General features: G+C 72.0%; 93 protein-coding genes and 6 pseudogenes (2 of these 99 cut by a window edge). 43 read left to right on the top strand and 56 right to left on the bottom strand.

The features are described 5' to 3' along the window. The 5 genes from ABTX62_RS03150 to xylB form a co-directional block, all read right to left on the bottom strand. Nucleotides 1–733, bottom strand: the 5' portion of a protein-coding gene (locus ABTX62_RS03150) for a phosphodiester glycosidase family protein (RefSeq protein WP_352114543.1). 503 nt of this gene lie to the left of the window's left edge; 733 of the gene's 1236 nt are visible here — the first part of the coding sequence; its start codon is at nucleotides 731–733; its stop codon lies off the left edge, out of view. Between the two features lie 382 nt (nucleotides 734–1115). Next, nucleotides 1116–1514, bottom strand: a complete 399-nt coding sequence (locus ABTX62_RS03145) for a luciferase domain-containing protein (protein WP_352114542.1) — start codon at nucleotides 1512–1514, stop codon at nucleotides 1116–1118. A 93-nt stretch (nucleotides 1515–1607) separates the two neighbouring features. Next, complete coding sequence (locus ABTX62_RS03140) at nucleotides 1608–2207, bottom strand: N-acetylmuramoyl-L-alanine amidase (RefSeq protein WP_352114541.1); 600 nt, start codon at nucleotides 2205–2207, stop codon at nucleotides 1608–1610. 226 nt (nucleotides 2208–2433) lie between these two features. Beyond that, a complete protein-coding gene (locus tag ABTX62_RS03135; RefSeq protein ID WP_352114540.1) occupies nucleotides 2434–3642 on the bottom strand; it encodes an ROK family protein in 1209 nt (402 codons plus the stop codon). A gap of 15 nt (nucleotides 3643–3657) precedes the next feature. Then, nucleotides 3658–5103 (bottom strand): xylulokinase, encoded by a 1446-nt coding sequence (gene xylB, locus ABTX62_RS03130; protein ID WP_352114539.1) that lies wholly within the window; start codon nucleotides 5101–5103, stop codon nucleotides 3658–3660. Between the two features lie 130 nt (nucleotides 5104–5233). On the opposite strand from xylB, the gene xylA reads away from it, so the two are divergent. Further along, nucleotides 5234–6400, top strand: a complete 1167-nt coding sequence (xylA, locus tag ABTX62_RS03125) for a xylose isomerase (protein WP_352114538.1) — start codon at nucleotides 5234–5236, stop codon at nucleotides 6398–6400. Between the two features lie 149 nt (nucleotides 6401–6549). Further along, nucleotides 6550–6888 (top strand): hypothetical protein, encoded by a 339-nt coding sequence (locus ABTX62_RS03120; protein ID WP_352114537.1) that lies wholly within the window; start codon nucleotides 6550–6552, stop codon nucleotides 6886–6888. Here the strand turns inward: ABTX62_RS03120 and ABTX62_RS03115 are convergent. From ABTX62_RS03115 to ABTX62_RS03105, 3 genes are read right to left on the bottom strand one after another with little or no spacing between them, the layout of a single operon-like run. Continuing rightward, nucleotides 6847–7341 (bottom strand): hypothetical protein, encoded by a 495-nt coding sequence (locus ABTX62_RS03115; protein WP_352114536.1) that lies wholly within the window; start codon nucleotides 7339–7341, stop codon nucleotides 6847–6849. The genes ABTX62_RS03120 and ABTX62_RS03115 overlap by 42 nt on opposite strands. Then, on the bottom strand, nucleotides 7338–8615 hold the full coding sequence (locus ABTX62_RS03110) for an SWIM zinc finger family protein (protein ID WP_352114535.1): 1278 nt from the start codon (nucleotides 8613–8615) through the stop codon (nucleotides 7338–7340). The genes ABTX62_RS03115 and ABTX62_RS03110 overlap by 4 nt, the downstream gene beginning before the upstream one ends. Further along, nucleotides 8612–11476, bottom strand: coding sequence for an SCO1167/SCO6262 family helicase (locus ABTX62_RS03105; RefSeq protein ID WP_352114667.1), 2865 nt, complete (start codon nucleotides 11474–11476; stop codon nucleotides 8612–8614). Before ABTX62_RS03105 ends, ABTX62_RS03110 begins: the two co-directional genes overlap by 4 nt. A 223-nt stretch (nucleotides 11477–11699) precedes the next feature. Between ABTX62_RS03105 and ABTX62_RS03100 the strand changes: the two genes are divergently transcribed. Then, entirely contained in the window at nucleotides 11700–11882 is a 183-nt protein-coding gene (locus ABTX62_RS03100) for a tail-anchor membrane protein (protein WP_031107015.1), read from the top strand. Nucleotides 11883–11932: 50 nt separating this feature from the next. Here the strand turns inward: ABTX62_RS03100 and ABTX62_RS03095 are convergent, their stop codons facing one another. Further along, a complete protein-coding gene (locus tag ABTX62_RS03095; RefSeq protein ID WP_352114534.1) occupies nucleotides 11933–12793 on the bottom strand; it encodes a hypothetical protein in 861 nt (286 codons plus the stop codon). A gap of 134 nt (nucleotides 12794–12927) precedes the next feature. Further along, nucleotides 12928–13224 (bottom strand): hypothetical protein, encoded by a 297-nt coding sequence (locus tag ABTX62_RS03090; RefSeq protein ID WP_352114533.1) that lies wholly within the window; start codon nucleotides 13222–13224, stop codon nucleotides 12928–12930. Between the two features lie 98 nt (nucleotides 13225–13322). Here ABTX62_RS03090 and ABTX62_RS03085 point away from each other — a divergent pair, with 98 nt between their 5' ends. Continuing rightward, nucleotides 13323–14222 carry an oxygenase MpaB family protein gene (locus tag ABTX62_RS03085; protein ID WP_352114666.1) on the top strand — a complete coding sequence of 300 codons (900 nt, stop codon included), beginning with the start codon at nucleotides 13323–13325 and terminating at the stop codon, nucleotides 14220–14222. A gap of 123 nt (nucleotides 14223–14345) precedes the next feature. Here ABTX62_RS03085 and ABTX62_RS03080 read toward each other — a convergent pair whose 3' ends face one another. Next, on the bottom strand, nucleotides 14346–14945 hold the full coding sequence (locus ABTX62_RS03080) for a class I SAM-dependent methyltransferase (protein WP_352114532.1): 600 nt from the start codon (nucleotides 14943–14945) through the stop codon (nucleotides 14346–14348). Between the two features lie 152 nt (nucleotides 14946–15097). On the opposite strand from ABTX62_RS03080, the gene ABTX62_RS03075 reads away from it, so the two are divergent. The 5 genes from ABTX62_RS03075 to ABTX62_RS03055 all read left to right on the top strand — a co-directional run bounded on the left by ABTX62_RS03075 (nucleotide 15098) and on the right by ABTX62_RS03055 (nucleotide 20460). After that, nucleotides 15098–15871 carry an MHYT domain-containing protein gene (locus ABTX62_RS03075; protein WP_352114531.1) on the top strand — a complete coding sequence of 258 codons (774 nt, stop codon included), beginning with the start codon at nucleotides 15098–15100 and terminating at the stop codon, nucleotides 15869–15871. A 471-nt stretch (nucleotides 15872–16342) separates the two neighbouring features. After that, on the top strand, nucleotides 16343–18919 hold the full coding sequence (locus ABTX62_RS03070; RefSeq protein ID WP_352114530.1) for a sensor histidine kinase: 2577 nt from the start codon (nucleotides 16343–16345) through the stop codon (nucleotides 18917–18919). After that, nucleotides 18916–19353 (top strand): roadblock/LC7 domain-containing protein, encoded by a 438-nt coding sequence (locus ABTX62_RS03065; RefSeq protein WP_352114529.1) that lies wholly within the window; start codon nucleotides 18916–18918, stop codon nucleotides 19351–19353. The genes ABTX62_RS03070 and ABTX62_RS03065 overlap by 4 nt, the downstream gene beginning before the upstream one ends. A 22-nt stretch (nucleotides 19354–19375) precedes the next feature. Continuing rightward, nucleotides 19376–19786 (top strand): DUF742 domain-containing protein, encoded by a 411-nt coding sequence (locus ABTX62_RS03060; RefSeq protein WP_352114528.1) that lies wholly within the window; start codon nucleotides 19376–19378, stop codon nucleotides 19784–19786. Nucleotides 19787–19854: 68 nt separating this feature from the next. Continuing rightward, nucleotides 19855–20460, top strand: coding sequence for a GTP-binding protein (locus ABTX62_RS03055; RefSeq protein ID WP_352114527.1), 606 nt, complete (start codon nucleotides 19855–19857; stop codon nucleotides 20458–20460). A gap of 16 nt (nucleotides 20461–20476) precedes the next feature. Here ABTX62_RS03055 and ABTX62_RS03050 read toward each other — a convergent pair whose 3' ends face one another. Beyond that, nucleotides 20477–20905: a PPOX class F420-dependent oxidoreductase gene (locus ABTX62_RS03050; RefSeq protein ID WP_352114526.1), complete on the bottom strand. Its 429-nt coding sequence runs from the start codon at nucleotides 20903–20905 to the stop codon at nucleotides 20477–20479. Nucleotides 20906–21009: 104 nt separating this feature from the next. On the opposite strand from ABTX62_RS03050, the gene ABTX62_RS03045 reads away from it, so the two are divergent. Further along, on the top strand, nucleotides 21010–21423 hold the full coding sequence (locus ABTX62_RS03045) for a roadblock/LC7 domain-containing protein (RefSeq protein ID WP_283970934.1): 414 nt from the start codon (nucleotides 21010–21012) through the stop codon (nucleotides 21421–21423). Nucleotides 21424–21725: 302 nt separating this feature from the next. On the opposite strand, the gene ABTX62_RS03040 is transcribed toward ABTX62_RS03045, so the two are convergent. The 3 genes from ABTX62_RS03040 to ABTX62_RS03030 form a co-directional block, all read right to left on the bottom strand. Further along, nucleotides 21726–22622, bottom strand: a complete 897-nt coding sequence (locus ABTX62_RS03040) for a DMT family transporter (RefSeq protein WP_352114665.1) — start codon at nucleotides 22620–22622, stop codon at nucleotides 21726–21728. 126 nt (nucleotides 22623–22748) lie between these two features. Next, nucleotides 22749–23621 carry an acyl-CoA thioesterase gene (locus ABTX62_RS03035; RefSeq protein ID WP_352114525.1) on the bottom strand — a complete coding sequence of 291 codons (873 nt, stop codon included), beginning with the start codon at nucleotides 23619–23621 and terminating at the stop codon, nucleotides 22749–22751. Between the two features lie 37 nt (nucleotides 23622–23658). Continuing rightward, entirely contained in the window at nucleotides 23659–26172 is a 2514-nt protein-coding gene (locus ABTX62_RS03030) for a DEAD/DEAH box helicase (RefSeq protein ID WP_352114524.1), read from the bottom strand. 146 nt (nucleotides 26173–26318) lie between these two features. On the opposite strand from ABTX62_RS03030, the gene ABTX62_RS03025 reads away from it, so the two are divergent. Next, nucleotides 26319–27113 (top strand): metal-dependent hydrolase, encoded by a 795-nt coding sequence (locus tag ABTX62_RS03025; RefSeq protein ID WP_352114523.1) that lies wholly within the window; start codon nucleotides 26319–26321, stop codon nucleotides 27111–27113. Nucleotides 27114–27132: 19 nt separating this feature from the next. Here ABTX62_RS03025 and ABTX62_RS03020 read toward each other — a convergent pair whose 3' ends face one another. The 4 genes and pseudogenes from ABTX62_RS03020 to ABTX62_RS03005 form a co-directional block, all read right to left on the bottom strand. Then, nucleotides 27133–27378, bottom strand: a complete 246-nt coding sequence (locus ABTX62_RS03020) for a type B 50S ribosomal protein L31 (RefSeq protein WP_352114522.1) — start codon at nucleotides 27376–27378, stop codon at nucleotides 27133–27135. Between the two features lie 35 nt (nucleotides 27379–27413). Then, on the bottom strand, nucleotides 27414–27884 hold the full coding sequence (locus ABTX62_RS03015; RefSeq protein WP_352114521.1) for a DUF5709 domain-containing protein: 471 nt from the start codon (nucleotides 27882–27884) through the stop codon (nucleotides 27414–27416). A 203-nt stretch (nucleotides 27885–28087) separates the two neighbouring features. After that, a pseudogene (locus tag ABTX62_RS03010) lies at nucleotides 28088–29104 on the bottom strand (ABC transporter ATP-binding protein); the annotation flags it as partial. A 610-nt stretch (nucleotides 29105–29714) separates the two neighbouring features. Next, nucleotides 29715–30164: a MarR family winged helix-turn-helix transcriptional regulator gene (locus ABTX62_RS03005; RefSeq protein WP_352114520.1), complete on the bottom strand. Its 450-nt coding sequence runs from the start codon at nucleotides 30162–30164 to the stop codon at nucleotides 29715–29717. Between the two features lie 86 nt (nucleotides 30165–30250). Between ABTX62_RS03005 and ABTX62_RS03000 the strand changes: the two genes are divergently transcribed. Then, nucleotides 30251–32053: an ABC transporter ATP-binding protein gene (locus ABTX62_RS03000; RefSeq protein ID WP_352114519.1), complete on the top strand. Its 1803-nt coding sequence runs from the start codon at nucleotides 30251–30253 to the stop codon at nucleotides 32051–32053. Between the two features lie 43 nt (nucleotides 32054–32096). After that, nucleotides 32097–32942, top strand: coding sequence for an endolytic transglycosylase MltG (gene mltG, locus ABTX62_RS02995; protein ID WP_352114518.1), 846 nt, complete (start codon nucleotides 32097–32099; stop codon nucleotides 32940–32942). A gap of 28 nt (nucleotides 32943–32970) precedes the next feature. Here the strand turns inward: mltG and ABTX62_RS02990 are convergent, their stop codons facing one another. Continuing rightward, nucleotides 32971–34047, bottom strand: coding sequence for an NAD(P)-binding domain-containing protein (locus ABTX62_RS02990; protein ID WP_352114517.1), 1077 nt, complete (start codon nucleotides 34045–34047; stop codon nucleotides 32971–32973). Nucleotides 34048–34261: 214 nt separating this feature from the next. On the opposite strand from ABTX62_RS02990, the gene ABTX62_RS02985 reads away from it, so the two are divergent. From ABTX62_RS02985 to ABTX62_RS02950, 8 genes are all read left to right on the top strand, one after another. Continuing rightward, nucleotides 34262–34684: a YjbQ family protein gene (locus tag ABTX62_RS02985; protein ID WP_352114516.1), complete on the top strand. Its 423-nt coding sequence runs from the start codon at nucleotides 34262–34264 to the stop codon at nucleotides 34682–34684. Nucleotides 34685–34828: 144 nt separating this feature from the next. Then, nucleotides 34829–38026 carry a SpoIIE family protein phosphatase gene (locus ABTX62_RS02980; protein ID WP_352114515.1) on the top strand — a complete coding sequence of 1066 codons (3198 nt, stop codon included), beginning with the start codon at nucleotides 34829–34831 and terminating at the stop codon, nucleotides 38024–38026. 101 nt (nucleotides 38027–38127) lie between these two features. Further along, entirely contained in the window at nucleotides 38128–39678 is a 1551-nt protein-coding gene (locus ABTX62_RS02975; protein WP_352114514.1) for a sugar ABC transporter ATP-binding protein, read from the top strand. Then, entirely contained in the window at nucleotides 39675–40739 is a 1065-nt protein-coding gene (locus ABTX62_RS02970) for an ABC transporter permease (RefSeq protein ID WP_352114513.1), read from the top strand. The genes ABTX62_RS02975 and ABTX62_RS02970 overlap by 4 nt, the downstream gene beginning before the upstream one ends. Before the next feature lie 45 nt (nucleotides 40740–40784). Continuing rightward, nucleotides 40785–41948, top strand: coding sequence for a substrate-binding domain-containing protein (locus tag ABTX62_RS02965; RefSeq protein WP_352114512.1), 1164 nt, complete (start codon nucleotides 40785–40787; stop codon nucleotides 41946–41948). Nucleotides 41949–42114: 166 nt separating this feature from the next. Then, a complete protein-coding gene (locus tag ABTX62_RS02960; protein ID WP_352114511.1) occupies nucleotides 42115–43221 on the top strand; it encodes an NAD(P)/FAD-dependent oxidoreductase in 1107 nt (368 codons plus the stop codon). Nucleotides 43222–43355: 134 nt separating this feature from the next. Beyond that, a complete protein-coding gene (locus ABTX62_RS02955) occupies nucleotides 43356–44759 on the top strand; it encodes a cytochrome P450 (RefSeq protein ID WP_352114510.1) in 1404 nt (467 codons plus the stop codon). A 477-nt stretch (nucleotides 44760–45236) separates the two neighbouring features. Further along, nucleotides 45237–46718 carry an MFS transporter gene (locus ABTX62_RS02950; RefSeq protein WP_352114664.1) on the top strand — a complete coding sequence of 494 codons (1482 nt, stop codon included), beginning with the start codon at nucleotides 45237–45239 and terminating at the stop codon, nucleotides 46716–46718. Nucleotides 46719–46745: 27 nt separating this feature from the next. On the opposite strand, the gene ABTX62_RS02945 is transcribed toward ABTX62_RS02950, so the two are convergent. From ABTX62_RS02945 to ABTX62_RS02900, 10 genes and pseudogenes are all read right to left on the bottom strand, one after another. Beyond that, entirely contained in the window at nucleotides 46746–47825 is a 1080-nt protein-coding gene (locus ABTX62_RS02945) for an SGNH/GDSL hydrolase family protein (RefSeq protein ID WP_352114509.1), read from the bottom strand. A gap of 216 nt (nucleotides 47826–48041) precedes the next feature. After that, nucleotides 48042–50951 (bottom strand): ATP-binding protein, encoded by a 2910-nt coding sequence (locus ABTX62_RS02940; RefSeq protein WP_352114508.1) that lies wholly within the window; start codon nucleotides 50949–50951, stop codon nucleotides 48042–48044. Between the two features lie 207 nt (nucleotides 50952–51158). Further along, nucleotides 51159–52166 carry a (-)-alpha-amorphene synthase gene (locus tag ABTX62_RS02935; protein ID WP_352114507.1) on the bottom strand — a complete coding sequence of 336 codons (1008 nt, stop codon included), beginning with the start codon at nucleotides 52164–52166 and terminating at the stop codon, nucleotides 51159–51161. Further along, nucleotides 52150–53634 (bottom strand): cytochrome P450, encoded by a 1485-nt coding sequence (locus tag ABTX62_RS02930; protein ID WP_352114506.1) that lies wholly within the window; start codon nucleotides 53632–53634, stop codon nucleotides 52150–52152. Before ABTX62_RS02930 ends, ABTX62_RS02935 begins: the two co-directional genes overlap by 17 nt. Before the next feature lie 307 nt (nucleotides 53635–53941). Continuing rightward, nucleotides 53942–56854 carry a glycosyl hydrolase 115 family protein gene (locus ABTX62_RS02925; RefSeq protein WP_352114663.1) on the bottom strand — a complete coding sequence of 971 codons (2913 nt, stop codon included), beginning with the start codon at nucleotides 56852–56854 and terminating at the stop codon, nucleotides 53942–53944. Between the two features lie 555 nt (nucleotides 56855–57409). Continuing rightward, a complete protein-coding gene (locus ABTX62_RS02920; RefSeq protein WP_352114505.1) occupies nucleotides 57410–59449 on the bottom strand; it encodes a CocE/NonD family hydrolase in 2040 nt (679 codons plus the stop codon). A gap of 16 nt (nucleotides 59450–59465) precedes the next feature. Beyond that, the gene (locus ABTX62_RS02915) at nucleotides 59466–60779 is read right to left on the bottom strand and encodes an ATP-grasp domain-containing protein (RefSeq protein ID WP_352114504.1); all 1314 of its coding nucleotides are present in this window, start codon (nucleotides 60777–60779) and stop codon (nucleotides 59466–59468) included. Between the two features lie 158 nt (nucleotides 60780–60937). Beyond that, the gene (locus ABTX62_RS02910; protein ID WP_352114503.1) at nucleotides 60938–63340 is read right to left on the bottom strand and encodes a SpoIIE family protein phosphatase; all 2403 of its coding nucleotides are present in this window, start codon (nucleotides 63338–63340) and stop codon (nucleotides 60938–60940) included. Between the two features lie 206 nt (nucleotides 63341–63546). Then, a pseudogene (locus ABTX62_RS02905) lies at nucleotides 63547–63696 on the bottom strand (GntR family transcriptional regulator); the annotation flags it as partial. 313 nt (nucleotides 63697–64009) lie between these two features. Beyond that, the gene (locus tag ABTX62_RS02900) at nucleotides 64010–64636 is read right to left on the bottom strand and encodes a LysE family translocator (RefSeq protein WP_352114502.1); all 627 of its coding nucleotides are present in this window, start codon (nucleotides 64634–64636) and stop codon (nucleotides 64010–64012) included. A 111-nt stretch (nucleotides 64637–64747) separates the two neighbouring features. On the opposite strand from ABTX62_RS02900, the gene ABTX62_RS02895 reads away from it, so the two are divergent. The 3 genes from ABTX62_RS02895 (at nucleotide 64748) to ABTX62_RS02885 (ending at nucleotide 67171) form a co-directional block, all read left to right on the top strand. Further along, complete coding sequence (locus ABTX62_RS02895; protein ID WP_283970965.1) at nucleotides 64748–65200, top strand: Lrp/AsnC family transcriptional regulator; 453 nt, start codon at nucleotides 64748–64750, stop codon at nucleotides 65198–65200. A 184-nt stretch (nucleotides 65201–65384) separates the two neighbouring features. Beyond that, the gene (locus ABTX62_RS02890; RefSeq protein WP_352114501.1) at nucleotides 65385–66209 is read left to right on the top strand and encodes an alpha/beta fold hydrolase; all 825 of its coding nucleotides are present in this window, start codon (nucleotides 65385–65387) and stop codon (nucleotides 66207–66209) included. Between the two features lie 299 nt (nucleotides 66210–66508). After that, a complete protein-coding gene (locus tag ABTX62_RS02885) occupies nucleotides 66509–67171 on the top strand; it encodes a DUF5701 family protein (RefSeq protein ID WP_352114500.1) in 663 nt (220 codons plus the stop codon). Between the two features lie 327 nt (nucleotides 67172–67498). Here ABTX62_RS02885 and ABTX62_RS02880 read toward each other — a convergent pair whose 3' ends face one another. The 4 genes and pseudogenes from ABTX62_RS02880 to ABTX62_RS02865 form a co-directional block, all read right to left on the bottom strand. After that, nucleotides 67499–68587, bottom strand: coding sequence for an AI-2E family transporter (locus ABTX62_RS02880; RefSeq protein ID WP_352114499.1), 1089 nt, complete (start codon nucleotides 68585–68587; stop codon nucleotides 67499–67501). Nucleotides 68588–68762: 175 nt separating this feature from the next. After that, nucleotides 68763–68885: pseudogene (locus ABTX62_RS02875) on the bottom strand (polysaccharide deacetylase family protein); the annotation flags it as partial. Nucleotides 68886–68966: 81 nt separating this feature from the next. Then, nucleotides 68967–69182 (bottom strand): hypothetical protein, encoded by a 216-nt coding sequence (locus ABTX62_RS02870; RefSeq protein ID WP_352114498.1) that lies wholly within the window; start codon nucleotides 69180–69182, stop codon nucleotides 68967–68969. 224 nt (nucleotides 69183–69406) lie between these two features. Next, entirely contained in the window at nucleotides 69407–69898 is a 492-nt protein-coding gene (locus ABTX62_RS02865) for a DUF2243 domain-containing protein (protein WP_352114497.1), read from the bottom strand. Nucleotides 69899–69992: 94 nt separating this feature from the next. On the opposite strand from ABTX62_RS02865, the gene ABTX62_RS02860 reads away from it, so the two are divergent. Continuing rightward, nucleotides 69993–70526 carry a hypothetical protein gene (locus ABTX62_RS02860; RefSeq protein WP_352114496.1) on the top strand — a complete coding sequence of 178 codons (534 nt, stop codon included), beginning with the start codon at nucleotides 69993–69995 and terminating at the stop codon, nucleotides 70524–70526. 71 nt (nucleotides 70527–70597) lie between these two features. Here ABTX62_RS02860 and ABTX62_RS02855 read toward each other — a convergent pair whose 3' ends face one another. Together ABTX62_RS02855 and ABTX62_RS02850 are read right to left on the bottom strand one after the other, a co-directional pair. Further along, nucleotides 70598–72910, bottom strand: a complete 2313-nt coding sequence (locus tag ABTX62_RS02855) for a S9 family peptidase (RefSeq protein ID WP_352114495.1) — start codon at nucleotides 72908–72910, stop codon at nucleotides 70598–70600. Then, nucleotides 72883–74667 carry an N-acetylglutaminylglutamine amidotransferase gene (locus tag ABTX62_RS02850; RefSeq protein WP_352114494.1) on the bottom strand — a complete coding sequence of 595 codons (1785 nt, stop codon included), beginning with the start codon at nucleotides 74665–74667 and terminating at the stop codon, nucleotides 72883–72885. Before ABTX62_RS02850 ends, ABTX62_RS02855 begins: the two co-directional genes overlap by 28 nt. A gap of 681 nt (nucleotides 74668–75348) precedes the next feature. On the opposite strand from ABTX62_RS02850, the gene ABTX62_RS02845 reads away from it, so the two are divergent. After that, nucleotides 75349–76773 (top strand): DEAD/DEAH box helicase, encoded by a 1425-nt coding sequence (locus ABTX62_RS02845; RefSeq protein WP_502997895.1) that lies wholly within the window; start codon nucleotides 75349–75351, stop codon nucleotides 76771–76773. 158 nt (nucleotides 76774–76931) lie between these two features. On the opposite strand, the gene ABTX62_RS02840 is transcribed toward ABTX62_RS02845, so the two are convergent. Continuing rightward, nucleotides 76932–78410 carry a non-reducing end alpha-L-arabinofuranosidase family hydrolase gene (locus ABTX62_RS02840; RefSeq protein WP_352114493.1) on the bottom strand — a complete coding sequence of 493 codons (1479 nt, stop codon included), beginning with the start codon at nucleotides 78408–78410 and terminating at the stop codon, nucleotides 76932–76934. 688 nt (nucleotides 78411–79098) lie between these two features. Between ABTX62_RS02840 and ABTX62_RS02835 the strand changes: the two genes are divergently transcribed. The 3 genes from ABTX62_RS02835 (at nucleotide 79099) to ABTX62_RS02825 (ending at nucleotide 83800) form a co-directional block, all read left to right on the top strand. Continuing rightward, nucleotides 79099–80529: an endo-1,4-beta-xylanase gene (locus ABTX62_RS02835; protein ID WP_352114492.1), complete on the top strand. Its 1431-nt coding sequence runs from the start codon at nucleotides 79099–79101 to the stop codon at nucleotides 80527–80529. Between the two features lie 100 nt (nucleotides 80530–80629). Beyond that, nucleotides 80630–81934 carry an RICIN domain-containing protein gene (locus ABTX62_RS02830; RefSeq protein WP_352114661.1) on the top strand — a complete coding sequence of 435 codons (1305 nt, stop codon included), beginning with the start codon at nucleotides 80630–80632 and terminating at the stop codon, nucleotides 81932–81934. A 528-nt stretch (nucleotides 81935–82462) separates the two neighbouring features. Next, nucleotides 82463–83800, top strand: a complete 1338-nt coding sequence (locus ABTX62_RS02825) for a glycosyltransferase (RefSeq protein WP_352114491.1) — start codon at nucleotides 82463–82465, stop codon at nucleotides 83798–83800. Between the two features lie 5 nt (nucleotides 83801–83805). Here the strand turns inward: ABTX62_RS02825 and ABTX62_RS02820 are convergent, their stop codons facing one another. The 7 genes from ABTX62_RS02820 to ABTX62_RS02790 all read right to left on the bottom strand — a co-directional run bounded on the left by ABTX62_RS02820 (nucleotide 83806) and on the right by ABTX62_RS02790 (nucleotide 91216). Beyond that, complete coding sequence (locus ABTX62_RS02820) at nucleotides 83806–84747, bottom strand: DMT family transporter (protein ID WP_352114490.1); 942 nt, start codon at nucleotides 84745–84747, stop codon at nucleotides 83806–83808. Between the two features lie 874 nt (nucleotides 84748–85621). After that, complete coding sequence (locus tag ABTX62_RS02815) at nucleotides 85622–85897, bottom strand: hypothetical protein (protein WP_283970985.1); 276 nt, start codon at nucleotides 85895–85897, stop codon at nucleotides 85622–85624. A gap of 216 nt (nucleotides 85898–86113) precedes the next feature. After that, nucleotides 86114–86779, bottom strand: a complete 666-nt coding sequence (locus tag ABTX62_RS02810) for an ABC transporter ATP-binding protein (protein ID WP_352114489.1) — start codon at nucleotides 86777–86779, stop codon at nucleotides 86114–86116. Beyond that, nucleotides 86772–87698: an ABC transporter ATP-binding protein gene (locus tag ABTX62_RS02805; RefSeq protein ID WP_352114660.1), complete on the bottom strand. Its 927-nt coding sequence runs from the start codon at nucleotides 87696–87698 to the stop codon at nucleotides 86772–86774. The genes ABTX62_RS02810 and ABTX62_RS02805 overlap by 8 nt, the downstream gene beginning before the upstream one ends. Nucleotides 87699–87754: 56 nt before the next feature. Beyond that, a complete protein-coding gene (locus tag ABTX62_RS02800; RefSeq protein ID WP_352114488.1) occupies nucleotides 87755–88648 on the bottom strand; it encodes an ABC transporter permease in 894 nt (297 codons plus the stop codon). Then, nucleotides 88638–89606: an ABC transporter permease gene (locus ABTX62_RS02795; protein WP_352114487.1), complete on the bottom strand. Its 969-nt coding sequence runs from the start codon at nucleotides 89604–89606 to the stop codon at nucleotides 88638–88640. Before ABTX62_RS02795 ends, ABTX62_RS02800 begins: the two co-directional genes overlap by 11 nt. A gap of 23 nt (nucleotides 89607–89629) precedes the next feature. Continuing rightward, complete coding sequence (locus tag ABTX62_RS02790; protein ID WP_352114486.1) at nucleotides 89630–91216, bottom strand: ABC transporter substrate-binding protein; 1587 nt, start codon at nucleotides 91214–91216, stop codon at nucleotides 89630–89632. A gap of 766 nt (nucleotides 91217–91982) precedes the next feature. Here ABTX62_RS02790 and ABTX62_RS02780 point away from each other — a divergent pair. The 3 genes from ABTX62_RS02780 (at nucleotide 91983) to ABTX62_RS02770 (ending at nucleotide 97595) form a co-directional block, all read left to right on the top strand. Then, nucleotides 91983–94637: a glycosyl hydrolase gene (locus ABTX62_RS02780; RefSeq protein ID WP_352114485.1), complete on the top strand. Its 2655-nt coding sequence runs from the start codon at nucleotides 91983–91985 to the stop codon at nucleotides 94635–94637. Between the two features lie 663 nt (nucleotides 94638–95300). Next, entirely contained in the window at nucleotides 95301–95450 is a 150-nt protein-coding gene (locus ABTX62_RS02775) for a hypothetical protein (protein ID WP_352114484.1), read from the top strand. A 309-nt stretch (nucleotides 95451–95759) separates the two neighbouring features. Next, a complete protein-coding gene (locus ABTX62_RS02770) occupies nucleotides 95760–97595 on the top strand; it encodes a thiamine pyrophosphate-requiring protein (protein ID WP_352114483.1) in 1836 nt (611 codons plus the stop codon). Nucleotides 97596–97876: 281 nt separating this feature from the next. Here ABTX62_RS02770 and ABTX62_RS02765 read toward each other — a convergent pair whose 3' ends face one another. Next, nucleotides 97877–100927, bottom strand: a complete 3051-nt coding sequence (locus ABTX62_RS02765) for an FAD-binding and (Fe-S)-binding domain-containing protein (RefSeq protein ID WP_352114482.1) — start codon at nucleotides 100925–100927, stop codon at nucleotides 97877–97879. A 767-nt stretch (nucleotides 100928–101694) separates the two neighbouring features. Between ABTX62_RS02765 and ABTX62_RS02760 the strand changes: the two genes are divergently transcribed. Further along, entirely contained in the window at nucleotides 101695–102330 is a 636-nt protein-coding gene (locus ABTX62_RS02760) for a hypothetical protein (RefSeq protein ID WP_352114481.1), read from the top strand. A gap of 12 nt (nucleotides 102331–102342) precedes the next feature. Continuing rightward, nucleotides 102343–102540 (top strand): hypothetical protein, encoded by a 198-nt coding sequence (locus ABTX62_RS02755; RefSeq protein ID WP_352114480.1) that lies wholly within the window; start codon nucleotides 102343–102345, stop codon nucleotides 102538–102540. A 327-nt stretch (nucleotides 102541–102867) separates the two neighbouring features. On the opposite strand, the gene ABTX62_RS02750 is transcribed toward ABTX62_RS02755, so the two are convergent. From ABTX62_RS02750 to ABTX62_RS02730, 5 genes and pseudogenes are all read right to left on the bottom strand, one after another. Beyond that, nucleotides 102868–103014 carry a hypothetical protein gene (locus ABTX62_RS02750; protein ID WP_352114479.1) on the bottom strand — a complete coding sequence of 49 codons (147 nt, stop codon included), beginning with the start codon at nucleotides 103012–103014 and terminating at the stop codon, nucleotides 102868–102870. A gap of 54 nt (nucleotides 103015–103068) precedes the next feature. Further along, nucleotides 103069–103791, bottom strand: a complete 723-nt coding sequence (locus ABTX62_RS02745) for a DJ-1/PfpI family protein (RefSeq protein ID WP_352114478.1) — start codon at nucleotides 103789–103791, stop codon at nucleotides 103069–103071. Nucleotides 103792–103831: 40 nt separating this feature from the next. Further along, nucleotides 103832–103999 (bottom strand): annotated as a pseudogene (locus ABTX62_RS02740) (DJ-1/PfpI family protein); the annotation flags it as partial. Further along, on the bottom strand, nucleotides 103978–104190 hold the full coding sequence (locus ABTX62_RS02735) for a type 1 glutamine amidotransferase family protein (protein WP_352114477.1): 213 nt from the start codon (nucleotides 104188–104190) through the stop codon (nucleotides 103978–103980). The pseudogene ABTX62_RS02740 and the gene ABTX62_RS02735, both read right to left, overlap by 22 nt. A gap of 153 nt (nucleotides 104191–104343) precedes the next feature. Then, nucleotides 104344–105291 carry a GlxA family transcriptional regulator gene (locus ABTX62_RS02730; protein ID WP_352114476.1) on the bottom strand — a complete coding sequence of 316 codons (948 nt, stop codon included), beginning with the start codon at nucleotides 105289–105291 and terminating at the stop codon, nucleotides 104344–104346. A 63-nt stretch (nucleotides 105292–105354) separates the two neighbouring features. Here ABTX62_RS02730 and ABTX62_RS02725 point away from each other — a divergent pair. From ABTX62_RS02725 to ABTX62_RS02695, 7 genes and pseudogenes are all read left to right on the top strand, one after another. Beyond that, nucleotides 105355–105492 (top strand): annotated as a pseudogene (locus tag ABTX62_RS02725) (winged helix-turn-helix transcriptional regulator); the annotation flags it as partial. Beyond that, on the top strand, nucleotides 105467–106219 hold the full coding sequence (locus ABTX62_RS02720) for a winged helix-turn-helix transcriptional regulator (protein WP_352114659.1): 753 nt from the start codon (nucleotides 105467–105469) through the stop codon (nucleotides 106217–106219). The pseudogene ABTX62_RS02725 and the gene ABTX62_RS02720, both read left to right, overlap by 26 nt. After that, a complete protein-coding gene (locus ABTX62_RS02715; protein WP_352114475.1) occupies nucleotides 106140–106598 on the top strand; it encodes an SRPBCC family protein in 459 nt (152 codons plus the stop codon). The genes ABTX62_RS02720 and ABTX62_RS02715 overlap by 80 nt, the downstream gene beginning before the upstream one ends. Before the next feature lie 8 nt (nucleotides 106599–106606). Beyond that, nucleotides 106607–106936: a TfoX/Sxy family protein gene (locus tag ABTX62_RS02710; protein WP_352114474.1), complete on the top strand. Its 330-nt coding sequence runs from the start codon at nucleotides 106607–106609 to the stop codon at nucleotides 106934–106936. Between the two features lie 319 nt (nucleotides 106937–107255). Further along, a complete protein-coding gene (locus ABTX62_RS02705) occupies nucleotides 107256–107684 on the top strand; it encodes a MerR family DNA-binding transcriptional regulator (RefSeq protein ID WP_502997897.1) in 429 nt (142 codons plus the stop codon). Continuing rightward, the gene (locus tag ABTX62_RS02700) at nucleotides 107681–109282 is read left to right on the top strand and encodes a peptide chain release factor 3 (RefSeq protein WP_352114472.1); all 1602 of its coding nucleotides are present in this window, start codon (nucleotides 107681–107683) and stop codon (nucleotides 109280–109282) included. Before ABTX62_RS02705 ends, ABTX62_RS02700 begins: the two co-directional genes overlap by 4 nt. A 468-nt stretch (nucleotides 109283–109750) precedes the next feature. Then, a pseudogene (locus tag ABTX62_RS02695) lies at nucleotides 109751–110164 on the top strand (STAS domain-containing protein); the annotation flags it as partial. Nucleotides 110165–110331: 167 nt separating this feature from the next. Here ABTX62_RS02695 and ABTX62_RS02690 read toward each other — a convergent pair. Then, complete coding sequence (locus tag ABTX62_RS02690) at nucleotides 110332–110745, bottom strand: MerR family transcriptional regulator (RefSeq protein WP_352114471.1); 414 nt, start codon at nucleotides 110743–110745, stop codon at nucleotides 110332–110334. Nucleotides 110746–111144: 399 nt separating this feature from the next. Between ABTX62_RS02690 and ABTX62_RS02685 the strand changes: the two genes are divergently transcribed. Continuing rightward, a complete protein-coding gene (locus tag ABTX62_RS02685; RefSeq protein WP_352114470.1) occupies nucleotides 111145–112647 on the top strand; it encodes a SulP family inorganic anion transporter in 1503 nt (500 codons plus the stop codon). A gap of 213 nt (nucleotides 112648–112860) precedes the next feature. Here ABTX62_RS02685 and ABTX62_RS02680 read toward each other — a convergent pair whose 3' ends face one another. The 4 genes from ABTX62_RS02680 to ABTX62_RS02665 form a co-directional block, all read right to left on the bottom strand. After that, nucleotides 112861–113226 carry a hypothetical protein gene (locus ABTX62_RS02680; protein ID WP_352114469.1) on the bottom strand — a complete coding sequence of 122 codons (366 nt, stop codon included), beginning with the start codon at nucleotides 113224–113226 and terminating at the stop codon, nucleotides 112861–112863. Nucleotides 113227–113251: 25 nt separating this feature from the next. Next, nucleotides 113252–113497 carry a hypothetical protein gene (locus ABTX62_RS02675; protein ID WP_352114468.1) on the bottom strand — a complete coding sequence of 82 codons (246 nt, stop codon included), beginning with the start codon at nucleotides 113495–113497 and terminating at the stop codon, nucleotides 113252–113254. Between the two features lie 280 nt (nucleotides 113498–113777). Continuing rightward, complete coding sequence (locus ABTX62_RS02670; RefSeq protein WP_352114467.1) at nucleotides 113778–114056, bottom strand: anti-sigma factor family protein; 279 nt, start codon at nucleotides 114054–114056, stop codon at nucleotides 113778–113780. A gap of 38 nt (nucleotides 114057–114094) precedes the next feature. Next, nucleotides 114095–114652, bottom strand: coding sequence for an RNA polymerase sigma factor (locus ABTX62_RS02665; RefSeq protein WP_352114466.1), 558 nt, complete (start codon nucleotides 114650–114652; stop codon nucleotides 114095–114097). A 164-nt stretch (nucleotides 114653–114816) separates the two neighbouring features. Here ABTX62_RS02665 and ABTX62_RS02660 point away from each other — a divergent pair, with 164 nt between their 5' ends. After that, nucleotides 114817–115128, top strand: coding sequence for an anti-sigma factor family protein (locus tag ABTX62_RS02660; RefSeq protein ID WP_352114465.1), 312 nt, complete (start codon nucleotides 114817–114819; stop codon nucleotides 115126–115128). Nucleotides 115129–115181: 53 nt separating this feature from the next. Here ABTX62_RS02660 and ABTX62_RS02655 read toward each other — a convergent pair whose 3' ends face one another. Then, on the bottom strand, nucleotides 115182–115343 hold the 3' portion of the coding sequence (locus ABTX62_RS02655; protein WP_352114464.1) for a methyltransferase domain-containing protein. 918 nt of this gene lie beyond the right edge of the window; the window shows 162 of its 1080 coding nt (coding positions 919–1080); the start codon falls outside the window, past its right edge — the gene reads right to left on this strand; it ends in the stop codon at nucleotides 115182–115184.

The following is a 115343-nucleotide window of genomic DNA, read 5'->3' as shown; positions in this document are numbered from 1 at the left end:
CGACGACCTTGCCGTCGCGGACCGTCACCTCGTGGACGTCCGTGCTGCACGGGGCGGCGCGGTCCGTGTCCGTGCCGCACGTCGCGCGGACCCGGGAGGCCCTGCCCCACTCCGAGGTGAACGCGCCGACCGAACCCACAGCAAGCGCGTACTGGTTGAGCCCGCCGAGAGGCAGCTCGGTCTCGGCCGTACGGACCGCACCGGCGAGCGCCAGCCGGTCCAGCCGTGCCCGGCCGTCACCGTCCACGCCGAACACGTACCGGGTGCTGGTACCCGGCGGCAGGGCCGGCCCGAAACGCTGGCCGTCCGGCACGGCCGCCTTGAGCGTCCGCCCGGCGGCGATCGCCGGTCCCACACTCGCCCCGGTCGCCTCGACGCCCGGATGCTGGGTCTCGCTGATGTTGAAGAAGTCGCCGTTGACACCGGCGACCGCCCCTTGGGTGTTCGCCATCGCCGAGATCTGGGCGCGCGAGGCCACCGCCCCCGGGTACAGCAGATCGACCCGCACCTGAGGGTTGCCCAGGTCGACCTTCAGCACATGTGCGTGCGTCACCCCCTTGGCCGCTTGGATGTCGAACTCCTCGTACGTCACGCCCGGCGCGACCCGTCCGCCCTTCTGGACGGCGCCGGCCGGAGCCGCCCCGGCCAGGGCCGCGCCGGTCAGCGCGCCGAACGCCGTGAGAAACGCCAGTACCGCTCTGCCCGCTCCCGCGCGCCTGCACCGACCTGTCACCGTGCCCCCTGATGCCTCGTCAACCGTGCGGACGCCAGGGGCAGTGCACCAGACCGCGCGGACCCGGCAGGGCGGCTGAGCGCCGACCACGCGGGAACGGCTGAAAAACGCACCCCTCTGGGTGCTTCAGCCGTCACCCGTTCCCGTGTCGTACGAGGTGAACGCGGGCGTGTGGTCGATCGGCGGACGGGTGGCCGGACTGCACGCGAGGTCCGGCACCCGTCGGCCCGTCAGGTCCCCGAGCGCCTCGCTCCCCGCCGGTCGCCCGAGAACCCCAAGTCGACACCCGCCGCTTCGGGCAGCACCGTGCCCGTTCCGGACGATGTGCTCCGTGAGCGTCCCGCCCCTCGGCGTCGACCGCCTCCGGTTCGTCCGCCGACGTTCAGCCACCCGCCACGGCATCACGCGGCAGCACCGTCACCCGGCGGAAGTTGCACCCCGTGCGCCGGGGCCCCGCGTCGTCGACGGGCGGGTTCTGGTGGGCCTTGAGCGCGATGCTCACCAGACTCAGCAGCAGGTCGACGTCCGCCTCGCAGTCGAGGTGGACCGTCACCCAGCCCGATCCGGGCAGCAGGTGGATCGCGCTCGAACCGGCGAGGTCGTAGTGGAAGCGCTGGATGGCGCGGCGAGTGAGGTGGAGGTCCACGTCCCGTGAGGAGTGGAAGTGGACGATCTCGTCACGGACGGAACGGAGTGCCCTTCCGGTACCGCAACCCGCCGGGCCCACCATCAGGTCGGGCCAGGCCTGCAGGCGCTCCATGGCGCGCTGGGCCAGAGTCATGGCCCCATCGTCGCCTGCTCACCCGTCCGCAACCAGAGGTTGAACGATTTGTAACCGGGACGTGAGGTGGACCGCGGGGCTACCACCGGTGTTTCAGGCGGACTTGACGAGTCTGAGGTAGCGTTTCCAGTCCCAGTGCCGGCCCGGGTCGGTGTGGTCGCTGCCCGGGACCTCGTGATGGCCGATGATGTGCGCGCGGTTCCTCGGGATGCCGTACCTCGCGCAGATCGCCGCGGTGAGCCGGGCCGACCGCTCGTACATGGCGTCGGTGAAGTAGCCGGGCCGGTCCACCCAGCCCTCGTGCTCGATGCCGATGCTGCGGGTGTTGTAGTCCCAGTTCCCCGCGTGCCACGCGATGTCGGACTCGCGCACGCACTGCGCCACGCGCCCGTCGGACGAGCGCACCACGTAGTGCGCGGACACCTTCTCCTCGGGGTTGCGGAAGACGGACAAGGTGCCGGAGTACGTCGTCTGCGCCACGTGGATGATCACGTAGTGCAGCGGATGGGCGCGCGGGCGGTTCGACGGCGTGTAGTTGCCGCGGCCGGCCGGGTGCCATGCCGCTCCCGGGTGGTCGACGGCTTGCGGCCGGGCGTCGGCCCGGGCGCCGGTGAGCAGGACGGACGGGACGGCGGTGAGGGCGGCGCCTGCGAGGATGCCGCGCCTGCTGGGGAAGGAGGAGATCCGTGCCATGAGCGTGTGCCTCTTCCGGGCTCGTCGGGAGGGTGTTCCTTGATCGGCTGCGAGCGGCGGCCGTTGTGGTCGCGGCCCGCGGTGATCAAGTTACGGCTCCCGGCGGCTGGCCGCGCGGAGGCGGTGCGATGCGGTGGACGGGCCCGTGGATGTGGACAACTCCCTCACCCGGTCGGGTGATTGGGGGCGTCAGTGAGGCGCTGGTGACTGCTGTCGAGGGCCTGTCTCAGGCCTGCCCGGCGACGGCCGCCGGATCGTCCAGCACCGCCCGCACCACCGAGTGCGCGGCTCCCAGCAGCGGCCCCTGAGGGCCCAGCCCGGACACGGACACGGGGCACGCCGGACCCGCCGTACGACGGGACAGCTCGTCCCGCAGGGAGGGCAGCAGCCAGGGCGCCAGCCCGGACAGTTCCCCGCCCAGGACCACGCTCTGCGGGTCGAGCAGGTTGACCGCCCCGGTCAGGGCCACGCCGAGCGCCGTCCCCGCCTCGCGCAGGGCGCGGCGAACGTGCTCGTCGCCGTCCGCGGCGCGGCTCGCCAGCAACCCGACCCGGTCCTCGCCGGGTTCCAGACCGGCCGCGCGCAGCACGGCCTCCTCTCCGGCGTACTGCTCCAGGCAGCCTCGTCCTCCGCAGGCGCACTCCGGCCCGTCCGGCTGGACCGGCACGTGTCCCAACTCGCCCGCGAAACCGCGGGTTCCGCGCAGCAGCCCGCCATCCACCACGACCGCCGCGCCGATCCCGATCTCCGCCGAGACGTGCAGGAAGTCGCGGGGCGTGCCGTCGCCCAGCCAGAGCTCGGCGAGGGCGCCGAAGTTGGCCTCGTTGTCCACGGTCAGCGGGAGGTCCGCCGGCAACAGCTCGCCGAGGTCCGTGTCCCGCCAGCCGAGGTTCGGGGCGCGCACGACGGTCCGGGCGTCGCGCGCCACCAGGCCCGGCACGGCCACGGCGAGTCCGGCCGGCCACAGGCCTTCGCCCTCGGCCTCGGCGACCACCTGCCGGATCAGCTCGGTGAGTTCCTCGAGCACGGGCTGTGGGGAGCGGCCGCGGTTCGCTCCCTGCCGTATCGCCCGGGACCGGGTCGTGCCGCGCAGGTCGACGGCGCAGACCGCGAGATGGTCGACGCCGACCTCCGCGCCGATGCCGGCCGGGCCGCGTCCGCTGAGGGCGAGCGCGGAACCCGGGCGGCCCACCCGGCCGGGTCGCTCGGGGCCCAGCTCCTCCAGCAGTCCCGAGCGGATGAGCTCGTCGACGAGGGTCGACACCGCCGCCCGGGTCAGGCCGATCCGTGAGGCGACGGCAGCCCGGGACAGCGGCCCCTCGGCGCGGACGGCGTGCAGGACGCGGGCGAGGTTGCGGCGGCGCATGCCCTGCTGGGTGTCGGGCAGTGCGCGTCCCGGACCGGCGGGGCGTGCCTCGTGCAGGGGTGCGGTCATGCCTGACGCCAGTCCTCAGTGGGTGTCGGTGGGCCGCTCCAGCAGCGGAGCCGCGTCGGAGAGTACCCCGGTGATCCTGGCCAGCGTCTCCTCGTCCCGTTCGACGGCGTCGAGCACCGGCCCGGCGGCCGTGTCCCAGCGGCGCGCGACCGCCGCCGGGTCCTCCCCGGTCAGCAGGCCCGCCGCCTGCGCGGCGGCGCCGAGCGCGACCAGTTCCCTGGCCTCGGGCACCTGCACGGGACGTCCGGACAGCCGCCGTACGGTCTGCTGCCAGGCGGCGCCGCGGGCGCCGCCACCGATCAGCAGCAGCGGCTCCGAGGGGTCCGCGTCCTCGTCGAGGACCAGATCGAGTGCCCCGAGCAGGGAGTGCACGGCACCGTCGTAGGCGGCCTGGAGCAACTGGCCGGCGGTCGTGTCGTGACGCAGGCCGTGCAGCAGGCCGGAGGCGTTCGGCAGGTTCGGGGTGCGTTCGCCGTCCAGGTAGGGCAGCAGCGTCGCGGCCGTGCCGGGCTCCACCGCCTCGCGGTCAAGACCCAGCAGCGCCGCGACGCGGTCGACGGCGAGCGTGCAGTTGAGAGTGCAGGCCAGCGGCAGCCAGTCACCGCGGGCGTCGGCGAATCCCGCCACCGTGCCGCTCGGATCGGCGGGCCTGTGCCGCGACACGGCATACACCGTGCCCGAGGTGCCGAGGCTCATCACCGGCACGCCCGGCCGCACCCCGAGGCCCAGCGCCGCGGCGGCGTTGTCCCCCGTGCCGGGCGCGACCAGGGTGCCCCGGGAGAACGGCAGGCCATGGCCGTCGCGGACCGTGCCCGCCACCTCGCCGGGCCGGACCACACGGGGCAGCAGGGCCGGGTCGAGCCCCACGTGCGCCAGGATCTCCTCGTCGTACGCCTCCGTCCCGGACGCCCACCAGCCCGTCCCGGAGACGTCGCCGCGGTCGGTCGTGCCCTGCCCGGTGAGCCGCTCGGTGAGGTAGTCGTGGGGGAGTCGCACGGCTTTCGTGGCACGCACCGCCTCCGGCTCGTGCTCGGCCAGCCAGGCCCACTTGGTGACCGTGAACGAGGCGGCGGGCACGCTTCCGGTGCGGTCGGCCCAGAACTTCGCGCCACCCAGTTCCTCCGTGAGCCGGCGGGCCTGCGGCGCCGAACGCACGTCGTTCCACAGCAGGCCGGGCCGCACCGGCTCGCCCCGGCCGTCCAGGGTGACCAGGCCGTGCTGCTGCCCGCCGACCGATACCGCGGCAGCCTCGTGCGCCGCCTCCCCGCACTGGCTCAGGGCCTCGCACAACGCGTCCCACCACTGGCGCGGGTCGGTCTCGCGCCCGGCCCCCGAGGAGACCGTGTGCGGCGCCTGGCCGCTCGCGACCACCCGGCCGGTGGACGCGTCGACGACCAGCGCCTTGGTGGACTGGGTGGACGAATCCACACCGACGACGAGCGGACCCTCGGCTGCTGACATCGGGCTTCTCCCTACTGCGCGCGGCAGGTGACTCCGTTCGGAGTCACCTGGTCTCTTCCCAGAGAGGTGCTCGCATACTAATTTGTAAATCGGCATGACGAAATGCCCTCAGCGAGCAAGGAGCCGCGGCATGAGCTACCAGCCCACCCCCGAGGACAGGTTCACGTTCGGCCTGTGGACCGTCGGCTGGCAGGGACGGGACCCCTTCGGCGACGCCACGCGGCGTGCCCTCGACCCGATCGAGACGGTGCAGCGCCTGGCCGAGCTGGGTGCCCACGGTGTGACCTTCCACGACGACGACCTGATCCCCTTCGGCTCGAGCGACACCGAGCGTGAGGCGCACATCAAGCGCTTCCGGCAGGCGCTGGACGCCACCGGCATGAAGGTCCCGATGGCCACCACGAACCTCTTCACGCACCCCGTCTTCAAGGACGGCGCGTTCACCGCCAACGACCGCGACGTGCGCCGCTACGCCCTGCGCAAGACCATCCGCAACATCGACCTCGCCGCCGAGCTCGGCGCCGAGGTGTACGTGGCCTGGGGTGGCCGTGAAGGTGCCGAGTCCGGCGCCGCCAAGGACGTCCGCGCGGCCCTGGACCGGATGAAGGAGGCCTTCGACCTGCTCGGCGAGTACGTCACCTCCCAGGGCTACGACCTGCGCTTCGCGATCGAGCCGAAGCCGAACGAGCCGCGCGGCGACATCCTGCTGCCGACCGTCGGCCACGCCCTGGCGTTCATCGAGCGCCTGGAGCGTCCGGAGCTGTACGGCGTGAACCCCGAGGTCGGGCACGAGCAGATGGCGGGCCTGAACTTCCCGCACGGCATCGCGCAGGCGTTGTGGGCGGGCAAGCTCTTCCACATCGACCTCAACGGCCAGTCCGGCATCAAGTACGACCAGGACCTGCGCTTCGGCGCCGGCGATCTGCGGGCCGCGTTCTGGCTGGTCGACCTGCTGGAGTCGGCGGGCTACGCCGGTCCGCGCCACTTCGACTTCAAGCCGCCGCGGACCGAGGACCTCGACGGCGTGTGGGCCTCGGCGGCCGGATGCATGCGCAACTACCTCATCCTCAAGGAGCGCGCCGCCGCCTTCCGCGCCGACCCGGAGGTCCAGGAGGCCCTGCGTGCGGCCCGCCTGGACGAGCTGGCCCGGCCCACCGCAGCGGACGGCCTCCGGGCGCTGCTCTCCGACCGGTCGGCGTTCGAGGCGTTCGACGTGGAGGCGGCCGCCGCGCGCGGCATGGCGTTCGAGCACCTGGACCAGCTGGCGATGGACCATCTGCTGGGGGCCCGTGGCTGAGACCGCGCGCGCGTACGAACCGTCGGCCGGTCACTGCGGCCGGCCGACGAACCCGTCACGCACCGGAATCGTGCGGTCCACGCCGTGAGTCGGTATCAGCTTCCGCACGCCCCTCCCGGCTCGCGCGGTACGCGGCGACTCTGGTCGGTATGGCCCTGCCGCCCGTACCGCCGCACCCGCCCGGACCTCCCCGGCGCCGCAATCCGCTGTTCGTCCTGCTCGCCGTGCTCGTGGCCGCGGCGGCCGTGTCCCTCGTCGTGCTCATGGCCTCGGGCAGAGGCGACTCGCCGGACGAGGAGCCGTCGGGCGAGAGCACGAGCCGCACTCCCGCCCCGTCCTTCGGCATCCCCACCGAGCTGCCCACCAGGTTGCCGAGCGAGTTGCCCACCCGGCTGCCCTCGGGCTTCCCGACGCGGCTGCCGAGCGACCTGCCCAGCGGCCTCGAATCACTCCTCCCGTCCCTGGACCCCGGCGGCCTGACGCCCTGAAGCCCGTGCCCCCAGGCCGGAGGCCCCACCGGAAGACCGGCCCAGGGCCATGAACACCACGATGTCCGTCTCCTCACCCGGCACGGGTTCGGGCTCCCACCACCCTTCGTGACGACAGCAGGCGACGGCGTCCGGCGCACCGCTCCACGTCATCAACCAGGCCCGGTCCGCACCGAGCCGCCGGGTCACCTTCCCGTAGGCCGCGCTCCATGCGGAAGGGCGCCCGGGTGGTCCAGCCCGTGGCGACACCGTCCACCCGACGTCCTCCGACAGCGCCCGTACTGCCCGGAAAACCGGTCGGCGTCCGTCCGTCTCCAGCCGCTCACGGAACTCCACCGGGGTCTCCTCGGAGTCCCGGGGCTTCCAGGGCGGCGCCGTGAAGACCTCGGCGTACGCCTCGGTGAACTCGTCGGCGACGGTGAGGAGGTCCGGGCCATGCCGGCGGAACCTCACAGGGAGCTCCCCTCTCCGGGCGGGAGCTCCGCCGAAGCCGCGGCTGTCACCGCCGCCAGGGCCGTCGCCGGATCCTGGGCGGCGCCTCCCGCGGGCAGCCACCGGCCGCGCTCCTCGCGGTAGGGCCACCACCGGCCGTCCCGGCCGAGACGCAGCTGAACCGGGGCCCCGACGACCGTCCAGCGGTTGCCGTGTGCCCGCAGCTCCGGTCGTTCGTCCGCGTCCCAGGCCGATTCCAGGGCGGCACGCGCGCGTGCGAGCGTGTCGCCCTCCACGCACCACTCCTCGTCGAGAACGGACAGTGCGGCCGCCTCGCCGTGCTGCCAGGCGCGGACCGCCGCCGCCAGCCCTTCCCGGCCGCGTCCCGATCCGTCGGCGAGCCGGTCCGCCACCTCCCGGCCGGGGGCGCCCGCGGCCAGCCGGGCCACGTCCTGCGTCAGCGTCGGTTCCGCGTCGAAGCCGCCCCGGAGCGCCTCCGCGAGCAGGCGGTGGGCCCGGACGGCGGTCCGCGTGGCCAGGAACTCCAGCGCCTGCGGATCGACACCCGGAGCGGGCGGCGTCTCGGTGTCCAGGGACGGCGGCACCCCCGGCTCGCCCGGGAGTGGGGGCAGGGCCGGCAGCGGGGGCAGGATGTCCCCGCCCGCGTACGCCTCCACCGCGTCCACACCCGAGGGCCCCGAGGACTCGGGAGCGGACATACCGCCACCGCGCGTCTGGAGGTCGTCCAGCACGGTCGTTTCGGCGCGCCCGCGCATCAGCAGCAGCACGAACGGGTCCTGGTCCAGCAGCCGTGCCACCTGGTAGCAGAGCGCCGCCGTGTGCGCGCAGTGGTCCCAGGTCCCGCAGTCGCACGCCGGTTCCAGATCGCCCAGGCCGGGCAGCAGCTCGACGCCCGCGTCCGCCGCGTCCTCGACCAGGTGCGGTGGCATCTCCCGGTCCAGCAGCGCCGCCACATGTCCGGCCCGCTCCGCCGCCATGTCCAGGAAGCGGTCCCACTGGTCGGGCGACAGCTCCGCCAGCAGGACGTCGGCCCGGTGCGCCGTACGGTCGCGGTCCTGGACGACGGCCGTGAGCCGCCCCGGGCGCACCGACACCGCACCGACCGCACCCGCGCGGGCGAGCCTGCGGCCCGTCTTGAGCTGCGTCGAGTCCAGAGCCGTGCCCTCCAGCGCGGTCAGCCACGCCTGACCCCACCAGGTCTGCGCGAAGCCCCGCCCGTGCGCGGGCGGCAGCGCGGCGAAGGTGCGTTCCGTGTCGCCCTCGTGGAGAGTCATCGCAGGCCCCCTCGCAGTTCGACCAGATCCGCCAGTTCCGCGTCCGTCAGTTCCGTGAGCGCCGCCTCGCCGACGCCGAGGACCGAGTCGGCCAGTTCCCTTTTGCGCAGCAGCAGTTCGGCGATGCGGTCCTCGATGGTTCCCTCCGCGATGATCCGGTGCACCTGCACGGGCCGGGTCTGGCCGATGCGGTACGCGCGGTCGGTCGCCTGCGCCTCGACCGCCGGGTTCCACCAGCGGTCGTAGTGCACGACGTGCTCGGCCCGGGTGAGGTTCAGCCCGGTGCCGGCCGCCTTCAACGACAGCAGGAACACCGGCGCCTCACCGTCCTGGAAGCGCCGCACCATGGCCTCGCGTTCCGTGACCGGGGTCCCGCCGTGCAGGAACTGCGAGGGCGTGCCCCGGGCTGCCAGATGCCGCTCCAGCAGGCGGGCCATCTGCACGTACTGCGTGAACACCAGCACGCTCGCCCCTTCGGCGAGGATCGTGTCGAGCAGTTCGTCCAGCAGCTCCAGCTTCCCCGAGCGTCCCGTGATCACCGGACGCTCCTCCTTGAGGTACTGCGCCGGGTGGTTGCAGATCTGCTTGAGGCCGGTCAGCAGCTTCACGATCAGGCCCCGGCGGGCCATGTCGCCCGCGCCGGAGATCTCCGCGAGCGCCTCGCGCACCACGGCTTCGTACAGCACCGCCTGCTCCTGGGTGAGCGACACGGCGTGATCGGTCTCCGTCTTCGGCGGGAGCTCGGGCGCGATCCCCGGGTCCGACTTGCGGCGGCGCAGCAGGAACGGCCGTACGAGCCGGGCCAGACGGTCGGCCGCGGCCGGGTCCTGACCGCCCTCGACGGCCTCCGCGTACCGCTTGCGGAAGGTGCCGAGCCGCCCCAGCAGCCCCGGAGTCGTCCAGTCGAGGATCGCCCACAGCTCCGACAGGTTGTTCTCCACCGGGGTGCCGGTGAGCGCCACACGCGCGCGTGCCCCGATGGAACGCAGCTCCCGCGCGGTCGACGAGTACGGGTTCTTCACGTGCTGGGCTTCGTCCGCCACGAGCATGCCCCAGGGCACTGCGGCGAGCCGGGGCGCGTCCAGGCGCATCGTGCCGTACGTGGTGAGCACGAACTCGCCGTCGGCCAGCTCGTCCAGGGCGCGTCGCGCGCCGTGGAAGCGCCGCACCGGTGTGCCGGGTGCGAACCGTTCGATCTCCCGCTGCCAGTTGCCCATCAGGGACGTCGGGCAGACCACCAGGGTGGGTCCGGCGGACTCCGACTCGGTCTGCCGGTGCAGGTGGAGGGCGATCAGCGTGATCGTCTTGCCGAGCCCCATGTCGTCGGCGAGACAGCAGCCCAGGCCCAGCGACGTCATACCGGAGAGCCAGTTCAGGCCCCGCCGCTGGTAGTCCCGCAGGGTGGCCGCGAGGGCGGCCGGCTGTTCCACCGGCTGCTGCCCCTCGGGGTCGGCGAGCCGCTCCCGCAGGGCGGCCAGCCAGCCGGTGGGCCGTACCTCGACCCGGTGGCCCTCCACCTCCGCCCAGCCCGTCAGGGCCGCGCCCAGGGCATCCACCGGCGTCACCTTGCGGTCCTGCCGGGTGCGGGCCAGGCGCACCTCCCGGGGGTCGATCAGCACCCACTGGTCGCGCAGCCGCACCACCGGACGCTTGGCCTCGGCGAGACGGTCCAATTCCTCGCGGTCCAGCCGCCGGCCCCCCAGGGCGAACGACCAGGTGAAGGCGAGCAGTGCGTCGGCGGACAGGAACGACGGCCTGGCCGCGAAGGTCGTGCCGGACTCCGGGTCGCCGTCGGGAGGGCCCACCTCCGCGCGCGTGGTGAACTCGCGGGTCAGCCCTTTCGGCCAGTGCACGTCGACCCCGGCGGCGCTGAGGGCTCGGGCGCCCGCGCCGAGAAGTTCGGTGACCTCCTCGTCGGCGAGTTCGGCCGCGTCCGGCACGGTCGCCGACAGCAGCGGCGCGAGCGGGGCCCAGGCCCGGGCCGCGCGGCGCAGGGCCAGCAGCACGTCCATCCGGGCGCGTGGGCCGAAGGCCTCGCCACCGGCGCCGGCCCAGACATCCGCCGCGTCCGCGACGAGCGCGGGATCGCTCACGCTGTGCACCTGCGGCACGGCCCGGAACCTCACGTCCGCGTCGTGGGCCGCCGTCTCCTCCAGGCCGTCCGCCTCGATCCGCAACGACAGCCGCACGCCCGCGTCCTGGCCCGCGGCGACCTCGGCGGTCCAGGCGCCCTGTTCGGGTATCCGCACCGGCTCCGGCGCGGCGTAGGCGGGGCCGCCCGTCACCAGCGGCGCGGCGGGGGACCGGGGCAGGGTGTCGGCGACCGCGTCGAGGAAGGCGCGCAGGAGCTGCTCCGGGTCGGGCAGGCGCGGCGGCCCGGCGCTCTCCAGGGGCGCGGCGTGCGCCTCGGGCGGCATCGAGGCGGCGAGGCGCCGTACGGCCTCGATGTCCTCGGCGCGCAGGGGGCCGGTGCGCCAGGCGTCGTGGTCGGCCGGGGACAACCCCGGCAGCAGCAGTCCGCGCGCCACGAGCTGCAGCGCGTGCAGGGCGGCGGCGCCCCAGAAGACGGTGGACCGGTGTCCCTGCCCCTCGGCACGCGCGCGGGTGAGGACCGGCAGGGCCGTGCGTACCGGGACCAGCGCGGCGGGCACGTGTGCTTCCTCGACGCCGCTGCCGTGCGGTACGACGACGGTCAGGTCCGTGACGGGCGCGGACGCCACGGCCGGAGGGGAAGCGCCGTCCGGCAGCCAGAAGGCGACCCTGCCCGTGCGCGCGGGGTCGCCGGGCAGGAACACGGAGCGGTAAAGGGCCAGTTCGGAGAGGTCGGAGGAGGATGCCGGGGGAGTCGGATGCTCGGCTATGGCGGATTCCTCAAATTTGACTAGTGGGACGGAGTCGCCGAGAGTACAGCACTCCCGGTGCACACGGGTATGGCTGAGCTGTGAGCTGGGTCACCATAGAGGTCTCGGGGGTGTGTCGGGGTCGCACCTCAGGGATGTCTCAGGGTCGCGGTCCGGAACCGCCGTGAGCGCGGGTCCGTTTTCGAGACAGAGAGCGGCAGAGGCCGCGAAGGAGGCGACAGTCATGTCGAACAACGCCAAGATCGCCGCAGGCGGTGTGGCGGTCGGGCTCATCCTGCTGATCTGGCTGCCCTGGTGGGCATCGCTCCTGATCATCCTGGGAGTCCCGGCCGCCGCGTACCTCGCGCTGGATCCGTCGCAGCGGCGCAGGCTCCGCCGCACCACCCGCAAGGAACTCGGCCGCTGAGGCGCTGACCCGGTGCGGCCCGGCCGACGCTCGGGGCCGGCCGGACCGGCTCAGTTGGGCCGTACGGCCATCTTGTCGAGCGCTTCGAGGAGGCCCGGCAGTTCCGGCCCCCGGCCGACCGGCAGGACCTCGCCGGGCTCCTCGTCGAGCAGTACGAAGGCGATGTCGTCGGTCCTGGCGACGAGCGACCAGCCCGGACCGTCGGCCCGCAGGGTCCGGGCGTCTCCCGGTGCGAAGGAGGACCGGACCCGGCCCAGCGGCGGTGGTGAGTCGAGGTAGGCGCGGGCCTCCGCGAGGACCCGCCGGATGCCACTGTGGCCACCCTTCTGCCCGCTCTCCCCGCTTTCGTCCGGGCCGTCGCCGGCCCCGTCCCCGTCGCCCGGTGTCCCCGAGGGCCCCGGCGCCGGGAAGTCCGCGTCGTCGACCTGCTCCCGCCACACCGCCCACTGCAGTGCGATCTCGTCCGCGCCCAGGCGCCGCTGTGCCGGGCCCCAGACGGTGGCGTCCGGCGGAGTCAAGGGAGGCCGGTCGTCGGCCTCCGGGCCCGGATCGTGCGGGGCGGGTACCCCGGGGGCCGCGACGGCCACCGCGAGGGGCCAGCCGGGCAGGGCCGCGACGACCGTGCGTTCGTCGGGCGACAGCTCGTACTCCATGCCGCAGTCCCAGGACGCGATCGCGACGGCCACCAGCGAGACGTCGTCGATGGCCACCGTCCACCGGGCACCCTCGCCGTCCTGGCCGAGCACCAGCCCGTAGCCGTCGGCGAGCGGCGCGAGACCGAGCGCCGCGCATGCTTCGGGGTAGTCGTCGCCGAGCACACTCGGGAACTTCGCCGGCGTCAGCAGCACCGCCGTGAGCACATAGAGCGCATCGTCCGCGGCGGCGACGGCTTCCTCGTCCGTCCCGGCCATCCCAGCCTCCCCATCGGTTCGTCCACCGGCGCGCACCCTAATGCGCCTGGAAGCCCCTTGTCACGGCCTCGCCCGCGCGCTCGGAGCTGCAGTTTTCCGGCGGACGGGGCGAATCGACCGTCCGGAACGCCCCCTCACGCCGCCGGCAGCCCCAGCAACGCGCGGGCCACGGTCTCCGGCGACTCGTCGCGCTCCCGGGCGAGCGCGATCACGGCCCGGCAGGCCAGCTCGTTCACACCGAACGACAGCGCCTCCGGCGACACCCAGCCGGCCGCCTCGTCGGACCGCTGCTGGTCGTCCTGCGCGCACGCCGTGACATAGGTCGCCGCGGCCTCGAAAAGATTGTGCGGCCGCCTGTCCCCGCCGGCCTTCGGCTCCGTGCGCAGTCCATGCGAGTCCCTTCCCCCGGCTTTGCGGAACCTGCCCCACATGTGACCACCTTCCCCCTGTGCGCCTGTCCGGCCTGGTCGTTCATCTCCTGGTGACCAACGTAGAGTTGCACATCCTGTGGCAGAAGGGGGACGGCACGGTGAAGCGCTTCTCACGCCTCGAACAGATCCGGCGGATGGACCCGTACGAGGAGGCCACGGAGATCTACCGGCTGAGTGTGGCGTACGAGTTCCCGTGGGACTTCACACGAGCCCTGGAATTGGCCTTGTACCGCACCTACGCCGTCCCGAGCATCGGCCGGCTGCTCGCGCGGACGGCGGAGCTCACGGACCGGGCGCAGAAGCGCTACGACGACACCTCGCTGCTCCTGGACACGATCGTCGAGCACGGCTTCGGCGGCGACGAGGGCAGGACCGCGATCCGCCGCATCAATCAGATGCACCGCAGCTACGACATCGGCGACGACGACATGCGCTACGTACTCTGCACGTTCGTCGTGATGCCCAAGCGGTGGATCGACGCCTACGGCTGGCGCAGACTGTCACGCCACGAGACCGTCGCCGGCGTCGTCCACCACCGCACACTGGGCCGACACATGGGCATCAAGGACATCCCCGAGACCTACGAGGAGTTCGAGAACTGCCTCGACTCCTACGAGGCCGCCCACTTCGCGTGGGACGAGGACGCCCGGCGCGTATCGGACGCCACGCTCGACCTGATGGCCTCCTGGTACCCCGCCCCTCTCGCCCCCCTGCTGCGCACCACGACCCTCGCGCTGCTCGACGACTCGCTGCTGCGCGCCTTCCGCTACACCCCGCCGAGTGCCGCCACGCGCGCGTGGGTGCGTCGCGCGGTCCGGCTCCGCGGCCGTGCCGTCCGCCTGCTGCCGCCCCGGCGGGCCCCGCACTTCGCCCGCCGGAACCGGGAGATCAAGGGCTACCCCAACGGCTACCGGATCGCCGACCTGGGCACCCACCCTGTCCCGGGCGTCCGGGGCTGCCCCGTGCGGCACACGGCGCCGGACGCCGAGGCCGGGTGAGGTGACACGGCGGCTCGGCCTTCGCCCACGGCTCCGCGCTGGGGCACGGCTCCGCCGGCCCACGGTGTTCCGTCGTTGCGCACGACAGTCGTCGTGCGTGGTGATCGGTGTCGTGCGCGGTGATCAGTCCTCGCGCACGGCCAGTGCCAGGAATCGGGAGTCCTCGTCGACATACGACGTCAGACGCCAGCCGGAACCGGCCAGCAGTGGACGGAGATTGGGCTCGGCGCGCAGGTCGTCCGGGGTGAGCGGGCGGCCGTGGCGTGCCGCGAGAGCCGCCCTGCCGATCGGGTGGAACAGTGCCAGCATCCCGCCGGGGCGCACCACGCGCGCGATCTCCCGCAGGTCCTCGGCCGGGTTCCCGAGGTGCGAGATGAGGCCCGCCCCGAACACGGCGTCCAGAGACCCCGAGCGCAGCGGCAGCGCGGCGACGTCCGTGAGCAGCAACCGCCCGTCACGATCCCGCCCGGCCCGTACGGCCTCCCGCAGCATGGCCGGCGTCAGGTCGGCCCCGAGAACCACGCCCGAGGCCCCGACGGCGGCTCGCAGCGGCGGCAGGGCGCGTCCGGTCCCGCACCCCGCGTCGAGGACCCGGTCACCCGCCCGCAGTCCCAGCTCGGCGACCGCGGCCGCGTAGGCCGGACCGTCGTCGGGGAACCGGCTGTCCCAGTCGGCGGCGCGGGCGGTGAAGAACTCCTGGACACGCGTCTGCTCGTCGCTCATGCACCGCATGATTCCTCACCGGCAGGGATGACGCCTCGGTGCACACGTTCGAGCGTGACCCGATCGTTCCGATACATCCTTGCGTCATATTCCAGCACCTTTCGAAATGCGCCCCCTTCGCGTGCCCCAGCCGGGTCTAGCGTCCCGGGGTCATGGGACACCTGGACCACGCAGCCCTGGGGTGGCTGACCCCCGCACTGTCGTACGTGATGGCCTGCACAGGCGCCGCGCTCGGTCTGCGCTGCACCGTCCGCGCGCTCGCCACCACCGGGCGCTCGCGCCGCAACTGGCTCGTCACCGCCGCCTCGGCGATCGGCACCGGCATCTGGACCATGCACTTCGTGGCCATGCTCGGGTTCGGCGTCACCGGCACCGACATCCGCTACGACGTGCCGCTCACGCTGCTGAGCCTGCTCGTCGCCATGGTCGTCGTCTGCGCGGGCGTCTTCGCCGTCGGCTACAGCAGGGACCGGGGCCGGGCGCTGCTGGCCGGCGGGCTCACCACCGGGCTCGGCGTCGCGAGCATGCACTACCTGGGCATGGCGGCCGTCCGTCTGCACGGTGACGTGACCTACGACCCCCTGCTCGTGGGAGTCTCCGTGCTGATCGCCGTCGTCGCCGCGACAGCGGCCCTCTGGGCGGCTCTCCACATCAGGTCGCCGGTGGCGGTCACCATCGCCTCCCTGATCATGGGCGCGGCCGTCAGCAGCATGCACTACACCGGGATGTACGCGGTGGCGGTGCGCGTGACGCCCTCTGGGGGAGTTCTGCCCGGGGCATCAGCGATGCAGTTCATCTTCCCCCTCGCCGTCGGCCTCGGCTCCTATCTCTTCCTCACCTCGGCCTTCGTCGCCCTGTCACCGACGGCCGGGGAGCGTGCGGCCTCCGCCTCGGCTCAGCGACCGGTGGGAAGCGCCGCACCCTAGTGCCGCGGCAGGCAACGTTCGCCCCGTCGCGACGCCCGGCACGCTCCCCCGTTCTCGGCTTCGCTCGAACGGGAGGGGCCCCCACCGCCGCACCGGCCGAAAGCCCAAGTACGTCCAGGACGGACTTCCGGCCGGCCCGCCGAGAGCACGCACCGGACGCCGCTCCTCCATGGGCAGACGTCGCCCGCCGCGGCACTGGCCACGAAGGCGACCGCGGACCGCGGACCCGCGGTGGGCCGAACGCGACGCCGAGGCCCGGGTGGTACGAGATGCGCCTCCCCGGCAACGGCTGCTGCGACCCTCAGCGGCCCTGCGACCAGGAGGAACCGCCTCGGCGTCCCCCTGGTGCACTCGACGGCCGGACAGTCCGACGTCCGACTCCAGGCCCGGCCCCGCGCCGCGGTCCGGACGGGGCGTCCCGGCCGGGACGCCGGACCGCACGCCCCCGACCCACTCCCGAGCGAGGAGTCCATGCGAACACCCCGTAGGACCCCCACAGACGGCGCCGAGGCGCTGCCCCCGCCCGTGCGCGGTCGCCGCGCGCACGCCGGGCCTCCGGCCGACGAGAGCCCCGAGACGGCCCAGGGCGCCGCGGCGGACGGGATACCCGTGCGCGCGGAGCGCTGGCACATCCGCCCCCGCACCGTGCGCGCCAAGATCGTCTGCCTGCTGATGGTGCCGGTCGTCTCCCTCCTGGCCCTGTGGGCCTACGCGACCGTCACCACCGCCCAGGACGTCTCCCGGCTGCGGCAGGTCCAGCGCGTGGACGCCACGGTCCGCGCCCCCGTCTCCGCCGCCGTCGACGCCCTCCAGGCCGAACGCGCGGCCGCCGTACGCCACGCCACCGACCCCTCCGCCGTCCGCACCGACGAACTGGACGAGCTCGCCCGGCGCACCGACCGGGCCGTCGCGAAACTGCGGCTCGGCACCGGCCACACCGTCGCCGACAGCGGGGAACTGCCCGCCGGAGTCGCCCATCGGCTGAAGGCGTTCGTCACCGGTGCCGAGCAACTGCGGCCGCTGCGCACGGCGGTGCGGGACGGGCGCGCCGGCTGGGCGGAGACGTACGACCGCTACACCCGGACCATCTCGACCGCCTTCGGCGTCGGCGGCGCGCTCAGCGGGATCCAGGACGCCGATCTCGGCTCCGACGCGCGCGTGCTGCTCGAATTCGCCCGCGCGGGCGAGGCACTGGCCCAGGAGGACGCGGTGCTGGCGAGTGCCCGTCTGGACGGCGCCCTGAGCGGGGAGCGGTTCCGGCTCTTCACGGGCGCAGTCGACCTGCGCCGCACGCTCACCGAGTCGGCCGTCGCGGACCTGAGCGCCGGGGAACGCTCCGCATGGGATGCCCTCGCCGACCACAGGGCCTACAGCGCCCTGGGCCGCGCCGAGGACCGCGTCCTGGCCCGCGGGCCGGGAGCCAAGGCGGCCGAAGCGGCACCCGAGAGCACCTGGAACACAGCCCACGCGCGCGTGCGGAACGGCATGCGCACCATCGAGGACGAGGCGGCACGCGGAGTCGCGGAGCGGGCCGACCCGTTCACCCGAGGACTGCTCACCCCGGCCGGTGCCGCCGTTCTGCTCGGCCTGGCGGCGGTCGCCGCCTCGCTCGTCATCTCCGTGCGGATCGGGCGCGGCCTCGTCGTGGAACTGGTCAGCCTGCGCAACAGCGCCCTGGAGATCGCGCGGCGCAAACTCCCCGACGCCATGGGGAAACTGCGGGCGGGGGAGGAGATCGACATCCGCGCCGAGGCCCCGCCGGGCGTACCCGCGGAGGACGAGACCGGGCAGGTCGCCGAGGCCCTCACCACCGTGCACCGCGCGGCGCTGCGGGCCGCCGTGGAACGCGCCGAACTCGCCAGCGGCATCTCCGGCGTCTTCGTCAACCTGGCCCGCCGCAGCCAGATCCTCGTCCACCGGCAACTGGCCCTCCTGGACAGCATGGAACGCCGCTCCGACGACCCGAACGAGCTGAGCGACCTCTTCCGCCTCGACCACCTCACCACCCGTATGCGGCGCCACGCGGAGAGTTTGATCATCCTCTCCGGAGCCGCCCCCGGCCGGGCCTGGCGCATGCCCGTCTCCCTGACGAACGTGGTTCGCGCGGCCGTTTCCGAGGTGGAGGACTACGCGCGCGTGGAGGTACGGCAGCTTCCCGAAGCGGCCGTTGTGGGCGCCGCCGTCGCCGACCTCACACACCTGCTGGCCGAGATCATCGAGAACGCCGCCCAGTTCTCGCCGCCCCACACGCGCGTGCGCGTCACCGGCGAGCCCGTCGGCAACGGCTACGCCGTCGAGGTCGAGGACCGCGGCCTCGGCATGGGCAAGGAGACCCTCGCCGAGGCCAACCGCCGCATCGAGCAGTCCGAGGCACTCGACCTGTTCGACAGCGACCGGCTCGGGCTGTTCGTGGTCAGCAGGCTCGCCGCCCGGCACGAGGTCAAGGTCCACCTGAGGACCTCGCCGTACGGCGGCACCACGGCGGTCGTCCTGCTGCCCACCGCCCTGCTCCACACGGGGGCGCCGGAACCGTCTCCCGAAGGCGCGCGGCCCGCCGGGCAACCCGAGGAACGCGCCTACGCGCGCGTGCCCGACGGCACGACGCTCCAGGACGCCGTCCCCGCCCAAAGCGACCGGCGCGCCCTCGTGGCTCCCGTACCGGCCGTCGCGGAGACCGAGACGGTGCGGCACGCGGACGCACCGCATCACGCGGAGAGCCGACGTCATCGGGAGGCAGCGAGCCCGATCCCACCCCCAGGAGTCGCCACCTTGCGACTGCACCGCCCACCGCAGCAGTCCGAAGACTCCGACGACCTCCCGCGCCGTGTACGACAGGCCAGCCTCGCTCCCCAACTGCGCGACGGGCGGCCCGAGGAACAACCGCCCACCTCCGCCCCCCGGGACGACGAACGCACCCCCGAACTCGTACGGGACCGCATGGCGGCCTACCACGACGGCTGGGCGCGCGGCGGCGGCAGGCGACCCGGCCGCGGCACCATCCCCGGCCCTGCCACGGCCAGCGACAGCAGCGAAGGAGACCCCGCATGATCCAGGACCCGAGCACACAGTCCGCCCGGCGGTCCGGCGAACTCGACTGGCTGCTGGACGATCTGGTGCTTCGCGTGAGCGACATACGGCACGTCGTGGTGCTGTCCAACGACGGCCTCGCCGTGGGCGCCTCGACCGGTCTGCGCCGCGAGGACGCCGAGCACCTCGCCGCGGTCGCCTCGGGCTTCCACAGCCTCGCCAAGGGCGCCGGGCGGCACTTCGGAGCGGGCGGGGTCCGCCAGACCATGGTGGAGATGGACGAGGGCTTCCTGTTCGTGGCCGCCGCGGGCGACGGCTCCTGCCTCGCCCTCCTCACCGCCGTCACCGCCGACATCGGCCTCGTGGCCTACGAGATGGCACGCCTGGTCAAACGCGTCGGCGAGCACCTCGGCACGGCGCCCCGCGCGGCCGCGCGGCCACCCGCCGCCGGATGAATCGGAAGAACGGTCCGCGCAGATGACCGAGGACACGACGGGCACCCCGCTCGGACAGGGCAGCCAGTGGTACGACAACGAGGCCGGTCCGCTCGTCCGCCCCTACGCCATGACGGGCGGACGCACCCGGCCCGGCCCCACGGGCGTCCGGTTCGACCTGATCGCCCTGGTCACACGGGACCCGGGCGCACCCGGCGTCGAGGACGCCCCGCTCGGGCCGGAACACCGCAACCTCCTCGACCTGTGCCGCACGGAGACCCAGTCGGTCGCCGAACTCGCCGCCGGGGCGGATCTGCCCGTCGGTGTGGTCAGGGTCCTCCTCGGCGACCTCCTGGAACTCGGCTGCGTCACCGTCAGCCGCCCCGTACCACCGGCGCAGCTGCCCGACGAACGCATCCTGCGCGAAGTGATCGAGGGACTGAGGGCGCTGTAGCCACCCACTGGCTGAACGCCCACCATCCGCGCACGCACGACACCCGCCACTCCTGAGAGAAGTGATCAATGGTCTCCGAGCACTCCGACGCCCCGGGCGGCGACACCGCCGCACTGGCGCTGAAGATTCTGGTCGCCGGCGGATTCGGCGTGGGCAAGACGACCCTGGTGGGCGCCGTCAGCGAGATCCGGCCACTGCGCACCGAGGAACTGCTCAGCGAAGCAGGGCAGTCGGTGGACCACACCGACGGCGTGGACCACAAGACCACCACGACCGTCGCCATGGACTTCGGACGCATCACCATCCGGTCCGGCCTCTCCCTGTACCTGTTCGGCACGCCGGGCCAGGACCGGTTCTGGTTCCTGTGGGACGAGTTGTCGCAAGGGGCGCTCGGCGCGGTGGTCCTCGCGGACACCCGCCGCCTGGAGGACTGCTTCCCCGCCGTCGACTACTTCGAGCACCGGCGCATCCCGTTCGTCGTGGCCGTCAACTGCTTCGCGGGCGCCCGCCGGCACGGCGCCCCGGACGTCTCGCGCGCCCTCGACCTCGACCAGGGCACGCCCGTGGTGCTGTGCGACGCCCGGGACCGCGACTCGGGGAAGGAGGTGCTGATCCGGCTCGTCGAGTACGCCGGGCGGATGCACACCGCCCGGCTGCTCGATTCGGTCGGCTGACCGGGGCGTACCGCCGTCAGATCGCGATGTCCCGCTCCGCCAGCACCCTGTCGACGGTGACACGGACGAGGAGTTCGCCGGGAACGCCGTTGCGCGCGCCGAACTCCTCGGCGCGCTCCTCGCCCATGTACCGGGCGCCGATCCGGGTGGCCCAGTGCCGGGTCTCGTCGAGGTCGTCCGAGACGCGGGCGCGGCCCCGCAGCACCACGAAGGAGTACGGCGGCCGGTCGTCGTCCACACACAGGGCGACCCGGCCGTCTCGGACGATGTTGCGTCCCTTCGCGGTGTCCTGCCCGGTGTTGAACACCACCTCGTCCCCGTCCAGCAGGAACCAGATCGGAGCCACGTGCGGGCTGCCGTCGGCCCGGACGGTGGAGAGCTTCGCGGTGCGGGTGCCGTGGGAAACGAACTCTCGCCATTGCGCGTCGGTCATCTTCTCTGCCATGGCTCCCATCCTCCTTGCCCCGGCAGCGGACGTGGGGAAGGCTGGCGTGGAGATCCTCCGGCCAGGAGGAGAATCGCACGGGGAGAAAACGGGGAGAACGGAACATGGCGCAGAACCAGGGACTCGACTGGCTGCTGGACGACCTGACCGAGCGCGTCCACGAAGTGCGGCACGCACTGGTCCTGTCCAACGACGGCCTGGTGACCGGCGCGAGCACCGGACTGCGCCGCGAGGACGCGGAACACCTCGCGGCCGTGTCGTCCGGGTTGCACAGCCTGGCCAAAGGCTCCGGACGGCACTTCGGCGCGGGCAGCGTACGCCAGACGATGATCGAGTTCGATGACGCGGTGCTCTTCGTCACCGCCGCCGGAACGGGCAGCTGTCTGTGCGTTCTCAGCGGCGCGGAGGCCGACATCGGTCAGATCGCCTACGAGATGACACTGCTGGTCAACCGGGTCGGCGAGCACCTCGACGTGGACGCCCGCCAACCGGAGTCGAAACCGATCGCAGACCTCTGACCTGCCTTTTCGTCATCCCCCGCGGAGTTATCCACAGGCTCGCCACGAGATCCGCCGCAGCGGCTACGGTTTTTCACGGCGACCGCACACGGCGTGAGCTGCCGACTCCACGGGGGAGACCGACCATGACACGCATCGGCACGACATCCGACCGTCTCACCTGCGCCCCGAGCCGGGCAGCCCGCGAACTGGGTCTCAAGCGGGGCCGCCGCCCCCGACGACGGTCACCCGCCGCCCGTCGCCCGCCGCCCCCCATGCTGCTCACCCGCCCGCTGAGGCGTGCCTTCGCGGGCCTCCTTCGCTCAGGGTGCCGCCGTGGTCTCGCGTTCCTCGTCCGGGGCCACCAGCGACTGCGTCAACGGGATCCGCGCCAGCGCGAGCACCCCCGCGGCGATCAGTGCGACGCCGAACAGCTCGGGCACCAGCCACCACCCGGTGCGGATGGTCTCCTCGTACAGGGTGATGCCGAGGGCGAGGCTCACCAGGGCGTCGCCGAGGGTGAGCGCGGGCTGCGAGGCGACCAGTGGGCCGGCCTGCATGGCGTTCTCCAGCAGGAACAGCGCGCCCACGCCGGACGCGGCGAACGCGTATGTCTGCCAGGCGGTGAGGAAACCGACGATGCCCTGCTCGTCGAGGATGTGGATGGCGGCCTTCATCAGCGCCGCGGTCACCGCGTAGCTGATCGCCGTGGCGGCACCCAGGCAGGCGGCCCGGGCGCGGCCCTCCGGACGCCGCAGGGCGGCCAGAGCCAGGGCGACGACCGCTCCCGCGCACACGGCGAGAGCGGGAATCCAGCGGTCCAGCGCCACCTGCGTGCGGTTGCCGGCGGGGGAGGCGGCGGCGAGCGCGACCGCCAGACCGGCCACCACCACCGTCACGGCCAGCCATCCTCTCCCCGGAAGATGCCGGTGCATCAGCAGGGAGGCGACGATGAGGGTGAGCGGCAGCTCCAGCACAAACAGCGGCTGCACGATCGTCAGCGGCCCCGTGGCCAGCGCCAGCGCCTGGCAGACGCCGGCGCCGATCACCGCGAGGATGCCGGCCAGCCACACGGGCCGGCGCAGCAGATCGACGATCAGGCCGGCCCGCAGGCCTTGCGACGCGGGCACGGTGAGCGCCGCCTTGCGTTGCAGCACGGTCGCGACGGCGTTGCTGAGGGCCGCGCAGATCGCGAACACGACAGGGACCACGGTGTGCAGCGTCGCCACCTCCCGGATCGGCGGGCGTGTGACGCCCGCAGTGCCTGCTCCTGCCATGGTCGCCGGATCCGGTCAGCGGCGCGATCGGAGCCCCGGCGCGCGGTGCTCCGATCGGCGAGGGCCAGGTCAGCCGAGCTTCCGGAAGAGCCCTTCCTGCACCACGGACACGACCAGACGGCCCGCACGGTCGTAGATCCGGCCCCGGGCCAGGCCCCGGCCGCCGACCGCGATCGGCGACTCCTGGTCGTAGAGGAGCCAGTCGTCCGCGCGGAATGGGCGGTGGAACCACATGGCGTGGTCCAGCGACGCCATGTCGAAGCCGCGCGGTCCCCACAGCGGCTCGACGGGAATGCGGACGGCGTCCAGCAGCGTCATGTCGCTGGCGTAGGTGAGGGCACAGGTGTGCACGAGAGGGTCGTCGCCGAGCGGTCCGACCGCGCGCATCCACACCGCGCTGCGCGGCTCGGCGTCCCGGGCCTCCGCGGCGGTCCAGCGCAGCCGGTCCACGTAGCGGATGTCGAAGGGCTGGCGGCGAGCCATCCGCTCCAGTTGCTCGGGCAGCGCCCCCAGGTGCTCCCGGATCTCGTCCGTGACCGTGGGCAGGGACTCGGGGTCCGGGACCTCGCGGGCGGGCGGCAGCTGGTGCTCGAAGCTGCCCTCCTCCGGTTTGTGGAAGGAGGCGGTGAGATTGAAGATCGTGCGGCCCTGCTGCACGGCCGTCACCCGGCGGGTGGTGAACGACCGCCCGTCGCGCACATGCTCGACCTGGTAGACGATCGGCACACCCGGCCGGCCCGGCCGCAGGAAGTACGCGTGCAGCGAGTGCACCGGGCGGTCGCCCTCCGTGGTGCGGCCGGCGGCGACCAGCGCCTGGCCCGCCACCTGCCCGCCGAAGACCCGCTGCAGGGACTCCTGCGGGCTGCGGCCGCGGAAGATGTCGACCTCGATCTGCTCCAGATCGAGCAGATCGACCAGTCTCTCGGCCGGGTTCGTCGTCATGGGTGGGATTCTCCTGTGCTCGCTGCTGCCCGGCCGTTCACAGCTGGCCGACGTCGGTCACGCGCACGACCGCGCGGCCCTCCGCGTCGGAGGCCGTGAGGTCGACCTCCGCGCTGATGCCCCAGTCGTGGTCGCCGTTGGGGTCGTGGAAGATCTGCCGGACCCGCCACAGAGCGTTCTCCGGCTCCTCCTCGATGAGCAGCAGCTTCGGGCCGCGGGCATCGGGGCCGGTGCCGAGATCCTCGTACTCGTCCCAGTACTCGTCCATCGCCTCGCCCCACGCGTCGGCGTCCCAGCCGGAGTCCCCGTCCATCTCGCCCAGTTCCCCCACCTGGTCGAGAGCGGCCAGTTCTACGCGGCGGAACATGGCGTTGCGGACCAGGACGCGGAAGGCGCGCGCGTTGGCGGTGACCGGCTTGACCTCGTCGGCCTTCTCCTGGGCCTCCTCGGCGGTCATCTCCGCGGGGTTGGCCAGCTGCTCCCACTCGTCCAGCAGGCTGGAGTCGACCTGGCGCACCATCTCGCCCAGCCAGGCGATCAGGTCCTGCAGGTCCTCGGACTTGAGGTCGTCCGGGACGGTGTGGTCGAGGGCCTTGAAGGCGCTGGCGAGGTAGCGCAGCACGATGCCCTCGGTGCGCGCCAGCTCGTAGTGGGACACCAACTCCGTGAAGGACATGGCCCGTTCGTACATGTCACGGATGACCGACTTGGGCGACAGCGGATGGTCGCCGACCCACGGGTGGCTCTTGCGGTACGTGTCGTACGCGTGGAAAAGCAGTTCCTCCAGGGGCTTCGGGTAGGTGATGTCCTGGAGGCGCTCCATGCGCTCCTCGTACTCGACCCCGTCCGCCTTCATCTGGGCCACGGCCTCGCCGCGCGCCTTGTTCTGCTGGGCGGCGAGGATCTGCCTCGGGTCGTCGAGCGTCGACTCCACGACGGACACCATGTCGAGCGCGTACGACGGCGATTCGGGGTCGAGCAGTTCGAACGCGGCGAGTGCGAACGTGGACAGCGGCTGGTTGAGCGCGAAGTCCTGCTGGAGGTCGACCGTGAGACGGACGACGCGGCCCTCGGCGTCCGGCTGGTCGAGCTTCTCGACGATGCCGCCGTCCAGCAGCGAACGGTAGATGGCGATGGCCCGGCGGATGTGCCGCAGCTGCTGCTTGCGCGGCTCGTGGTTGTCCTCCAGCAGCCGCCGCATCGCCTCGAAGGCGTTGCCGGGACGGGCGATCACCGACAGCAGCATGGTGTGCGTCACCCGGAACCGGGAGGACAGCGGCTCCGGCTCGGATCCGATGAGCTTCTCGAAGGTCTGCTCCGACCAGGCGACGAAGCCTTCGGGGGCCTTCTTGCGGACGACCTTGCGGCGCTTCTTGGGGTCGTCGCCGGCCTTGGCGAGGGCCTTCTCGTTCTCGACGACGTGCTCGGGCGCCTGCGCGACGACGAAGCCCTCCGTGTCGTACCCGGCCCGTCCGGCACGGCCCGCGATCTGGTGGAACTCCCGGGCGCGCAGGGTGCGCACGCGGGTGCCGTCGTACTTGGTGAGGGCCGTGAACAGCACGGTCCGGATGGGGACGTTGACGCCCACGCCGAGCGTGTCGGTGCCGCAGATGACCTTCAGCAGACCGGCCTGCGCGAGCTTCTCCACCAGGCGGCGGTACTTGGGGAGCATGCCGGCGTGGTGCACGCCGATGCCGTGCCGGACGTAACGGGAGAGGTTGCGCCCGAACTTGGTGGTGAAGCGGAAGTTGCCGATCAACTCGGCGATCTGCTCCTTCTCCACCTTCGAGCACATATTGATGCTCATCAGCGCCTGCGCCCGCTCCACGGCCTGCGCCTGAGTGAAGTGCACGATGTAGACGGGCGCCTGCCGGGCCGCCAGCAGGTCGGTGAGCGTCTCGGTGAGCGGGGTGTACCGGTACTCGTAGGAGAGCGGGACCGGCCGGGTCGCCGAGCGGACCACCGCGGTCGGGCGGTTCGTGCGGCGGGTGAGGTCCTTCTCGAAGAAGGAGACGTCACCGAGCGTCGCGGACATCAGCACGAACTGCGCCTGCGGCAGCTCGAGGATCGGGATCTGCCAGGCCCAGCCGCGGTCGCCCTCGGCGTAGAAGTGGAACTCGTCCATCACGACCTGGCCGACGTCCGCGTCCTTGCCGTCGCGCAGCGCGATCGACGCGAGCACCTCGGCGGTGCAGCAGATCACGGGGGCGTCGGCGTTGACGGACGCGTCACCGGTCAGCATGCCGACGTTCTCCGTGCCGAAGATCTTGCACAGCTCGAAGAACTTCTCCGACACCAGCGCCTTGATCGGGGCGGTGTAGAAGGTGACCTCGTCACGGGCGAGGGCCGCGAAGTGCGCGCCCGCCGCGATCATGCTCTTGCCGGAGCCGGTGGGCGTCGACACGATCACGTTCGCGCCGGAGACCACCTCGATCAGCGCCTCCTCCTGGTGGGAGTAGAGGGTGAGCCCGCGCTCGCCGGCCCACGACTCGAAGGCTTCGTACAAGGCGTCGGGGTCGGCGGTCCGCGGCAGCTGATCGATGAGGGTCACGCCCCCCATCTTGCCTGGCCCGATACCCGATGCGGGAATCGGCTGCGGGCCCGAAGATCACGAACGCTACGCTGGGGCGGCGACGGGACGTCAGCGCGCCCGGTCAACTGGACAGCGGCACAGGACGAATGGGGCGGGCAGCGGCCATGATGGGACCAGCACACTCACTGTCGGGAGCCGCCGCCTGGCTCGGCGTCGGTGCGGCCGCCGCGGCGGCCGGGCACCCGATGCCCTGGCCGGTCCTCCTCGTCGGCGCCCTGATCTGCGCCGGAGCGGCCCTGGCCCCGGACCTCGACCACAAGGCCGCCACCATCTCCCGGTCCTTCGGGCCGGTGTCGCGCTGGCTGTGCGAGATCGTGGACAAGCTGTCGTACGCCGTCTACAAGGCCACCAGGAAGCAGGGTGACCCGCGCCGCTCCGGCGGGCACCGCACCCTCACGCACACCTGGCTGTGGGCGGTCCTGATCGGTGCGGGCACCTCGGTCGTGGCGATCAGCAGCGACCGCTGGGGCGTCCTCGCGATCCTTTTCGTGCACCTGGTCCTGGCCATCGAGGGCCTGCTGTGGCGGGCGACGCGCGGCTCCAGCAGCGAGGTCCTGGTGTGGCTGCTGGCCGCGGCCACCGCGTGGATCCTCGCGGGCGTGCTGGACCGGCCGGGAAACGGCGCGGACTGGCTGTTCGCGGCGCCGGGCCAGGAGTACCTGTGGCTGGGACTGCCGGTGGTCCTGGGCGCCCTCGTGCACGACATCGGAGACGCGCTGACCGTGTCCGGCTGCCCGATCCTGTGGCCCATCCCGGTCGGGCGCAAGCGCTGGTACCCGATCGGGCCGCCGAAGGCCATGCGGTTCCGGGCCGGCAGCTGGGTCGAGCTGAAAGTGCTGATGCCGGCGTTCATGCTGCTCGGCGGGGTGGGCTGCGCGGCGGCGCTCAACGTCATCTGAGCGGATCCCGCCCCCCGCCTCAGCCGCCGCCGTAGCGCCGCTCGAACGCGGCGACCCTGCCCTCCGAGTCCACCGTGCGGGCCTTGCCCGTGTAGAAGGGGTGGCTCTCCGAGGAGATCTCCACGTCCACGACCGGGTAGCTCTCTCCGTCGTCCCACTCGATGGTCTGGTCGCTGCTCGCGGTGGACCGGGTGAGGAACGCGTATCCGGCGGCGCGGTCGCGGAAGACGACGGGGTGGTAGTCAGGGTGCTTGTCCTGCTGCATGAACGCTCCTCGAACGACTCGGGCCGGTTTCGCGATCAGCCGGACAGGGTGTCCTCGTCGACGACGTGCACGGCGGCCTCCTCGGCCGACGCGGCTGCGCCGTCGATACCCACGTCCATGGCGACCAGTGCTTCCTCCTCGTCCTCGTGGGCGCCCTCGTCGGGTGCCACGAGCCGGCCGGAGCGCGCGGCGCCGACCTCGTTGTCCAGGAGTTCCCCGTCGGTGTCCTCGCAGTCCCCCAGGCCGTCACCGTCCGGGGCGGCGGCGTCGGGCAGCTCCTCGGAGAGCCGCTGGTCCAGTGTCTCGCCCCGCTGCCGCTCGGCCGCCGTCACGCCGAGGTGCTCGACGGCCCAGGGCCGCTCGGGAGGGGACCAGCCCCGGTCCAGGGGGTCGTCGACGCCGTCGTACTCCAGGGTGTCCTCGGCGTCGAGCAGCCCCGTGTCCTCTCTCTGCTCGTCTTGGTCCGGCTGGTAGACGTCGTCTCCCCAGCCGTCGGAGCTGTTCACGGGTACCTCCAGGGGATGGGGACGGGCCCGACCGCACGGGTCCCGCCGGGCCGCCGCCGCATGGAGCGCCGACGCCGCCCGCGCCGCTGAGTGCCGGGCGTTCCCCGAGCCGGTGCCTGATTCCAGACTTCCACCCAGGCTCGGGACCGCGCAACGCCAAGGAAGCGGCGCCCACGGGGACGCCGTCCCGCACGACGAGGTGCTCAGCCGTGCCACGACCTCCACAGCGCCGCGTACGCGCCGTCCGCCGCGACCAGCTCCTCGTGGCTGCCCAGTTCGCCGATGCGGCCGTTCTCGACGACGGCGATGACGTCGGCGTCGTGGGCGGTGTGCAACCGGTGGGCGATGGCGACGACGGTGCGGCCGTCGAGAACCCGGGCCAGGGAGCGTTCCAGGTTGCGGGCGGCGCGCGGGTCGAGCAGTGACGTCGCCTCGTCCAGGACCAGCGTGTGCGGATCGGCCAGCACCAGGCGGGCCAGCGCGATCTGCTGGGCCTGGGCCGGGGTGAGCGCCAGGCCGCCCGAGCCGACCTCGGTGTCCAGACCGTCCTCCAGTGTCCTGGCCCAGCCGTCCGCGTCGACCGCCCCCAGCGCCGCCCACAGCTCGGCGTCGACGGCACCGGTCCGCGCCAGCCGGAGGTTGTCGCGCAGGGAGCCCACGAAGACGTGGTGCTCCTGGTTGACCAGGGCCACATGGGAGCGGACGCGTTCGGCGGGCATCCGGGACAGCTCGGCGCCGCCCAGGGTGATCCGGCCGTCCCGGGGCGCGTAGATCCCGGCGAGCAGCCGGCCCAGCGTGGACTTGCCCGCACCCGAGGGGCCGACCAGGGCCATCCGGGTGCCGGGGGAGACCTCCAGGGACACCTTGCGCAGGACGTCCACGCCCTCCAGATAGCCGAAGTGCACCCGGTCGGCGTGCACCTGCCGTCCCTCGGGGGCGACCGTCGCGTCCCCGGCGTCGGGCTCGATGTCCCGGACCCCGACGAGCCGGGCCAGCGACACCTGCGCCACCTGGAGCTCGTCGTACCAGCGCAGGATCATCCCCACCGGGTCGACCAGCATCTGGGCGATCAGCGCACCGGTGGTCAGCTGGCCGACGTCGATCCACCCGTGCAGGGCGAAGACGCCGCCGATCATCAGGACCGAGGCGAGCACGGTGACGTGGGTGACGTTGACGACGGGGAAGAGCACCGACCGCAGCCAGAGCGTGTACCGCTCCCAGTCTGCATGACGTCCCAGTGGCTCGTGTCGGGGGCGAACGGGATGGGGAGACGGGTCGGCAGGGGAGTGGGGGTGCCGCCGGCAGAGGCAGCAAACCGTGACAGGTTCGCTTCGCGACGCGGCCGGAGGCAAACGGTTTTCCGTCCGCCGGGCGGAATCGGCCGACAGCCGGGTACGGCCGGCCGGCGACGGGCCGTCATCCCTCGCGCACCGGCTGTCCGCGCCTCAGCCCACCGCCGTCGGGGACGCGGTGCGACCCTTGCGCCCTGGGCACCGCCCGGGCGAAGAGGGTGCTCGACGGGGTGCACACCCGCGAACCGGACGACGACGCCGAGGCCGCCGACGCCGAGACGGGCTCCGACGCGCTCGCCGCGGGCATCCCGTCCCAGAAGTGAGCTCAAGCAGCCCGCCCCGGACGACGACGCCGAGGCCGCCGACGCCGAGACGGGCGCCGACGCGCTCGCCGCGGGCATCGCGGCCCAGAAGTCCAAGGCAGTCGGGGAGCTCAAGCAGCCCGCCCCCGACGCCGGTTGACCCGGGCCGAACGGACCGCGGCCACCGCTCCAGCGGGACGAGCGGTGGCCGCGGCCCCGTGCCGTGGTCCGGCCGGTCAGCAGGACCGCACCGGCGCCCCGTCGATCAGCGTGTCCAAGAGCCCTCCGAGCGCCTCGCGTTGATCCCCGGTCAGCGGCGCGAGGATCTCCTCCGCCGCCGACCTGCGCGCCGCCCGCAGCTCGCGCAGCGCGGCCCGGCCGTCGTCCGTGAGCTCGATGCGGATCACCCGCCGGTTCACCGGGTCAGGGACCCGCCGCACCTTGCCGCTCGCCTCCAGGCCGTCGACCAGCGTCGTCACGGCCCGCGGGACCACCTCCAGCCGCTCCGCCAGGTCGGCCATGCGGGGCGGCGAGCCCCAGTGCGCCAGCGTGCGCAGCAACCGGGACTGGGCCGGGGTGATGCCGAGCTCGCGCTGCTCCAGATGGCGCTTCTGGATGCGGTGCACCCGGCGGGTGAGCCGCAGCAACTGCTCGGCGAGCAGGCCGTCGGAGTCGGGCGTGGTCATACGGGAACAATATCAGGATGCAGTTCATTGTGAGTATAGGTAACAATGAGCGGTGATCCGATCCGCCGCATTCCTCGTAGGAGCCCATGCATCCCGACCGTGAAGCCCTCTGGACCCCGCCGGCCGACTCGAAGGAGCAGCCCCGGCAGGTCCGCCGCATCCTCGGCCTCTTCCGCCCCTACCGTGGCCGGCTGGCGATCGTCGGCCTGCTGGTCGGTGCCGCGTCGCTGGTCTCGGTCGCCACGCCCTTCCTGCTGAAGGAGATCCTGGACGTCGCGATCCCCGAGGGGCGCACGGGGCTGCTCAGCCTGCTCGCCCTCGGCATGATCCTCAGCGCCGTCCTCACCAGCGTCTTCGGAGTCCTCCAGACCCTGATCTCCACGACGGTCGGCCAGCGTGTCATGCACGACCTGCGCACCGCCGTCTTCGGCCGGCTCCAGCGCATGTCCCTCGCCTTCTTCACGCGCACGCGCACGGGTGAGGTGCAGTCCCGCATCGCCAACGACATCGGCGGCATGCAGGCCACCGTCACCTCCACCGCGACCTCCCTGGTCTCCAACGTCACCAGCGTGGTCGCCACGATCGTCGCGATGATCGCCCTCGACTGGCGCCTGACGGTCGTCTCACTGCTGTTGCTGCCGGTGTTCGTGTGGATCAGCCGCCGCGTCGGCGACGAACGCCGGAAGATCACCACCCGGCGCCAGAAGCAGATGGCCGCCATGGCCGCCACCGTCACCGAATCGCTCTCCGTCAGCGGCATCCTGCTCGGCCGCACGATGGGCCGCTCCGACTCGCTGACGAAGTCCTTCTCCGGCGAGTCCGAGGCGCTCGTCGACCTGGAGGTGCGCTCGAACATGGCCGGCCGGTGGCGCATGGCCGTCATCACCATCGTCATGGCAGCCCTGCCCGCCGTCATCTACTGGACCGCCGGCATGGCCCTCCGGCTGGGCGGCCCCCAGGTCTCCATCGGCACCATCGTCGCCTTCGTCTCGCTCCAGCAGGGCCTGTTCCGCCCGGCCGTGAGCCTGCTGTCGACCGGGGTGCAGATCCAGACCTCGCTCGCCCTCTTCCAGCGCATCTTCGAGTACCTCGACCTGCCGATCGACATCACCGAGCGCCCCGACGCGGTGCGCCTGGACCGGGTCAAGGGCGAGGTCCGCTTCGAGAACGTCTCCTTCGGCTACGACGGCAAGGGCGGCCCGGTCCTCGACGGCATCGACCTCGCCGTCCCGGCCGGAGGCAGCCTCGCGATCGTCGGCCCCACCGGCGCCGGCAAGTCCACCCTCGGCTATCTGGTGCCCCGGCTCTACGACGTGACCGGCGGCCGTGTCACCCTCGACGGGGTCGACGTCCGGGACCTCGACTTCGACACCCTGGCCCGCGCGGTCGGCGTCGTCTCGCAGGAGACGTATCTCTTCCACGCCTCGGTCGCCGACAACCTGCGCTTCGCCAAGCCCGACGCCACGGACGAGGAACTCCACCAGGCGGCGAAGGCGGCGCAGATCCACCACCACATCGCGGCCCTGCCCGACGGCTACGACACCGTGGTGGGCGAGCGCGGCCACCGCTTCTCCGGCGGGGAGAAGCAGCGTCTGGCCATCGCCCGCACCATCCTGCGCGACCCGCCGGTCCTCATCCTCGACGAGGCCACCAGCGCGCTGGACACCCGGACCGAGGCCGCCGTCCAGGACGCCATCGACGCCCTGTCGGCGGACCGCACCACCCTCACGATCGCCCACCGGCTGTCCACCGTGCGCGGCGCCGATCAGATCGTGGTCCTCGACTCCGGCCGGGCGGTCGAACGCGGCACGCACGAGGAACTCCTGCGGCAGGGTGGCCGGTACGCGGCGCTCGTACGCCGGGATGCCCAACTGGAACCGACAAAATGAAAATATGCCGGGTTTGTGACGGTATGCGGGTTACCGTGCCCGCATGCAGAAGAACACTCCGCCACGGAGCACGATTCGACTGACGCGCCGGGGCCGTATCGCCCTCGTCGCGACCGGAGCCGTCGTGGTCGGTACCGCCGTGGCGGTGCCGCTGCTGACCCTGGGCACCGAAGAGGAGGGCCGGCCCACGACCCTGGCCATCCCCGAGGGCTGGCGCGCGAGCCAGGTCTACGCGGCCGTCGACAAGGCCCTGGACCTGCCCGCGGGCAGCACGAAGAAGTCCCTGGACAAGGCGGCCCTGAAGCTGCCGAACGACGCCGAGGGCAACCCGGAGGGCTACCTCTTCCCGGCCACCTATCCGCTCCAGGAGAAGACCACGCCGGACAAGCTCCTCACGCTGATGGTCGACACCGCGAACGAGAAGTTCAACGGCGCGCCCATCGCCGCCGGGGCGCAGCGCAACGCCATGAACGTCTATCAGGCCGTCACCATCGCCAGCATCGTCCAGGCGGAGGCGGCCACCAGGGCCGACATGGGCAAGGTGGCCCGGGTGATCTTCAATCGCCTCGAACGCGGCATGCCCCTGCAGATGGACTCCACCCTCAACTACGCGCTCGACCGCTCCACCCTCCGTACGACGGAGAGCGACACCCGGATCGACAGCCCCTACAACTCGTACCAGCGCATGGGACTGCCGCCCACGCCCATCGACAACCCGGGTGAGGAGGCGATGCGCGCGGCCATCAATCCACCGCCGGGCGACTGGCTGTACTTCGTCACGGTCCGCCCGGGCGACACCCGCTTCACGGCGGACTACCAGGAACACCAGCGCAACGTCGCCGAGTTCAACGCGCAGAGCAAGAAGAGCGGGGCGCGGGCGGCCGGATGACCGCCCCGCGGGCCCGCCTCGGCCGGTGTCAGGCCGCGGCCGGCTCCCTCTCCAGCAGTCGCCTGATGTCCCGCACGGCCGCGCGGCCGGCCCGGTTGGCTCCGATGGTGCTGGCCGACGGGCCGTAGCCGACGAGGTGGATGCGGGGGTCGGCGGCCGCGTGCGTGCCCTCCATGCGGATGCCGCCGCCGGGAGCGCGCAGGCGGAGCGGGGCCAGGTGCTCGATGGCGGGGCGGAATCCGGTGGCCCAGAGGAGGACATCGGCGTCGACATGGCGGCCGTCGGCCCAGTCGGCACCCGTCGGTGTGATGCGGTCGAACATCGGCTGCCGGTCGAGCACTCCGGCCTCGATGCCCTGCCGGATCGCGTCGTTGAGCGGCAGCCCGGTGACCGAGACGACACTGCGGGGCGGCAGTCCCCGACGTACCCGTTCCTCGACGAGCGCGACCGCCGCGCGGCCCGCGGTCTCGTCGAAGGGGCCCTCGCGGAAGACCGGCGGGCGCCGCGTCACCCAGGTGGTGGCCGCCGCGTACGTGGCGATCTCCAGCAGGTGCTGGGTGCCCGAGGCGCCGCCGCCCACCACCACGACCCGCTGCCCCGCGAACTCCTCGGGCCCGGGGTACTGCGCGGTGTGCAACTGCCGCCCGAGGAAGGTCTCCTGGCCCGGATAGCGCGGCCAGAACGGCCGGTCCCAGGTGCCGGTCGCGTTGATCAGCGCCCGCGCCGACCACGCGCCGTCCGAGGTCTCCACGAGCAGCCGCCCGGCGGGCCCCTCGCGCACGGCCCGTACGTCCACCGGACGTCTGACCCGCAGGTCGAAGGTCCGCTCGTACCGGTCGAAGTACGCGCTGATCACCTCGGCGGACGGCCGCCGCGGGTCCGCGTCCGTGAGCTCCATGCCCGGCAGCGCGTGCATCCCGTGCACCTTGCCGTACGTCAGCGACGGCCACCGGAACCGCCAGGCGCCGCCGGGGCCTGGGGAGTGGTCCAGCACAACGAAGTCGCGGTCCGGCTCGAAACCGGATCGCCGCAGGTGATAGGCGCCGGCCAGACCGGCCTGACCCGCGCCTACGACGACTACCTCGACCTCACGTGTGTAGTTCACATTTCCATTAACCGGGGTGGGGGCATGGATCTTCCCGCCGTGGATCTTCCCGCCGTGGGTCTTCCCGCCGTGGGTCTTCCTACTGTCGGTCCTCTCGCGTGGGTGCCGCCCGAGGCTTGTGTCGCCCGGCCCGCCGCGCCCCCGTCCGAAGGCCGTGTCGCCACCCGGCCGGGCATGGCCCGGGGAAGCACGGCGCGTGCGTCAGGATGGGGGCATGTCAGATGTCTTCACCACCCGAGTCCTGAACGTCAGCACCGGTGCCGCGGAGAGGGTCCTCGACATCACCGGCGACTGCGCGTCCTTCCTGCGTGAGGCGGCCGCCGGCCGCGACGGCCTCCTCAATGTCTTCGTCCCGCACGCCACGGCCGGCATCGCCGTCCTGGAGACGGGCGCCGGCAGCGACGACGACCTCTTGGCCGCGCTGCACACCCTGCTGCCCGCCGACGACCGCTGGCAGCACCGGCACGGCAGCCCCGGCCACGGCCGCGACCACGTCCTGCCCGCCCTCGTCCCGCCGCACGCGACCCTGCCGGTGCTGGGCGGTCGGCTGGAGCTCGGCACCTGGCAGTCGGTGTGCCTGGTGGACACCAACAGGGACAACCCGGAACGGAAGGTGCGCCTGAGTTTCCTGGGGTGAGTGCCGCCCGCCCGGCCGCGATCAGCCGGTCACCGGCCCGTGCGGCGCCCGCGCGCCGTGACGCCTGCCCGTAATGCCCGTATCCTCATCAATGCCAGACTGTCTTTCGAGCAGCGGATTGCCGCGGCGCAAGTGAGGCGAAGCGTGGTTCGGTCCGGCGAGGAACCCAAGCCGGCGGGGCGTGCGACGGACGGCACGGGGCCCGCCAGTCTGCGTGAGCTGTTTCTCCAGGGGGAGGCGGTCGCGGAGGGCGTCCGGACGTCCATCCTGAACTCGTGGCAGCGCTGCCGCTCCCTGGGCCTGTCGCCGGACACGGTCGACCTGCCCTACCGGAAGGACTTCGACCCGGGCGGCCGTATCGTCCGGGCGGCCGCGCCGGTGCTCGACCGGCTGCAGGCCACGTTCGCCGGGAGCCAGGTCAACATCTCCGTCGCCGACGCGAACGGGACGGTGCTGCTGCGCCGCTTCGGAGACCCGTCGATGACCAGGAGTCTGCCCGCCATCCAGGTCGTGCCCGGGTTCGTGTTCGCCGAGCAGGTCGCCGGCACCAACGGCATCGGGCTGGCCCTGGCGGAGCGGCAGCTCATCCGCGTCTACGGCGCCGAGCACTTCGCCGAGCGCTCCCAGCAGAGCGCCTGTGTCGCGCTGCCCGTCCGGGACCCGCTCAGCGGGCGCATCGAAGGCGTGTTGTGCCTCGGCTATCCACGCGGGTTCGAGCGGCCCGCCCTGGGCGTCGCCATCCGCAGGGCGGCCGAGGGCATCGAACGGCGGCTGCTGGCGCAGAGCTCCGCGCACGAGCGCGCCCTGCTGCGGACGTACCTGGCCGCCGGGGCCGAAACCGCCGGTCCCCATCGCGGCGTGGCGATGAACGCGCTGGCGAACGAGTTCCGGCCTGGCGACGAGGCGATCCTGAGGGAGAAGGCCGCCGAACTGATCTCCGGCGCACAGCGGGGGGCCGTCGAGGTGACCCTGCCCGGCGGCCGGCGGGTGACGCTCGTGAGCCGCCCGGTGACGAGCAGCTCCGGCGTACGGGGCATCGCCATCGAGGCCGTGCTGCCCGGGGCCCCGGCGGGGGAGCCGTTTGCCATACCCCACCAGGCGGACGAACTGTCGGCCCTCGCCGCCCCGCTTCCGGCCGCGCGTCCGGGGATCATCTTGCCGCCCGGTCACCTCGCCGCGGTCCCCGGCCCGGTCGTCACGGCCGACGGAGACGGCGGCACGTCCGGGTCGCACACGGTCGCCAGGACCGGCGCGACCGGCTCGCAGCGGGTGCCCGCCGAGCCCGGCGCGACCCTCCCGGCGGCCGGCGACGGGGGTGCCGTCGGGTCGGTCGCGAGGGCCGGGCGCGCCAACCCCGCCGAGCCCGGCACGGCCGGTGGCCGCCGGGCCCCCGAACCCACCACGGCCGATGGCCGCAGGGCTGCGGATTCCGGCACGGCCGATGGCCACCGGGCCCCCGAATCCACCACGGCCGGTGGCGGCCGGGTCGCGGAGCCCGGCGCTGCGGGTAGTCACGGGGCCGTCGAGTCGGGCGCGGCGGGGCGAGGCCGGGCCGACGAGCGCGCCATGGCCGGTGGCCGCCGGGTCGCGGAGCCCACTACGGCCGATGGCCTCCGTGAGCACTCCGAGGCGGCGTTCCCGGCCCGGGGGCTGGTGATGCTGGGGGAGCCGCACGTCGGGGCCTACGCCCTGGCCGCGCGCCGGCGTCTGGAACTGCTGTCCGAGGCCAGTACCCGCATCGGCACCACCCTGGACGTGCGCCGCACCGCCGAGGAACTGGCCGAGACCGCGGTCCCCGGGCTGGCGGACTTCGTCACCATCGACCTCCCCGACGCCGTGCTGCGCGGCGAGGAGTCCACCGATCCCCTCGCCGACCTGCGCCGTACGGTCCTCCACGGAATCCGTGAGGGCCTGCCCTTCACCCCGCCCGGCAAGCGCGCCGAGTTCGGCCCGACCACGCCCCAGCTGCGCTGCCTCACCAGCGGCGAGGCCGTGCTGGAGCCGGACCTGAAGGCCGCCGCGGGCTGGCTCGCCCAGGACCCCGAGCACACCGCGCGTCTGCTGACCCACGTCCATTCCCTCATCGCGGTCCCGCTGCTCGCCCGCGGTGTCGTCCTCGGCATCGCCAGCTTCTACCGGTCCGGCGGCTCTTTCGGGGACGACGACCGCTCCCTGGCCCAGGAACTCGCCTCCCGCGCCGCCCTGTCCATCGACAACGCCCGGCGCTACACCCACGAACGCGGCATGGTCCTGGCCCTCCAGCGGCGGCTCCTCCCGCACGGACTGCCCGACCAGGACGCCGTCGAGGTCGCCCACCGCTACCTGCCCGCCGAGTCCGACGTGGGCGGCGACTGGTACGACGTCATCCCCCTGTCCGGCGCCCGCGTCGGGCTCCTCGTCGGCGACGTCGTCGGCCACGGCATGCTCTCCGCGGCCACCATGGGCCGCCTGCGCACCGCCGCCCGGAGCTTCGCCGAACTCGACTTCCCGCCCGACGAGGTCCTCACCCACCTGGACAACCTCGTGGGCCGCCTGGACCGGGAGGACCCGGACGGCAAGGGCGCCGGCGTCATCGGCGCGACCTGCCTCTACGCCGTCTACGACCCCACCTCGCAGCGGTGCCTGATGGCCCGCGCCGGGCACCCACCGCCCGCACTCGTCCGCCCCGACGGCACCGTCACCTACCCGGAGCTCCCCGCCGGGCCCCCGCTCGGCCTGGGAGGCCTGCCCTTCGACGCAGTCGAGGTCGATCTCCCCGCGGGCAGTCAGCTGGTCATGTACACCGACGGGCTCATCGAGGACCGGCACCGTGACGTCGACGTGGTCCTGGAACAGTTGTGCGAGGCCCTGGCCCATCCCGAGCGGGCCCCCGAGGAGACCTGCCGGGCGGTCCTGGACACCGTCGCCCCAGCGCACCCGCACGACGACATCGCCCTGCTCGTGGCCCGCGTCCACGCCCTGGACCCCGACCGGATCGCCGGCTGGGAGATGTCCGCCGACCCGGCCCTCGTCGGCGAGGTCCGGACGTCCGCCATGCGGTGGCTCACCGACCGGGGACTGGAGGAGACCGCGTTCGCGGCGGAGCTGATCCTCAGCGAGCTGATCACCAATGCCATCCGGCACGGCGCCGAGCCCATCCGGGTGCGGCTGCTCCACGGCCGGACCCTGATCTGCGAGGTCTCCGACGCCAGCAACACCGCCCCGCACCTGCGCCGGGCGGCCAGCACCGACGAGGGCGGTCGCGGTCTGTTCCTCGTGGCGCAGCTCTCGCAGAGCTGGGGCACGCGCTATCTGCCGGAGGGAAAGGTCATCTGGGCCGAGTGCGGGCTCGACGCGGCGTGAGGCGGCCACAGGCCCGCGCCGGCCCGCTCTCGCCCGGGAAGGCGTGCTCCATCGGCGCCACATCGACCCTGAAGGTGCCCGAAATGCTGTAATTTGATGAGGTGCGTGACGCTCCCGACAGGCCGACGAAGGCGGCTTCGCCCTTCGGGCCGGAACCCCTGGTCCGTATTCGCGGGCTCAGCAAACGGTTCGGCGGCACCGTCGCGCTGGCCGGGGTCGATCTGGACGTCCACCCCGGCAGCGTCCTCGCCCTGCTCGGGCCCAACGGCGCCGGGAAGTCCACCCTCATCAAGATCCTCGCTGGAGTCCACCACGCCGACGCGGGACAGATCACCGTCGCCGGGGAGCCTCTCGGCAGCCCGGCCGCCACCCGGAGCATGTCCTTCATCCATCAGGACCTCGGGCTCGTGGAGTGGATGACGGTCGCCGAGAACCTCGCCCTGACCACCGGGTACGCGCGCCGGAGCGGGCTGATTTCCTGGCGGCGCACCCGGGAGCGCTGCGCCGACGCCCTGCGGACCGTCGCCGCCCGAGTCGACCCCGGCGCCCCGGTCTCCGCACTCACGCCGGCCGACCGCTCGCTGGTCGCCATCGCCCGGGCCCTGGCGGCACGCGCACGCGTCGTCGTCCTCGACGAGCCGACCGCCCGCCTGCCCGCCGCGGACAGCGCCCGGCTCTTCCGCGTCCTGCACGAACTGCGCTACCGAGGGCATGCCATCCTCTACGTCAGCCACCGCCTGGACGAGGTCTACCGGGTCGCCGACGCCTTCGCCGTCCTGCGCGACGGCCGTCTCGTCAGCCACGGCCCGCTGGCGGACCGCAGCCCGGCCCGGCTGGTCCACGACATCGTGGGAGAGGTGGACGAACCGGTCCCGCACCGCACCGCCGCACCCGCGGCCGGCGCGCCGCCCGCCCTGACCCTCGACGGCGTGCGCACGCCCGGCACCGGGCCCGTCAGCCTCGAAGTGGCAGCCGGGGAGGTCCTCGGCCTGGTCGGCCTCTCCGGAGCCGGGCACATGGACCTGGGCCGCGCCCTCGCCGGCGCCCGCCCCCTCCTGGGCGGGCAGGCCGTGTTGCACGGGCGGCCGTACCGCCCCCGCACCGTCGCGGAGGCCGTCGGCCTCGGAGTCGGCCTGGTACCGGGCGACCGGCTGCGGGAGGGCTGCCTCACCGAGCTGACCGTGCGGGAGAACCTCCTGGCCAACCCCCGCGCCGGAGGCCCGCGCACACCGCGCTGGATCGGCCCCCGCGGCGAACGGGCTCGGGCCGCGGCACTGATCGAACGGTTCGCGGTGCGCCCCCGGGACACCGAGATCCCCATCGCCACGCTGTCCGGGGGCAACCAGCAGAAGGTCATGATCGGCCGCTGGCTGCGGGCGGAGCTGCGGCTGCTGATCCTGGAGGAGCCGACCGCGAGCGTCGACGTCGGCGCCAAGGCCGCGATCCACCGTCTGCTCCAGGAGGCACTTGGGGCGGGCCTCGCGGTCCTGCTGCTGTCCACCGACTTCGAGGAAGTCGCGGGTCTTTGCCGGCGCACGCTGGTCTTCGTGCGCGGTGCCGTGACGGCGGAGCTGAGCGGCCCCGCCCTCACCGTCGCCGGACTCACCCGGGCGGCCTCGGCCCTGCCCCCGTCCACGGCCGGGCACCCGTGACGCCGCCGCCCCGGCCCCGGCACCGCCCCGGCGGCCATCTCGTCGGCGCTTACGGCCTGCTCGTCCTCACGGCCCTGCTCTATCTGGTCTTCTCCCTCGCCCTGCCGGACACCTTCCCCACGCTCGACACCGTCGACTCGATCCTGTCCAACCAGTCGATCCCGGCGGTCCTCGCGCTCGCCGCCATGGTGCCCATCGTCACCGGCGCGTTCGACCTCTCCATCGGCTACGGCCTCGGCCTGGCCCATGTGATGGTGCTGTGGCTCGTCGTCGAGGAGGGCTGGCCCTGGCCACTCGCCTGTCTCACCGTGCTGGCCGGAGGACTGGCCGTGGGCGTCCTCAACGGCGTCGTCGTCGAGTTCGGCCGGATCGACTCCTTCATCGCCACCCTCGGCACCGGCAGCATGATGTACGCCGTGACCGGCTGGATCACCGACGGCGGCCGGATCGTCCCCGGCCCGCAGGGCCTGCCACCCGCGTTCACCGACCTCTACGACTCCTCGTTCCTCGGCCTCCCGGTCCCCGCCTTCTACGTGCTCGCCCTCGCGGCCGTCCTCTGGCTGGTGCTGGAGCGGCTGCCCCTCGGCCGGTACCTGTACGTCGTCGGATCGAACCCGCGCGCGGCCGGTCTCGTGGGCATCCCGACCCGCAGGTACACCGTCTACGCGTTCGCCGCCTCGGGCCTGATCGTCGGCTTCGCCGGTGTGCTGCTCGCCGCCCAGCAGCAGATCGGCAACCCCAGCGTGGGTCTCGACTACCTGCTGCCCGCCTTCGTCGGCGCCCTCCTCGGCTCCACGGCGATCAAGCCCGGCCGGCCCAACGCCCTCGGCACCGTCGTCGCCGTCGCCGTCCTCGCCGTCGGCCTCACCGGCATCGCCCAGCTGGGCGCCGAGTTCTGGACGGTCCCGCTGTTCAACGGCGGCACCCTGCTCGTCGCCGTGGGCCTGGCCGGCTACGCGGCCCGTCGGCGGCTGCGCGGCGGCCCGGCCCGCGACGCGCCCGCCGCGCCGCCCCCGCCCCCGTCCTCCCCGGCGCCGGAGACCGGGACGTCACCGCCCTGAACCCCTCCTCGCGCCCGCCGCGTCGATCGCCTCACTGGAGTTCCCGTGCACCGCATCCGCAAGGCCGCCCCCGCAGCCCGCACCGCGCGGCTCGCCTCCTGCGTCCTGCTGGCCACGGCCGCCGCTCTCGTCGGCTGCGAACGCGGTTCCTCCGACAGCGCGGAGGCGACCGCGACGGGACCGAACGGCTGCCCCGCCGTCCACGCCCGGGCCCAGGAATCCGTCACACGGGCGCAGCGGACCGACATTCCCTGGGGAGGGCCCACCAGCGGCCCCGAGGCGGTGTCCGGCAGGACGATCGTCTACGTCGCCCAGACCATGACCAACCCCGGCGTCGCGGGCGCCGCCAACGGGGTGCGGGACGGCGCGCGGGCCCTCGGCTGGAACGTCCGGGTCATCGACGGCGGCGGCACCCCGGCCGGCATTCAGGCGGCCATGAGCGAAGCCGTGGCGCTGCGGCCCTCGGGCATCGTCATCGGCGGGTTCGACCCCGACTCGACGGCCCGGCAGGCCGCCCGGGCCAACGCACAGGGCATCCCGCTCGTCGGCTGGCACGCGGTCCCCGAGCCCGGCCCCAGCCGGCAGCCCGACCTCTTCACCAACGTCACCACCCGCGTCCAGGACGTGGCCCGCATCAGCGCGCAGTGGATCATCGCCGACTCGGAGGGCCGCGCCGGGGCCGTCCTCATCACCGACGCCTCGATCCCCTTCGCGCGTTACAAGTCCGACCTGATCCGCGAGGAACTGGCGACGTGTCAGGGGGTGCGGCTGCTCTCGGTGGAGAACATCCCCATTCCCGACGCCAGCAGCCGCACCCCCCGGGAGGTCTCCTCCCTGCTGTCCCGCTTCGGGGACCGCTGGACCCACTCCGTGGCCATCAACGACCTGTACTTCGCCGACGCCGCCCCCGCCTTCCGCGCCGCCGGCAAGAAGGGCTCCGGCCCGCCCTTCAACATCGGGGCCGGCGACGGCGACCCGTCCGCCTTCCAGCGCATCAACAACAAGCAGTACCAAGCCGCCACCGTGCCCGAGCCGCTGAACCTCCAGGGCTGGCAGATCGTCGACGAGTTCAACCGCGCCTTCTCCGGCCGTCCCCACAGCGGATACGTGGCGCCGGTGCACATCGCCACGGCCGCCAACAGCGAGGGCGCCACCACCTGGAACCCGTCGGGCTACCGGGAGGCGTACCGGAAGATCTGGGGGAAGTGACGGCCGCTGAGGTGCCGATCCCTTCACGGAACATGCACGGAACCCCGGAATCCCTTTAGCTTTCAAGCGCTACTGTCGCGTCAGTCGAGTGGCCGCCGTGGGTCGAACCGAGCGGGGCCCGTCCGCGGCGGCCCTCGTTCCCCCACCCCGGCACAGGAGACTCGGTGTGTACGACGGCGACGTAGTGGTGATAGGCGGCGGGTACGCCGGTGTCCGGCTGGCCAGGCGGCTCGACGACACAGCCCGGGTCACCCTGGTGGACCGCAAGGAGGTCTTCTTCCACCGCATCGCCTCCCTGCGCGCCGGAGTGCACCCCGAGTGGACCCACACGCCCTTCATCCCCTACGACCGGCTGCTGCGCCACGGCCGGGTGGTCACCGGCAAGGCCGTCCGCGTCGACACCGCCGAACGGCAGGTCGTCCTCGCCGCCGGTGAGCGGCTGCCGTACGACGTGGTCGTGATCGCCACCGGCGCCGACTACCCCGAACCGGCCCGCTTTACCGGCACCACCACCGGGGAAGCGGCCAAGTCGTTCGCCGAGCACCAGCGCGACATCGCCACGGCCGGGCACGTCCTGGTCGTCGGTGGCGGCCCCGGCGGAGTCGAGCTCAGCGCCGAGATCCGCCTCGCCCGCCCGAACGCCCGGGTCACCCTCGCCCACTCCGGGCCCGCGCTGCTCGACTCCACCGGCAGCCCGCGCCCGGGCCGCAAGGCGCTGGCCTGGCTGGAATCCCACGACATCGAGGTACGGCTCGACTCCTTCATGTCGCCCGGCAACGACTACGGCACCTACCGCGACGCCCGCGGCACGGTCATCGAGGCCGACCTGAGCTTCTGGGCGACGGGCACCACCCCCAACACGCTCTGGCTGCGACTGGCCGGGCACGGCGACTGGCTCAACGGTGCCGGACGGGTGAAGGTCGACCGGACACTCCGAGTGGAGGGCAGGCCGGACGTGTTCGCCGTCGGCGACGTGAACGACGTCAGCGAACTCAAGATCACCCCGGCCGCCCTCGCCCAGGCGGACATCGCCGCCCACAACATCCGCGCCCACCTGAGGAGTTCCGGCAAGCACCGCAGGGAACCGCGCCCGTACCGCCCGATCCGGCGCATCCCGCTCATCGTGCCGTTCGGCTCCGCCGACGGACTGACCGTGCTGCCCGTGCCGGGCGGCGAGTCCGCCGTGCTCGGCAGCCGCACCACCACCCTGGCCAAGGCGAAGAGCCTCATGACGCCCTACATGCGCCGCCAACTCGGTTACACGGCGGCCTGACCCGCCGCCGGTGGCGCCCTCGTCCCCCGCCCCCCGTCGTTACCCGTGGGTTCGGCCTGGGGTAGGGTCCCCACCGTTTCCGGCTACCGATTGATGGTGCGCCGGTACAGGGCGTGTCGGAGGGTGGCAAGACGATGGAATCCCAGTGGGGTGACGGCGCATCCGTGGACCTGGACGACACGAGGCTGGAGACCCTCAGTCCCGAACCACTGCTGACCAGGGACTACGAGACGCGTCCCGCGCTCGTGTACGAGCGGCTGCGCCAGCAGCACGGGCCGGTCGCGCCGGTCGACCTGCTGGGGGTGCCCGCCTGGCTCGTCCTCGGCTACCGCGAGTCGCTCCAGGTGCTCCAGGACGACGACGGCTGGCCCAAGGGCCTGGAGAACTGGCGGGCCCGCTCCGAGGGACGGGTGCCGGCCGACTGGCCACTCGGCCCCTCCCTGGAGGTCAACCACATCCTGATCCAGGGCGGCGCCGACTACCGGCCGCTGCGCACCGCCTGGGACGTCGCCCTCAAGCCCTTCCAGGACGCCCGCCACCCCCAGGCCAAGCGTCTGAAGGCCGCCGTCACCGCCTACGCCGACGAACTGATCACCCTCATCGGGCAGGGCGGCAAGACCGGCGTCGCGGACCTGTCCGCCCAGTTCTCCCGGCCGCTTCCGCTGATGGTGGCCAGCCATCTGCTGGGCTTCCCCGGCTCGCAGGGCGACGACGCGCTGATGGACATGTGGCGCGTGCTCGACGCGGGCCCCGACGCCGAGGCCGCGCTGGAGCGCCTGCTGGCCACGCTGGCCGAACTGGCCGCGCTGAAGCTGCAGAAGCCGGGCGACGACTTTCCCTCGTACCTGCTGGCCGCCCACCCGGACCTGTCGCTCGACCATCTCGCCCGTGAGCTGTTCATGCTGCTGGGCATGACCTCCGACCACGTCGGCATCCTCATCTCCAACACCGTGGTGGAGGTCATCTCGGGCGAGGGCAGCGTGCGCGCCAGCCTGTCCGCCGGGATGGTCAGGGAGACCATGAACCGGGTGGTGATGCGCAAGCCGCCGCTGGTCAACTTCGTCCCGCGCTTCGCGGCCCGGGACACCCCGCTCGGCGACTACACCATCCGGGCCGGCGACCCGGTGTGGGTCTCCCCGGGCGCCGCCCACGCCGATCCCCTCTTCGCCGACCATGTCGCCTCGGGCACCGCCATCAGCACGCGGGCCCACCTGTCCTGGGGCGCCGGGCCGCGCCAGTGCCCGGCGCGAGAGCTCGCCTCGACGGTCGCGGCAGCCGGCGTCGGGCGCCTGTTCGAGCGGTTCGACCACCTCGATCTCGCCCTGCCCGCCGACCAACTGCCGTGGCGTTCCTCGCCGTTCATGCGGGGCCTGCGCTCCCTGCCCGTGCGGTACGAACTGGCCTCCGCGCCGCCGCCGCGGCCGTGGGCGGAGGAGCCCGCGCCGGGGGTGGCCGAGGAGGTCCTGCCCGACCCCACCGCCCGCCAGCGCTCCTCGCTGTGGCGCTATCTGACGGGCCTCATCCGCGGCGGCCGCTGACCTGCGGGGACCGAGCCGACGCCCATCGCGCATCGGCGTTGCTCACGGCCCCGGGATGACGCTTCCACGCCGCACACATGACAAACGGCGCTGGTGGGCGGCGCACCCGCGGTGAGATGCTCGTGGCAGATCCCGGGGCAGGGCGCGAGCGCCCGCGAGGGCCGGGCAGGTACACCTCGATGACCTGCCCGGCCGTTCCCCTGCCAGGGGACGGACGAAGGGCTTGCGGCGGGGACGCCGGGCCTGGCGCGGGGGAGGCAGGGCCTCGCGCGTTTCAGTCCGGGCCACAGCCCGACCGGTCGCCCCGCGCACCCGGCCGCCGGCCCCCGCGAGGCGCCCGTGGAGGCCGTCGGTGATCGAGTGGTGGGTCAGGAGAGCCGGGCGTACCGTCGAACGGTGGACACCGCAGGCAGCAGCCCGCAGCCGGCTTCACCACAGGCGACCACCACCAAGAAGCCCGGTGGTGGCGGAAACGCGATGGCGCTGCTCGTCATCGCCTCCTGCCAGTTGATGGTGGTCCTCGACATCACCATCGTGAACATCGCGCTGCCGCACATCCAGAACTCACTGGAGTTCTCCACCACGAGCCTGTCCTGGGTGGTCAACGCCTACACCCTCACCTTCGGCGGTCTGCTCCTGCTCGGCGGCCGGGCCGGAGACATCCTGGGACGGCGGCGGGTCTTCGTCTTCGGCGTGCTGCTCTTCGTACTCGCCTCCCTGCTCGGCGGATTCGCCCAGAACGCCGGTCAACTCCTCGGCGCCCGCGCCCTGCAGGGCGTCGGTGGCGCCATCGCCTCCCCGACCGCCCTCGCCCTGATCAGCACCACCTTCCGCGAGGGACCGGAACGCAACCGCGCCTTCGGGGTCTTCGCCGCGGTCTCGGCCGGCGGCGGCGCGATCGGCCTGCTCGCCGGCGGCATGCTGGTGGAGTGGCTGAACTGGCGGTGGGTGCTGTTCGTCAACGTGCCCATCGGCCTGCTCATCGTGCTCGCCACACCGCGCTACATCAGGGAGTCCGAACGCCACCCCGGGCGCTTCGACGTCACCGGCGCCCTCACCTCCACCGTGGGCATGGTGCTGCTCGTCTACGGCTTCATCAGAGCCGCGCAGGAGGGCTGGCGGGACCCGCTCACGCTCGTCTCGTTCGCCGGAGCGGTCGTGATCCTGGCGGTCTTCATCGCGATCGAGCGGCGTTCGAAACAGCCCATCACACCGCTGCACATGTTCGCCGACCGCAACCGCGCGGGCACCTACGGCATCATGCTGTGCCTGGCCGCCGCCATCTTCGGCATGTTCTTCTTCCTCACCCTCTTCGTGCAGAACGTGCTGGAGTTCAGCCCTCTGCAGGCCGGCCTCGCCTTCCTGCCGGTCAGCGCGGTCATCGCCGTCGGCGCCGGACTGGCCTCGCGGTTCCTGCCCGTCTACGGTCCCAAGCCGTTCATGGTGGTGGGCGCGATCCTGGCGGCGGTGGGCCTGACCTGGCTGACCCTGACCGACGTGCACTCCACCTACGCGGGCAGCGTCCTCGGTCCGATGCTCGTCTTCAGTCTGGGCATGGGCATGGAGTTCGTGTCCCTGACTCTCATGGCGCTGTCCAACGTGCCGACCCCGGAGACCGGCGCGGCCTCCGGGCTCCTCAACGCCACCCAGCAGGTCGGCGGCTCTCTCGGCCTGTCCATCCTGGTCACGATGTACGGCACGGCCAGCATCAACGCGGCGGACAAGCAGGTTCCGGACTTCCTCCGGCAGGCGAGCCCGGCCGAGCGAATCCGGTTCCAACGCACCGAGCAACTGCCCAAACCCTGGTCCGACGAGATCCTCACCGCCGGCGTCTCGGCCGCCTTCATCATGGCGGCGGTCTTCGCCGTCGTCGCCGCGCTGATCGCCCTGGTCGTCATCCAGGTCCGGCCCTCGGACCTCGAACGCCTCAAGGGAGGAGCGGGCCCCGGTGCGATGTGAGGCCCGCCCCCGCACCCTTCAGGGCCGCTACGACCCGATCCGCGCCGCGATGACCGGCGCCAGCCGGTCGGCGATGACCCGGTGCCCCCGGTCGTTGGGATGCACCGAGTCCGTCAGGTCGCCCGACCCCAGCCAGCCCGTGGTGTCGACGAAGGAGACCCGCGCGTCACCACCGGCGACGGCGGCCTTCACCGCGGCCTCGGTCTGCGGGACGAACCGCCCGCGGAACGTCTCGAGCGCGAAGATCCACGCCTGCGGATACGCGGACCGGACCTTGCGCAGCAGACTGCTGTACGCCGACTGGAACTGTGCCGAAGACACCCCGTGTCCGACGTCGTTGGTGCCGAGGTTGATGACGACCGCGTCGGCCCGGTAGCGCGAGAAGTTCCAGTCGGGCGTCGCCGCGTTCGGGTTGAGCTTGGTGAACTGCCGCTCCAGCCCCACGCATCCGTCCGCCGCGGCCACCAGGCACGCCCCGCCCTGGGCGATCCGCGTGTGCTCGACGCCGAGCCGCTCGCCGATCAGCCAGCCGTACGCGGTACGGGCGTTCTGCGAGCTCGTCGTGCCCACGGTGATGGAGTCGCCGACGAACTCGACCAGTTTCGCCGGGGCCGGTGGGGCGAAGGTCGTCGCGCCGCTGTCCAGGACCAGTCCCTGGAAGACGGCGTCCCCCCGGTACGACCCGGCCACCACCTGGTAGTTGACCTGGAGGGTGTGGTTGCCGGGGGACAGGGCCGTCGGGGTCAGGTTCACCGTCCCCTTGACGTCGTCGTAGAACCTCACGGGGCCGTTGTCGATCCGCGCCCACAGGTCGATCGTGCCCCGCTGTTTCAGCTTGACCGTGCGGCCGGTGAAGCCGGCCCGGTAGTACGCGCCCGCCCAGTAGGGGGTGTAGGCGGCGGCGGAGCTGGTGGTGTCCCAGCGGCCGACGAACTTGATGTTCGGGTCACCGGGCTGCCCGGGGGCGGCCGCCTTCGCCGTGGCGGTACCGCCGAGGGCGGCCTGCGCGGGCGAGCCGTCGGCCCAGGACAGCGGACAGGCCATGAGCGCGGCCGCCAGCAGGGTCGGCAGGAAACGTCTCGGGAAGGTGTGGGGGATGGTCTGCACGGGGTTCCCTTCACGTGGGGTGGAGTGGGAGCGCTCCCATCGGCAGCCTTTCGAGGGAAGCAGTGAAACGGTTCAGCGTCAAGACAGCGGAACGGTACGGAATGGAAGGGGGAGGGGAGGGGGAGGGCCGCTGAGGTGGTTCGATCGCCGCACAGCCGGTTGACGCCGCTAACCCGCCCATGGCTGCCCGGGGGTGGATGGCCGGGCTCCCGGCCGTCACCGCTCGTGTCGGGGATCGCTCGACAGGGCCTCGGGGAGTCCGGATGCGTCCGTGCCGAGTTTTCGGTACACGGCGGACAGCAGTTGCCGTACGCCCTGCTCGGTGAGCCGCAGGTCCTTCGCCACCACCGATACCGGGTGGCCCAGGGCCGTCATCTCGGCGGCCCTGCGTTCCTGGGCCGTCAGCAAGTCCGTCTGCGCGTACCGCAGGGGCAGCGGGCGCAGCCCCGCCGCGGAGAGTTCCCGCCTGGCCCGGGCGGCCAGGCCCTCGGCGCCACAGTGCACCGCACCCTCCAGGCCCTGGTAGAGCCGGTCGGCGGCGTCGTGCAGACGACCGTTGCGGGCCAGAGCGGCGCCGTGGCCCACCAGGGCACGGGCCAGTTCGTACGCGGCGGGCGACCGCTCCAGATGGTCCACGGCCTGCGTGTGCAGATCGAGTGCGGCCTGCCCGCCCGTCACCTCCGCCTGGACGTGCAGCGCCTGGCCGATCGCGGACGCGGCACCGAAGTCCCGGGCGCGCTTGACGGCGTCCCGGGCATGGCGGGCCGCCTCGTCAGGGGCGGTGCGGGCCAGGGCCGAGGCCAGTCCCAGCTGCCAGGGGCACCAGGCGGGGTTGCGCCAGTCCCGCCCCTCCAGCCAGTCCCCGACCTTGGACAACAGCCGCGCCGCCTGCGTGAGTCGCCCCTCCGCCAGGAGCAGGTCGGCGTACAAAGTGCGGGGATCGGGGAAGATGACGGCGTTGGGGACCACGTCGCCGTAGTGGTAGCTGTCGGCGAGTCGGCGCGCGTCACCGGTGCGCCCACGGGCCAGCAGGGTCTGGATGAGAATGCCGATGGCGAACCACTGGGCGGGCACCGCCCCTTCGACGCGCTCGGCCGTGTGCAGCCCGGCCCGGACGAGTTCTTCCGCCTCGGGCAGGAATCCGCGGCGGTAGCGGATGTAACCCAGCAGCGTCTGTCCCTGCGCCAGATGGGAGCCGCGCCACCCCATGTGCTCGCACTCGGCCATGCCTTCGGCGAAGAGTTCCTCGGCCCGCCGTGGCTGGTCGCAGTACATGAACAGCAGGGCGACCGCCGCGGGCACCTCGAAGCCGCGATTCTCGTCGGTCCAGCTCATACCGCCGCGCAGTGCCTCCTCGGCATACCCGAGGGCGGTCTGCCGCGGCTCGCCGCGCACGAGGGCGTCCCACGCCCGCAGCCCGAGGATGTAGCGCTCCTCCAGACTGCGGCCGGGAAGCTTGTCGGCCAGCCGCGCCAGCCGCCGCGAGCGGGCGGACGAGTCGGGCTCGTCGGCGCGGAACGCGCTCCATACGAAGTGATCGGCCTGCATGCGCAGTTTGACGCGCGCGTTGGTGGCGCGCCGCGCCTCGTCGGCGGCCACGGACGCGGCCTCGGTCATCCGGTCGGTGTGGGCCAGCGCCTGGGTCAGCCGGTAGACGATGGCGGCGCGCAGGTCGGGACCGATTCCCGGCTCCGTCAGCGCCTCCCGGAGATGCCTGACCGTGGCCGTGGGCTCGATCAGGAAAGTGGAGCAGGCCAGCTCGTGGAGAAGGGCGGCGCGGTCCTCGGCAGGGGGCGGTTCCCGCAGCGCCCGGGTCAGCACGCGCCGGGCGGCCTCCGGGGCCCCGGCGCGCAGGTACTCACGCGCGGCGGCGCGCAGGCACGCGACCGCCTCGGGCCGGCCGTCGCAGGGAACCTCCAGCAGGTGCCGGGCGGCGACAGTGGGGTCGGCCCCGACCGCCTGGGCGGCATGGGCGGCCGCATTGTGCATGCCGACGCGCAGGGCCGGTGGGATGTCACGGTAGATCGTCGTGGCGATCTGCGGGTGGACGAACTCCAGGTTGCCCGCGGGCTCGTCGGCGTCCGCGAGGATGCGGCGGACGCGCAGCTTCTCGGCCGCCTCGAGGGCCTCCTCCCTGCCGACCACCGCGAGGTCGGCCGCGACCTCAGGTGAGAAGGGCCCACCCAGGACAGCGCCGGCCCACGCGAAGCGGACGGTGCCCGGGCCGAGGCGTTTGAGGCGCTCGATCAGGCCGGGGCCCTTGACCGCGGCGGCGAGGTCCCGCATCACGGGCAACTCCTCCTGGGTGCCCCTCACCTTCCGCTCACGGAGCCGGATGGCCAGTTCGACGGCCTCGAAGGGGCTTCCGTTGGTGACCGTCCAGCACGCGCCGCAGAACTCGGCCTCGGCTTCCTCACCCACTTCGTCTCTGATGATCCGCGCCACACCGGCCTCACCGAGCGGAGACAGCACGTGCGGGCGCTGCTCGTGGCGCTCGACGAGCGTGCGGAAAGAGGTCGCGTCGGACGGAAGTTCGTCGGGCCGGTAGCCGACGACGATCAGCAGCGGGAGGTTCGCGACCCGGGGCGCGAAGGAGGCGAGCCAGTCGAGGGATTCGGCATCGGCCCAGTGCAGGTCGTCCAGGAGCAGCACGACAGGCGAGTTCAACATCGTGAGGCGCGTCATGACCCAGTCGAGGCCGTCGCGTACTCCGGTCGGGTCCGGGATCCGAGCGGGGTCCGTCGCCTCGAGACCGAGCGCGGCGCCGACGATGTCGTACCAGCTGCTCAGGAAAGCCCGGCGCTCCGTCTCGCTCATCCTGGCCAGGATGGGCTGCATGGCCTGGCGGACGACGCGGAAGGCCATCCCCTGCTCGTTCTCGCCGCCCTTGCCGGAGAAGACGGTGAACCCGAGGGCGGCGGCGCGGGCGCGCACCGCCGCGATGAGTGTCGTCTTGCCCAGCCCGGCCTCACCGGTGAAAGCGAGAAACCCGCCGCGCGGTACCTGGGGCACGCCGTCGACCGTGTCGCGGAGCCGCGCCAACGCGTGGTCGCCGGCTCGGAGTTCCTCGTCACGTTCGAGGAGTGGCCGGTGTTCGTTGATCGATTGCCGCAGCCCATGGGCCATGTGGTCTACCGCTTCCTGTGGTTGCTCCCCGCCGGACGGGGCGAGCGTACGCCTTGGTGCACGCCCCTTGGCCGGGTCGGAAGTGGAGGTAGGCAGAGCGGGTGAACTTCCCGCGTGAGCGGTTCGAGCCTCAGCCTTTCGGGTAGTCTGCTGTGTTTCCGCCCTTCTCGGGACCCCTGGGGTGGAAACGACCGGTCGGCCAGCGGATCAGAGCACGGGCGATGCCGCCGACGCGTCCCCGTACCTGGGCACGGTGCGGGACCAGAAGTAGCAACCGCGGATCCAGCCGGCCATGCCCTCCACATAGCCGACTCCGGACGGGGTCAACTCCGGCCTGAACTCACCGTAGAGCCGCTCGAACTCGCGGATCGTGCTGTTGATGTGCCGTGTGGCGAGTGCGACGGCCGTCGGCAAGGAGCACCGGTGTGTCCGCTGGTAGGCGAGGGCGAGGTTGATCAGGCCGCCCGCCCGCTGTTCCTTCACCGCGGAGAAGAGGTCGGGTATCCACACCGCCGCGTCGGCCGACAGCCGGCTCAGGCGCCGCATGACAGGGTGATGGATCTCCTCCGGGGTCAGTTCGCACGGCTGCGCGGCCTCGCACAGCGGGTAGAACGGCTCGACGCCCGCGATGAGGGAGCGTACGGACCGGCACAGCCCGCTTCCCACCGTGGCGGGATGGTTCTGGGCCACCGCTTCGTACAGCAGGCCGTGGACGTACTCACGGCTGTTCCAGGCCCACCGCGCGGCCTGAGCGGGTGTGCACCGCTCGCGTACCTGCCGATGGAGGTCGGCCAGCGCCGCCCCGAGCGGGGTGGTGGGTGGTTGGTCGTCCCGCAGGATCGCGATGCTCTCGCACAGCATGGGAAGCAGCCGGCCCGGCGTGTGCCGGCCGACGTCCTCCGCGCGGTCGTCGTAGACGAACTGGTAGGCGATCTGGTTGGCCACGATCTGGAGGAGCCCGGGGTCCATGGTCGGACTGTTGCAGGCCGCGAGTTCGGCGGGGCGTGTACCGGAGATCATGGCCGCCACCGCCGGGTTGTCGGTCAGCCCCCACGTGCTCAGCCATTTCTCGACGCCCGCCGCCGCTTCGGACGCGTGGGGACTGCGCTGGAAGGGGAAGGGCATGTAGAGGTTCGCGTCGATCATTTCCCTCAGATCGACGACCCGTATTCCGTCCTGCGCGGGCAGCGTGACTTCCTCATGCGTCGCGGACATCGTTGCCACCTGCCGTTCGGGAGTCGTGGACGACGGGTACGGCTGTTGTCCCGGGAACGCGGGAGTCCGCCCGATGCGGTGTGCCGACCGGCCGCCCCGCTCGCGGTTCACTGACCATCACCAAGCCCCTCGGCCCCAACGACGCCGCGGGGTGCAGCCGTTCGGTGTGGCCGGGCAGATGACGCAGCCGCCAGTGGCGGGCGATGAACGCGACGGCCACCGTGGCCTCCGTCAGGGCGAGTATCTCTCCGATGCATTTCCGGCTGCCCGCACCGAACGGAATCATCGCCCCGGGCGGCACCGCGACGGCCTGCCCGGGCAGCCAGCGGTCGGGGAGGAAGCGATCGGGGTCGGGGAACAGGGTGGGGTCGTGGTGCAGGAGGTAGGGGCTGAACATGACGGTGGCGCCCTTCGGCAGACGGTGTCCGGCGAGCTCCGTCTCCTGAGTGGCGATGCGGGTGAAGAGCCAGCCGGGCGGGCGGTGGCGAAGGGTCTCGGTGAGGATGCACCGGGTGCGGACGAGGCGTGGCAGTTCGTCGGAGCCGGGCGGCCGCCCTGACGCGAGCACGGCGTCGACTTCGGAGTGCAGGCGGCGTTCCTCCTCAGGATGCCGCCCCAGGAGTTCCAGGGCGGAGGAGAGGCACAGCGCGGTGCTCTCGGCGCCGGCGAACATGAGAGTCATCACCTGGCCGTGGACTTCCCGGTCGGTGATCGGCGTTCCGCCGCCGTCGGCCCGCGTGGCCGCCAGCAGGGTTCCGAGCAGGTCGTCGCGGTTGTCGTGGAGAAGGTCTCGCCGACGCTTGGCGAGGGCCGCGTCGACGATCGCGCGCAGGCGGTCGGAAGCATGCCGGTAACGCCGGTTCGCCGACGTGGGAACACGGTACAAGGCCTCGACCGGCATCACCGTCCGGACGAACATGCCGCGGACCACGGTGGCCAGGCACCTCCGCATCTCGGCGGCCGTCGCGGTGCCGAGCGAGTCGGAGAAGAGGACGCGGCTGACCACACGTGTGGACAGGTCCAGCATGGTCGCGCTGATGTCGACCGCTTGCCCGGCCCGCCACGCGTGGCACACCGACTCCACTTCCTCGCCCACCAGGCGCACGTGGTCGGCGACGCGGGCCTTGCGGAACTCGGGCTGGAGCAGCCTGCGCTGGCGCCGGTGATCTCGATGGCGGCAGGTGCCGACGCCGTCCCCCAGCAGCGTCCGTAACCTGTCATAGAGCGGGCCGCCCTTGTCGAAGGTGCGCGGGTCCATGAGCACCTGGTGGACCAGGTCCGGGTGACACACCATCCAGGCACGCTGCGGACCCAGGCGTATCTCGACCAGATCCCCGTGTTCGGGCAGAGAATTCAGAAAGGCCAGCGGTCGACGGGCCAAGTCGATACCGTGACCGATGAGTGGGAATATGCCTGGAGCAGTGCCCACTGTCCAATCCCGGACTGGCCCGGAAACGGAGCCGATCATCGAAACCACCTGCCTCAGTTGGCACACAGAATTCTGATGCGATCGCGCCGCATTGACGCTCGCCTCATGTCCTGCCCAGTGAAATCTGCTTGCGGCTCGCCGAATCCATTCTCCGTAGGGGCGCACGGATGCACGGAGGGGTGTTCGGCGCATCACGGTTGCTGCATGCGGACGGTTTTTTGCTTTCCGCGCACGCAGAAAACTGTGTTCCCGGCAGTGCTCCTGAAGAACACGGCATCGCGGCAGACGTCTGGCATGGACATGAAATTGCGGTCCGAGGCCGGCCAGACGACTGCCGACGACCGGCTTATCGGTCCTGCGCCGCCACGCCCGGTGCGACGGTGGGGCCGGGATTGAAGACCCGGTGGTAGCTCTCCGGAGGCGCGAGATGACTCGCGGGCAGACCACCCGTGTCGATCACGATCTGGTCCACCGCCATCCCCGGATCCACCATGAACACCCTCAGGACATGCTCACCGGGCTCCGCGACGGTCACCCGGGCCGTCAGCTTCTCGATGCCCTCCTCCACGTTGCGGGCCCAGGCGTCGCCCCGGTTGCCGGTGGCGATCGCCTGACCCGACAGGACCGTCGGGGGCTGGTCGTCGAGGGCGACCGCGACGCGCCGCTTGCCGCGTTCGTCGAGAGAGGGCAGCCGGAACACCATCACCGGGAACGTGCCGGCCGTGGTGAAGCGGATGCGGTACCGCAGCTCCGGAGACCGGACGGCGAGGTCCTCGGTGATCGGCGGTGCCGTCGTCGGGACCGCCTCGACGGCGGCCGTACGCCGGCCCAGCCCGTGCACGACCCGCCACCGCGCGCCGCCGCGGGGCAGCTCCCGGTCGAAGTGGGCGGCGTCGATCGACACATGGCCGTGGGCCTCGACGAAGCCGCGGACGCGCCGCCGCGCCCGCTCCCCGTCGTTGACCACCAGCAGCGGCACCTCGATGCTCCGGTCCGCGCCGGTGAAGGTCAACACGGGACGGTGCGTGCCCTCCGGCGCCCGCGTCCAGTCGATCTCGGCCCATACCCGGATCTGGTCGGTGAGCGCACCGCCCGCCGTGCTCAGCCTGACCCAGGGGGCGCTCGGCTCGGCCCGCCACTCAAACGGCACGAAACCGGTGTTGAAGACATCCACGAAACGCCGGTCGCGGGTGTAGGACGAGAAGGACAAGGGACGGTCGGTCCCCGTCTCGTTGCCCTCGGAGGCGAGGCCCAGGCCCGCTGTCTCCCGGCGGGGGATCCTGGTCACGGCCGGGCGGCCCGGCGCCTTCGGGATCTCGGAGGGGTACGGGTTGACGATGCCGTCCCACTTCCCGCCCGCCACCTCGGTGTTGTAGCGCCGGGTGATCGCCTGCTCCTCGGCGTGTGCCGCCTCGGCCAGGTCCGCGAAGCGGTTCGTGCCCGCCCCCCGGCCCTGCCGGACGGCGAGGGCGTTGCGGTCCGCCCAGTAGTACTTGAGGTTCATCGACCAGGCACCGTGGACGGGGTATTCGACCAGCTCGTAGTAGGCGTCCCGGTAGGCCTCGGGCAGCTTCGCGCCGAGCCGCCGCGCACGGTCCAGCAACTGCTCGTAAGCCGTCATGCGGCGGCCCGCCTCGTCACCGTGATGCACCGTCGAGAAGACCGCCCGGTCGATGAACTCCGGGCGCCGCTCCGCCGCCAGGCGGTAGTACTCGGTGCGGATGGCGGCGATCTCCGAGCCGTACCTCCGGCCGAACTGGCGCCCGGCCCACTCCACGAGGAAGTCCTCGACGTTCTCGGGGCCCCAGCGGTCCACGTCCCAGGCCATGTCCAGGCAGAAGGACAGACCCGTCTCGATCGACTTGATGTCACCGACGTTGAAGATCCACATGCGGTCCGCCTGGTGCTCGTGGACCCGGCGCAACTCCTGCCACACCTTGCTCAACTGTGTGGTGTCCAGCCACAGATAGCTGCGGGGGCGTCCCCAGTAGGAGAGGTGGTAGTAGATGCCGTTGCCGCCGGGGCGGCGTCGCTCGGCGTCGTCCGGGAGCTGGCGCATGTTGCCGTGGTTGTCGTCCGGCCAGATCAGCGTGACGTCCTCGGGGACCCGGACGCCCGCGTTGTACAGTTCCAGGACCTCCTTGTACGGGATGAAGATCTGCGGCTCGGCCGCCGGGCCCACCTCGTCGGCCAGGATGCGGCGCTGGTCGGCGATGATGTCGTTCATCACCAGCACCTTCTCCGGGACGGTGGTGGCGTGCTTCGTCTCCAGCGCGGAGTCGTGCAGACCGCGCATGCCGATCGTCCAGCTGCTCTCGTAGGCGGCGTTCTGACGGGCCCGCGCCCGCCAGTAGTCGGAGATGACGGAGGGGTTCACCGTGTAGTCGTAGACGGGCGGCGTGCCGTCCTCGCCCCGGTGCTCCTCCGCCCACGGCTGCCATTCGTGGACGCCGTTGCGCAGCATGGCCTCGGGATGGCTGGAGCCGACCACGATGCCGTAGCGGTCGGCCAGTTCGGGATTCTCACGGTGCTTGTTGAAGAAGTCGGAGTAGGGATGCATCGCGGGCCAGAGGTAGTTGGCCTTGAGGCGCAGCAGCAGCTCGAAGACCCGCTCGTAGGTTCTGGGGCCGATGTTCTTGTCCGGCTCCTGGGTGCGGTGGGACCAGGTGGTGAGGTTCTGCTCGTCGTTGATGAAGACGCCCCGGTAGCGGACGGCGGGTTCCCCACGGACGAAGGGGCCGGCCGGGACCGCCACCGTGTCGCGGTGGGCCACCGGAACGTCGGCCCACCAGTACCAGGGCGAGACGCCGATGCGTTCCGAGGTGTCGTAGACGCCGTAGACCGTGCCGCGGCGGTCGCTTCCGGCGATGACCAGGGCACGTCCCACGCCGGGCAGCGGGCGGTCCACGACCTGGGTGACGGATGCCTCCCAGCGGCCCTTCACCCGGGAGACGTCCAGTCGTCCCTGCCCGATGAGGCGGTCGATCACCGGGCTCGCGCCGATCGTCCCCACCAGGACCAGCAATTCGGCGCGGGGCGGCACGGTGTGCAGGAGACCCGGTCGCACGCCGCCGACCCGCTCCACGTCCGCCTGGAGGTCGCCGGCCGCGCGGACGACGGCGGCGTCGTCCGCGGCGTCGACGAACACGTCCACGGCGGTGCCGTCCCGGAGCAGGGGGAAGTCCGGGCGGCGGGTCGAGGGCGCCGCGGCTTCGGCGGCGGTGACGGGGAGCAGGGGAGCGGCACCCGCGGCCGCCATGCCCCGTAAGAAGGACTTGCGGGTGACGGACGGGACCGACGGCTTCTGGGGCACTGGGCACTGCCTTTCCGCGCCGGCCCCGCGGCGGCTCCAACGTCCGGCCGTCGGCGGGTCTACGCGCACAGGGAGGGTGGCATGAGCAGGTCAGAAAGCGCTTGCCGCTGCACCTTAGGCGAGGCCTCATGAGGGCGTCCAGATGTGGGCGGTGGGTCAGGTGTCCTTCATGGCGGACGGTGGTGCCGTCGCGCGTCGGGAGAAGGACCGGTAGGTTGTCGCCCGCCTCGCCCCCACGGAAGGTCACATCTGGTGCGCTCTCCATCCCTTGCGGACGTGATCGAAACCGGCGGTCACGGCCGCCGTCTGGGACATGTACGGGTCCGACGCCGCCCATCACACAGCCGAGTTGAGCCGTCTCTTCGCCCGGGAAGCGGGCCATGCCGATGAGGTCCTGGCTCTCTACCAGAGGGCCAGGACCTCATCACGTACGACCTCTTCGGCATGGGTCCGCACGACGGGCACTTCCGCTGGTGCGCCGCCCGGGTGAGATGAAGCGGCCTACAGCAGGTCGCGGGGGACCTTCTCGTTCCAGGTGCGGGAGAAGACCCGCCGGTCCGCCTCGTACGCGTCGAGGGTCGCGTCGACGAAGAAGTCCGTCTCGTCGCACGTGAGCCGGGTGTGGGTGACCACGGTCGCGTCCCAGTCGTCCCGCCGGAACCGCATGGTCCAGGTGGTCTCGCCGCCGACCGAGGTGAAATCGTCGGCGACCGCCGTGTAGCGCTCGTGGGCGCGGCGGCCGGCCTCCAGGCCGATGTCCTCGAAGCGGACCGTGCCCCGGTCCTTCACGATGTCCAGCTCGGAGTGGTAGCCGATCAGGTCCCGCTTGACCTCCCAGCGCTCCTCCGGGGGCGTCACCTGGGTCATGGCGAGCGGGGGAGCGCCCTCGGGCTCGCCGAAGGGGGACGAGGGCACCTCGTCGGGCTCGTCCACCGGCCGCACCGGCAGCGTGAGCGTGCTGGAGTGCTCATGGACGCTGAGCAGGGCCGGCTTGGGCGCCGGCCAGGCCAGCGGCCAGTACGACGTCGACAGGGACAGCCGGATGCGGTGGCCCGGCGGGAACGCCTGCGCCACACCGTTCAGCGGGAGGGTGGCCCGGTAGCGCCGGCCCGGCTCCAGCGGCTCGGGAGACTCGGTGCTGTCACGCCGGGTCAGATTGAGGATGCCGTACGAGACGCGCGTCGCGGCGCCGTCGGGGCTCACGTCGGACAGCCGCGCGGCCACCAGGGCGACCGGCTCGCTGACCGACAGGTCGAGTTCCACGGTCGGCGAGCCGAGGATCTCCACCGGCTCGGTCAGCGGCTCGGTGTCGAAGACGAGCGAACCGCCGTCCTCCTCCCGCTGGTCGTAGGGCAGGTCCGGCGGCGCGTTGTAGGAGGCCCACTTGCCGGCGAACTGCCCGACCGACAGCGGCGACCGGACGGTCATCGCCTCACCGCCCTCGGGCACCTGGGCCGCCGTGTCCCGCGGCGGCCCGATCGTGTGCCGGGTGAGCGGGTGCGCGACGGGCCGGATGTGCGGGGACGGCCAGTCCGGCTCGCCCACCCAGCGGCCCGGCCGCTCCTCGTAGGAGGTGGAGGGCGGCACGCTGTCCTGCATCCACGCCTGGAGCATCGGACCGTCCATGACGCCGTTGTCGATGCCCTTGAGCCAGTGGTCCCACCACCGCACGAGCTCTTGGAGGTAGCCGATCGCGGGACCGGGCTCCCCGAGGTGCGGGAACTTGTGCGACCAGGGCCCGATCAGCCCCTTGCGGGGCACGTCCAGGTTGCCGAGCAGTCGGGTCACGGCGTTGGAGTAGCCGTCCGCCCAGCCGCTGGAGGCCAGGACCGGGCAGCGCACGCCGGAGTAGTCCTCGCACACCGAGGCGTGCCGCCAGTAGGCGTCGCGCCGCTGGTGACGCAGCCATGGCAGGACCCAGGGCTCGGTGTTCTCCAGCCGCTCGTGCCACATCTCGCGCCAGCGGTCGCCGACCACGGACGGGTCGGGCGGGCAGGTGCCGTAGGCGAACATGGTGCCCGCCTCGGCGAGGTTGTCCGACAGCAGGGCGCCGCCCATGTAGTGCATGTCGTCGGCGTGCCGGTCGTCGGTGAACGAGGCGATGGCGATGGCCTTCAGGCTCGGCGGCCGGCGGGCCGCCACCTGGAGCGCCGCGAACGCGCCCCAGGAGATGCCCATCATGCCCGTGCCGCCGTCGCACCAGGGCTGCTCCGCCAGCCAGGCCAGGACCTCCTCGGCGTCAGCCTGCTCCCGTTCCAGGTACTCGTCGCGCAGCACGCCCTCCGAGTCACCGGTGCCGCGCAGGTCGACACGGACGCAGGCGTAGCCGTGCCCGGCGAGGTAGGGGTGGTGGATCGAGTCGCGTACGGCGGTCAGGTCGCGCTTGCGGTACGGGATGTACTCCAGCACCGCCGGCACGGGCTCCTGGTCGGACGAGGTGGGGCGCCAGATGTGCGCGGAGAGCCGGACCCCGTCGGACATCGGGATGGTGACGTGCTCCTCTTCCTTCGTCTCGTACGGCAGGTTGGTCACGTAACGCATGGAAGTGACGTGCTCCTCACTTGCGCGTGGCGTCGTCCTCGGACGGGGCGTCCTCGAAGGAGAGGCCCAGGGCGGCCACGCAGTGGTCGAACTTCTTCCGCAGATCCGCCTCGTCGGCTCCGCCGGTGTAGATGTGCGCCAGTTCGTAGCTGTAACTGTCCTGCCCGGGAAGATCCGAGAGCCTCTCGCCTGCCGCGGGGATGACCTCGATGCGCACGCCCGGGGTCTCCCGCTCGATGCGGGCGACGTCCTCCGGACTCGGCACCCGGTTCACCACACCGTCGGTGAACCAGCGGTGGTACCACTTCGCGGCCATCGCGTACGAGCCCTCGCGGTGCGGCATGCGCGGGTCCTCGCCGAGGGCGAGGCTGACCATGCAGTGGTGGTTGGGCACGCCGTCGACGTACTGGAACAGCTCCGCGTGCGACTGGGAGTGCCGGGGGTTGATCTCCAGCAGGTTGATCTCCTGCGTCCGCGGGTCGTAGAAGTACTCGATGCTGAAGGTGGCCGAGTCCATCCCGATCTGCCGCATCACCCGCTCGCTGACGTCGTGCAGTCGTGTGATGACCGGCGGCGGCAGCATCGAGGGGTACTGGTGGCGCAGGAAGCAGGGGGAGTCGGGGTACTGGATGGAGTCCAGGACCCCGTAGACGGTCACCTCGCCCCGGTGGACGTAGCCCTCGACGGCGACCTGGACGCCGGACATCGCCTCCTCGGCGAGGCAGACCCGGCCGCCCACGCCGTCCATCTCCGGCGGCAGGTCGATGCGTTCGAGGATGTGCTCGAAGGGGCGGCCGATGCGCGATATGCCCTCGCGGATCTCGGCGACGGCCTTGCGGAACTCCTCTTCGTCATCCACTCCGAAGGCGAGCTCGGAGGAATAGGAGAGGGCGGGCTTGAGCCACATGGGGAAGGTCACGTTCTCCGGCGGGCGTGGCGGGTCGGCCGACAGGTCGACCTGGTCGAAGCGCGGGTGCCGGTCGGTGGCCTTCTGCTGCTCCAGCCGGCTCCAGTACTTGTGCTCGCACTTGACCACCGACTCGAGGCTGGTGCTGCGGGTGCCGTAGCGCTCGCTCAGCATCGGGACGAGGGTGCTGACCGGGAAGTCCCAGTAGCCCACGATCGCGTCGATGCTGCCGTCGAACGCGTCGAGCACGCCCTGTGCCTTGTCGAGCAGCGTGGGCAGGTGCACTTCGCCGACCTGGAGTTCCTCGATCGTCAGCAGCTGGTGGAAGCGCAACCCGTCGGCTCCCGGGACCTGCTGGAGCGTGGGCAGATTGGCCTCGTCGAGCCCGATCACGAAGACGTTCTTCACCGTCTCGTCAGACACGGCTCTCCTTCCGACGACGTACGGCCCGAGGGCCGGCTTGCAAGATCGTCGGGTACCCCTCGTACGTGCGGGCATGCCGCTCCGGACACCGCGCCCGTACCGGACGCCGGGGAACATGCCCGTCGTGACCCGGACACCCCCGACCCGGTGCGCTCGGCTCACATCCCGGTCGGCAAGGCCTGTTCCGTCCAGATGGTCTTGCCCGTGGGGGTCTGGCGGGTGCCCCACCGTTCGGCGAGCTGGGCGACGAGCAGCAGACCCCGTCCGCCCTCGTCGAAGACCCGGGCCCGGCGCAGATGCGGCGCGGTGCTGCTGCCGTCGGACACCTCGCAGATGAGGGTCACATCGCGGATCAGCCGTAGCTCGATGGGGGCGCCGCCGTAGCGGAGCGCGTTGGTGACCAGCTCGCTGACGATCAGTTCGGTGGCGAACTCCGCCTCGGCCAGACCCCATTCGGCCAGTTGCTCGCCCGCCATCTTGCGGGCCCGGGCCACGGCCGCGGGGTCCGGGGGCAGCTGCCAGGTGCGGACCTTCCCGGCGTCGAGCACGGCCGTGCGCGCCAGCATCAGCACGATGTCGTCGGTGGGCCGGCCGGCCGGCAGTGTGCTCAGCACCCGATCACAGGTCTCCTCCAGCGCGGCGGCGGGGCTGCCCAGGGCCCGGCGGAGCAGGTCGGTGCCGATCTCGATGTCGTGGCCGCTCGCCCCGATCAGACCGTCGGTGTAGAGGGCGAGCAGGCTGTTCTCCTCCAGTTGCACCTCGACGGCCTCGAACGGCAGGCCTCCCAGGCCCAGCGGCGGCCCCGCCGGAACGTCGAGGAACCGTACGTCGCCGTCCGGTGTGACCAGCGCGGGCGGCGGATGCCCGGCACGGGCCATGGTGCAGCGGCGGGACACCGGGTCGTACACGGCGTACAGGCAGGTGGCGCCGACCTGCCCCGACGCCTCCTCCGCCCCGCGCGCCTCCGGGCCCTCCTCCCGGTCGAGGCGGATGACGAGATCGTCCAGCTGGGTGAGCAGTTCGTCGGGGGCGAGATCGACGTCCGCGAGGGTCCGTACGGCGGTCCGCAGCCGGCCCATCGTGGCCGACGCGTGGATGCCGTGGCCCACCACGTCGCCCACGACCAGGGCGACGCGGGCACCGGACAGCGGGATGACGTCGAACCAGTCGCCCCCGATGTCCGCTCCGGCCCCGGTCGGCAGATAGCGGTGGGCGAGGTCCATCGCCGCGAGCTTCGGGAGCCGGCCGGGAAGCAGGCTGCGCTGGAGCGCCAGGGCCGTGCGGCGTTCCCGGGTGAAGCGACGGGCGTTGTCGACGCTCACCGCCGCCCTGGCGACGATGTCCTCCGCGAGCAGCAGGTCGTCCTCGCTGAACGGGTCCGGGGTCCGGTGGCGCAGGAAGTGCACCAGGCCCAGGGTCACGCCGCGGGCGCGCAGCGGCACCATCATCACGGAGTGGATCAGGTGCCTGGACACGGACTCAGCGCGCCCGGGGGAGGCCGTGAGCCACTCCCGCAGCTCCGGGTCCCCCGGCCGGTGCCGGGCGCCCCGGCCGGCGGCCAGGGTCCGCAGGGGAAGCGTCCCCGCCGGGTAGCGGGTCGTGGCGCCCGAGGCCACCACCGACTCCGGGCAGCCCTCCAGAACCGACCGCTGCGCGGTGCGCCGCAGGGTGACCGGCGTGTCGGGCGGCAGCGGTTCCGGCTCGTCGCCCAGGGCGACGGACTCCAGCAGATCCACGGTGACGAAGTCCGCGAACCCCCCGGCGACGGCCACCTCGGCCATCTCCTCGGCCGTCCGGGTCACGTCCAGGGTGCTTCCGATCCGCAGACTGGCCTCGTTGAGCACCGCCAGCCGGCGGCGGGCCCGGTACTGCTCCGTCGTGTCGAACACGGTCGCCGACATGCCCAGGACCGCGCCGGTCTCGTCCTTCAGCGGCGACATGAACATCGACCAGGCGTGCGGCCGGATCTCGCCCGGGGCCTTGCCGTGCTCCTCGTGGAAGATCATCTCGCCGGTGCGCAGCACCTCCCGCTGGAGGCGGTCGTAGGCGTCGAAGGGCGGGTTCGGCTCGATCTCCCACAGGGTCAGGCCCTTCATCTCCTCCTCGGACCTGCCCATCACCTCGGTCATGCTCTCGTTGGCCGCCACCAGCCGGGCATCCCGGTCGTAGACCGCCACCGGCACGGGGAGCCGGGAGAGCGTGAGGTCCCACAGGGGCAGGGTCGCGCGGTCGGCCCGCGCGGCCGTGTACGCCGGATGGGTGCCGGTCACGAGCCAGAGCCGCCTGCCCTCCGCGTCCAGCAGCGGCGTCCCCTGCAGCCGGACCACCACCCGGTTGCCGTCCCGGTGCCACAACGCCACCTCACCGGCCCAGCGCCGCCCCTCGGCCGCGTGCCGCCGCGTGGACTCCGGGAGCCGGGCGGCGAGCAGGTCGCCGACGGGCCTGCCCACGATCTCGGCGGGCTCGTGTCCGAGCAGGCGGCGAGCACCGTCACTCCACACCATGATCGCCCCGCCGGCGTCGACGACCACTGCCAAGTCCTCCGGTACGCGTCCCTCCACGGTGCCTCCGGATGTGCTGCCGCTGCCCGCTCACGATTCCCTGCACCGATTGTCCCGCTACCGACCCGCTGCGGCGCGGCTGCCGTGCGCCACCGCGGTGACCGGCGAAGACGCTCAGACGACCGCGCGGATCGCCCGCCCGAACCCTCGACGTGCCCCCGGGCGAGGCGCGCCGCCTGCTCCGGCTCGCCCGCCACGAGCGCCTCGATGAGCGGCCCGTGCTCGTCGACGTGGCCCGCCATGTCGGGCAGGCGGTCGGGGATCGGGGACCAGATGCGGGTGGCGAGTTCGTCGTGGCGGACGAGGGTGTCCTCCGGATACGGGTTGTGAGCGGCGACGTGGACGGTGCGGTGCACCCGGAGGTCCAGGCGCGTCAGCCCGGTGGGGTCCTGCCGGGCGGAACGCGCCCCTCCAGCTCCTGCCGCAGGGCCGTCAGGACCGTCCGGTCCGCCGTCGCGGCCCGCCGTGCGGGCACCTCGCTGGCCGCGCCGCCGCGGTGACACCACCGCCTCGCGTTCCCGCGCGGTCGTCCGGCCGGGCACCGACGAGTGGCTCGTGCTCTCCCCTTCCGGCGGGGTCGCCGTGGTGCGGGAGTTCCGACGGGGTCGCCGTGGTGCGGGAGGCTGAGTCCCCCCACGTGCTCGTCCTCGGCAGAGGCCCGCTCGGGCGTCAGACTGCCAGGCGTTCCACCAGCAGGTAGCCGCCGATGACGATCATCAGGACGCCGGAGGCGCGGGTCACCGCCCGGGCCGCGGAGGGCCTGGTCCTCAGGACCGTGCGGGCGAGGACCCCCACGGTGAGGTAGACGACTGCGCAGGCGGTCATGTGCAGCAGGCCGAGCAGGCCGGTCTGGCCGGCGACCGGCCAGGCACCCGCGGGGTCGATGAACTGCGGGAACAGGGAGAAGTAGAGCAGCAGGGCCTTGGGGTTCAGCCCGCTGGTACCCGCGCCCCTGAGCATGGCCCGCACCCGGGAGGAACCCCCGGATCCCGGCTCGGCCCCGGCGGCCGTCAGGGTGGCCGGCTGCCGCAGCACCCCCCAGCCGAGCCACACCAGGTAGCCGGATCCGGCCACGGTCAGCGCGGTGAGCAGCGTCCCCGAGCTCGTCACGATCATCACCAGCCCCGCGACCGCGAGCAGGGTGTACCCCGCGTATCCGGCGACCAGCCCGGCGACCGCGGGCACGACCGACCGGTCCCGCAGCCCCGCCGTGATCGCGTAGGCCCAGTCCGCGCCGGGGGTGAAGATCAGCAGCAGATCCACCGCCAGGAAGGCCGCCAGCGTGGTCGTGTCCATCGAACGTTCCCTCTCACATGCCGTGGTGCGAGAGGAAGGCTAAGCCGGATATGGCCGAAGGTGTTCCCCTCTTTACTCCTTGATCGCGTGATCTGGGGCAGAATCTTCTCCATGGATGCCCTGGACCGGAAAATTCTTACTGAGCTGCAGTTGGACGGCCGTCTCACCGTGACCGAACTGGCCGCCCGCGTGAAACTGAGCGTCTCGCCCTGCCACCGCAGACTGCGCGATCTCGAACGCGAGGGCGCGATCCGCGGATACCGCGCGGTGGTGGACCCGGCCGCCGTGGGCCTCACCTTCGAAGCCCTGGTCTTCGTCACCCTGCGCTGGGAGGACGCCGACACGGTCTCCGCGTTCGAAGAGGCCGTGGCCGCCGTCCCGCACGTGCTCCAGGCCCAGCGCCTGTTCGGCGACCCCGACTACCTCCTGCGCGTCGCCACCACCGACCTGGGTGCCTTCCAGCAGCTCTACGACCAGCGACTCGCCCGGCTCCCCGGCGTCCAGCGCCTCAACTCCACGCTCGTCATGAAGCACGTCGTCGACGACCGCCCGCTGCCGGAGTGACCGGCTCGCACCGGCGATCCGGGAGCCGGAGCAGGAGGTGCGGGCCGGCACGCGCGGAGGATCACCGGCCGCGTGTGCGCCACCGGTCGACAACCGGCGCGTTGCGGGGCAGCCGCCACGCCCCCGGAAGGTTTAGCGTGGCCGGGTCCCTTGCGTCAGCCGCTCGGAAGCGAGGAAGCAGCACATGCCATACATCACCGTGGGCCAGGAGAACTCCACCGCCGTCGACCTGTACTACGAGGACCACGGATCCGGGCAGCCGATCGTCCTCATCCACGGCTTCCCACTCGACGGGCACTCCTGGGAGCGGCAGAGCGCCGTGCTGCTCGCCGCCGGTTACCGCGTGATCACCTACGACCGGCGCGGCTTCGGGCAGTCCGCCCAGCCGACGACCGGTTACGACTACGACACCTTCGCGGCCGACCTGAACACCGTGATGGAGACCCTGGACCTGCGGGACGCCGTCCTGGTCGGGTTCTCGATGGGCACCGGCGAGGTCGCCCGGTACGTGTCCCGGTACGGCTCGGACCGGGTCGCCAAGGTCGCCTTCCTCGCCTCCCTGGAACCCTGCCTGCTCAAGTCCGACGACAACCCGGACGGGGTCGCCCCGAAGGAGTTCTTCGACGGGGTCGTCGCGGCGGTGAAGGCCGACCGCTACGCCTACTACACGGACTTCTACAACCTCGACGAGAACCTCGGCACCCGCATCAGCGAGGAGGCCGTCCGCAACAGCTGGCACGTCGCCGCGCGCGGAGGATTCTTCGCCGCGTCCGCCGCGCCCGCGACCTGGTACACCGACTTCCGCGCCGACATCCCGGCGATCGACGTGCCCGCGCTGATCCTGCACGGCACCGGCGACCGCATCCTGCCCGTGGAGGGGACCGCGCGCCGGTTCCGCACGGCTCTCCCGGCCGCGGACTACGTGGAGATCGAGGGCGCCCCGCACGGCCTGCTCTGGACCCACGCGGAGGAGGTCAACTCGGCGCTGCTCGCCTTCCTGGCGAAGTGACCGGCTTCTCCCTCCGCTCTCTCCTGGACCGCCCCGGGGCGGGACGCTGACGTCGTCGAGGCCGGGCAGCGGCTCCCGCTGCCCGGCCTCGACGACGTCCGGGCAGAACAGCGGTCCGTCGACCTCCGCCTCGACGTGCGGAACTCCACGGCCCGTCCGGCGGCGGGAAGACGGACACAGCGGATCGGGAACGTTCCGCAACACCGGCGCGTTGCCCTTGAGTTCACCCACCTCCGAATCCACCCGCGCCTGACCTCGCCCCGCCCGGATCCGCCCACGCCGCCGACCCAGGGAGCATCGTGCCCGACACCACGCCCGACACGACCACCGTCCTGCCCGCACTCCCGGCCCTGAGCACGCAGGCCGAGCGTCTGATCGAGTTGGGGGTGCACGAGAGGGCCGGGTTGTCCGCCGACGAGATCCGCACCTTCGCCGCCGGGGCCGGGGCCGACGGCGACGGTGCGCTGCTGGCCGTGCGCCCGGACCTGGCCCCCGCCTCCGCCCTGGCGCCGCTGCTCCGCCGCGACGGCAAGCCGGGCTTCGTCGTCCTCGACATGCCCGACGTCGACGAGTTCACCCCCTGCGCCGTCGAACTGCCCGATGCCCCGCTCTACGTCGTCACCGGCGTCGACCGCGGCGACCACATGACCAACTGGTCCCCGGACGAGGCGCTGCCCGCCCTCACCGAGGGCGGCCGCACCCCTCTGGTGCTCACCGAGGGCATCCACTGGGTGCTCCAGCAGCCTGAGGCCCTGGAACGCAACCTGTGCTTCATGACCATCGGCTCCCGGCTGCGCAAGCCCAACGGCACCCTGGACGCCCGCACCCCGGCGATCTGGATCAGCAACGGCACCGGCCGGGACGGCCGCGAGCGGCGCAACGCCCCCAAGGTCGGTTGGTGCTGGTGGAACAACCGGCACACCTGGCTGGGTTTCGCTTCCGCGACGGGGCGCCGGGGCTGAGGCCGGGCGCGATGCGAACCGGAGGATGGGCGTCACCCGGCTCGCGATCAGTGCGGCGGGGCCCGCCCACGGCGGGCCTGCGGACGTAGCGCGGGACGGCCAGATCCTTCGCGAGGCCGGGCGCGGACGCCGGAAGGGTGAACCGGTCGGGCACGTCGGAGCCCATCGAGGGCCTCCTCGTCCCAGAGGTCGCCGTTCTCCGCCGCCAGGAGATCTCGGGCCCGGCGCACTCGTGGACCGTGCCGATGCCGAGTGAGACGGCGTGCGCGAGGGCGGCGCGCTGTGCCTCGGTGCGCTGCTCAGGGCCCGGAGGGAGGGGGTGCCGGCTCAACCCCCTCCCCGCAGCGCCTGGTGCACGGACCACACCACGGCCACCAGCGGCACGGCCACCACCGCGCCGATCACCCCCGCCGCGACCGCCCCGCCGACCACCGTCAGGGCGACCACCACCGGGTGCAGGCGCACGGCCCAGCTCATCACGATGGGGTGCAGGAGGTGGCCCTCGATCTGGCCGATGACCACGATCAGGGCCACCACCACGAGGGCGATGAGCGGCCCCTTCGACGCCAGCGCGACGACCGCGGCGATGGCCAGAGCGATGGGCGAGCCGATCAAGGGGATGAACGCGGCCAGGAACTCCAGCAGGGCCAGCGGCACCGCCAGCGGCACTCCGAGGGCGAACAGCGCGACGCCCACGAGGACCGCGTTGGTCGCCGCCACCAGCAGGATGCCGTGCGTGTAACCGGTGAAGGTCCGCCAGGCGGCCCCGGCCGCGACCGCGAACCGCTGCCGGGCCCGGTCGGGGAGCTGGTCGCACAGCCACTGCCACTGCTTGTCGCCGGAGTGTGTGAAGAGGACCGCGCAGAACAGGGCCAGCGCGAGCACGGTCAGCACCTCGACCAGCCGGCTGGCACCGCTGAGCGCCGTGCTGATGAGGGTGGAGCGGTGGTCCGACAGGAGCTTGCCGATCCGCGACTGGAGGTCGTCGAACGCGTCCGCGGGAAGCCGGAAGGGCGGTTCCTCCATCCGCCGCTCGATCCGGTCGATCCCCGCCACGAACTCCTTCTCCAGCCCGGTCCGTTGGTCCGCCACGGTCTCACCCACCAGAGCCAGCGCCCCGAGAACGAGGACGAGGCCACCGATGAGCGCGACGGCGACCGCGAGCGGCCGGGGCATGTACCGGGCGAGGAGACCGGCCACGGGACGCAGCACCGCGGTGATGACGAGACCGAGGAAGACGGCGACGGCGACCTGGTGGAACTGCCCGAGCAGGGAGAAGGCGACCCGGACGACGATGCCGACCGCGATGAGTCGCCACGCGTAGGCGGCCGCGGTCAGCAGCACGCCCGGCACGCGCGCCTCGGCGTCGTTCAGGCGTGCCAGGGCCGAGGCGGGTGGATCGGGGGGCGTCGACATCTCATGCCCGTACCACCTCTCGGCCGCCGGACCGCCGAGCCGGCCCGCGATTCCCCCGAAGGCGGCTACGGGCCCGGCCGGACGGGCGCCGGATCCGGCCCTGCCATGATCGTCCGGGCCGGTCTCGTCCCGCCGACCGCCGACGCCCCACCGGCTCCGCCTGGCGTCCGGGGAAACGGCAGGCGGCCGCGGTCTGCGAGCGGTCTCCTCCGGCGTCGTGGAAGCGGAGCGTCGGGCCGTTGGAGATCTCGTTCTCGACGGTGGCGACCAGGGTCTGGCTGCCGGGGCGCTCGACATCCCACGGTGTTGCGCCTACAGGGGCGGGCGGAGACGTCCCGGGGCGTCGAGGGGCGGACGGGGCGGTCCGCGGGGGTTCGCCTCAGTCGGTCTCGCGCTCCAGGACCCGGCGGGCCGCCTCGGCCTCCGCCGCCGGCGGTGACAGCTCGTCGAGGGTGTCGAGCTCGTCGTCCGCCTCCAGCTCCCGCTCCCAGGCCACCGCCAGGCGTTCCTGCTCCTCGCGCGGCCGGGAGCCGACGTCATCGCGGTGCTGCGGGTCCAGGGCTGCCAGGAATCGTCCGACCTGGTCCGTGGGCATACAGGGCTCCTTGTCGTGCGTTGTGTGGAGGTGGTGCCACCTGGCCCAGCATGGCCGAACGCCCCGGCGCCCGCCGCTCGGCGCAGGCGGGGGACACCGCGCCGGCCCAGCGCTCGCTCGTGCCGCCCGGTGTGCGGCGGGGCGCGGCGGCAGGCCGGGGCCGCGGCGGCGATCTCCTCGGCATCGCGCGGCGCAGGCGGAGGCCGGTCGCTGCCCGACGGCCACTAGAAGCCGCCTCCGCCTCGGTCGCGACGGCCCGCACGCACGGCGATGACCACGCCGACGAGCAGCAGGAGCAGACCGGCGATGTTCCAGGCCCAGTCGTACGGCGTGACATCCACCCCGTAGCGGATCTGGTGCAAGCGCAGCAGTTTGTGGTCGACGATCCCGTCGAACAACTGGAACAGGCCCAGACCCAGGAACAGGCCCGCCCACGCGGAGGACCGGACCAGGGAACGGCGGCGGCGCAGGTCGGCGTAGAGGAAAAAACCGGCGACCAGGGCCAGCAGCTCGGCACTGTGCAGCAGCCCGTCGGACAGCAGGCCCACACGGGTGGTGGAACGGTCGTAGAAGTGGTGCCAGCCGAGGAGCTGGTGGAAGACGATCTCGTCGACCGCCGCCATCACGGCCGCCCCGATCAGCGCGCAGACGGCCATCGACCTCCCGGGTTCGGGCCCGACGCCCGGGGAGGTGGTCGACCGGGCCGCTCTCGTCATGGGCATCGCCTCCTGCCGTGGTGCGGGGCCCCCGGCCGCCCGTCGTCGCGGACGCGGAGGTGACCTGACGGTGCTACCGGGTACCCGCCCCGACATGCTCAAGCGCGCACTGTGGCAGGGTCTGGTCGCCGGTACCGCCGGAGGCGTCGTGATGACCCTCGGCGAGAAGATCGAGCAGACGGTCACCGGACGGCCCGACTCCCATGTGCCGGCCAGGGTCCTCCAACGGCTCACCGGTCTGCCCGAACGTCCCGGCGCCCAGCCGCTGCCGGTCAACTGGGCCATGCACTTCGGCCAAGCCGCCCTGCTCGGCGTGCTGCGGTCGGTCATGGCCCAGTCGGGGCTGCGCGGGCCGTTCGCCTCCGCCAAGTTCACCGTCGTCCGCCTCACCAACGACCAGATCCTGGAGAACGCCACCGGCGTGGGGGCCCCGCCGCCCACCTGGCCCCGCGGGGAACTCGTCGTGGACGTCCTGCACAAGACCGTCTACGCGTTCGTCACCGGCGCGGTCGCCGACGCCCTGGCGGCCCGCAACGGCCCCGGGCCCGGACAGCGCCACGCCGCCGCGCGCCCGGGCCGCCACGCCGGTGTCGGACCGCTTCCCCGCAGGCACGCGCACGGCAGGTGAGCCCGGGCGAGGGCAAGAGGCGCGGCGTCCCGGGCCCGCGTCACCGGTCGTGACTCCGCCCCGGACGCGGCTCACCCGTGGAGGTGCCGCGCGAGCCAGTCCGCGGCGGCACGGCGGAACAGCCGCCGGTTGTCCGCGCGCAGGAAGTCGTGCCCCTCATCGCGCAGGGTCAGGAGTTCGGCGTGGACGCCCCGTTCGCGCGCGGCCCGTACGAACTGCTGCGACTCCCCGGGCGGCACATTGGTGTCGTGTTCACCGTGGACGGCGAGCAGCGGGGCGCGCAGCGCGTCGACGCGGTTCATCGGCGACAGGGCACGCAGCAGTTCGCGGTCGCGCTCCGGGTGGCCGTACTTGTGCGCCGCCGATTCCGCGATCCAGGGTTCCGTACCGGCGAAGAAGCTGAGGAAGTCCGACATGCCGCACACCGCGACGCCGGTACGGAAGAGGTCCGGGTGCCACACGAGTGAGGCGAAGGTCAGATAGCCGCCGTACGAACGGCCCATGACCGCCAGCCGCGTCGGATCGGCGGGGCCCGCCATGACCGCGTGGGCCGCGCAGTCCGCGACGTCGTCCAGCGCGGCGAAGCGGCCCGCGCCGAGGTCCGCGTCGACGAACGACCGGCCGTGCCCCGTCGATCCGCGCACGTCGGGGGCGAAGACGTCCAGGCCCCTTCCGGCCAGCTCGTGGTAGAGCGGGTTGAACACCGGACGTTCCTGTTCCTCCGGGCCCCCGTGCAGGTGGATCACGCAGGGTGCCGGTTCGCCGGGAGAACGTCCCGGCGCCCTGTAGTACCAGCCGCTCAGGGGCAGTCCGTCCCGCGCCGTCAGCCGCAGGGGGACGGGACGTACCGGTGGGCGGCCCGGTGGAACGGCGTCCGCGTCCCGGGCCGACCAGGGGGTGCGGAGCAGGGACACGCCTTCGTGGGCCCACCAGACGCCCGGCCGGCGCTGCGACCCGGACAGCGCGAGCAGCAGCCGCCCGGCACCGGCGGCACTCACGCGCGTGACGACCTCGTGGGGCAGGGCGAGGGGCCTGGCCGGACCCGTGCTGTCCGCCGTCCGCCCGGTCGGAAAGGTCTCGACGAGTTCCAGCTCGCTCGCGCCCTGCGCGTTCCACGCCAGTGCGGCCGTGCGGCCGTCGTGGGCCAGGGACAGGAGTTCCAGGTCGCTTCCCTCGCGTTCCGCCACGACGGACACACCGCGCGGCCCTCCGTCGGCGTCCAGAGCGACTTCGAGGAGCGCCGCGTACTCGCGGTCGGCGTTGCTGCGCAGCCACAGCGTCCGGCCCTCGGGTGAGAACCGGCCGATCCACGGGTCGCCGTCGGCCACCGGCATCGCGAAGGTGGCCACCGAGTCGGCGGTGCGCCGCACGACCGCCTCCCGGCGTCCGCGCGGCCCCCGGCGCAGCAGCACGAGGGCGCCGTCGCGGCTGAGGTCGCACGCCCGCAGGGAGGCGGCGTGCGTCTCGGCGGTCAGCAGCACGGGGGACGCCAGGCCGTCGGGGTCGATCAGGTAGACGGACAGGCCCCCGTCGGGCCGGGCCGCCGGGGCCCCCGCCGAGAGGCCCGCCGGTGACCCTTCCGGCGCCGCCGGGGCGCTTTCGTACGCCGACGACGCGGCGTCGGCCCCGGCAGACCCTTCGTACACGGCAGACCCTTCGTACACGGCCGCCCCGTCGTACGCGGCCGCGCCCAAGAGCCGCGCATGTCCGTCCCGATCCGGCCGGTCGGCCGCCGGGCGGGCCCCGGCGAGCAGGCCGTCCGGCGAGCCGTGGCCGGACAGGGCCCGGCCCGCGAACCCCGGGGACGCGGTGGCCGACGGGGCCGCGACGGTGACGGCGACGGCCGAGCCGTCGTGCGCCCAGCACCCCAGATGGGCGGAACTGGCCGGATCGGCCCCCGCCAGGATGCGGCGGCCGGTGCCGTCGGGCCGGACGCACAGCACCCGTGTGTGCTCACCGCCGCCCGGCGCGGTGGTGTACGCGATCCAGCGCCCGTCCGGTGACCAGGAGACCTCTTTGACGGGGTCGGGGGCGGAGTCGAGCAGACGCACCTCCTCGCCGCCGACGGGACCGGCCCAGAGCTGGGGCACGCCGCCCCGGTCGCAGATGAAGGCCGTCTCGGTGCCGTCGGCGTCCGCGGAGGGGTACCAGCAGCCGTGCGCGCGCAGCCGCGTGACCGCGTCCTGCGGGCCCCCCGCGTCCGGCAGCAGCACCGGAGCTGGGGCGGCCTCCCGGACGGCGACGGACAGGTCTCCCGCCCGGGCGTCCGAGGGCGGCCCGGGCGGGGGACCGGGCCGCCCGGAGCGCGCGAGCGGGGACGCCGGATCGTACGCCGTCCGCACGCCCTCGCCGTCGGTCATGTGATCCCGTGGGTCTGCAGCCATATCTCCAGCAAAGCGATCTGCCACAGGGCGTTCGCGCCCCGCTTGGTCCGGTGCTCGTCGGGCGCCGCGAGCAACCGGTCCACGTACGGCTCCTGGAACAGGCCGCGTCGTTTCGCCTCGGGTGCCTCGAGCGCCTCCCGTACTCGTTCCAGCACCGGGCCCGCCATATGCGTGATGGCCGGAACCGGGAAGTAGCCCTTGGGACGGTCGACGACCTCCAGGGGGAGGAGCTTGCGGCCCGCCTCCTTCAGCACGCCCTTGCCGCCGTCGGCCAGTTTGAGTTCCGGCGGGCAGGCCGCCGCCAGTTCCACCAGTTCGTGGTCGAGGAACGGCACCCGGGCCTCCAGGCCCCAGGCCATGGTCATGTTGTCGACCCGCTTGACGGGGTCGTCGACCAGCATCACGTGCGTGTCCAGTCGCAGGGCCGCGTCCAGCGCGGTCTCGGCTCCGGGGACCGCCATGTGCTCGCGCACGAAGCGACCGGAGACGTCGTCCCCGGTCAGCAGGTCCGGAGGGAGCATGCCGGCGAGGTCGGCGTGCGGCCGGTCGAAGTAGGTCGCCGCGTACTGCTCGGGTTCGTCCTCGCGCGCTGCCCCGGCCAGTTCCGGATACCAGTGGTAACCGGCGAAGACCTCGTCGGCGCCCTGCCCGCTCTGGACGACCTTGACCTCCCGGGACACCTGCTCGGACAGCAGATGGAAGGCGACCACGTCGTGGCTGATCATCGGTTCGCTCATGGCCGCGATCGCACCGTCCAGCGCCGTGGACACCCGGTCGGAGGGAACCATCAGCCGACGGTGGTCGGTGCCGAACTCGCGTGCCACCAGGTCAGAGAACCGGAACTCGTCACCTTGCTGCCCGCCCTCCGACTCGAACCCGACGCTGAACGTCCTCAGGTCGTGCTGGCCCTCGTCGGCGAGCAGCCCGACGATGAGGCTGGAGTCCAGGCCGCCGGAGAGCAGGACACCCACCGGTACGTCGGACACCATCCGGCGGCGCACCGCCGTGCGCAGCGCTTCGAGCACGGCGTCACGCCACTCGTCCGGGCCCATGCCGGCGTGCTCGGGCCGACGCGTGTAGGAGGGCTGCCAGTAGCGGTGGTCGCGGTGGGCGCCGTCCGGCTCGACGACTCGCACGGTGGCCGGAGGCAGCTTGCGCACGCCGTTGAGAATCGTGTGCGGCGCCGGGACCGTCGCGTGCCAGCTCAGGTAGTGGTGCAGGGCCACCGGGTCGAGTGAGGTGTCCACGTCCCCGGCGGCGACGAGGGCGGGCAGTGTCGACGCGAACCGCAGCCGGCCCGGCGTCCGCGCCAGGTACAGGGGCTTGATCCCGAGCCGGTCGCGAGCCAGGACGACCCGGCCGGTCCGGTGTTCGACCACGGCGAAGGCGAACATGCCGTGGAAGTGCTCGACGCAGGCCGTTCCCCACTCCAGGTAGGCGTTGAGCACCACCTCGGTGTCCGAGGTGGACGTGAAGCGGTATCCGAGGCCGCGCAGTTCCTCGCGCAGTTGCGGGTAGTTGTACACACAGCCGTTGAAGACGCCGGTGACCTGCCCGCTGGCGTCGGTCATCGGCTGGGCCCCCTGGTCCGACAGGTCGATGATCTTCAGCCGCCGGTGCCCCAGGGCGATCGCACCCCGCGTCCAGGTCCCCTCCCCGTCGGGCCCACGGGCGGCGAGCGGGCCGCTCATGCGCTCGACGGCCGTCAGATCGGCCGGGCCGCCGTCGAAGCGAATCTCCCCGCTCAGCCCGCACATGACATCCCGCCTCCCTTCCGTTGACCGGCGGTCACGCGCGGCCGGTGCACCGACGCGCCCCCTCCGGCAAGGACCCGGACGGTTCTGCGAGGCATGACGAAACCCTTTCTGCTCTTCTGCTCAGGGACGGGAACCGAGTCGTACGACTGCGATGCGGGCGAAGGCGGCGCCCCTGTCCGGGCGCACCCGCGGCGCGGCACGGCGGCCCCCGCGTGATGTGCACCCGGTACGTCGGTGGCCGATGGCGCCGGACATCCCCGGACCGGGCGGCAGGCACGCGCCGCGAACCCCTCTCCCACGTGGATGCCCATGCTCACGGTCACTCCCAGGGATGCCGGGCGCCTGCTCCCGAGGCCGTCCCGGCACCGGACTGTCGCGGTGCTCTGTGCCGTCTTCTGGGTTCCCCAACCATGAGCGGATAAGCCGGACGCTCACCGTCCGTACCACCGGCCTCACGAGTGCGCACACGCGTCGGCGACGACTCGCCCGGTCGGGGCGCCGTCCGGGCACCGTGCCGAAACGGTCAGGGGGTGGGTGAGGCGACCATGGCGGGCCGGGGCGGCGAGCCCCGTGCTAGCCTCGGCTGTTTGCATCGTCGGGTGCTCCGTCCGGTGCCCCTGGCTGGTGACCGGGTCCCGGCCGCGCCCTCCTCGGTACGGTCTCTTCCGAGGAAGGCTTTCTGTGAGCAGTGAATCAGCACGTGCCGATGTCCGGCGGCAGGACGATGCGGCCGAGGCGGCAGACGCCGCTCCGGGGCTGCCCGCGGTGACGTCCTTCGCGCGGCTGGGGCTGCCGGCCGCGGTTCTGCGGGCGCTCGCCGAGCACGGTGTGACGGTGCCCTTCCCCATCCAGGCGGCGGCGCTGCCGAACGCGCTCGCCGGACGGGACGTCCTGGGCCGGGGCCGTACCGGGTCCGGCAAGACGCTCGCCTTCGGCCTGGGGATGCTCGTCCGGACGGCAGGGCGGCGTGCGCAGCCCAAAGAGCCGCTGGCGCTCGTGCTGGTGCCCACCCGGGAGCTGGCGCAGCAGGTCGGTGAGGCGCTCACCCCGTACGCCGAGGCGCTGCGGCTGCGGCTCACGACCGTGGTGGGCGGTGTGTCCATCGGACGGCAGGCCGCCGCGCTGCGGGACGGCGCCGAGATCGTCATCGCCACGCCCGGCCGGCTGCACGACCTCATCGAGCGCAGGGACTGCCGACTGGGCCGGGTGCGCATCACGGTCCTGGACGAGGCCGACCAGATGTGTGACCTGGGGTTCCTGCCGCAGGTCACCGAGATCCTGGACCGGGTGCGTCCGGACGGGCAGCGGATGCTGTTCTCCGCCACCCTCGACCGTGACGTCGACGAGCTCGTGCAGCGCTACCTGCGCGATCCGGCCGTCCACTCCGTCGATCCCTCGTCGAGCGCCGGGTCCGCGATCGAGCACCACGTCTTCGTCGTACACGGCCCGGACCGGTACGCGGTGACCACGGAGATCGCCGCCCGCGACGGGCGCGTCCTGCTGTTCCTGGACTCCAAGCACGGCGTCGACCAGCTCACACGGCATCTGCGGGCCAACGGCGTGGCCGCCGCAGCCCTGCACAGCGGCAAGTCCCAGCCGCAGCGCACCCGGACCCTCGCCCAGTTCAGGAACGGGCAGGTCACCTCGCTGGTGGCGACGAACGTCGCCGCACGCGGCCTGCACGTCGACGACCTCGATCTCGTGGTCAACGTCGACCCGGCCACCGACCCCAAGGACTACCTGCACCGCGCGGGCCGCACGGCTCGGGCCGGCCGCTCCGGCACCGTCGTGACCCTCGCCCTGTCGGGACAGCGCCGCGAGACGAGCCAGGTCATGACGGACGCCGGTGTTGCTCCCAAGGTCACCAAAGTGCGCTCCGGCGAGGCGGAGTTGAGCCGGATCACCGGCGCCAGGACCCCCTCGGGACAGCCTCTCGACGGCGGGCCGGCCGCATCCCGCCCCAAGAACCACAACGCCCCGTTCCGCGGTCTGGGCAGCGCCAAGGACCCGAAGAGCGGCTCCGGCGGCAGGCCGTCCCGCAAGAGCAGCGAGGCCCGCAAGCTCGCGGAGGCCCGCAAGGCGGCCCGGGTGCGGCGCGGCGGCTGAGCCAGGCTTCGCGGACCTGCCGCCGACCGACTTCGGCGAGCGGGGCTCGGCCTTCCGCCGAGCCCCGCCACGCCGGTTCCCTGTGGAGGCCGCCACGCCGGTTCCCTGCGGGGCCCGCCATGGTCCGGCTCCCTACGGAGCCGGACCATGCCACGCCGTCAGCGCCGCAGTGTCAGCAGCCCCGGCCGGTAGGGCCAGTGGCCGTACTCGCCGCCGGAGTTGGGGCTGCGTCCCTGGTAGAGGAACTGCAGGTTGCAGGGATCGACGGTGAAGGTCTGATCGGCGGTGGTGCGGATCAGTTCGCCGTGGCTGATGTCGTTGGTCCAGGTGGCGCCGCTGTTGGCCTTGCCGGCGAAGGGGTTGCTCTCGGTCGCGGCCTGGGGTGTCCACGAGCCGTTCAGACTGGTGGCCGTGAACGAGCGGAAGTAGCGGCCCTGCGAGCCCCTCGCCTCGACGATCATGAGGTAGCGGTTCTGGCCCTGGAGCTTGTAGACCTGCGGGGCTTCGAACAGATTGTCCGCCGTATCGCTCATGATCGTTGTGTAGGACGAGCCGAAACTGCCCGGGAAGTTCCCGATCGGCATGCTGGCCCGGTAGATCTTGCCGTTGTCACCGGCGAAGAACAGGTACATGTTCTGGCCGTCAGCGATCAGCGTCTGGTCGATCGGGCCGGTGCCGGAGCCGGTGATGCTTCCGGAGAAGAGCACCCTCTGTGCTGACCAGCCATTGGGGTTGGTGGGGTCGCTCGACGTCCGGTAGGAGAAGGCGCTCCCTCCGCCCCACTGGTAGGCGAGCACCCAGATGTTCTTCGGCGCGAAGTAGAAGAGCGTGGGCGCGACGGTGGAAGCCGACATCTCGTTCTGGCCGGCCGAGGCCATCTCCGGCCAGTTGGTGAACAGACCGAAGTTCATCGAACGCCAGCCCACTCCCGTTCCCGCGGCGCCGTGCGTCGTCGCGTAGACGAGATGCTTGCCGTTGTAGGGGGCGACGGTGAAGTCCTTGAGGGAGGCCCATCCGGGCTTGGGCTGCGCCAGGGCGCCCGTGGACGTCCAACGGTAGGTCGACGGAAGATCGCACGGGCCGGGGCCGCCGGCGCCGACCTTGACGAGCTGCCACTGCTGGTTGGTACCGCCCCAGTCGTCGTACTGGACGATGTTCGCGTTGTCGGCGGTGGAGGCGCCCTGCACTTCGAGGGCCTTGTTGCTGTGGCGCGAGATCAGTCGCACGTAGCCGTCCGAGCTGTCGGCCAGCCGCCACTGCTGGTTGGTGCTGTTCAGGTCGGCCCACTGGACGATCGAGCCGCCGTTCGCCGTGGACCAGTTGTGGACGTCCAGCACCTTGCCCGAGTGGCGGGACTTGATGCGGAAGTACCCACCCCCGGAATCGACGAACTGCCACTGCTGCTGGGCCTGATCGTTCCTGGCCCACTGGGTGATGCGGGCGCCGTCGCCGGTCGCCATGTTGTAGACATCCAGGGCCTTGCCGCTGTTGCGGTTGACCAGCACATACGAGGCGTTGGGGTCCACGGTCGCCGCGCCGGCGGGCTGGGCGCCGAGGAAGGTGGCCACGAGCAGCAAGGGCGAAAGGACGGCGAGTAGGCGTTTCAGACGGACCGGGGACGGAGGGCTGAACCACATCGGAGAGGGCCTCCTTTGGGGGGCGGGGTGAGGTGACCCGAGGAACCGCGGAGCGGAGCTGCCGGGGACAAGGAAATCGCGAAACTTTCGAGGAATTCCCGAATGCTCAGACGCCACAAGCTAGGAATGCCGGACCCTCCGGTCAAGGCCTGTCACCGATCTGTCCACAAACAGCGTCTCGCTCCGCCCTGCGCCGACCGCCACCGGCGACGCCCCGGGCCGACGATCCGGCTCCCCGGATGCTTCGAATGTTTCGATTGAGGAATCGAAACTCGTTCTGCGGAGAGTATTGACGAGCCATCGTCAACGCCTCAATCATCCTGACTGAGGCGCCGACCCTGGTTCGAGATGTCGAACCATCTGTGCTGCACGGCAGATCTACGCACAGCCGCACGACCGATCCGCGCACCAAGAGCACCCAGCACCCCAGCACCCTGCGCCACCCCGTCACGTTCCGGTGAGGTTCGCACCAGCGCATCCTGGCTCTTCGCGCAGTCGGAGAGGTGCGCCCGTCGTGTGGCGGTCCGCCCTGGTCGAGCCGCGATGGAGTGCCCCCATGCCTGTGTCGAAACACCGCCGCGCCCCGCCGTACGCCACCCGACGACCGACCGGGTGCCGTCCGTGGGGGCGGACGACGCATTCCCCTGCGCTTCAGTCCTTCCGTGACACCTACCTTGGAGGCACAGCCATGGGCTCGTATGCCCTTCCCGGACCCGTCGTCCGCCGGAGAATCCGCGGCCTGCTGCTGACGCTGGTCGTCGGCGTCCTCGCCGCGGTCGCCGCGCTGGTGGCGCCGCCGCCGGCACACGCCGCCGAGAGCACGCTCGGCGCCGCGGCGGCGCAGAGCGGCCGCTACTTCGGCACCGCCATCGCCTCGGGCAGGCTCGGCGATTCGGCGTACACGACGATCGCGAACCGTGAGTTCAACTCGGTGACGGCCGAGAACGAGATGAAGATCGACGCCACCGAACCGCAGCGGGGCCAGTTCAACTTCACCGCCGCTGACCGCGTCTACAACTGGGCGGTGCAGAACGGCAAGCAGGTGCGCGGCCACACCCTGGCCTGGCACTCCCAGCAGCCCGGCTGGATGCAGAGACTCAGCGGCAGCGCGCTGCGCCAGGCGATGATCGGCCACATCAACGGCGTGATGGCCCACTACAGGGGCAAGATCGCCCAGTGGGACGTCGTGAACGAGGCCTTCGCCGACGGCAGTTCGGGAGCCCGGCGCGACTCCAACCTGCAACGCACCGGCAACGACTGGATCGAGGTCGCCTTCCGCACCGCGCGTGCCGCCGACCCGGCCGCCAAGCTCTGCTACAACGACTACAACGTCGAGAACTGGACCTGGGCGAAAACCCAGGCCATGTACGCCATGGTCCGGGACTTCAAGCAGCGCGGCGTGCCGATCGACTGCGTCGGCTTCCAGGCGCACTTCAACAACGGCAGCCCCTACAACAGCAACTTCCGCACCACCCTGCAGAACTTCGCCGCCCTCGGCGTCGACGTGGCCATCACCGAACTCGACATCCAGGGTGCCCCGGCCTCGACCTACGCCAATGTGACCAACGACTGCCTGGCCGTCCCGCGCTGCCTCGGCATCACCGTCTGGGGTGTGCGCGACACCGACTCCTGGCGAGCGGAGCAGACGCCGCTGCTGTTCAACGGCAACGGCAGCAAGAAGCCCGCCTACACCGCCGTCCTGAGCGCACTCAACGGCGGCTCCACCACGCCCCCCGCGGATTCCGGACAGATCAAGGGCGTCGGTTCGGGCCGCTGCCTGGACGTGCCCGGCACCAGCACCACCGACGGCACCCAGCTCCACCTGTGGGACTGCCACAACGGCACCAACCAGCAGTGGACGTACACCGCCGCCGGCGAGCTCAGGGTCTACGGCAACAAGTGCCTGGACGCCGCCGGCACCGGCAACGGCGCCAAGGTGCAGATCTACAGCTGCTGGGGCGGCGACAACCAGAAGTGGCGCCTCAACTCCGACGGATCCATCGTCGGCGTCCAGTCCGGCCTCTGCCTCGACGCCGTCGCGAGCGGCACCGCCAACGGCACCCTGATCCAGCTCTACTCCTGCTCGAACGGCGGCAACCAACGCTGGACCCGCACCTGATGGGCCCCGTCGCAGACGAAAGGGCGAATCGATGAAGACCTGTGGTGCGGATTCCCCCGCTCCTGTGCGACGGCAACGCTGGTGGTCCCGGGTCGCCGTCGTGGTGGCGGCGACCCTCGCGATCGGCACGCTCGTCGCGGTGCGTCCGACGCCCGCCGAGGCGGCGACGGTGGACACCAACGCCTGGTACGTCCTGGTCAACCGCAACAGCGGCAAGGCGCTGGACGTCTCCGGCTCATCCACCGCCGACGGCGCCCGACTCGGCCAGTGGACCCGCCACGACGGAACCAACCAGCAGTGGCAGTTCGTTGACTCCGGCGGCGGCTTCTACCGCCTCAAGGCCCGGCATTCGGGCAAGGTTCTCGACGTGGCCGGCTCCTCGACCGCGGACGGTGCCGCGATCCAGCAGTGGGCCGACCACAACGGGGCCAACCAGCAGTTCCGCCTGGCCGACTCCGAGGCGGGCCACGTCCGGTTGATCAACCGCGGCAGCGGCAAGGCGGTTGAGGTGCAGGGCGCCTCCACCGCCGACGGCGGCACCGTCGTCCAGTACTCCGACTGGGGCGGCGCCAACCAGCAATGGCAGATGATCAAGCTGTCGTCCGGCGGGGGTGACGGCGGATGCGGCAGCGCCCCGACTCTGGCGAGCGGTACGCACACGATCCAGAGCGGCGGCAAGAGCCGCAGCTTCATCCTCAGGGTTCCCGCCAACTACGACAACAGCCGCCCCTACCGCCTGATCTTCGCGTTCCACTGGCGGGGCGGAACCGCCGGCGACGTCGCCTCGGGCGGCACGAGCGGCAACGCCTGGTCCTACTACGGCCAGCAGGAACAGTCGAACAACGGCGCGATCCTCGTCGCCCCCCAGGGCCTCGGCAACGGCTGGGCCAATGCGGGCGGTGAGGACATCACCTTCGTCGACGACATGATCCGGCGCATCGAGGGCGGCCTCTGCGTCAACCCGACACAGCGCTTCGCCACGGGATTCAGCTGGGGCGGCGGCATGAGCTACGCACTCGCATGCAGCCGGGCGAACGTCTTCAGGGCCGTCGCCGTCATCTCCGGGGCTCAGATCAGCGGGTGCAGCGGCGGTACCCAGCCCATCGCCTACTTCGGAATCCACGGCATCAGCGACTCCGTCCTCAACATCGCGCAAGGACGGTCCCTGCGCGACAAGTTCGTCAGCAACAACGGCTGCACCCGCCAGAGCCCGCGCGAGCCCGCGCCGGGCAGCCGAACGCACATCACCACCACCTACTCGGGCTGCCGTGCCGGTTACCCGGTCCAGTGGGCCGCGTTCGACGGAGGCCACATCCCCGGCCCGGTCGACGGCTCCACCGGCGAAAGCGGCGTCACCACCTGGACCAAGGCAGAGATCTGGAGGTTCTTCGCACAGTTCCAGTGACACGCCCACACCACGGAGTGGAGTCAGGACGCTTCTGGCTCCACTCCGTCGACGTCTGCCCCGGGGTCTGGTCAGCCCGCTGCTGCGGCCTGGCGGGTGGGAGACCGCGCCGTTCCGGGGAGTGGTGTTCCGGGGTGTGACAGGGCCCCTCAGCCCGCCGTCGTGGGCAGGAGGAGGGCTGCTCGATACGGATCTCCGCCGGATGCAGCCGGTACCTGGTGATGCGTCGCAGAGGAGATCGGCGCCGGTGCCGCCTCACCGATGCGGCTTGCGGCGCTTCCGGGAGAGCGCATCGATCACCGAGCGTGTTCATGGAGGGATGCTTCAGCGCGTGCCCGCCGCGTCGAACCGGGCGGTCGGCGTGGGGGCGATGAGTCCGGGCGGGGTGCCGGCCTGGATCCCGCGCGGGCGCCGGCGTCGTCGAGGACCAGGCTCCCGCAGCCCGCTGCGGCCCGTGAGCCGGAGGAACCAGGAGGCTGCGCGGCGTCCGGCGGATGCCGACGGCGCCCGGCGGGTACCCCTGGTGGCATGCGTACCACCCCGTCCCACGCAGACGGCACTGTCGCGAGGTCTCCAGAGGTCACGTCCGTCGCGGTCCTGATGGAACTGGTCAGGAACGAGTCGTCCGGCGGACATGTGAAGTGCTGGGAGCGGTTCGCCGAGGCGGCGGCCCGGCAGCAGAGTGACGGAGCCGCCGTCGATCTCACCATCTACGTGCTCGGACACCGCGAACACGTCGAGGAACTGTCGCCCCGAGTGCGGTTCGTGGCACTGCGGCCGGTCCTGAGCACGGCTGGGGTCATGCCCGCCATGGGCGGCGTGGACATCACCGACCTCGCACCCCACCACCCCCGCCTCGCCGGACTGCTGCCCCGTCACGACGTCTGGCACCTCACCCACAGTTTCGCGTTCGCCATGACCGCCGACCGGCTCGCCCGCCGTGCCTCCCTCGCACCGCGCCCGGGCCTGGTGAGCTCCCTCCACACGGACGTCCCGGCCCTGGCGTCCGTCTACACCCGCCAGATGATCGGGAAACTGCCCGGTCTCACCAAGGTCGCCGATCGGCCCGCGGCCGGTCTGCCGCACCTGGCGGAACAGCTCCTGCGACGCCGGCGCGACCGGCTGCTGCGGCGCTGCGACCGGGTCCTCGCCTCCTCACCGCACGCCGTGGAGGAGCTGAGCGCGCTCGTCGGACCCGGCCGTCTGTCCCTGCTGCGCCGCGGTGTCGACCACGAACGGTTCCGCCCCGACCCGGCGGCCCGCGCGGAACTGGCCCGCCGCCATCACGTCCCCGCGGACCGGCCGCTGGTGCTGTTCGTCGGCCGGGTGGATGCCTCGAAAGGCGCTCCGCTCCTCGGGGCGGCGGTCCATCGGCTCGGACAGCGCGGACACCCCGCCCATCTGGTCGTCGTCGGTTCCGGCGCCGAGACCGGCCGTGTCGAGGAACTGCTGGGGCCTGACGTGACCCTGCTCGGACAGCAGCCGCAGGACCGGCTGGCACAGGTGTACGCCGCCTGCGACGTCTTCGCCTTCCCCTCGCACACCGAGACCGTCGGCAACGTCGTCGCGGAGGCGATGGGATGCGGCCTGCCCGTGGTCCTGCCGGAGCGCGCGGAGACCACGCAATGGCTGGCCGCCCCCGGTCACGACGGCCTGGTGGTGCGGGACGACACCCCGGAGGGCTGGGCCCGGGCGCTGGAGAGCCTGGTGGCCCGGCCCGGTCCACGACGGGCGATGGGGCGGCGGGCGGCCCACACCGCACGCACCCGGCACCCCACGTGGACGCGGGTCCTGGAGGAGGACCTCCTGCCCGTCTGGCTCCAGGCCGCCGGGGCCGTGGAGCGAGCGGGCGCCGGCCGGCGCTGAGACGCTCAGGTGCCGTGGGGCGGCTCGCCCTCGGGAACCGATGGCGCGGCCCCTCCGTCCCCGGCCGCCTGCTCCCGCCGTAGCGCGTCCTGCCGGTGCAGCGCGGTGATGGCCGGTGAGGTGTCCAGGCGGATGATGCCGATGACGGTCGCGACGACACCCGACACGGTGAGGGCCACGAGCGGCCAGTCGAGGCGCAGCGTCTCGCCGAACAACGTGGTTCCCACCACCACGGCGACGACCGGCTCGGCTGTGTCCATCACGGTCATGGTGGCGGCGAGCGGCCCCTCCTGGAACGCGCTCTGAATGAGCAGCAGCCCGCCGATGCTCGCCACCACCAGGAGGTACGTCTGCCAGGCCGAGAAGACCGCGGCGAATCCACGGGGCACCCGGGCCACGGTCGCGTTCAGCAGCACCGACTGGAATCCCATGACGGTACCGGCGGCCAGGGCGATGAGGGAGGCCCTCCAGACGCCGGTGACGCACGTACGCGCGACCAGCGCCCCGGCCGTCACGGCCGCGACCGCGCCCATCGCCAGCAGCCACGGACCGAGGCGCGCCGTCGCGGGATCCCCACCACTGGGCCGGGTCGTGACCAGGACGGCGGACAGACCGGCCGCCACGGCCAGGACGCCGCCCCACTCCCGGGCCCCCAGCCGCACCCGGTACAGCCGGGCCGACAGCGGAATGGCGAAGAGCAGCTCGCAGACGATCAACGGCTGCACCAGACTGAGTGGACCGAACGCCAGCGCCAGGGCCTGGAACACGTAGGCCAGGATCGCGAGTGCGATGCCGGACACCCACATGCGCTGTCGCAGCAGATGCCACAGCAACCGCCAGGACAACGCCTCGTCCGCCGGGCGGGCGCTCGCCGACCGCTGCTGGAGCACACCGGCCCCGGCGAAGCAGGCACCGGCGGCGAGGGAAGCGAGAACGGCGACGATCATGTGGCAGCCGGGGTCACGAGGCGGCGTGGCAGCGGGTCAGCCGTGCGCGAGACGCCGGGCGGCCGGGGCAGGGGAGCGTTCGCTCGGCCGCTCACGCAGGGTCGGTCGAACCGCCACCGGGGCCCGCTGCGCCGGGCGGCGACGGTGACGGCGTACCGCCCCGGGCCGAAGATGTACACGGTGTCGCGGCCGGTCATGGCTGCCGACCACACGGTGTCGCGGCCGGTCATGGCTGCCGACCCGGTACCGGAGCCCGGAACCAGCCGTTCGGGCGAGCGCCCGGAGGCGCCCGCGGAGGTGCTCCACCGTGTGTACCCCCCCGTCCTCGGGAACGCCCGGCGCGGCGTGCCCGGGGAGACGGGAGCGGCGCTTCCTCGCCGTCTCCGCGGCGACAGCGCGCGGCAGGACCGGCGGGTCGACGGCGGTCGGTCCGCGGAGGGCTCCGGCACGGCGGTGGACCGGTTTGCCCGGATCACGTCGGCGGCTGCGGAAGACATGGGCCTCTGGGGTGTCGTTCGTGCGAACAGGACGTGGGTGCCCGCGCTGCGGGAGATCCGCTGTCCTTGCCTCCCCGGGAGTCAGACGTCTCCAACCCTCCGGAACACGCCTTGCCCGCTCCTTGTGCGGTCCGTCGCACATGAGCTTGCCCCTCCCGAGGCCGCCGGGCCGTCCCCGGCGGCGAGTGCGGCCGCGGGCACTCGGCCGACGACGGGTGCCCGCCGGGGTGTGCGCGCACTCGGCGGCGGTGGTGGCGTCGTGCGGGCGTTCGGGCGTGCCGAGCGAGGCGAGCAGCACGGGGACGGCCGGAGCGCCGGCGCCACACACAGCCGGATGCGCCTACCGTCCCCTTGACCAAGACCATGCAGCCTGCTTCTCAGTGGTCGGGGTTGCCCGGGTGACTCATGTACGCGCGAGGGTGCTTGCGGTGGCGGTGGACGGCTGCGCTCGCCGCACTGAGGCCCAGAGCGAAGATCAGCGCGAGGGCCAGGCCGGAGCAGAAGATGGCCAGCGCGTTCATGGTGGCGATGTCCTGACCGAGTACGGACACGGTGTACTCGGGTCCGCCGGAAAGGTTGTCGGCGATCACCAGGCCGGTGAAAGCGCCTGTGGCGGCCAGGAGGAGCAATCCGAGGACGATCATCTGGGTCATCTCCTCGAAGGAGTTGTTCCGCTGGTACTCGCTGGAGGCTGACCGTGTACCCCACAGACCTGCCCGGGACACGAAGGCGATGCGCGGGAATGCGGGGCGCCGGTCAGCGGCAGTCCGAGGACGCCTTCCGGGCCCCCAGAGCAGCAGGAAGCCCTGCGGTGCAGCGGGAGCAACGGAGGTCCCGCGGGCCCGATGCCCGGGGGAGTCTTCCCGTGGTCAGCCGGTGCGGCCGGTGACGTCGTCCCAGTGGAGCGTGCGGTCGCACCAGCGGTCGAGGAGTACCTGGTCGTGACCGACGGTGAGGAGGCCGGCGCCGGTGGTGGCGCGGTAGTCCTCCACGGCTGTCACCAGGGCGGCGGTGGTGGACGCGTCCAGCATGGCGGCCATCTCGTCACAGATCAGCCAGCGCGGGCGCAGCACGAGGGCGCGGGCGAGGCAGGCGCGTTGGAGCTGGCCGTCGCTGACCTCGTGGGGGCGGCGGTTCAGGAGATCGGGGGTGAGGCCGACGGCTGCTGCCAGTTCGGCGACGCGTTCCGGGATCTCGTCGGGGCGGCCGACCGCGCGCAGGGGCTCGGCGATCAGGTCGGTGAGCCGCAGCCGGGGGTCGGCGGAGAGGCGGGGCTGTTGGAAGACCACGCCGAAGGCGGTGCGCTGGGCGCGCGGGGCGCGCTGGCGCCAGCGGTGTACGGGGTCGCCGTCGAGGCGCAGCGTGCCGGAGTCGGGGCGGTGCAGCAGGGCCGCGACGCGGGCGAGGGTGGATTTGCCGCAGCCGCTGGGGCCGAGCAGACCGACGGCCTCACCGGGTGCGACGGTCAGGGAGGCGTCGCGCACGACCGGGGCTTTCCTGTCGTACCCGGCGGTGATGGCACGCAGTTCAAGCACGGATGTCCTCCGGAACGTGCGGATGGTGACAGGCGACTTCGGCAGCCGTCGGCGGCAGGGTGGCGCAGGCTCCGGAGGCGCGCTCGCAACGGGGGGCGAAGGCGCACCCGTCGGGCAGGTCGCCGAGTTCGGGCGGCATCCCGGGGATAGGGGTGAAAGCACGCTCGGGGAGGGCCCGGAGCAGGCCGATGCTGTAGGGGTGCCGGGGGCCGGGGGCGCCGAAGAACGTTTCCGCGTCGGTGAGTTCCACGATCCGGCCGGCGTACATCACGGCCACCCGGTCGGCGATGCGTTCGGCGGCTGTGAGGTCGTGGGTGATCACAAGCAGGGCCCGGCCCGAGCCGCCCTCGTCGTCGGCGTCGACGAGGCGCCGTAGTTCGTCGACCGTGTGGTCCACCAGATCGCGGTCGAGTCCGGTGGTCGGTTCGTCGGCGAGCAACAACGGCGCGTCGCCGACGAGGGCGAGGGCGGTGGCGGCGCGCTGGGCGAGGCCGCCGGAGAGCTCGTGCGGGTGGCGGTCGAGGTGGCCGGTGGGGAACGCGGCGCGCTCCGCGGCAGTCTCCGCCGCGGCCCGTACGGCGGCACGTCCACGGGTGCGGGTCAACGCGGCCACGGTTTCCTCGAGTTGGGAGCGGACCGTGCGCACGGGGGTGAGGTGTGCGGCGGGGCTCTGCGGGATGAGCCCGATCAGGCGGCCCCGTACTGTCCGGGCGAGGGTGGGTTCGTCGGCGGTGAGCAGGTCCAGGTCGCCGAGGCGGGCCTCGCCGGCTGCTTGGGCGTTCGCCGGGAGGAGGCCGAGGAGGGCGGAGGCGAGGACCGATTTGCCGCAGCCGCTCTCGCCGATCAGTGCCAGGCATTCGCCGGCCGCCACGTCGAAGTGGACGTCGGTGACGGCGGCGATCCCGCGTCCGCCGGGCATGAGGAAACGCACGGACAGCCCGCGCACGGACAGGACGGGATGTCGCTCTGTGAGCGTCACAGCATCAGCTCCGATCGGCGGCGGGGGTTGATCCGCTCCCGCCAGGCTCCGGCGAGACCGGCGATGGCGAGGGTGGGAACGATGATGAACAGGCCGGGGAAGAGGGTGGGCCACCACTGCCCGGCCAGCAGCGAGCCTCGGGCGCTCTGAATGAGGGTGCCGAGGCTGGCGGTGTGGGTGGGCAGGCCGAGTCCGAGGAAGGACAGGGCGGATTCGTGCCACATGGCGTGCGGCACCATGAGTACCGCGGCCAGCGCCGCCTGGGGCAGTACGGCGGGCAGCAGATGCCGTACCGCCACCCGCCACCGCGACGCCCCTCCGGAGACGGCGGCGTCGATGTACGGCCGCGAGCGCAGGGAGAGGACCTCGGCGCGGGTGATGCGGGCGGTGGACAACCAGTGGGTGAGCGCGACCGAGACCACCACCGGCCACACCCCCGGCCGGAACATGGCGACGATGAAGATCCCGAGCAGCAGATGGGGCACGGAGGAGAACGTGTCGACCAGCCGCATGACGCCACGGTCGACCCAGCCGCCCAGGGCCCCGGCGGTCGCTCCGACGGCCGTGCCGATCACGGTCGCCGTGAGCGCGGCCGCCACGCCGACCAGCAGGGAGACGCGCAGGCCGTAGACGCAGCGCAGGAGCAGGTCCCGGCCGAGGTCGTCGGTGCCGAAGGGGTGGGACCAGCTCGGAGGCAGCAGCTTCGCGCCCAGGTCGACGGCCTGCTGGTCGAGCTGGGCCAGCGGCGGTACGAGGAGGACGGCGAGGACAGTCGCGGTCACCAGCGCGGCTGACAGGCGCACCCGCACCGCGCGGGCCGAGCGGCGGTCGGTGCCGTAGGACCGCCAGGCGGTCCCGGAAGGGGAGTCGGCGGGAGCGTCACATGTCACTGAACTTCACCCTCGGGTCGAACAGGCCGTAGAGCAGGTCGGCGAGCAGGTTGCCGAGGAGCACGGCGGCGGTGGCCAGCGTGGTCAGTGCGGCGAGCAGCGGGAAGTCGACGGCGGTGGCCGCCTCGACGGTGGCCGCCGCGATGCCGGGCCAGCTGAAGACGCTCTCCACCAGCAGGGCTCCGGTGATGAGTTCCGGGACGCGGGAGCCGACCAGCGTGAGAACGGGCAGCAGTCCGGAGCGCAGGGCGTGGCCGAGCAGGACGGTGCGCTCGCTCAGCCCTCGGGCACGGGCGCCGCGCACGGGGTCCTCGGCGAGTGCGTCGCCGACGCCTTGGCGGACGTACAAGGTGAACCAGGGAAGTTGGGAGACGGCGAGCACTCCTGCGGGCAGGACGAGGTGGCTCGCGACCTGCCCCGGCGTGACCTGTTCGCTGGCGGTGTCGGTGAGGCCGCCGGCCGGGAGCACGCCCCACTGGAGGGCGAAGAGCCAGACGGCCAGCAGGGCGATCCAGAAGACCGGTGCCGCCTCCAGGGAGTAGGCGAGGGAGGTGACGATCCGGTCGAGCGTGGAGCCGGGACGGCGGGCCGCCAGCACTCCGAGCAGGGTGCCGGTCAGCACGGCCACCGCGAAGGCGACGGCGCACAACAGCGTGGACCAGACGAGGCGTTCGCCGATGACCTGGGCGACCGGCTGCCGCATGACGGTGGACTGGCCGAGGTCGCCGCCGAGCGCGGAGGTCAGCCAGTTCCACCAGCGGGCGGTGAACGGCTGATCCACGCCGAGGTTCTCCCGCAACCGCTCCAGCGTCTGCGCGTCGGCACCGAGCGCGGCCGTACCGGCGTACGCCTTGACGGGGTCGAAAGGGGAGGCGGCGGCGATCGCGAAGACGCCGAAGGTCACGACGAGGAGGACGGGGGCGGCGAACAGCAACCGCCGCCCCGCCAGTCGTGCCATCGCTCCCCAGGGCAGGGAGGGCGTCACTTCTTCGGCTGCCAGGCTTCGAGGTTCCACCACGGGCCGCTGGCGAAGCCGTGCTCATGCGGCTCGACCTGTGTGGTCAGCCCGTCCCAGCGGTCGGCGAGGACGTAGACGTGGTTGATGTGGGTGAGGAAGGTGTAGCCGGGGTCCTTCACCAGTTCGCGCTGGAGGCTGTCATAGGCGGCCTTTCGGGCCGCTGCGTCGAAGCTGCGACGGCCGGTGCCGAGCGCCTTGTCCACGACCGCGTTGTCGTAGCGGCCCATGTTGTTGAAACCGTCTCCGGCGAGAGAGGAGTGCAGCAGGGTGTAGAGACCGAAGTCGGGGTCGCCGTTGCTGCCGAAGCCGGCGAGGACGGCGGTGTTCTTCATCCGCGGCTCGATGACCTCCCAGGTGGCGCTCTCCGCCGTCACCTCGATGCCGGCCTTCTTGGCATCGGAGGCGTAGGCGAGGGCGTGGTCCTGGCGGACCTTGTCGCCGGAGGGGTAGAGGAGGGTGAAGGACGCCCGCTGTCCGTCCTTGGCGCGGATGCCGCCGTCGCCGGTCTTCCAGCCCGCCCGGTCGAGGATCCGCTCGGCCTTGGCGAGGTCCTGCTCGCGTTCGATGCCCTTGGCGAACCAGGGGTCGTCGACGGGCAGCGGCCCGTACGCGGGCCGGCCGGAGCCGTCGAGGATCTTGTCGACCATGGTCTCGCGGTCCACGGCGGCGTCCAGGGCCTGGCGGATGGCGCGGTCCCCGGTGACCTTGTTCGCGGTGGGGAGGGTGACGGTGCGGAAGTCGTACGTCTTCGCGTCGTACGTCTTCTTCGCCTTGTCGTTCTTGAAGGCGGCGGCGAGGTTGGGGGGAAGGACCGCGCCGTCGAGGTCGCCGGAGCGCAGCCGGGTGGCGCGCACGTCGTCGTCCTCGATGATCGCCATGGTGACCTTCTTCACCTTCGGCGTTCCGCCCCAGTAGTCCGGGTTGGCCTTGAAGGTGAGCTTCTCGCCCTTGCTCCAGCCCACGAGGACGTACGGCCCCGTGCCGACCGGCTTGGTGTTGAAGGCGCCGGTGTTGGGGTCCTGCTCGCCGGCTATGTGCTCGGGGACGACGGGCAGGACGGTGCGCCCGGCGAAGGGCGCGTACGGGTACTTGAGGGTGAAGACGACCTTGTCGTCGCCGTCCGCCCGCACGTCCTTGACGGCGTCCAGCTCGCTGCGGGAGGTGTTGTTGGTTTTCGCGTCGAGGATCGTCTCGTACGTGAAGACCACGTCGGCGGAGGTGAGCGGCTCGCCGTCGCTGAACTTCACGCCCTCGCGCAGGGTGTAGGTGTAGATGAGGCCGCCGTCGGTGACCTGTGGCAGTGCCTTCGCCAGGGCCGGTCTCAGCTTGAGGTCGGTGCCCCGGGCGAGCAGACCGTCGAAGACCTTCGAGTTGCCGTCCTTGCCGTAGCCGAGCAGAGGACTGAGGGTGTCCGGCTCGGAGGCCACGCCGATGACGACGGAATCGGCGGATCCGGCCTCGTCCGTGCCGCCGCCGGGGGCCGAACACGCGGCGAGCCCGGTCAGCAGCGCCGCCGCGGCGGCGGCTGCTGGTGTCCGTCGGAGCGTCATGGACCTCACACCCTTATTGCTGGTCGAATGTTGTTGCATCTTAATGGCAATTAGAGCTGCCTCCCCTCGGCTCGCGGTCGGTCCGGGTGGTGAGGGGGCGCCGAGCGCGAGCACCGGACTCTCGCCGTCGACGCGGCCGAGCGCGTCGTCGCGGGCGACGGCCGGGATGCGCTCGGTCATGTGGAGGCCGGCTGCGGGGGCTGCGGGAGCGGACCGGTGGTGGTGAGGACGCCGGCGAGTACGTCGACGAGGCGTTCGTCGCCAGGCTGTGGGGCGTCACTGGCCGGGCGATACCGGCACTGGCCCGCCGACACGGCGTCCCGGCCCGGGCCGCCTTCGGTGGGACCTGGGGCACGGGCACCGACCGCTATCACAGGGCGGAGGTCGAGGCCCTGGCCGCGGCGATCCGGGACGGCACGGTCATACTCGGCGACGACGAGCGCGGCCCAGCGCGCCAACGCTCTGCTTGAGGTCACCTTCAAGGCCCTGCGCAGGGTCGGCCTCGACCCACCGGCCATCACCCGCGTCGCCCGAGCCGCCCCTCGTCCTCCCGCGGTTGGAGCATGGCCGCACAGCCCGAAGATCACGAACCGTCACGACAAGTCACACCGAGAAGGATTCACTGCCTGGCTGTCCGGCGCTGGGCCGCTGATGATTCTTTTACACACTGATTGCCATTTTCACCTCCCCCTCCAACTCCCCTTTGATCAAAGCTGTTTCACAGCAAATGTCATGTGCATCACGCGCTTCTCAGGGGAGGCACTTCATGGCAGTCAGCAGTCGGCGAGCGAGACGCATAGGGGCGGTACTCGCCGCCTCCGCCGCACTGGGCCTGACGGTCACTCAGGCCCAGGCGGCACCCCGCGGCGACGATCCGTTCGGCGTCCGTGTCATGGACGAACGGGCCCACCTGCATGAACAGCAGGGGGGCCTGTCGCTTTCGGCGGAGGAGGAACCGGGGGAAGAGGAACCGGGAGACGGCGGCGAGGAGAACGAGCACATCGCCGCGCGGGCGGAGGAGTACGCCCAGGCCCGCACCGCGCCGGGCGGCATCGTGGCGCCGGGCGCGTTCGGTGCGGCGTACGGCGAAATGCTGAACCTGCCCAGCACCAAGGGCGGTTGGCGCAACAACACACGGCTGCCGTACGACGCCGATGACCCCCGCTACCGGGACATCAACTCCAACTCCAGCGGCGGCGCGGGCAAGGTGACCGGCCGGGTGACCGGCATGGCGGCCGACGACCGCGGCAATGTGTACGCGGGCTCGGCCAACGGCGGTGTGTTCCGGTCGCGGACCGGCGGCGGCCACTGGACGAACATCTCCGACGAGCTGCCCGCCCTGTCCACCGGCGATCTCCAGCTCGATCCGCGCGGCCGCCTCTGGTACGCCACCGGAGAGGCCAACACCAGCGCGACCGCCTTCCTCGGCACCGGCGTCTACGTCCTGAAGGACCCGCGCCACGGCAAGTTCAGCCGACGCGACCGGGTCGGCGGCGACGAGCTGGAGTCGACGTCCGTCAACGCGCTGCGGTTCGGCGGCGACAAGGTGTGGGCGGCGACCACGCGGGGCGTGTGGAGCCACAGCGCCAAGACGCTCAAGGGCCCCTGGAAGCTGGAGTTCGCGCCCAACCCGGACTATCTGCCGGGCGGTCCGAAGGACGACGACCAGAGTGCCGCGTACAAGAACATCGCGAGCGACATCGCGATCGACCCCAAGGACCCGAGCAAGGTCGTCCTCGCCATCGGCTGGCGCAGCGGCGACACCTACAACGGCTTCTACACCAAGGGCCGTAACGGCTGGGAGCGGCTGACCGACCTCGGTGAGCTGCCGACCGACGCGGCGGACGTCGGCAACGTCAGCTTCGCGCGCAGCGCGGACGGCTCGCGGTACTACGCCATCGACCAGTCGCCGCAGCAGATGGCGACCAACCCGGACAGCGGCCTCGCGGGCATCTACGTCTCCAAGTCCGGCTTGCCGACCGGCAAGTGGACGAAGATCGCCGACTACGAGCAGTTGCGCGACTCCGGCTCGGCGCTCACCGGCGACGGCTACCAGCCCGGCATCCAGGCCTGGTACAACCAGTTCCTCACCGTCGACCCGAAGAACCCCGACCATGTGTACGCCGGTCTGGAGGAGGTCTTCGAGACCGAGGACGGCGGCAAGACCTGGACTGTTCCGGGCCCGTACTGGAACTTCGGCTTCGACTGCTGGTCCATCGACCCGGCCAAGCAGTCCGGCGACTGCCCGCAGACCACGCACCCCGACCAGCACGCGGTGGCGATCGGCAGCTACTACGGCAAGCCGTACGTCCTCGTCGGCAACGACGGCGGCGTCTACCGGCGCCCGGTCGACGGCAGCGCGAACGCCGACGGTCACGCCACCGACTGGACGTCCCTGAACGACGGCACGATGGACGCCCTGCAGTACTACTCGGTGGGCGTCGGCATCGACCCGGACAGGCGGGGCATCGCCGTCACCGGCGGCCTGCAGGACAACGGCCAGTCCATGCTGCGGCCCGGCGACCGCGTGATGGGCTCCAACTTCGGCGGCGACGGCGGCGACACGATCACCGACCCGGACAACGGGTGCAACATCGCCGAGGAGTACGTCTATCTCGCGGTATCCGTCACGCAGAACTGCGCGGTGAACGACGGCAGCTGGACCGAGGACCCGTCGAAGGCCACGTCGTACTCGGTCGCGCCGCCCGACAGCGAGACGGCCGAGGCGCGGTTCATCGCGCCGCTGAGCGCCGACATCAAGGACAAGAACACCTGGGTCGCCGGTGGCCGCCACATCTGGATCAACACCAAGGGCTACGGGATCCGCAGCGGTGACGAGTGGTTCAAGGCCTTCGACCTGGGCGAGGGCCGCACGGCCACGGCGGTCGCGTCCTCCGGCGGCAAGGTGTACGCGGCCTGGTGCGGCCCCTGCAACAACCAGGGCTTCGCCCGGGGCGTCGCGGTCGGCAACGCCGACGGCACCGGCTGGCACGAGCTGAACCTGCCGACCGAGAGCACGGTGCCCAACCGCTACCTGTCCGGTCTCGCCGTCGACCCGGCGAACGCCGACCACGTCCTGCTCGCCGTCAACGGCTTCTCCCGCAAGTGGACGGAGGGCCCCGGCGCGGGCGTCGGCCACCTCTTCGAGACCAGAGACGGCGGCACGACCTGGACGGACATCTCCGGCAATCTCCCGGACGTGCCCGCCAACTCGGTGGTCCTGCTGAAGAACGGCACGATCGCCCTGGGCACGGACCTCGGCGTACTGGTCCGCACACCGAAGTCGTCCGGCTGGAAGGTGGCCGGCACCAACCTGCCGACCACGGCCGTGCTCCAGCTCAAGACCGGCCCGGACGGGTACCTGTACGCAGCCACGCACGGACGCGGGATCTGGTCCATCGATGTACGGCGTCTGCGGTGATCCTCCGGCGTACGGCGGTCACGGTGGCGTGAGCCGGAGCAGCACGACCTGACAGGGTGTGAACGAGGACACCGGCAACGGAACGGGCACAGGCCCCGGTCATCATGGAGTGGCGACGCTCTGTGATCACTGGGCCTGTGCCCGCGCTGCCATCATGGGGCTGGGCACTACGAGGCCGGCGAGGACAGGGTCAGCCCGGGACAGGTCTGGAGATCTCTGCGCACACGTTGGCCGCGGTGTCGATGTACTCCTCGAAGTCAGGGGTGTCGGCGCGGGTGAGCTCGTGTGCTGCTTACATTGCCTCCCATGCCGCCACGTGTCGCAGGCTGCCGTGCCGGCTGTCGTCGATCGCGACCGAGAGGTACGGGACGAAGCCGAACTGGTACGTCCCAGCCCCAGCCACCTCGTGTCCTTCGGTGGGTTCCCCGTCACGTCGGCGACCGAAGTGCGCGTCATGGTCGGCACCGGCCTGCTCTGCGCGGCCGCCGCCGTGCTCCCTCTCGGCGTCGGTGCCCTGCTGCGGCGCAGCGGCACGGCGGTCGCCCTGGTCATCGCGCCGATCGTGCTGCCCTTCCTGCTTGCCACCTCCGGCGTACCGCCACCGGGCGTCTCAGACTGGCTGCCGCGGGTGACCCCGGCGGCGGCTTCGCCATCCAGCAGACCTTGCCGCAGTACGCGCAGGTGCTCAGCGTGTACGAGCCGTCGACCGGCTACTACCCGCTGGCGCCATGGGCCGGCCTCGCCGTGCTGTGCGGATACGCCGCGCTCGCCTTCGGTCTGGCCGTAGTGCGGCTGCGCGGGAGGGACGTATGAGTCTCCTGAGCGGTGCACGGCTCACGAGGACGGCGGACGGCGCGTGGCGAGGGGACTTCGGCCGCCCTGCGCGCGGAGTGGACAAGTTGCGCACGCGAGATCTGGTGGAGGTGGCGCCGCCACTCGGGACCTTTGGGCCTGAGCCGTCTGCGCACGAGCGGGGCGCCGGTCGGAGGACTCGTGGCGACGGCGCACGGGCCCGGTGACGTTTGCGCCGGTTGCCGGGAGGCAACCCGTCAGGCCCCAGGGCGGTACGCGCCCGGGCGGAGCGAGTGTGCGTCAGTGGACGCGGAAGAGGAGACGGCGGGCATGAAGGTATCCGACTACATCCTCCAGCGGTTGCGTGAATGGGAGGTCGACCACGTCTTCGCCTACGCCGGCGACGGCATCAACGGGCTGCTGGCGGCATGGGGACGCGCCGGCAACCACCCCAGGTTCGTTCAGTCCCGGCATGAGGAGATGTCCGCCTTCCAGGCCGTGGGGTACGCGAAGTTCTCCGGCAAGGTGGGTGTCTGCGCGGCGACCTCCGGCCCGGGTGCGATCCACCTGCTCAACGGCCTGTACGACGCGAAGCTCGACCATGTCCCCGTGGTCGCGCTGGTAGGACAGACCAACCGGAGCGCGATGGGCGGCTCCTACCAGCAGGAAGTCGACCTGCAGAACCTGTACAAGGACGTGGCCTCGGACTTCTGCGAGACGGCGATGGTGCCGGAGCAGTTGCCGAACCTCATCGACCGGGCGATGCGCACCGCGTACGCCAAGCGCACCGTCACAGCGGTCATCATCCCCGCCGACGTACAGGAACTCGATTACAGCCCGCCGTCGCACGCCTTCAAGATGGTGCCCTCCAGCATGGGGCTCAGCCACTACGCCCCCGTGCCCGCCGACACGGACATCGAGCAGGCCGCCGAGGTCCTCAACGCCGGTGAGAAGGTGGCCGTCCTCATCGGCCAGGGCGCCCGCGGTGCCCGCGCCGAGGTGGAGGAACTGGCGGACACTCTCGGCGCCGGTGTCGCCAAGGCACTGCTGGGCAAGGACGCCCTCCCCGACGACCTGCCCTACGTCACCGGAGCCATCGGCCTGCTCGGCACCCGCCCCTCGTACGAGCTCATGCGGGACTGCGACACCCTGCTCATGATCGGCTCCAGCTTCCCGTACACGCAGTTCATGCCGGAGCTGGACCAGGCCCGGGCGGTGCAGATCGACATCGACCCGCACATGATCGGCCTGCGCTATCCCTTCGAGGTGAACCTCGTCGGCGACGCGCGCGAGACCCTGCGCCGACTGCTGCCGCACCTGCGCCGCAAGGACGACCGCGCCTGGCGCGGGAAGATCGAGAACAACGTCGCCCGCTGGTGGGAGGTCATGCAGCGCCGTGCCGCCGTAGACGCCGACCCGATCAACCCGGAATACGTGGTGCACGCCCTCGACGGCAGGCTCCCCGACGACGCCATCATCAGCGCCGACTCCGGTTCCGCGGCCAATTGGTACGCCCGCCACCTGCGGCTGCGCGGCCGGATGCGGGGATCCCTGTCGGGCACGCTGGCCACCATGGGGCCGGGTGTGCCGTATGCGATCGGCGCGAAGTTCGCCCACCCGGATCGTCCTGCCATCGCCCTGGTCGGCGACGGTGCCATGCAGATGAACGGGATGATGGAAATGGTCACGGCCGCCAAGTACTGGCCGCAGTGGTCCGACCCGCGTCTGATCGTGGCAGTCCTCAACAACCACGACCTCAACCAGGTCACCTGGGAGATGCGTGCCATGGAGGGCGCACCCCAGTTCGAGGAATCGCAAGCCATCCCCGACCTGCCGTACGCGGAGATCGCGCAGCGCTTCGGGCTTGAGGGAGTCCGGGTGGAGAAGCCCGAGCAGGTCGAGACGGCCTGGGACCGGGCGCTGTCGGCCGACCGGCCCTTCGTCATCGACTTCCGCACCGACCCGGCTGTGCCGCCCATCCCGCCGCACGCGGAACTGGACCAGATCGAGGCCGCCGCCGCAGCGATTCTCCGGGGCGACAGCGACCGCGGCTCCATGATCAAGCAGGGCGTCAAGGCCAAGGTGCAGGAGATGCTGCCCGGCACCCGGCACCGGGAGGACCGGCCCGGCGCCGGCCCCGACGACAGCGCGAGTGAGAAACCGTGACCCTCCCTGGGTGACCACCCTGTGAACGGGGTGCTCGGCGACGGCTCCGTCGTCGAGCACATCGTCGCGTCCGCCTACCGCGTTCCCGTTGTGGACTGTGGACTGTGGACTGTGGACGTGGACTGTGGACTGTGGACTGTGGACGGGTGAGCCAGGTCCCGGATGAGGGACCTCGAACTCACCGCACAGGCCGACCGCGGTCACCGTGCCGGTCCACCACGCCAGATGCAGCACCTGGCGGCGACCCGCACGGATTCCGCCGCAGGCCGGGCCGCTGGACCCTAACCGCGTCCCTGGAGTCGCTTGCGGAGCATCAGAACCAGTGCCGGTGCTGCGACCGCCACACCTGCCACCGCGGCCGGTCGCAGCAGAGCACGTGGACCCGGGGTCGACGGGCGGTCGGGCTCGGGGTTCGTCTCCCGGAGCGCGGCTGCGAGGACCTCGGCCAGGTGCAGGGGGCGGCGCCCGGTGCCGGCCTGTTCGACCTGCGTGCGGCAGCTGAAGCCGTCCGCCAGGACGAGTGTCGCCTCGTCCGCCTCCCGTACGGCCGGAAGCAGTCCCGCTTCCGCGCACGCCATCGAGACGTCGTAGTGGCCCTTCTCGAAGCCGAAGTCGCCGGCCAGCCCGCAGCAGCCCTCGTCCAGTACGTCGGCGGTGACGCCCGCGCGTTCCAGCAGCTCGCGGTCCGCGTCGAAACCCATCACGGCGTACTGGTGGCAGTGGCGCTGGACCAGCGCGCGGGAGTCGACGCCGGGCGGGTCCCAATCTTCGGCGCGCTCCACGAGCAGCTCGGCCAGGGTTCGGGTCTGCTCCCGCAGCCGCTCGATGTCCGGGTCATTCGGGAGGAGTTCGGGGGCATCGGCCCGGAAGACGGCGGTGCAGCTGGGCTCCAGCCCCACGACGGGCGTGCCCCGGCGCAGGTCCTCGCGCAGGACATCGACCGTGTGCTCAAGAACGCGCTTCGCGACGCCGAGTTGCCCTGTGGAGATCCAGGTCAGTCCGCAGCACACCACCGCCTGGGGCACCTTGACCCGGAAGCCGGCGGCTTCCAGCACCTCGACGGCGGCTTTGCCGATCGCCGGGTGGAAGTGGTCGGTGAAGGTGTCGGGCCATACGACGACCTCGCCGCGGTGTCCGTCGCCGCGTGGTCCGCCCCGTTCGCGCCACCAGCCGGTGAAGCGCTGCTCGGCGAAGAGGGGGATGTCCCGCTCGGGGGCGATACCGCCGAGCGCCTTGGCCACGCGGGCCACCCGGGGCAGGGAGGTCAGCGCGTTGACGGTGCGGGGGGCGAGCGCGGCGACACGGGCAGCGGCGGGCAGCCAGCCCATCGAGTAGTGGGCACGGGGGCGCACCCGGCCCGCGTAGTGGTGATGCAGGAACTCGGCCTTGTAGGTGGCCATGTCGACGTTGACGGGGCAGTCCGTCTTGCAGCCTTTGCAGGCCAGGCAGAGATCGAGGGCGTCGTGCACCTCGCGGGAGCGCCAGTCGGAGGAGACGGGCGAGTCGTTGCGGACCATCTCGAACAGCAGGCGCGCCCGGCCGCGCGTGGAGTGTTCCTCCTCGCGGGTGGCGCGGTAGCTGGGGCACATCACGCCGCCCTCCAGGGAACGGCACTTGCCGACGCCGACGCAGCGGCCGGCGGCACGACTGAACTTGCCGTCGTCGTGGGGGTAGGCGAAGGCGGTGTCCGGCTCCCAGGGCAGGTATTGCGCGCCCAGGCGCAGGTTCTCGTCGAGGCGGTACGGCCGGACGACCTTGCCGGGGTTCATCCGGTCGCCCGGGTCGAACAGTCCCTTCAACCGCTCGAACCCCTCGATCAGCTCGGGTCCGAACATCCTCACCAGCAACTCGCCCCGCGCCTGCCCGTCACCGTGCTCGCCGGACAGCGACCCGCCGTAGGCGGCGACCAGGTCGGCTGCCTTCTCGACGAAAGCCCGCATACGGGCCACGCCCTCCTCGGACTCCAGGTCGAAGGGGATGCGGGTGTGCACGCAGCCGTGACCGAAGTGGCCGTACACGGAGGGCTGTCCGTAGCCGAACTCCTCGTACATCCGCTTCAGGTCGCGCAGGTAGTCACCGAGGCGTTCCACCGGGACGGCCGAGTCCTCCCAGCCCTCCCACGTGTCGGACTCACCGGGTACGTGGGCCGTCGCGCCCAGACCGGACTCGCGCACCAGCCACAATTCGTGCATGTGCTGCTCGTCGTCGTACCAGGTGTGGCCGACCGCACCCGGAGCGGCATCGATCAGCGCCATGGTCTTCTCCCGCACCTGCTCCCGAGTGTCTCCGTGGAACTGGACCATCAGGTAGGCCCGTCCGTCGGGGAGTTTCGCCAGGGCCTCGGGATTCAGGTCCTTCCTGCGCTGGTAGTGGACCAGTTGGCGGTCCAGGCCCTCCAGGGCCAGCGGCTTGTGTTCCAGCACGGCCGGTACGTGGTCGGCGGCCTCGCAGATGTCCCGGTAGCCGAGTACCACCAGCGAGCGGTGCGCGGGCACGGGAACCAGTTCCAGTTCGGCGCGCAGGACGGTGACGAGCGTGGACTCCGAACCGGTCAGGAGCCCCGCCACGTCGAAACCGTGCTCGGGCAGGAGCGAATCGAGGTTGTAGCCCGACACCCGGCGGGGGATGTCGGGGAAGCGCTCCCGGACGAGGCCGGCGTACCGGTCCCGCAGGGCCGCCATCCCCCGGTACAGCTCGGACTGCCGCCCTTCGCCGGACATCAGCCGGTCGAGTTCGCCGGACTCGGTCCGGCCCACCCACATGCGGCTCCCGTCGTAGGTCAGCACCTGAAGGCGGTGCAGGTTGTCGACGACCTTGCCGTACGCCTGGGCCGTCGATCCGCACGAGTTGTTGCCGATCATTCCGCCGATGGTGCAGTTCGGGTGGGTGGCGGGCCTCGGCCCGAACTGCAGGCCGTACCCGGCGAGCTGCCGGTTGAGGTCGTCCAGCACGATCCCCGGCTCGACGACGCACCGCCGCCTCTCGGCGTCCACCGACACCAGCCGGTTGCAGTACTTGCTCCAGTCGAGCACGACGGCGGTGTTGCAGCACTCCCCGGCCAGACTGGTGCCCCCGCCCCGGGACAGCAGGGGCGCGTCATGCTCCCGGCACACCGCCACGGCCTCCTCGGCCGCCTCCACGGTCCGGGGAATCACCACCCCGATGGGCACCTGCCGGTAGTTGGAGGCGTCCGTCGAGTACGCCGCACGCGTCCCCGTGTCGAAGCGGACCTCGCCGTCGACGCGGTCCCGCAGATCCCGCTGAAGAGCCTCGGCATCGACCTGTGCCGGGGTCCGGCGGACGACGGGCAGGGGCAGATTGACCGGGTTCATACGATGCCTTCCACGCGGGGATACCTGACCGGGCGGTCTCAAGGTCGACGTGTCGATGCCACCACCCCACCAGGCCGCCCCGTCGACGCCCACACCCGCAACCGGCAGCACCGGCGATGTGCCGGACGCCACGGAGGCGGCACACCCCGAAGCGGACCTCCGGCCCATCGAACCCGGTCACCCGGTTTCATCAGCGTCACCCGGGACGCCGAGCCGCGCATCCTGAGACCAGCAGTGGCTTCACCTCGTCACGGACAGCGCACGGAGCCGCGCCACCAGCCCGCGCGGCAGAGGCGGCACCAACAACGCGGCCCGGGTATCCCTGCCGTCTCAGCGGCAAACCACCGGTGCGGCGTGGTTCGGCAGTTGGGCACGCTCCGGGTGGGTGTCCTCGCGGCCGTCCCCGCCGGTGAAGTCGTTGGGCAGGTCCGTGCCCGCGACAGTCCGGTGGGTCGACCAGCCGGAAAGGGCCGGGAACCGGCTCCGGTAGAGGAGGTAGGCCGCTGGCTGCCCGGCGCACGGTCCTGTCGCTGTGTGCCACTTCGGCGTCCGCCGCGGCACGGGCCCCGGGGCGGCCCGCATACGGCAGGCAACGCAAGGAATGACGTCCACGCCCACGTGGACACGGCGCGGGCCCTGGCTCGCGACGCCCTGGAGCGAGGGAGTCGTCCCGCGTCGTCCGAGCCGTCCCGCCTGAAGGCGGCAAGAGTCTTACGGAACCCTTACGCGGTCCTGTGGGACGACATCACCCGCCTACGCTCGCAAGGGTGTTGACCATCCGAAACATCGCCCTCGTCACCGTCGCCCCACTGGTACTGGCTGCGGCGGGCATCGCGCATCCGCACGGGCTGTCCAGATCGACGGCCTCGGACTGGGTGCAGTTGCACATCGCGCTGCTGCCGGTCTTTCCACTGCTCACGGTCGGTCTTCTGGTCCGCCTGTGGCATCGGCCCCGACTCGACCTTGCCGGGTTCGCCACCGTGGTGGCCTGGGCGGGCGCCTTCGTCTACGCGGCCTTCTACACCGGTCTCGACGCCGTCGCCGGTATAGCGGCAGGGACCGCCGTCGAGCACACCGGCGCAACAGCGAGCCTCGGGCCGGTCAAGCGCCCGCTCTACGAGACGGGCGAGGCGCTGGGGCAGGTCGGTGCATACGCGCTCATCGGCGCCATCGCGGCCACCGCGGTCGTGCTGCTCCCGAAGCACGGCGCCCGAATCCTTCCCGGCACGGTGGTGCTCCTCGCAGCCGGCTGGTCCTTCGTCGACAGCCACATCTTCTGGCCACGCGGTGTATGGACGATGCTCGGCTTCGCCGTGGGGTTCGCGCTGCTCGCCTGGGGGGCCGCGGGGGAGCGAAGCCACCGAAGCGGGCGGCAGGCTTCCCCGCCGTCCAGCGGCCGCTGAGGAGGCGGGCTGGTGACAGGGCGGCCTTGCCCGCGGACCGGCTGCGCATGCGGTGCGCGGCAGATCGGTGCCGGGTTCGACAGCCGCCCGGACAACATCCGCAAGGCCGCCGAGAACAGCCTGCGCTGTCTTCAGACCGACTGCACCGTCCTCTGCCGCCAGCAAGCCGCCGACCCCGACGCGCCGGTCGAGGAGGCCGCGGGCGTGTAGGCGCGCTGATCTCCGAGGGCAGGGTGAAGTACTTCGGCCTGAGCGACGTCGGTCCGCAGTGCATCCGCCGCGGCCACGCCGTCACCCCGGTCACGGCCCTGTAGTCCGAACCGACTTCAGGCAACCCGCTACCGCGAGCCGACCGCCGGGCGGAAGGCGGCGCACGGCGTGCTGGCCGCCGGACACGCCCCCGTCGAGCACGGCTTCGCCCATCTCAGCACTGGCGGATTCTCCCGGACGGCCCCTGGGAGGTCGGAGACGACGCCCCGGTGTGTGCGGTTGTACGACGAGAGGCCCAAGAGTCCGCATCGGACGTGCTGAGCCAGTTCAGCGTTCCGGGTCGATGATGCCGGCGTGCCGCCGCGGCTCACAGCCGGTTCCGAAGTCGCGGTGGACGGCGTTCAGCATCACCGCTCGTGCCTCGTCGAGGTCGGCCGTGGTCGCGGTCCTGATGCGGTAGTTGTGCACCTGCATGCCACGTGCAAAGGGAACGGGCAGATGCGGCATCGCAGCGCCGCGCGGACGCCGTCAAGCGGTCCAGACGGTGCCTCGGGCCTCGTACTCCAGCATGGCTTCCAGGCCGAGGGCGGCGTCGACGCCCAGTTCGCGGCGGACCAGCCACAGGGCGAGGTCCAGGCCGGAGGTGACGCCTCCGGCGGTGACCAGATCGCCGTCGTCGACGACCCGCGCCTTCTTCAGCACGCCGCCCTGCTCGGCGAGATCGGCCTGTGCCCGGTGGTGAGTGGTGCAGGGGCGGCCGCGGGTGAGACCGGCGGCGGACAGGAGCATCACACCGGTGCACAGGCCGGCGATGGTCAGTCCTGGGCGGCGGGCGGCGGCCAGGGCCCGCGGCAGGGCGCCCCGGCTGATCTCGGCCCGGACCCCCGGGTCCTCGCGGCGGGCGTAGCCGCCTCCGGGCACGATGAGGAGGTCCGTTTCCGCGGGGGCCCATCGGTGGTCGGCACGGAGCCGGGTTCCGAAGGCGGCAGTGATGGCACGGGGACCGCCGAGGGCGACGTAACGCACCTCGACGTCGCGTTCGGTGAAGTGGTCGGAGGCCGAGAGCACCTCATGGGGCGCGGCGAGGTCGAGTTCCTCGACGCCCTGGAACAGGACGACCTGGACGCGCAAAGGGGTCCGGCGGCCGGAAGCGGACGGCGTGGCGGCTCCGGCCGTGGCGGTGGGGACGCCGGTCGCCAGGCCGGCGGCGGAGAGGGCGGTCGCGGTGCGCAGCAGGGTGCGTCGGTTCACGGGAGCTCCTGTTGTTCGTCGTCTTCGCGAATCGTGGTGGTCAGTGGGCGAGCGGTTCGTCCGCGAGGTAGGGCGGGGCGGGGTCGTACTGGATCTCCCGGCGCACCGCCCGGGCGTGCTCGCGGCCGTGCAGGCGCCCCACGAGCCACAGCGCGCTGTCGATGCCGGCGGAGACCCCCTGACTGGTCAGCAGCCGGTCGTCCACGACTCCATGCCGGCCGAGGTCGTCACCCGGCGGGTTCCGTCCGCCGTGACGAAGGACTGCGCGAGATGTTCCTCGCCGACGATGCCGAACACCTCGACGTGGCCGGCGAAGTCCTGTTCCTCCACACCGTCGTAGAGGACGGTGTGGACGCGCAGAGGGCGCGCGGGACGCGGACGTACGGACGGGGAAGGCATGAGAGGGCCTCCGTGAAGACCTGAGGAACGTGTGCCCCGCGGACCGGGCCGTGAGGCGGGAACGCGTTCAGTCTTCCGGCGGCCGCTGCCCGGCGACACCGGCATGCGTGCCCCCGGTGCGCAAGATACGGCCGGCCCGGAGCCGGGACTTCGTCAGCGGCGGAAAGCGGACCTGTACGCCGACGGTGTCGTACCGACCTGCCGGGCGAAATGATGGCGGAGCGTCTCGACCGCCCCGAACCCGGTTGCCTCCGCGACCCGCGCCAAGGGCAGCTCCGTCGTCTCCAGGAGCTCTCTGGCGCGTTGTACGCGCTGCGCGACCAGCCAGCGCAACGGCGTGGTGCCCGTCTGGGCGCGGAAGTGCCGCGCCAGACTGCGCCGGCTCATCATCGCGTGCGCCGCGATGTCGGCCAGGGAGAGCGGCTCGCCCAGCTTGCCGCGCATCCACTGCAACGTCTCGCCGAGATCGGCCGAATCCGTCTCGGGCGAGCGGTATTCGATGTACTGCGCTTGGCCGCCGGTGCGTTGGGGCGGCATCACCAGCATGCGCGCGGCGCTCGCGGCGGCAGCGGCGCCGTGGTCGCGGCGTATCACGTGCAGGCACAGGTCCAGGCCCGCGGCGATGCCGGCCGACGTGAGGACCTGTCCCTCGTCCACGTACAGCACGGAAGGATCCACGTCGACCCCTGGGAAGCGCTCGGCCAACGCGTCGGCGAACCGCCAGTGCGTCGTGGCCCGTCGGCCTTCGAGCAGCCCGGCGTGCGCGAGCGCGAAGGCACCGGTGCAGATCGAAGCGATGCGCGCTCCGCCCTCTGCCGCCTCCCGCAGCAACCGTAAGGCCCGCGGATCCGGGGCGCGTTCGACGGGGACCCCGGGCACGATGACCGTGTCCGCACCGAGAACGTCGTCCCAGCCGTACGAGGAGGAGACGCGGAAGGGCGCCGTGGGTCCGGCCGTCGCCACCGTGTCGTGGTCGACGCAGACGCGGGCTTCGTAGGCCGGCGATCCGTCGGTATCGGTGACGAGCGCGAACACCTGGCAGGGTATGGCGAGATCGAAGGCCGACACCCCGTCGAGCGCGAGAACCGCAACGATGTGCATACGCCCGAGGCTACGTGTCCCCCGCACGCTTCGGTGCAGCAGTGGGAGCGGGACGCAGGGGACATGGAGCCCGGCTCGATCAATCTCGCCCTGCGCTCCCTCAGTCCGCGGACCACGGGTGTGATCATCAGGGAGGCCTTCTACGGCACCCGTCGCTTCGACGACTTCGAACGCCATTGCGGCATCAGCCCGAGCGTGTTGTCCGCCCGCCTGCGGGACCTCGTCGCCGACGGGATCCTGGAGAAGACCCGCTACCGGGCTCCCGGCGCGCGGGCGGGACGAGTACCGCCTTACCGACAAGGGCCGCAGCCTGCTGCCCATCCTGATCGCCCTCAACGACTGGGCCGAGCGCTGGATCGTCCCGGACGGCGCCGCCACGATCTCCCTGCTCCACCACGAGTGCGGCAGTCCGGTCCGGACGGAGGTGACCTGTGCCTCCGGACACGACCTCACCGCGCCCAGTGAGGTCGTGGCGGCCCCTGGCCCGGGAGCGAAACCCGCGTCCGTCCGACTGACGGTCAGCGGGGCACGCGAGCCGGGGAGCAACGGTCACGGGGTCGCCTGCGTCCAGTGCTGTGACCGCTCGCCCGTTCTCCGGCACCTCGGGGTGACGGTTTCGGTCGGTGACGCAGCCGACTCCACCACGGCGGCCCTCCGCGCGACCTATCCCACCGGAGTCCGTATCAATGACGCCGAGGTGGCCACAGGAGCCGCCCCCCACCATCGGACCAGGCCCTGCTGTCCGATCCCACCCTTACCGGCATGTCCCGGTAGTCCGCCGCAGCCCCCCGTTGCCGTCGATCGTCCGGGGTGGGTCAATGGACTGTCGCCGGGGAACGGGGAAGCGGATGGGTATGGACGTGACGGTGGAGCGGGTGATCCCGCTGCCGTGCGAACAGGTGGCGGCGTATGCCATGGACTGGCGTAACGATGCCGACTGGACCCAGGGCATCCGGACGGCCGAGCTGACGCGGCAGGCGGATGCGGGCGGTTTCGGGGTCGGGGCGGAGGTGACGCGGACGGCGTACTTCCTGGGGAAGCGGATCGACTATGTGCTGCGGGTCGCAGCGTACGAGCCGCCGCGTCTGCTGGACATGGCCTCGGTCGCGGGCCCGATGCCGATGCATGTCACCTACACCTTCGACCCACTCCCGGACGGCGGCGCACGCGCCCGGATCCGCGTGCGCGGCGACGCCTCCGGCCTCTACCGGCTGGCCGGACCGGTGATGGGACGCAAGGTGCGCTCATCGCTGGTCAAGGACCTTCGGGACCTTCAGCGGCAGGTGAGCCGCCGAACGGGAGGGTGAAGTCGGTCATGGCGTTCGACGAAGGACTCGCGGAACGCATCCGGGCCCGGCTGGGTGCGGATCCGGGCATCACGGAGAAGCAGATGTTCGGCGGGCTGGCCTTCCTGTACGAGGGCAACATGGCGGTCGGGGTGATCGGGGACGAGCTGATGGTCCGGGTCGGCCCCGAAGCCACCGGGGCTGCGCTGACGCGGCCGGGGACGCGCCCCTTCGACTTCACCGGGCGCCCGATGCGCGGCTGGGTGGTCGTGGCCTCCTCCGCCGTGTCCGAGGACGAGGCCCTGGCCGATTGGGTCGACCAGGGTCACGCCTTCGCGGCGAGCCTGCCGCCCAAGTAGCCCCTGTCGGCGGCAGCCCCCTCATTCAGGCCGGGGCAGTCCCCGCCGGGCGTGAGGACACCCATGCGCATGATGGTGCTGACTCCAGGGGGGTGCAGGCGCGACGTCAGGCCGGTTGCCTGCGGCCGGGACGAGGGGTGGACAGCGTCACCCCGAAGGGGAGTGGGTGACGCTGCCGTGAACGACGGCGGCGGTCAGGGTGGTGCGGCCGTCGCGTCCACACTCACTTGCAAACCTATCGTAACGAGAGGGTAGGTTTGTGGTCCGGCAAGGGCGCCGGGCGACGAGGCGAGGCGGTGAGGCCGTGACCGGAGGGCTGATGCAGATCGGTGAGGTGTCCGAGCGCACGGGGCTGTCCCTGCGCACGATCCGCCACTGCGAGGACATCGGTGTGGTGGCTTCCAGCGAGCGTAGTGCGGGTGGCTTTCGCCTCTCCACCGAGGCCGAGGTGCGCCGCTTGGCGCTGGTGCGGCGGATGCGGCCGCTGGGCTTCTGCCGGGAGGACGTGCGTGACCTGCTGGAGCTGCTGGAGCGGCTCCCCGGCGGAGCCCCGTTGCCGGCGAGCGATGAGCAGGCACACGAGGAACTGGTGGCACGGTTGCGCAAGTACTGGGTAGAGGCCGACGCGCGGTGCGAGGACCTGCGGCGGCAACTGATCGAGGCGGAAGACTTCACCCGCTCCCTGCACGGCCATCTGGCTCGGCTCGTGGAGGCCGGGAACACGGCGGACGCGGAGGCGGTGCGATGAGCGCGGGCAGTGAGTGGGCAGCCTCGGAGGCGGCCCGCCGACGGACGTTCGCCGTGATCAGCCACCCCGACGCGGGCAAGTCCACCCTGACCGAGGCCCTCGCCCTGCACGCCCACGCCATCGCCGAGGCGGGCGCGGTGCACGGCAAGGCCGGGCGGCGCTCGGTGGCCTCGGACTGGATGGAGATGGAGAAGGCCCGTGGTATCTCGGTCACCTCCGCGGTGCTGCAGTTCGCCCACCGGGGATGTGTGCTGAACCTGCTGGACACCCCCGGCCACGCCGACTTCTCCGAGGACACCTACCGGGTGCTGGCGGCGGTCGACTGCGCGGTGATGCTCATCGACGCCGCCAAGGGCCTGGAGGAGCAGACCCGCAAGCTCTTCGACGTCTGCCGGCATCGCGGCATCCCGGTCATCACGTTCGTCAACAAGTGGGACCGGCCCGGCCGTGAGGCGCTGGAACTGCTGGACGAGATCGAGCGCGAGTTCCGCCTCAAGCCCACCCCCGTCACCTGGCCCGTCGGGGACGCCGGATACCTGCGCGGACTGATCGATGTACGCAGGCCGGGGCAGATGCTGCGCTACACCCGCACCCCCGGCGGGGCCCACGAAGCCATAGAGGAGCCCGTCTCGGCTGAACGGGCGGCTCTGGAGGACGGCGCGGACTGGGGAAAAGCGGTGGAGGAGCTCGATCTCCTTCAGGTCGACGGTGCCGTACATGATCAGGAAGAGTTCCTGGCGGGCCGGGGCACGCCGGTGTTCTTCGGTGCGGCGATCTCCAACACAGGAGTACGGCAGGTACTGGACGCGATCGTCGACCTCGCCCCGCCGCCCGGGCCGCGGGAGCTGGAGGGCGGCGGAGTCAGGCCGGTGGACGCGCCGTTCTCGGGGCTGGTGTTCAAGGTGCAGGCCAACATGGACCCCGCCCACCGGGACCGGATCGCGTTCATGCGGGTGTGCTCGGGGGTCTTCGAGCGCGGGATGACCGTCACCCGCGCCGCCTCCGGCAAGCCGTTCGCCACCAAATACGCGCACAGCGTCTTCGGCCAGGACCGCTCCATGGTCGACATCGCCTACCCCGGCGACGTCGTCGGCCTCGTCAACGCCACCGCGCTGCGCGTCGGCGACACCCTCTATGCCGAACAGGCGGCGGTGTTCCCGCCGATGCCCACCTTCGCGCCCGAGCACTTCGCGGTGGCCCGCCCGGTCGACCTCGGCCGGTCCAAACAGTTCCGGCGCGGTATCGCGCAGTTGGACGAGGAGGGTGTCGTCCAGGTCCTGGTCTCCGATCTGCGAGGCGACCAGGCACCGGTGCTCGCGGCCGTGGGGCCCATGCAGTTCGACGTCGTCAGTGCTCGGATGGCCGGGGAGTTCTCCGCCGCCGTGCGACTGGAAACACTGCCCTACCACCTGGCGCGCGCCACCGACACCGCCGGGGCGGAAGCCCTCAACCGCTCCCGCCTCGTCAAGGGCGAGGCTCTGACCCGCATCCGGGACAAGGCGCAGCTCGCCCTCTTCCCCGACCGCTGGCAGGCGGGCTCCTTCGAGAGGGAGTTCCCCGACGCCCGGCTCGACCACCTCATCGCCGCCCACGACTGAGGTGGCGCCTGTGTAAAATCTCACGTAACGGAAGAGACGCGGGTGCCTGTTGCTGCGGTCGGGCCGGTGACCAGCGGCCTTCGATCCCGTGAACGGGGTGCGGATTGATTTTCACCACCTCTCGGCAAAGGGAAGGTAAAGCGCCTGTTACGGTGGCTGTTCGGGCCCCCGCAGGCGGCCTCTTGGTCCCGTAGACCGGGGCGTGTATGTCTGGCCTGTTGCTCGCCGGTCTGCCGTGCCTCTTCGGTCGGGTCTCGCTTCCCCGCACTTCCCTCACGAGAAGGGAGAGTCTTGCCGCACGAACCGCAGAGCGCCGTCTCCAAGCCGCCCGATCCACGCACGCTGAGGAGCGGAGACGCCGAGCCGGTCGGGGAGCGGGACGTGTTCCTCGACAACGCGAAGTACCTGCTGATCGTCCTGTTCGCGGTGGCGCACTCCTGGGAGGCTGTGGAATGGACCCGGGCGACCACCGTCATGGCCGTCACCGTCGCCTGCGTGGTCACCACCCACAACCTCGCCATCGGCGTCGTGCTCGGCTGCCTCGTGGCGATGGTGATCTTCGCCAAGCGGGTCGCCCACCTCGCCGAGGTCTCCGGGGTCGTCGACCCCGACGGCAACCAGGCCGTCTACGCGGTCACCGGCGAGCTGTTCTTCGCCTCCTCCAACGACCTCGTCTACCGGTTCGACTACAAGGGCGACCCGGACGACGTGGTCATAGACCTGACCGACGCCCACATCTGGGACGCCTCGTCAGTGGCGGCGTTGGACGCGATCGAGACCAAGTGCGCACAGCGGGGCAAGAAGGTCACCATCGTGGGCCTGATCAAGCCCAGTGCCGAGATGCACGACAAGCCGGCCGGCCGGCTCACCGCCGGCCACTGAGACCGGCCGCCCCCTCGCGCGAGCCACGCAGTGCCCGAGGGGGGCGGTCCTCCGCGCGCGGGCCGGACCAGGGACACCTGCCCTGACCGGTTCCCGGCCCAGGTCACACCTGGTCTGCCCTCAGGTCGACGCCGCCAGCGCAGACGATGCGGCGGCCGACGAGTGATTCACGCGCCCGTGCGGGCGTTCGCTTGCAGGCGGCGGCGGAGAGTGGCGGCGAAGTCCTCGGCCATCTCCAGGCGGGCCCGCAGCGTCTCGCAACGGGCGTCGGTCACCTTCCGGTAGGAGTCCAGTCGCTCCCGCAGGCGCTCCAGTTCCTGGCCTGCGGGCGGATCGTCCGTGGCGGCGAGGCGGTCGGTGATGTCCAGCAGGTCGCGCATCTCCTCCAGGGAGAAGTCCAGCGGCTTCATGCGGCGGATCACCATCAGGCGCTGGACGTCGGACTCGGTGTACAGCCGGAAGCCGCCCTTGCTGCGGGCCGAGGGGATCACCAGGCCCACTTCCTCGTAGTGGCGGATCGTGCGCAGCGACAAACCGGTCCGCTCGGCCACCTCGCCGATCTGCATCTGCCGCTCGCTCATCGCCGAGCCTCTCCCTTTGTCATCCATCCAGGTTTCAGAACTGTGAAGTGAATTAGTCTACGTGACATCAATCACAGGATTTTGGCGGGGGGTTGCCTGCTATTCACAAGTCAGCGTTCGCACTCTCTCGTCACGTCAGGGTAGAGTGTTGACGTGTTCGCCTGTGCCGTCCAGTCCACGGTAGAGGCGATCCTGCCGTAGAGCGGGCCCGATCGGCCCCGGACGGCTCCGAAGACTTCCCGGGCAACGATGCTCGACCGGCAACCAGAGGTTGCCATTCTGTCCGGTACTCGGCTCCCCTGGCGCGGAGCCCAGCCGCCGGGGATCCCCGACACCCGGAATCAGTACGACGCTGTGCGTCCGACGGCATGGATGCACACCTGAAACAGAAACGGTTGCATGTCCTCACCGCTGTCCGCAGCCCCGAAGTTGCGCCTGTCCAAGCCCGACTGGCTCGACTCCCCGAAGGTCTTCCGCACCGAGGTGCTGGCCGGCCTGGTCGTCGCCCTGGCCCTCATCCCCGAGGCGATCTCCTTCTCCATCATCGCCGGTGTCGACCCGGCGGTCGGTCTGTTCGCCTCCTTCACGATGGCCGTCGTCATCTCGGTGGTGGGCGGACGCAAGGCCATGATCTCCGCCGCGACCGGCGCGATCGCCCTGGTCATCGCCCCGCTCAACCACGAGTACGGTCTCGGCTATCTGATCGCGACCGTCATCCTCGCCGGCGTCTTCCAGGTGATCCTGGGCGCGCTGGGTGTGGCCAAGCTCATGCGGTTCGTGCCGCGCAGCGTCATGGTCGGCTTCGTCAACGCGCTCGCCATCCTGATCTTCATGGCACAGGTTCCGGAGCTGCACGACGTGCCGTGGATGGTCTACCCGCTCGTCATCGGCGGTCTCGCCCTGATGGTGTTCTTCCCGAAGGTCACCAAGGTGATCCCGGCCCCGCTGGTCTCCATCGTCGTCCTGACCGTCATCACCGTGGCGGCCGCGATCGCGGTGCCGACCGTCGGCGACAAGGGCGCGCTGCCCTCCTCGCTGCCCGTGCCGGGCCTGCCCGACGTGCCCTTCACGATGGACACGCTGACCACCATCGCCCCGTACGCCTTCGCGATGGCGCTGGTGGGTCTGATGGAGTCGCTGATGACGGCCAAGCTGGTCGACGACATCACCGACACCCACTCGGGCAAGACCCGCGAGTCGATCGGCCAGGGAGTCGCCAACATCGTCACGGGCTTCTTCGGCGGCATGGGCGGCTGCGCGATGATCGGCCAGACGATGATCAACGTGAAGGTGTCCGGCGCGCGCACGCGCCTGTCGACCTTCCTGGCGGGCTCCTTCCTGATGGTGCTGTGCATCGTCTTCGGCCCGGTCGTCTCCGACATTCCCATGGCCGCCCTGGTCGCCGTCATGATCATGGTGTCGTTCGCGACCTTCGACTGGCACTCCATCGCCCCGAAGACCGTCAAACGGATGCCGCTCGGCGAGATGACCGTCATGGTCGTCACCGTCGCCTGCGTGGTCGCCACCCACAACCTGGCCATCGGCGTCGTGGTCGGCTGCATCACCGCGATGGTCGTCTTCGCCAAGCGGGTCGCGCATCTGGTGAACGTCTCCGGTGTGGTCGACCCCGACGGCAACCAGGTCGTCTACGCGGTCACCGGCGAGCTGTTCTTCGCCTCCTCCAACGACCTCGTCTACCAGTTCAACTACAAGGACGACCCGGACGACGTGGTCATAGACCTCTCCGCCGCCCACATCTGGGACGCCTCCTCCGTCGCCGCCCTGGACGCCGTCGAGACCAAGTACGCCCAGCGGGGCAAGAAGGTGACCATCATCGGCCTGAACAAGCCCAGCGCCGACATGCACGATCGCCTCGCCGGCCAGCTGACCGGCAGCCACTGATCCAGACCGGCAGCCACTGACCGGCCCGGCCGCCCTTCCCCGCCCACGGACGCAGCGGGGGAGGGCGGTCTTTCCGTGCGCGGGCCGGGCTCGGGAGAATGTTCCACCAGGCGGCCCTGCTCGGCGACCGCGGTCTGACCGCGGCCGAGGCCGCCGCCAACTTCCTGCCACAGACCGCCGCCGCCCTGCTCGCCACCCTCGCCGTCGGGGCCCTCATCGACCGCCTCCCGCCCAAGGCCGTGTTGACGTCATGCCGGCACTGGTCAGGCCCAGCGCCGCATCAGGGGTGCGCAGGAGCGCGTACGCCTCCCCGCTGGCGTCGACACGCTCGGCGTCGACTCCGGGCAGAGGCGGTTCGGGCAGCCTCCTCACCAGTCCGAACTGGTACAGCGCGACCATCACGTACGCGGCTGTCGCCCCCGCGTTCAGGGCGTCGACGAGCCGGCGCTGTTCGAGGAAGTCCCCTGTGCCGAGGCGCAGATCGTCGCTGATGCGTTCGGCTGCGGCGGAGGAAGGCCGCCCGATGCCCGGCCGGGGGCGCGCCTGCCGGGCGGAGACCCCGCTTCGTTCCCGGTCCATCGCATCCTCGCCTTTCGTGGAGGTGTCAGGCGGGCACGTGCCCGCGGTGGTGTTTCATCAGGCCCGTCACCCGTGTCATCGCGTGCATGGGAGGCGCCGCCTTGCGGACGTCGCGCGCGGATGGGTCCGGAGAGGGGCAGCATGCGGTCCATTTCGGCGACGCCGCGGAGCATCGGCACCATGTGGCCCTGGTGCCCGCGGGGCGGTGCAGCGTGCCGTCGAGGTCGTCGACGGCGACCGGCCAGGGGAGTTCGTCGCGCTTCTTCGTCATGCCGGCTCACCTTCTCGTCGGAAGGGAGGTAGGACGCCCGCACGGTGTGGCTCACCGCGGGCGGGAAAGCCCCCACCAAGGGATGTCGCACTCCGGGGACCCGGTCGGCGTCTCTCCCCATTCCGTTGTGCAGATGATCCTGTGGTGGCCACGCAACTGGCGGCCCATGAGATGCGGTAGCGCGCAGCGGGTTCCCCACCGCACTCCCTTGACTCCTCCCGGGCGGGAACGGAGCGGGGCTGCTGCCGCCCCCCACCGCCACGTTGTCGCAGAGGCATCTCTAGGCGACTGGCGGGGGCGTCGTACCGTGCTCTGTGCCGTCGTCCCCGGCGGACGGGTCGCTCAGGAGCGATGCGCCGAACGCCTGCAACCGCTCCACCGCTCTCCGGTCGGGCTCCGCCCGGCGGGCCAGCGCGTCGTGGATCTCCTGGTAGACGGATGCCTCCAGCCCGCAGCGCCGGCAGTCCTCCAGGTGCTTGGCGACCCGGCGCGCGGTGATCTCGTCCGTTTCGCCGTCGAGGTAGGACTGCAGCACGCGCGCGACCCGCAAACAGTTCATCCGGCGCTCCGCCGCCGCACGCCGTCGCCATGGCCTCTTCACATCACACCTCGCTTCGGCGCCAGTCCTGCCGTGGCCAGCCGCGCCCGTATGCGTTTGCGCGCCCGGTGCAGCCTGCTCATCACGGTGCCTTCGGGCACATCCAGCAGGTGGGCGGCCTCCGCATAGGTGAGGCCGTCGATGTCCACCAATTGCACCACTTGGCGGTGTTTGTCGGGCAGCGCGCACAGGGCCTCGTCCACCACCTCGTCGAACGCCTCACCCACCACGATCTCTTCCGCCGATCCACCAGGGCCCGTGGAGCTGAGGCGGTCCAGATCGGTGTCCGGATCGTCCAGAAGGTGTGGACGGCGGCGGCGGTGCCGGTTGATCTCCGCCCGTCGCATGATCGTCAGCAGCCAGGCCCGTGGGTGCCTTCCGTCGAAGCCGTCGATGGCCCGATACGCGCGCAGCAGGGTGTCCTGCACGAGGTCCTCCGCGTCCGCGGGCTGGGAGGTCAGCGTCACCGCCACCCGCAGCAGTACCTCCACCTCCGGCAGCACGTGGGCGGCGAACGCCTGACCTCGCGGGTCCGCAGGGTCCGGTGGCGCTGTCACTTCGTCTTCCACACGGCGGAAACCCCTTCTGCCCGGACCCGCATTCCCTCTCCTACCGTCTTCTTGTGTTCCGAGGTCCCCTCGGGTGCCGCTGTGGTCGACGGCTGGGCGAGGAGCTCCGGGCAGGCTGGAATGCGGCGTACGACTGGAGGGGTTTCCGCTGCATGAAGAGGCAGCGCGTACCCGGGCCGGGGCGATGGTGCGCCGAGTGCCGGGAGAAGGTACGGCATGTGCGATGGCGCGGTGACGTGGAAGCCTACGCCGACGGGCAGCTCACCGGCGCGCACCGCATGCGGGTGGCCGCCCACATCGACCGCTGCTGGGCATGCAGCGGCACTCTGCAACTGCTGCGGCTGATCAAGGCGTCTCTCCGGGGCCATCCCCGGCGGACGCCCCCCTCCCTGGCATCGGCCCGGGTACGGCGCTTCGCGCAGCACCTGACCACGGCGCCGCCCCCTGACCGGTCTCGCCGTTGAGTGACACACCCGGCGAGCCGGTCGTCGTGACGGCCTCCCGGTGCCCCGGCTGGTCAGCAGCATCCCGACGGTGTGCCCGTGTCGGGTGCGGCGGCTGTGTCTGCAGGGGCGCAGGGGAACAGGCCGAAGTGGCGGTCCTTGTCGCCGGTGACGGTGAAGTGGTCCGCGTAGCGGGTGGCGGCGAGCATGTCGGCGGTGTTGCCGCAGACGAGCAC

The organism is Streptomyces sp. NPDC096046, assembly GCF_040303285.1.
Taxonomy (GTDB): domain Bacteria; phylum Actinomycetota; class Actinomycetes; order Streptomycetales; family Streptomycetaceae; genus Streptomyces.
This window is presented reverse-complemented; position numbering and strand designations above follow the sequence as displayed.

Excerpts from the sequence above, each read along its gene's own strand:
- ABTX62_RS02950 (WP_352114664.1), top strand. The coding sequence starts at position 45,237 with ATGGCGCTGCTCGTCATCGCCTCCTGCCAGTTGATGGTGGTCCTCGAC.
- ABTX62_RS02935 (WP_352114507.1), bottom strand. The coding sequence starts at position 52,166 with ATGTCCGCGACGCATGAGGAAGTCACGCTGCCCGCGCAGGACGGAATA.
- ABTX62_RS03065 (WP_352114529.1), top strand. The coding sequence starts at position 18,916 with ATGATCCAGGACCCGAGCACACAGTCCGCCCGGCGGTCCGGCGAACTC.
- ABTX62_RS03095 (WP_352114534.1), bottom strand. The coding sequence starts at position 12,793 with ATGGCCGGGACGGACGAGGAAGCCGTCGCCGCCGCGGACGATGCGCTC.
- ABTX62_RS02700 (WP_352114472.1), top strand. The coding sequence starts at position 107,681 with ATGAGCGCGGGCAGTGAGTGGGCAGCCTCGGAGGCGGCCCGCCGACGG.
- ABTX62_RS02790 (WP_352114486.1), bottom strand. The coding sequence starts at position 91,216 with ATGACGCTCCGACGGACACCAGCAGCCGCCGCCGCGGCGGCGCTGCTG.
- xylB (WP_352114539.1), bottom strand. The coding sequence starts at position 5,103 with ATGTCAGCAGCCGAGGGTCCGCTCGTCGTCGGTGTGGATTCGTCCACC.
- ABTX62_RS03080 (WP_352114532.1), bottom strand. The coding sequence starts at position 14,945 with ATGAGCGACGAGCAGACGCGTGTCCAGGAGTTCTTCACCGCCCGCGCC.
- ABTX62_RS02685 (WP_352114470.1), top strand. The coding sequence starts at position 111,145 with ATGTCCTCACCGCTGTCCGCAGCCCCGAAGTTGCGCCTGTCCAAGCCC.
- ABTX62_RS02835 (WP_352114492.1), top strand. The coding sequence starts at position 79,099 with ATGGGCTCGTATGCCCTTCCCGGACCCGTCGTCCGCCGGAGAATCCGC.
- ABTX62_RS02750 (WP_352114479.1), bottom strand. The coding sequence starts at position 103,014 with ATGCAGGTGCACAACTACCGCATCAGGACCGCGACCACGGCCGACCTC.
- ABTX62_RS02900 (WP_352114502.1), bottom strand. The coding sequence starts at position 64,636 with ATGGACACGACCACGCTGGCGGCCTTCCTGGCGGTGGATCTGCTGCTG.
- ABTX62_RS03145 (WP_352114542.1), bottom strand. The coding sequence starts at position 1,514 with ATGACTCTGGCCCAGCGCGCCATGGAGCGCCTGCAGGCCTGGCCCGAC.
- ABTX62_RS02825 (WP_352114491.1), top strand. The coding sequence starts at position 82,463 with ATGCGTACCACCCCGTCCCACGCAGACGGCACTGTCGCGAGGTCTCCA.
- ABTX62_RS02715 (WP_352114475.1), top strand. The coding sequence starts at position 106,140 with ATGGGTATGGACGTGACGGTGGAGCGGGTGATCCCGCTGCCGTGCGAA.
- ABTX62_RS03025 (WP_352114523.1), top strand. The coding sequence starts at position 26,319 with ATGATGGGACCAGCACACTCACTGTCGGGAGCCGCCGCCTGGCTCGGC.
- ABTX62_RS02735 (WP_352114477.1), bottom strand. The coding sequence starts at position 104,190 with ATGCCTTCCCCGTCCGTACGTCCGCGTCCCGCGCGCCCTCTGCGCGTC.
- mltG (WP_352114518.1), top strand. The coding sequence starts at position 32,097 with ATGCAGAAGAACACTCCGCCACGGAGCACGATTCGACTGACGCGCCGG.
- ABTX62_RS02870 (WP_352114498.1), bottom strand. The coding sequence starts at position 69,182 with ATGCCCACGGACCAGGTCGGACGATTCCTGGCAGCCCTGGACCCGCAG.
- ABTX62_RS02795 (WP_352114487.1), bottom strand. The coding sequence starts at position 89,606 with ATGGCACGACTGGCGGGGCGGCGGTTGCTGTTCGCCGCCCCCGTCCTC.
- ABTX62_RS02940 (WP_352114508.1), bottom strand. The coding sequence starts at position 50,951 with ATGGCCCATGGGCTGCGGCAATCGATCAACGAACACCGGCCACTCCTC.
- ABTX62_RS02925 (WP_352114663.1), bottom strand. The coding sequence starts at position 56,854 with ATGGCGGCCGCGGGTGCCGCTCCCCTGCTCCCCGTCACCGCCGCCGAA.
- ABTX62_RS02840 (WP_352114493.1), bottom strand. The coding sequence starts at position 78,410 with ATGTGGTTCAGCCCTCCGTCCCCGGTCCGTCTGAAACGCCTACTCGCC.
- ABTX62_RS02880 (WP_352114499.1), bottom strand. The coding sequence starts at position 68,587 with ATGTCGACGCCCCCCGATCCACCCGCCTCGGCCCTGGCACGCCTGAAC.
- ABTX62_RS02680 (WP_352114469.1), bottom strand. The coding sequence starts at position 113,226 with ATGGACCGGGAACGAAGCGGGGTCTCCGCCCGGCAGGCGCGCCCCCGG.
- ABTX62_RS02955 (WP_352114510.1), top strand. The coding sequence starts at position 43,356 with ATGGAATCCCAGTGGGGTGACGGCGCATCCGTGGACCTGGACGACACG.
- ABTX62_RS02920 (WP_352114505.1), bottom strand. The coding sequence starts at position 59,449 with ATGCGTTACGTGACCAACCTGCCGTACGAGACGAAGGAAGAGGAGCAC.
- ABTX62_RS03060 (WP_352114528.1), top strand. The coding sequence starts at position 19,376 with ATGACCGAGGACACGACGGGCACCCCGCTCGGACAGGGCAGCCAGTGG.
- ABTX62_RS03000 (WP_352114519.1), top strand. The coding sequence starts at position 30,251 with ATGCATCCCGACCGTGAAGCCCTCTGGACCCCGCCGGCCGACTCGAAG.
- ABTX62_RS02770 (WP_352114483.1), top strand. The coding sequence starts at position 95,760 with ATGAAGGTATCCGACTACATCCTCCAGCGGTTGCGTGAATGGGAGGTC.
- ABTX62_RS02865 (WP_352114497.1), bottom strand. The coding sequence starts at position 69,898 with ATGACGAGAGCGGCCCGGTCGACCACCTCCCCGGGCGTCGGGCCCGAA.
- ABTX62_RS03005 (WP_352114520.1), bottom strand. The coding sequence starts at position 30,164 with ATGACCACGCCCGACTCCGACGGCCTGCTCGCCGAGCAGTTGCTGCGG.
- ABTX62_RS03135 (WP_352114540.1), bottom strand. The coding sequence starts at position 3,642 with ATGACCGCACCCCTGCACGAGGCACGCCCCGCCGGTCCGGGACGCGCA.
- ABTX62_RS03075 (WP_352114531.1), top strand. The coding sequence starts at position 15,098 with ATGGGACACCTGGACCACGCAGCCCTGGGGTGGCTGACCCCCGCACTG.
- ABTX62_RS02850 (WP_352114494.1), bottom strand. The coding sequence starts at position 74,667 with ATGTGCGGGCTGAGCGGGGAGATTCGCTTCGACGGCGGCCCGGCCGAT.
- ABTX62_RS02820 (WP_352114490.1), bottom strand. The coding sequence starts at position 84,747 with ATGATCGTCGCCGTTCTCGCTTCCCTCGCCGCCGGTGCCTGCTTCGCC.
- ABTX62_RS02855 (WP_352114495.1), bottom strand. The coding sequence starts at position 72,910 with ATGGCTGCAGACCCACGGGATCACATGACCGACGGCGAGGGCGTGCGG.
- ABTX62_RS03090 (WP_352114533.1), bottom strand. The coding sequence starts at position 13,224 with ATGTGGGGCAGGTTCCGCAAAGCCGGGGGAAGGGACTCGCATGGACTG.
- ABTX62_RS02670 (WP_352114467.1), bottom strand. The coding sequence starts at position 114,056 with ATGAACTGTTTGCGGGTCGCGCGCGTGCTGCAGTCCTACCTCGACGGC.
- ABTX62_RS03140 (WP_352114541.1), bottom strand. The coding sequence starts at position 2,207 with ATGGCACGGATCTCCTCCTTCCCCAGCAGGCGCGGCATCCTCGCAGGC.
- ABTX62_RS03050 (WP_352114526.1), bottom strand. The coding sequence starts at position 20,905 with ATGGCAGAGAAGATGACCGACGCGCAATGGCGAGAGTTCGTTTCCCAC.
- ABTX62_RS02675 (WP_352114468.1), bottom strand. The coding sequence starts at position 113,497 with ATGACGAAGAAGCGCGACGAACTCCCCTGGCCGGTCGCCGTCGACGAC.
- ABTX62_RS03045 (WP_283970934.1), top strand. The coding sequence starts at position 21,010 with ATGGCGCAGAACCAGGGACTCGACTGGCTGCTGGACGACCTGACCGAG.
- ABTX62_RS03020 (WP_352114522.1), bottom strand. The coding sequence starts at position 27,378 with ATGCAGCAGGACAAGCACCCTGACTACCACCCCGTCGTCTTCCGCGAC.
- xylA (WP_352114538.1), top strand. The coding sequence starts at position 5,234 with ATGAGCTACCAGCCCACCCCCGAGGACAGGTTCACGTTCGGCCTGTGG.
- ABTX62_RS02660 (WP_352114465.1), top strand. The coding sequence starts at position 114,817 with ATGAAGAGGCAGCGCGTACCCGGGCCGGGGCGATGGTGCGCCGAGTGC.
- ABTX62_RS03110 (WP_352114535.1), bottom strand. The coding sequence starts at position 8,615 with ATGACTCTCCACGAGGGCGACACGGAACGCACCTTCGCCGCGCTGCCG.
- ABTX62_RS02705 (WP_502997897.1), top strand. The coding sequence starts at position 107,256 with ATGCAGATCGGTGAGGTGTCCGAGCGCACGGGGCTGTCCCTGCGCACG.
- ABTX62_RS02765 (WP_352114482.1), bottom strand. The coding sequence starts at position 100,927 with ATGAACCCGGTCAATCTGCCCCTGCCCGTCGTCCGCCGGACCCCGGCA.
- ABTX62_RS03070 (WP_352114530.1), top strand. The coding sequence starts at position 16,343 with ATGCGAACACCCCGTAGGACCCCCACAGACGGCGCCGAGGCGCTGCCC.
- ABTX62_RS02730 (WP_352114476.1), bottom strand. The coding sequence starts at position 105,291 with ATGCACATCGTTGCGGTTCTCGCGCTCGACGGGGTGTCGGCCTTCGAT.
- ABTX62_RS02890 (WP_352114501.1), top strand. The coding sequence starts at position 65,385 with ATGCCATACATCACCGTGGGCCAGGAGAACTCCACCGCCGTCGACCTG.
- ABTX62_RS02895 (WP_283970965.1), top strand. The coding sequence starts at position 64,748 with ATGGATGCCCTGGACCGGAAAATTCTTACTGAGCTGCAGTTGGACGGC.
- ABTX62_RS02710 (WP_352114474.1), top strand. The coding sequence starts at position 106,607 with ATGGCGTTCGACGAAGGACTCGCGGAACGCATCCGGGCCCGGCTGGGT.
- ABTX62_RS02860 (WP_352114496.1), top strand. The coding sequence starts at position 69,993 with ATGCTCAAGCGCGCACTGTGGCAGGGTCTGGTCGCCGGTACCGCCGGA.
- ABTX62_RS02780 (WP_352114485.1), top strand. The coding sequence starts at position 91,983 with ATGGCAGTCAGCAGTCGGCGAGCGAGACGCATAGGGGCGGTACTCGCC.
- ABTX62_RS02815 (WP_283970985.1), bottom strand. The coding sequence starts at position 85,897 with ATGACCCAGATGATCGTCCTCGGATTGCTCCTCCTGGCCGCCACAGGC.
- ABTX62_RS02805 (WP_352114660.1), bottom strand. The coding sequence starts at position 87,698 with ATGCCCGGCGGACGCGGGATCGCCGCCGTCACCGACGTCCACTTCGAC.
- ABTX62_RS02690 (WP_352114471.1), bottom strand. The coding sequence starts at position 110,745 with ATGAGCGAGCGGCAGATGCAGATCGGCGAGGTGGCCGAGCGGACCGGT.
- ABTX62_RS03035 (WP_352114525.1), bottom strand. The coding sequence starts at position 23,621 with ATGACGACGAACCCGGCCGAGAGACTGGTCGATCTGCTCGATCTGGAG.
- ABTX62_RS03100 (WP_031107015.1), top strand. The coding sequence starts at position 11,700 with ATGTCGAACAACGCCAAGATCGCCGCAGGCGGTGTGGCGGTCGGGCTC.
- ABTX62_RS03120 (WP_352114537.1), top strand. The coding sequence starts at position 6,550 with ATGGCCCTGCCGCCCGTACCGCCGCACCCGCCCGGACCTCCCCGGCGC.
- ABTX62_RS03055 (WP_352114527.1), top strand. The coding sequence starts at position 19,855 with ATGGTCTCCGAGCACTCCGACGCCCCGGGCGGCGACACCGCCGCACTG.
- ABTX62_RS02985 (WP_352114516.1), top strand. The coding sequence starts at position 34,262 with ATGTCAGATGTCTTCACCACCCGAGTCCTGAACGTCAGCACCGGTGCC.
- ABTX62_RS02930 (WP_352114506.1), bottom strand. The coding sequence starts at position 53,634 with ATGATCGGCTCCGTTTCCGGGCCAGTCCGGGATTGGACAGTGGGCACT.